At 59.9% G+C, this 113,664-nt stretch carries 105 protein-coding genes and 5 tRNA genes (1 of these 110 only partly in view); 60 read left to right on the plus strand and 50 right to left on the minus strand.

The genetic code is table 11. The annotated features are described in order from the left end of the window. Positions 1-174: 174 nt before the first annotated feature. The 6 genes from GH659_RS05070 to GH659_RS05095 all read right to left on the minus strand — a co-directional run bounded on the left by GH659_RS05070 (position 175) and on the right by GH659_RS05095 (position 6,682). Complete coding sequence (locus GH659_RS05070) at positions 175-1,629, minus strand: Y-family DNA polymerase (protein ID WP_153110070.1); 1,455 nt, start codon at positions 1,627-1,629, stop codon at positions 175-177. 46 nt (positions 1,630-1,675) lie between these two features. Continuing rightward, complete coding sequence (gene imuA / locus GH659_RS05075; RefSeq protein WP_170285825.1) at positions 1,676-2,284, minus strand: translesion DNA synthesis-associated protein ImuA; 609 nt, start codon at positions 2,282-2,284, stop codon at positions 1,676-1,678. A 170-nt stretch (positions 2,285-2,454) separates the two neighbouring features. Continuing rightward, complete coding sequence (locus GH659_RS05080) at positions 2,455-2,844, minus strand: nitrous oxide-stimulated promoter family protein (RefSeq protein WP_211364110.1); 390 nt, start codon at positions 2,842-2,844, stop codon at positions 2,455-2,457. A gap of 80 nt (positions 2,845-2,924) precedes the next feature. Next, positions 2,925-4,448 carry a lysine--tRNA ligase gene (gene lysS, locus GH659_RS05085; protein ID WP_153109782.1) on the minus strand — a complete coding sequence of 508 codons (1,524 nt, stop codon included), beginning with the start codon at positions 4,446-4,448 and terminating at the stop codon, positions 2,925-2,927. A gap of 54 nt (positions 4,449-4,502) precedes the next feature. After that, positions 4,503-5,607 (minus strand): peptide chain release factor 2 gene (prfB, locus tag GH659_RS05090; RefSeq protein WP_153109784.1). Its coding sequence is split into 2 segments (ribosomal slippage): positions 4,503-5,525 and positions 5,527-5,607, totalling 1,104 coding nucleotides; the frame shifts between segments, so codons are not numbered across the junction. 73 nt (positions 5,608-5,680) lie between these two features. After that, on the minus strand, positions 5,681-6,682 hold the full coding sequence (locus GH659_RS05095) for a YeiH family protein (protein ID WP_153109786.1): 1,002 nt from the start codon (positions 6,680-6,682) through the stop codon (positions 5,681-5,683). 95 nt (positions 6,683-6,777) lie between these two features. On the opposite strand from GH659_RS05095, the gene GH659_RS05100 reads away from it, so the two are divergent. Further along, positions 6,778-7,659 carry a LysR substrate-binding domain-containing protein gene (locus tag GH659_RS05100; protein WP_153109789.1) on the plus strand — a complete coding sequence of 294 codons (882 nt, stop codon included), beginning with the start codon at positions 6,778-6,780 and terminating at the stop codon, positions 7,657-7,659. Positions 7,660-7,672: 13 nt separating this feature from the next. On the opposite strand, the gene GH659_RS05105 is transcribed toward GH659_RS05100, so the two are convergent. Beyond that, the gene (locus GH659_RS05105) at positions 7,673-8,572 is read right to left on the minus strand and encodes a recombination-associated protein RdgC (protein ID WP_153109791.1); all 900 of its coding nucleotides are present in this window, start codon (positions 8,570-8,572) and stop codon (positions 7,673-7,675) included. 114 nt (positions 8,573-8,686) lie between these two features. Here GH659_RS05105 and lplT point away from each other — a divergent pair, with 114 nt between their 5' ends. Next, on the plus strand, positions 8,687-9,949 hold the full coding sequence (gene lplT / locus GH659_RS05110) for a lysophospholipid transporter LplT (protein WP_153109794.1): 1,263 nt from the start codon (positions 8,687-8,689) through the stop codon (positions 9,947-9,949). Between the two features lie 27 nt (positions 9,950-9,976). Here the strand turns inward: lplT and GH659_RS05115 are convergent, their stop codons facing one another. The 4 genes from GH659_RS05115 to tsaB form a co-directional block, all read right to left on the minus strand. Further along, entirely contained in the window at positions 9,977-11,188 is a 1,212-nt protein-coding gene (locus GH659_RS05115) for an MFS transporter (RefSeq protein WP_153109796.1), read from the minus strand. A gap of 74 nt (positions 11,189-11,262) precedes the next feature. After that, positions 11,263-12,108, minus strand: a complete 846-nt coding sequence (locus GH659_RS05120) for a uracil-DNA glycosylase (RefSeq protein ID WP_153109798.1) — start codon at positions 12,106-12,108, stop codon at positions 11,263-11,265. After that, complete coding sequence (gene rimI, locus GH659_RS05125) at positions 12,105-12,581, minus strand: ribosomal protein S18-alanine N-acetyltransferase (RefSeq protein WP_153109800.1); 477 nt, start codon at positions 12,579-12,581, stop codon at positions 12,105-12,107. Before rimI ends, GH659_RS05120 begins: the two co-directional genes overlap by 4 nt. Continuing rightward, the gene (gene tsaB / locus GH659_RS05130) at positions 12,581-13,258 is read right to left on the minus strand and encodes a tRNA (adenosine(37)-N6)-threonylcarbamoyltransferase complex dimerization subunit type 1 TsaB (RefSeq protein ID WP_153109801.1); all 678 of its coding nucleotides are present in this window, start codon (positions 13,256-13,258) and stop codon (positions 12,581-12,583) included. The genes rimI and tsaB overlap by 1 nt, the downstream gene beginning before the upstream one ends. Before the next feature lie 307 nt (positions 13,259-13,565). Here tsaB and GH659_RS05135 point away from each other — a divergent pair, with 307 nt between their 5' ends. Continuing rightward, the gene (locus GH659_RS05135) at positions 13,566-14,447 is read left to right on the plus strand and encodes an MFS transporter (RefSeq protein ID WP_170285826.1); all 882 of its coding nucleotides are present in this window, start codon (positions 13,566-13,568) and stop codon (positions 14,445-14,447) included. After that, entirely contained in the window at positions 14,422-14,973 is a 552-nt protein-coding gene (locus GH659_RS05140) for an MFS transporter (protein ID WP_153109805.1), read from the plus strand. Before GH659_RS05135 ends, GH659_RS05140 begins: the two co-directional genes overlap by 26 nt. Positions 14,974-15,060: 87 nt before the next feature. On the opposite strand, the gene GH659_RS05145 is transcribed toward GH659_RS05140, so the two are convergent. The 4 genes from GH659_RS05145 to GH659_RS14875 are packed head-to-tail and all read right to left on the minus strand — an operon-like array spanning position 15,061 to position 18,093. Continuing rightward, positions 15,061-16,488, minus strand: a complete 1,428-nt coding sequence (locus GH659_RS05145; RefSeq protein ID WP_246167719.1) for a heavy metal sensor histidine kinase — start codon at positions 16,486-16,488, stop codon at positions 15,061-15,063. Then, positions 16,479-17,168, minus strand: a complete 690-nt coding sequence (locus tag GH659_RS05150) for a heavy metal response regulator transcription factor (RefSeq protein ID WP_153109807.1) — start codon at positions 17,166-17,168, stop codon at positions 16,479-16,481. Before GH659_RS05150 ends, GH659_RS05145 begins: the two co-directional genes overlap by 10 nt. Next, a complete protein-coding gene (gene rhuM / locus GH659_RS14870; protein ID WP_246167720.1) occupies positions 17,165-17,620 on the minus strand; it encodes a RhuM family protein in 456 nt (151 codons plus the stop codon). Before rhuM ends, GH659_RS05150 begins: the two co-directional genes overlap by 4 nt. Beyond that, a complete protein-coding gene (locus GH659_RS14875; RefSeq protein ID WP_211364112.1) occupies positions 17,527-18,093 on the minus strand; it encodes a virulence RhuM family protein in 567 nt (188 codons plus the stop codon). The genes rhuM and GH659_RS14875 overlap by 94 nt, the downstream gene beginning before the upstream one ends. Positions 18,094-18,241: 148 nt before the next feature. Between GH659_RS14875 and GH659_RS05160 the strand changes: the two genes are divergently transcribed. From GH659_RS05160 to GH659_RS05175, 4 genes are all read left to right on the plus strand, one after another. Further along, positions 18,242-18,586: a copper-binding protein gene (locus tag GH659_RS05160; protein WP_153109809.1), complete on the plus strand. Its 345-nt coding sequence runs from the start codon at positions 18,242-18,244 to the stop codon at positions 18,584-18,586. Continuing rightward, positions 18,583-19,887, plus strand: coding sequence for a TolC family protein (locus tag GH659_RS05165; RefSeq protein WP_153109811.1), 1,305 nt, complete (start codon positions 18,583-18,585; stop codon positions 19,885-19,887). Before GH659_RS05160 ends, GH659_RS05165 begins: the two co-directional genes overlap by 4 nt. Continuing rightward, positions 19,884-21,464 carry an efflux RND transporter periplasmic adaptor subunit gene (locus GH659_RS05170; protein ID WP_153109813.1) on the plus strand — a complete coding sequence of 527 codons (1,581 nt, stop codon included), beginning with the start codon at positions 19,884-19,886 and terminating at the stop codon, positions 21,462-21,464. Before GH659_RS05165 ends, GH659_RS05170 begins: the two co-directional genes overlap by 4 nt. Positions 21,465-21,612: 148 nt before the next feature. Next, a complete protein-coding gene (locus GH659_RS05175) occupies positions 21,613-24,834 on the plus strand; it encodes an efflux RND transporter permease subunit (protein WP_153109815.1) in 3,222 nt (1,073 codons plus the stop codon). 14 nt (positions 24,835-24,848) lie between these two features. Here GH659_RS05175 and GH659_RS05180 read toward each other — a convergent pair whose 3' ends face one another. The 3 genes from GH659_RS05180 to GH659_RS05190 are packed head-to-tail and all read right to left on the minus strand — an operon-like array spanning position 24,849 to position 27,794. Beyond that, positions 24,849-25,295, minus strand: a complete 447-nt coding sequence (locus GH659_RS05180; protein WP_153109817.1) for a chemotaxis protein CheX — start codon at positions 25,293-25,295, stop codon at positions 24,849-24,851. Next, positions 25,288-25,665 (minus strand): response regulator, encoded by a 378-nt coding sequence (locus GH659_RS05185; RefSeq protein WP_153109819.1) that lies wholly within the window; start codon positions 25,663-25,665, stop codon positions 25,288-25,290. The genes GH659_RS05180 and GH659_RS05185 overlap by 8 nt, the downstream gene beginning before the upstream one ends. Beyond that, a complete protein-coding gene (locus GH659_RS05190) occupies positions 25,665-27,794 on the minus strand; it encodes a Cache 3/Cache 2 fusion domain-containing protein (RefSeq protein ID WP_153109821.1) in 2,130 nt (709 codons plus the stop codon). Before GH659_RS05190 ends, GH659_RS05185 begins: the two co-directional genes overlap by 1 nt. A gap of 285 nt (positions 27,795-28,079) precedes the next feature. Between GH659_RS05190 and GH659_RS05195 the strand changes: the two genes are divergently transcribed. The 4 genes from GH659_RS05195 (at position 28,080) to GH659_RS05210 (ending at position 34,187) form a co-directional block, all read left to right on the plus strand. Continuing rightward, positions 28,080-31,556, plus strand: coding sequence for a hybrid sensor histidine kinase/response regulator (locus GH659_RS05195; RefSeq protein ID WP_153109823.1), 3,477 nt, complete (start codon positions 28,080-28,082; stop codon positions 31,554-31,556). Beyond that, entirely contained in the window at positions 31,537-32,490 is a 954-nt protein-coding gene (locus GH659_RS05200; protein WP_153109825.1) for a response regulator, read from the plus strand. Before GH659_RS05195 ends, GH659_RS05200 begins: the two co-directional genes overlap by 20 nt. 119 nt (positions 32,491-32,609) lie before the next feature. After that, positions 32,610-33,896 (plus strand): type II toxin-antitoxin system HipA family toxin, encoded by a 1,287-nt coding sequence (locus tag GH659_RS05205; protein WP_170285827.1) that lies wholly within the window; start codon positions 32,610-32,612, stop codon positions 33,894-33,896. A 3-nt stretch (positions 33,897-33,899) separates the two neighbouring features. Beyond that, positions 33,900-34,187 (plus strand): helix-turn-helix domain-containing protein, encoded by a 288-nt coding sequence (locus GH659_RS05210; protein ID WP_153109829.1) that lies wholly within the window; start codon positions 33,900-33,902, stop codon positions 34,185-34,187. Here GH659_RS05210 and GH659_RS05215 read toward each other — a convergent pair. After that, positions 34,184-34,588 (minus strand): hypothetical protein, encoded by a 405-nt coding sequence (locus GH659_RS05215; protein ID WP_153109831.1) that lies wholly within the window; start codon positions 34,586-34,588, stop codon positions 34,184-34,186. The two genes, GH659_RS05210 and GH659_RS05215, sit on opposite strands and share 4 nt — an antisense overlap. A 543-nt stretch (positions 34,589-35,131) precedes the next feature. On the opposite strand from GH659_RS05215, the gene urtA reads away from it, so the two are divergent. Then, positions 35,132-36,403 carry an urea ABC transporter substrate-binding protein gene (urtA, locus tag GH659_RS05220; RefSeq protein WP_153109833.1) on the plus strand — a complete coding sequence of 424 codons (1,272 nt, stop codon included), beginning with the start codon at positions 35,132-35,134 and terminating at the stop codon, positions 36,401-36,403. Positions 36,404-36,621: 218 nt separating this feature from the next. Beyond that, on the plus strand, positions 36,622-38,124 hold the full coding sequence (gene mqo / locus GH659_RS05225; RefSeq protein ID WP_153109837.1) for a malate dehydrogenase (quinone): 1,503 nt from the start codon (positions 36,622-36,624) through the stop codon (positions 38,122-38,124). Positions 38,125-38,205: 81 nt separating this feature from the next. Here mqo and GH659_RS05230 read toward each other — a convergent pair whose 3' ends face one another. From GH659_RS05230 to GH659_RS05245, 4 genes are all read right to left on the minus strand, one after another. Continuing rightward, positions 38,206-39,147: a helix-turn-helix domain-containing protein gene (locus GH659_RS05230; RefSeq protein WP_153109839.1), complete on the minus strand. Its 942-nt coding sequence runs from the start codon at positions 39,145-39,147 to the stop codon at positions 38,206-38,208. Between the two features lie 111 nt (positions 39,148-39,258). After that, a complete protein-coding gene (locus GH659_RS05235) occupies positions 39,259-40,044 on the minus strand; it encodes a peptidylprolyl isomerase (RefSeq protein ID WP_153109841.1) in 786 nt (261 codons plus the stop codon). A gap of 91 nt (positions 40,045-40,135) precedes the next feature. Further along, positions 40,136-42,127, minus strand: coding sequence for a tannase/feruloyl esterase family alpha/beta hydrolase (locus GH659_RS05240; protein WP_211364113.1), 1,992 nt, complete (start codon positions 42,125-42,127; stop codon positions 40,136-40,138). 168 nt (positions 42,128-42,295) lie between these two features. Further along, positions 42,296-44,968, minus strand: a complete 2,673-nt coding sequence (locus GH659_RS05245; RefSeq protein WP_153109843.1) for a chemotaxis protein CheW — start codon at positions 44,966-44,968, stop codon at positions 42,296-42,298. Positions 44,969-45,216: 248 nt separating this feature from the next. On the opposite strand from GH659_RS05245, the gene GH659_RS05250 reads away from it, so the two are divergent. The 5 genes from GH659_RS05250 to urtE all read left to right on the plus strand — a co-directional run bounded on the left by GH659_RS05250 (position 45,217) and on the right by urtE (position 50,607). After that, a complete protein-coding gene (locus GH659_RS05250; protein ID WP_153109845.1) occupies positions 45,217-45,384 on the plus strand; it encodes a hypothetical protein in 168 nt (55 codons plus the stop codon). Positions 45,385-45,749: 365 nt separating this feature from the next. Further along, positions 45,750-47,327, plus strand: a complete 1,578-nt coding sequence (gene urtB, locus GH659_RS05255; protein ID WP_153109847.1) for an urea ABC transporter permease subunit UrtB — start codon at positions 45,750-45,752, stop codon at positions 47,325-47,327. 8 nt (positions 47,328-47,335) lie between these two features. Then, positions 47,336-48,457 (plus strand): urea ABC transporter permease subunit UrtC, encoded by a 1,122-nt coding sequence (urtC, locus tag GH659_RS05260; protein WP_153109849.1) that lies wholly within the window; start codon positions 47,336-47,338, stop codon positions 48,455-48,457. 14 nt (positions 48,458-48,471) lie between these two features. After that, positions 48,472-49,290, plus strand: a complete 819-nt coding sequence (gene urtD, locus GH659_RS05265) for an urea ABC transporter ATP-binding protein UrtD (RefSeq protein WP_425499980.1) — start codon at positions 48,472-48,474, stop codon at positions 49,288-49,290. A 546-nt stretch (positions 49,291-49,836) separates the two neighbouring features. Then, on the plus strand, positions 49,837-50,607 hold the full coding sequence (gene urtE / locus GH659_RS05270) for an urea ABC transporter ATP-binding subunit UrtE (protein WP_153109867.1): 771 nt from the start codon (positions 49,837-49,839) through the stop codon (positions 50,605-50,607). Between the two features lie 48 nt (positions 50,608-50,655). Here urtE and GH659_RS05275 read toward each other — a convergent pair whose 3' ends face one another. Then, the gene (locus tag GH659_RS05275) at positions 50,656-51,606 is read right to left on the minus strand and encodes a ketopantoate reductase family protein (protein ID WP_170285828.1); all 951 of its coding nucleotides are present in this window, start codon (positions 51,604-51,606) and stop codon (positions 50,656-50,658) included. Positions 51,607-51,782: 176 nt separating this feature from the next. Then, entirely contained in the window at positions 51,783-52,400 is a 618-nt protein-coding gene (locus GH659_RS05280) for a LysE family translocator (protein ID WP_153109872.1), read from the minus strand. Between the two features lie 125 nt (positions 52,401-52,525). Between GH659_RS05280 and GH659_RS05285 the strand changes: the two genes are divergently transcribed. Genes GH659_RS05285 through GH659_RS05295 form a run of 3 tightly spaced genes read left to right on the plus strand, consistent with a single transcriptional unit; the run spans position 52,526 to position 53,690 of the window. Further along, positions 52,526-52,987, plus strand: coding sequence for an Lrp/AsnC family transcriptional regulator (locus GH659_RS05285; RefSeq protein ID WP_153109874.1), 462 nt, complete (start codon positions 52,526-52,528; stop codon positions 52,985-52,987). Further along, positions 52,988-53,308 (plus strand): type II toxin-antitoxin system HigB family toxin, encoded by a 321-nt coding sequence (locus GH659_RS05290; protein ID WP_153109876.1) that lies wholly within the window; start codon positions 52,988-52,990, stop codon positions 53,306-53,308. A gap of 1 nt (position 53,309) precedes the next feature. Then, a complete protein-coding gene (locus GH659_RS05295; RefSeq protein ID WP_153109878.1) occupies positions 53,310-53,690 on the plus strand; it encodes a helix-turn-helix domain-containing protein in 381 nt (126 codons plus the stop codon). A 164-nt stretch (positions 53,691-53,854) separates the two neighbouring features. Here the strand turns inward: GH659_RS05295 and GH659_RS14880 are convergent, their stop codons facing one another. Further along, positions 53,855-54,655 carry a hypothetical protein gene (locus GH659_RS14880; protein WP_211364114.1) on the minus strand — a complete coding sequence of 267 codons (801 nt, stop codon included), beginning with the start codon at positions 54,653-54,655 and terminating at the stop codon, positions 53,855-53,857. A gap of 594 nt (positions 54,656-55,249) precedes the next feature. Between GH659_RS14880 and GH659_RS05310 the strand changes: the two genes are divergently transcribed. The 18 genes from GH659_RS05310 (at position 55,250) to ureG (ending at position 67,774) form a co-directional block, all read left to right on the plus strand. Further along, a complete protein-coding gene (locus GH659_RS05310) occupies positions 55,250-55,924 on the plus strand; it encodes a FadR/GntR family transcriptional regulator (RefSeq protein WP_153109882.1) in 675 nt (224 codons plus the stop codon). A 17-nt stretch (positions 55,925-55,941) separates the two neighbouring features. Then, entirely contained in the window at positions 55,942-56,733 is a 792-nt protein-coding gene (locus tag GH659_RS05315) for a transporter substrate-binding domain-containing protein (protein ID WP_153109884.1), read from the plus strand. Continuing rightward, complete coding sequence (locus GH659_RS05320; RefSeq protein WP_153109886.1) at positions 56,730-56,903, plus strand: hypothetical protein; 174 nt, start codon at positions 56,730-56,732, stop codon at positions 56,901-56,903. Before GH659_RS05315 ends, GH659_RS05320 begins: the two co-directional genes overlap by 4 nt. Before the next feature lie 61 nt (positions 56,904-56,964). After that, on the plus strand, positions 56,965-57,636 hold the full coding sequence (locus GH659_RS05325; protein WP_153109888.1) for an amino acid ABC transporter permease: 672 nt from the start codon (positions 56,965-56,967) through the stop codon (positions 57,634-57,636). After that, on the plus strand, positions 57,633-58,289 hold the full coding sequence (locus GH659_RS05330) for an amino acid ABC transporter permease (RefSeq protein ID WP_246167722.1): 657 nt from the start codon (positions 57,633-57,635) through the stop codon (positions 58,287-58,289). Before GH659_RS05325 ends, GH659_RS05330 begins: the two co-directional genes overlap by 4 nt. Then, positions 58,270-58,998, plus strand: coding sequence for an amino acid ABC transporter ATP-binding protein (locus tag GH659_RS05335; protein ID WP_153109890.1), 729 nt, complete (start codon positions 58,270-58,272; stop codon positions 58,996-58,998). Before GH659_RS05330 ends, GH659_RS05335 begins: the two co-directional genes overlap by 20 nt. Before the next feature lie 10 nt (positions 58,999-59,008). Next, positions 59,009-60,034, plus strand: coding sequence for an allantoicase (gene alc, locus GH659_RS05340; protein ID WP_153109892.1), 1,026 nt, complete (start codon positions 59,009-59,011; stop codon positions 60,032-60,034). Then, positions 60,031-60,564, plus strand: a complete 534-nt coding sequence (locus GH659_RS05345) for an ureidoglycolate lyase (RefSeq protein ID WP_153109894.1) — start codon at positions 60,031-60,033, stop codon at positions 60,562-60,564. Before alc ends, GH659_RS05345 begins: the two co-directional genes overlap by 4 nt. Before the next feature lie 178 nt (positions 60,565-60,742). Beyond that, complete coding sequence (locus GH659_RS05350) at positions 60,743-61,102, plus strand: CidA/LrgA family protein (protein ID WP_153109896.1); 360 nt, start codon at positions 60,743-60,745, stop codon at positions 61,100-61,102. Then, on the plus strand, positions 61,095-61,814 hold the full coding sequence (locus GH659_RS05355) for an LrgB family protein (protein WP_153109898.1): 720 nt from the start codon (positions 61,095-61,097) through the stop codon (positions 61,812-61,814). The genes GH659_RS05350 and GH659_RS05355 overlap by 8 nt, the downstream gene beginning before the upstream one ends. A 240-nt stretch (positions 61,815-62,054) precedes the next feature. After that, on the plus strand, positions 62,055-62,927 hold the full coding sequence (locus GH659_RS05360; protein ID WP_153109900.1) for an urease accessory protein UreD: 873 nt from the start codon (positions 62,055-62,057) through the stop codon (positions 62,925-62,927). 22 nt (positions 62,928-62,949) lie between these two features. Then, a complete protein-coding gene (locus GH659_RS05365) occupies positions 62,950-63,252 on the plus strand; it encodes an urease subunit gamma (protein WP_153109902.1) in 303 nt (100 codons plus the stop codon). 15 nt (positions 63,253-63,267) lie between these two features. Then, a complete protein-coding gene (locus GH659_RS05370) occupies positions 63,268-63,840 on the plus strand; it encodes a HupE/UreJ family protein (RefSeq protein WP_153109904.1) in 573 nt (190 codons plus the stop codon). Positions 63,841-63,848: 8 nt separating this feature from the next. Continuing rightward, positions 63,849-64,154, plus strand: a complete 306-nt coding sequence (locus GH659_RS05375; protein ID WP_153109906.1) for an urease subunit beta — start codon at positions 63,849-63,851, stop codon at positions 64,152-64,154. After that, positions 64,151-65,857 (plus strand): urease subunit alpha, encoded by a 1,707-nt coding sequence (gene ureC / locus GH659_RS05380; protein WP_153109908.1) that lies wholly within the window; start codon positions 64,151-64,153, stop codon positions 65,855-65,857. The genes GH659_RS05375 and ureC overlap by 4 nt, the downstream gene beginning before the upstream one ends. Positions 65,858-65,869: 12 nt before the next feature. Next, positions 65,870-66,454, plus strand: a complete 585-nt coding sequence (gene ureE, locus GH659_RS05385; RefSeq protein WP_211364115.1) for an urease accessory protein UreE — start codon at positions 65,870-65,872, stop codon at positions 66,452-66,454. A 32-nt stretch (positions 66,455-66,486) separates the two neighbouring features. Beyond that, the gene (locus GH659_RS05390) at positions 66,487-67,143 is read left to right on the plus strand and encodes an urease accessory protein UreF (protein ID WP_153110083.1); all 657 of its coding nucleotides are present in this window, start codon (positions 66,487-66,489) and stop codon (positions 67,141-67,143) included. 4 nt (positions 67,144-67,147) lie between these two features. Continuing rightward, entirely contained in the window at positions 67,148-67,774 is a 627-nt protein-coding gene (gene ureG / locus GH659_RS05395) for an urease accessory protein UreG (protein WP_153109912.1), read from the plus strand. A gap of 4 nt (positions 67,775-67,778) precedes the next feature. Here the strand turns inward: ureG and pgeF are convergent, their stop codons facing one another. Further along, positions 67,779-68,549, minus strand: a complete 771-nt coding sequence (gene pgeF / locus GH659_RS05400; RefSeq protein WP_153109914.1) for a peptidoglycan editing factor PgeF — start codon at positions 68,547-68,549, stop codon at positions 67,779-67,781. Beyond that, positions 68,539-69,669 (minus strand): 23S rRNA pseudouridine(1911/1915/1917) synthase RluD, encoded by a 1,131-nt coding sequence (gene rluD / locus GH659_RS05405; RefSeq protein WP_153109916.1) that lies wholly within the window; start codon positions 69,667-69,669, stop codon positions 68,539-68,541. Before rluD ends, pgeF begins: the two co-directional genes overlap by 11 nt. Position 69,670: 1 nt before the next feature. Between rluD and GH659_RS05410 the strand changes: the two genes are divergently transcribed. Further along, complete coding sequence (locus GH659_RS05410) at positions 69,671-70,465, plus strand: outer membrane protein assembly factor BamD (RefSeq protein ID WP_153109918.1); 795 nt, start codon at positions 69,671-69,673, stop codon at positions 70,463-70,465. 63 nt (positions 70,466-70,528) lie between these two features. Here GH659_RS05410 and GH659_RS05415 read toward each other — a convergent pair whose 3' ends face one another. Then, entirely contained in the window at positions 70,529-72,949 is a 2,421-nt protein-coding gene (locus GH659_RS05415; protein WP_153109920.1) for a serine/threonine protein kinase, read from the minus strand. Between the two features lie 226 nt (positions 72,950-73,175). On the opposite strand from GH659_RS05415, the gene GH659_RS05420 reads away from it, so the two are divergent. Next, positions 73,176-74,798 carry a methyl-accepting chemotaxis protein gene (locus GH659_RS05420; protein ID WP_153109923.1) on the plus strand — a complete coding sequence of 541 codons (1,623 nt, stop codon included), beginning with the start codon at positions 73,176-73,178 and terminating at the stop codon, positions 74,796-74,798. A gap of 71 nt (positions 74,799-74,869) precedes the next feature. Here GH659_RS05420 and GH659_RS05425 read toward each other — a convergent pair whose 3' ends face one another. From GH659_RS05425 to GH659_RS05435, 3 genes are all read right to left on the minus strand, one after another. Further along, positions 74,870-75,334, minus strand: coding sequence for a DUF3293 domain-containing protein (locus GH659_RS05425; RefSeq protein WP_153109925.1), 465 nt, complete (start codon positions 75,332-75,334; stop codon positions 74,870-74,872). Further along, positions 75,285-76,658 (minus strand): DNA recombination protein RmuC, encoded by a 1,374-nt coding sequence (locus GH659_RS05430; protein WP_153109927.1) that lies wholly within the window; start codon positions 76,656-76,658, stop codon positions 75,285-75,287. The genes GH659_RS05425 and GH659_RS05430 overlap by 50 nt, the downstream gene beginning before the upstream one ends. 70 nt (positions 76,659-76,728) lie before the next feature. Beyond that, positions 76,729-80,142, minus strand: a complete 3,414-nt coding sequence (locus GH659_RS05435; RefSeq protein WP_170285829.1) for a DUF748 domain-containing protein — start codon at positions 80,140-80,142, stop codon at positions 76,729-76,731. Positions 80,143-80,335: 193 nt separating this feature from the next. On the opposite strand from GH659_RS05435, the gene GH659_RS05440 reads away from it, so the two are divergent. After that, on the plus strand, positions 80,336-81,289 hold the full coding sequence (locus GH659_RS05440) for a GGDEF domain-containing response regulator (protein WP_153109931.1): 954 nt from the start codon (positions 80,336-80,338) through the stop codon (positions 81,287-81,289). Positions 81,290-81,307: 18 nt separating this feature from the next. Beyond that, positions 81,308-81,700 carry a response regulator transcription factor gene (locus GH659_RS05445; RefSeq protein WP_153109933.1) on the plus strand — a complete coding sequence of 131 codons (393 nt, stop codon included), beginning with the start codon at positions 81,308-81,310 and terminating at the stop codon, positions 81,698-81,700. A gap of 15 nt (positions 81,701-81,715) precedes the next feature. Here the strand turns inward: GH659_RS05445 and gloB are convergent, their stop codons facing one another. Further along, positions 81,716-82,477 (minus strand): hydroxyacylglutathione hydrolase, encoded by a 762-nt coding sequence (gene gloB, locus GH659_RS05450; protein ID WP_153109935.1) that lies wholly within the window; start codon positions 82,475-82,477, stop codon positions 81,716-81,718. Positions 82,478-82,504: 27 nt separating this feature from the next. Here gloB and GH659_RS05455 point away from each other — a divergent pair, with 27 nt between their 5' ends. Genes GH659_RS05455 through dnaQ form a run of 3 tightly spaced genes read left to right on the plus strand, consistent with a single transcriptional unit; the run spans position 82,505 to position 84,466 of the window. Beyond that, on the plus strand, positions 82,505-83,245 hold the full coding sequence (locus tag GH659_RS05455) for a class I SAM-dependent methyltransferase (protein WP_153109937.1): 741 nt from the start codon (positions 82,505-82,507) through the stop codon (positions 83,243-83,245). After that, positions 83,229-83,687, plus strand: coding sequence for a ribonuclease HI (gene rnhA / locus GH659_RS05460; RefSeq protein WP_153109939.1), 459 nt, complete (start codon positions 83,229-83,231; stop codon positions 83,685-83,687). Before GH659_RS05455 ends, rnhA begins: the two co-directional genes overlap by 17 nt. Before the next feature lie 47 nt (positions 83,688-83,734). Then, the gene (gene dnaQ / locus GH659_RS05465) at positions 83,735-84,466 is read left to right on the plus strand and encodes a DNA polymerase III subunit epsilon (RefSeq protein ID WP_153109941.1); all 732 of its coding nucleotides are present in this window, start codon (positions 83,735-83,737) and stop codon (positions 84,464-84,466) included. A gap of 378 nt (positions 84,467-84,844) precedes the next feature. Here dnaQ and GH659_RS05470 read toward each other — a convergent pair whose 3' ends face one another. Together GH659_RS05470 and GH659_RS05475 are read right to left on the minus strand one after the other, a co-directional pair. Beyond that, positions 84,845-85,027 (minus strand): hypothetical protein, encoded by a 183-nt coding sequence (locus tag GH659_RS05470; protein ID WP_153109942.1) that lies wholly within the window; start codon positions 85,025-85,027, stop codon positions 84,845-84,847. Beyond that, the gene (locus GH659_RS05475; RefSeq protein ID WP_153109945.1) at positions 85,024-85,455 is read right to left on the minus strand and encodes a DUF5681 domain-containing protein; all 432 of its coding nucleotides are present in this window, start codon (positions 85,453-85,455) and stop codon (positions 85,024-85,026) included. Before GH659_RS05475 ends, GH659_RS05470 begins: the two co-directional genes overlap by 4 nt. 707 nt (positions 85,456-86,162) lie before the next feature. On the opposite strand from GH659_RS05475, the gene GH659_RS05480 reads away from it, so the two are divergent. From GH659_RS05480 to GH659_RS05515, 8 genes are all read left to right on the plus strand, one after another. Continuing rightward, positions 86,163-86,372, plus strand: a complete 210-nt coding sequence (locus GH659_RS05480; protein ID WP_153109947.1) for a hypothetical protein — start codon at positions 86,163-86,165, stop codon at positions 86,370-86,372. 201 nt (positions 86,373-86,573) lie between these two features. Next, positions 86,574-86,666, plus strand: a complete 93-nt coding sequence (gene kdpF, locus GH659_RS05485) for a K(+)-transporting ATPase subunit F (RefSeq protein ID WP_153109949.1) — start codon at positions 86,574-86,576, stop codon at positions 86,664-86,666. Beyond that, entirely contained in the window at positions 86,663-88,441 is a 1,779-nt protein-coding gene (kdpA, locus tag GH659_RS05490) for a potassium-transporting ATPase subunit KdpA (protein ID WP_153109951.1), read from the plus strand. Before kdpF ends, kdpA begins: the two co-directional genes overlap by 4 nt. 11 nt (positions 88,442-88,452) lie before the next feature. Further along, positions 88,453-90,543 (plus strand): potassium-transporting ATPase subunit KdpB, encoded by a 2,091-nt coding sequence (gene kdpB, locus GH659_RS05495; RefSeq protein WP_153109953.1) that lies wholly within the window; start codon positions 88,453-88,455, stop codon positions 90,541-90,543. A 16-nt stretch (positions 90,544-90,559) separates the two neighbouring features. After that, positions 90,560-91,132, plus strand: coding sequence for a potassium-transporting ATPase subunit KdpC (gene kdpC / locus GH659_RS05500; RefSeq protein WP_153109955.1), 573 nt, complete (start codon positions 90,560-90,562; stop codon positions 91,130-91,132). A gap of 21 nt (positions 91,133-91,153) precedes the next feature. Beyond that, a complete protein-coding gene (locus GH659_RS05505) occupies positions 91,154-93,847 on the plus strand; it encodes a DUF4118 domain-containing protein (RefSeq protein WP_153109957.1) in 2,694 nt (897 codons plus the stop codon). Continuing rightward, positions 93,840-94,532, plus strand: coding sequence for a two-component system response regulator KdpE (gene kdpE, locus GH659_RS05510; protein ID WP_153109959.1), 693 nt, complete (start codon positions 93,840-93,842; stop codon positions 94,530-94,532). Before GH659_RS05505 ends, kdpE begins: the two co-directional genes overlap by 8 nt. Positions 94,533-94,806: 274 nt before the next feature. Beyond that, positions 94,807-95,981, plus strand: a protein-coding gene (locus tag GH659_RS05515) for an IS3 family transposase (protein ID WP_153109961.1) whose coding sequence is annotated in 2 segments (ribosomal slippage) — positions 94,807-95,077 and positions 95,077-95,981 — 1,176 coding nt in all. Because the reading frame shifts where the segments join, the coding sequence is not laid out codon by codon here. Positions 95,982-96,127: 146 nt separating this feature from the next. Here GH659_RS05515 and GH659_RS05520 read toward each other — a convergent pair. The 7 genes from GH659_RS05520 to uvrB all read right to left on the minus strand — a co-directional run bounded on the left by GH659_RS05520 (position 96,128) and on the right by uvrB (position 100,724). Then, positions 96,128-97,381 (minus strand): tyrosine-type recombinase/integrase, encoded by a 1,254-nt coding sequence (locus tag GH659_RS05520; RefSeq protein ID WP_246167724.1) that lies wholly within the window; start codon positions 97,379-97,381, stop codon positions 96,128-96,130. A 123-nt stretch (positions 97,382-97,504) separates the two neighbouring features. Then, positions 97,505-97,591 (minus strand) — tRNA-Leu (locus tag GH659_RS05525). 69 nt (positions 97,592-97,660) lie between these two features. After that, positions 97,661-97,736, minus strand: a tRNA-Gly gene (locus GH659_RS05530). Between the two features lie 86 nt (positions 97,737-97,822). Further along, positions 97,823-97,896, minus strand: a tRNA-Cys gene (locus GH659_RS05535). A gap of 45 nt (positions 97,897-97,941) precedes the next feature. Beyond that, positions 97,942-98,017: transfer RNA gene (locus tag GH659_RS05540), tRNA-Gly, on the minus strand. A 130-nt stretch (positions 98,018-98,147) separates the two neighbouring features. Next, positions 98,148-98,639: a low molecular weight protein-tyrosine-phosphatase gene (locus GH659_RS05545; protein WP_153109963.1), complete on the minus strand. Its 492-nt coding sequence runs from the start codon at positions 98,637-98,639 to the stop codon at positions 98,148-98,150. A gap of 15 nt (positions 98,640-98,654) precedes the next feature. After that, positions 98,655-100,724 carry an excinuclease ABC subunit UvrB gene (gene uvrB, locus GH659_RS05550; RefSeq protein WP_153109965.1) on the minus strand — a complete coding sequence of 690 codons (2,070 nt, stop codon included), beginning with the start codon at positions 100,722-100,724 and terminating at the stop codon, positions 98,655-98,657. Positions 100,725-100,883: 159 nt separating this feature from the next. On the opposite strand from uvrB, the gene GH659_RS05555 reads away from it, so the two are divergent. Then, positions 100,884-102,086, plus strand: coding sequence for an amino acid aminotransferase (locus tag GH659_RS05555; RefSeq protein WP_153109967.1), 1,203 nt, complete (start codon positions 100,884-100,886; stop codon positions 102,084-102,086). Positions 102,087-102,152: 66 nt separating this feature from the next. Here the strand turns inward: GH659_RS05555 and GH659_RS05560 are convergent, their stop codons facing one another. Beyond that, complete coding sequence (locus GH659_RS05560; protein WP_153109969.1) at positions 102,153-104,048, minus strand: AsmA-like C-terminal region-containing protein; 1,896 nt, start codon at positions 104,046-104,048, stop codon at positions 102,153-102,155. Between the two features lie 143 nt (positions 104,049-104,191). Here GH659_RS05560 and GH659_RS05565 point away from each other — a divergent pair. Continuing rightward, positions 104,192-104,267, plus strand: a tRNA-Asn gene (locus GH659_RS05565). A gap of 70 nt (positions 104,268-104,337) precedes the next feature. Here GH659_RS05565 and GH659_RS05570 read toward each other — a convergent pair. Genes GH659_RS05570 through rimO form a run of 3 tightly spaced genes read right to left on the minus strand, consistent with a single transcriptional unit; the run spans position 104,338 to position 107,461 of the window. Then, positions 104,338-105,771, minus strand: coding sequence for an FAD-binding oxidoreductase (locus GH659_RS05570; protein WP_153109971.1), 1,434 nt, complete (start codon positions 105,769-105,771; stop codon positions 104,338-104,340). Positions 105,772-105,780: 9 nt separating this feature from the next. Then, complete coding sequence (locus tag GH659_RS05575) at positions 105,781-106,176, minus strand: H-NS histone family protein (RefSeq protein ID WP_153109973.1); 396 nt, start codon at positions 106,174-106,176, stop codon at positions 105,781-105,783. Then, positions 106,133-107,461: a 30S ribosomal protein S12 methylthiotransferase RimO gene (rimO, locus tag GH659_RS05580; RefSeq protein WP_153109975.1), complete on the minus strand. Its 1,329-nt coding sequence runs from the start codon at positions 107,459-107,461 to the stop codon at positions 106,133-106,135. Before rimO ends, GH659_RS05575 begins: the two co-directional genes overlap by 44 nt. Before the next feature lie 108 nt (positions 107,462-107,569). On the opposite strand from rimO, the gene GH659_RS05585 reads away from it, so the two are divergent. Continuing rightward, complete coding sequence (locus GH659_RS05585) at positions 107,570-108,970, plus strand: tetratricopeptide repeat protein (RefSeq protein WP_153109977.1); 1,401 nt, start codon at positions 107,570-107,572, stop codon at positions 108,968-108,970. Between the two features lie 34 nt (positions 108,971-109,004). On the opposite strand, the gene phbB is transcribed toward GH659_RS05585, so the two are convergent. From phbB to GH659_RS05605, 4 genes are all read right to left on the minus strand, one after another. Then, positions 109,005-109,760, minus strand: coding sequence for an acetoacetyl-CoA reductase (gene phbB / locus GH659_RS05590; protein WP_153109979.1), 756 nt, complete (start codon positions 109,758-109,760; stop codon positions 109,005-109,007). A 183-nt stretch (positions 109,761-109,943) separates the two neighbouring features. Next, the gene (locus GH659_RS15135) at positions 109,944-111,302 is read right to left on the minus strand and encodes a DUF2325 domain-containing protein (protein ID WP_153109980.1); all 1,359 of its coding nucleotides are present in this window, start codon (positions 111,300-111,302) and stop codon (positions 109,944-109,946) included. A gap of 17 nt (positions 111,303-111,319) precedes the next feature. Continuing rightward, entirely contained in the window at positions 111,320-111,775 is a 456-nt protein-coding gene (locus GH659_RS05600) for a hypothetical protein (RefSeq protein WP_153109982.1), read from the minus strand. 420 nt (positions 111,776-112,195) lie between these two features. Continuing rightward, positions 112,196-112,813, minus strand: coding sequence for an arylesterase (locus GH659_RS05605; protein ID WP_153109984.1), 618 nt, complete (start codon positions 112,811-112,813; stop codon positions 112,196-112,198). Here GH659_RS05605 and GH659_RS05610 point away from each other — a divergent pair. Further along, a complete protein-coding gene (locus tag GH659_RS05610) occupies positions 112,803-113,498 on the plus strand; it encodes an ABC transporter ATP-binding protein (RefSeq protein WP_153109986.1) in 696 nt (231 codons plus the stop codon). The two genes, GH659_RS05605 and GH659_RS05610, sit on opposite strands and share 11 nt — an antisense overlap. 39 nt (positions 113,499-113,537) lie before the next feature. Further along, positions 113,538-113,664: the 5' end (the start) of an iron-containing alcohol dehydrogenase gene (locus tag GH659_RS05615; RefSeq protein ID WP_153109988.1), read on the plus strand. 1,019 nt of this gene lie beyond the right edge of the window; 127 of the gene's 1,146 nt are visible here — the first part of the coding sequence; it begins with the start codon at positions 113,538-113,540; the stop codon falls past the right edge of the window.

The following is a 113,664-nucleotide window of genomic DNA, read 5'->3' on the forward strand; positions in this document are numbered from 1 at the left end:
GCGCTGATCGCGCCGCCTTCCGGTCGGGCCTTCGCCCCTCCCTCTCGGCAACGCGATCAGCGCAAATGAAGTGTCCGGGGTGTGTCAGTTTTGAATCGCTGCCCAACAAAAATCTGTATCAGTTTTGAATCGCCGTTGACAAAGGGAGAGTGTGCGATTCGGGCAGAGTTTCCTTCATGAGAAATACCCGTGCAGGAACCAGCCGCCCGGCGTGCGGCATTCGCGATAGATCCACAGCCAGCGCTCGTCCGGCGCCTGCGCGATGAAGTAGTCGCGGCGGATGTCGGCGTTGTCATCGCCGTTCCTTTCTTCCCCTTCGCCTATTTCCCACCAGCCCGATTCGATGCGTTCCGGCCCGGCCAGTAGTTCAAGCGGCCCCTGTCGATACGGTCGGCCGTCGACTTCGCGCAGCGCTTCCGGCGCCGCCAGCAGCCAGAGCGGGCGCGGCAGCTCAGGAATCTCGGGCGCTGGCAATTTTTCCTGCAACGTCGACCGGCGCGTGGCGCGTTCAGGGCGGTGATCGGCGCATACGGCCAGCCGGTAGACCTGCGCATCGCCCAACCGCGCGCGCAGGCGTTCGAGCAAAACGCCCATGCTCCCCTGTTCGGCGCAGACGTCGTTGAACAGCGTGCCGTCCTGTGCCGTCAGCGGCGCCACGTCGGTCGCTTCGAGGCATAGCGAATCGACCGGCGCCATCAGTTCAAGCCGCTCCAGCCGTTCACGCAGAACGCGTTCGAAGCGCTCGCCATCGGCGGTGAGGTCGGAAAAATTCAGCGGCAGCGGCGTTTCGTCCCGTTCGTGGCGCAAGCGGAGGATGACTTCCCGCACTCCGGATTGCCGCGCCGCCAGCCAGCCGGCGAGAGCCGAAGTCAGCCGACGCGCGGCGAAGACAAGCGCCGTCGCGCTATCGACGGTGGACGGCAATTGCAGCGGCAGGGAAAAACGTTCGGGAAAGACGAAATCCGGGCGCAGATCAGCCGCCTCGCCGAAGGCTTGCGCCAGCCGTTGCAGGCTCTCGGCGCCGATGCGCCGCGCCAGCTGGGCCGACGGCAAACAACGCACCTCGGCCAGCGTCGATGCACCAAAACGACGCAACGCGACGGCGGCTTTCGCTGGCAGCACCTCCACCGGCAATCGCCCCAGATGCTGGCGCATGCGCTCAAGATCGATATAGAACGCCGGCTCGCCCTGCTGCGCCAGCCACTGCGCGGCCAGCGGAGTCGGCGCGGCAGCCAGCGCCAGCGTGAAACTCAGCGGCTCAGCGCTCTCGCGCAAGGTATCCACAAGACTTTTCAGGCCGCCGAACAGGCGCAGGCAACTGCCCACTTCGAGCAGCAAGGTGTCGGGCGTCAAACTGACGCGCGGCGTGAAGCGGCCGGCCCAGCAGGCCAGCGTCTGCAACGCGGCGGACTCGCGCGAAGGATCGCGCGCCAGCAACGTAAGACCCGGCGCCAGCGCGCGCGCCGCCGCAACGCCAATGCCCGACTCGATGCCGGCCTGCCGCGCTGCCTCGTCGCCGAGCAGAATGCGGCCGCGCTCGACCACCGCGCTAGGCGACGGACAGGACGCGTTGGCTTCGAGCGGGAGATACGGCAGATGGAGCGCGAGCCAGACCGGCGACGGAACCATGATCTTCACGACCTGCGTGCTGCGCCGGCAGGCGCGGCACTTCGAGTTACAGCGTGCGGCGGCACGGCGGACCGCGCCGCTTGAGCAGTTGAACGCCAAGCCGGCCATGTGCCGTTGCGGCCAACTGCAGACGCAGCGGCGCCGCCGACGATTCGCCAGCGGCACGACTCGGACGGAACAAAAAAGCGAGGCTGGAACTTCCCGCCGCGGCAACCTGCAGCCGCCGTACTTGGCCAGCGTCGATGCGCGCCGCCCAGCACACCACCGCGCCGGGCGCACCGCTGGCCAGCGCCTGCTCCGCCGCCCAGAGGGCGTCGCGTGCGTTGTCCGGCGCGACAACAACGAGCCGCGACAGGTCGATGCGCGCCAGCGCCAAAGCCGGGGCATGTGCGGCGTGCGGCGGCGCGACCAGAACGATCCACTTGCCCTCAGCTTGCACGGTCGTCAGTGCCGGAAAAAGAACGGAACATTCACCGTGCCCGGCGCTATCAGTCAGCAATTCGGCCAATGAGCCACGCGCCCAGCCGCCGCCCGGCAACTCGGCATCGAGCGCCGCAAATCCACTGGCCACCGCCGGCAGACCAGCTTCGGCCAAGTGGTCGCCCCGCCAGACATCGGTACGGGCGATGACTTCATCGAGGGAGACGGCGTTCATCCTGAAAACCTTTGTCGAAACCACTTTCTGCATAGAGAAGAAAATAATACTGTAATTATATACAGCATTTGCGGCGCAACAAGTTTGTTCCAGGCAATGATCAACCGCTGTTACGCACGGAGAAAACTCCGAAAACCGACGAAAGCCAAGCCCCACGAGTGGGCGGCCGATCAAACTTTCTGGCTTTTCTGCGGCTTTTCGGGCAAACGAATCGATGGCCGTCGGCCGTCGAGAAGGTGGAGGATGCCGAGAATGGGATGCCGTTTCAGCATCCGCGGACCTGTCCAGCGCATGACGATGCGCATTTGTTCGCGCAAATCGGCGCTGTAGCAATGGACAAGGCAGTTGGCGCACGTCGGCTTGGCGTCGCCGAAAATGCAACGCTCAAGTCGGCGCGTTGCGTAGTCGAGCAAGCGGGCACAGTCCGGGCACAAATCGTGGTCTGCCCCATGCCCGTGGGCGTGGCAATACATGCGCAACATGGCGGCGATAGTCCTCTGTTCGCGCGCACGCCGCACATAGCGGGGATCGGTAATGAAATCGATGACCTGTTTGGACACGATCCGAAAAGTGGAAATTTGGGCAGAAAAAACCGCTACGCCCAGTCACTGGCCGTAGCGGTGGCAGTAAAACGCTGGTCTTACTCGGGGCGCATCTGCGGGAACAGGATTACATCCCGGATGTTGGCCGAATCGGTCAGCAGCATGACGAGGCGGTCGATGCCGATGCCGCAGCCGCCCGTCGGGGGCAGGCCGTATTCGAGTGCCCGGATGTAGTCGGCGTCGTAATACATGGCTTCCTCGTCGCCGGCGTCCTTGGCCTTGACCTGTTGCATGAAGCGGTCGGCCTGATCTTCCGGATCGTTCAGCTCCGAGAAGCCGTTGGCGATCTCGCGGCCGACGATGAACAGCTCGAAACGCTCGGTGATCTCCGGGTTGGTGTCGCTGCTGCGCGCCAGCGGGCTGATTTCGGCCGGGTAGTCGACGATGAAGGTCGGGTTCCACAGCAGCGCTTCGGTCGTCTCTTCGAACATCAGCAGTTGCAGCGTGCCCAGTCCGACGCCCGGTTTCGGCTCATCGGTCATCTTGATGAGCTTCTGGCGCAGCCAGTCGGCGTCGTTCAGCTGTTCGAGCGTGTATTCCGGATGGTACTTGCGGATCGCTTCGACCATCGTCAGGCGGTCGAACGGCTTCGACAGGTCGAGCGCACGGCCCTGATATTCGAACACTTCCGTGCCAAGCGCTTCGCGGGCCGCGTGACGGAGCAGACCTTCGGTGAAGTCCATCAGCTTGCGGTATTCCGAATACGCTTCGTAGAACTCCATCATGGTGAATTCGGGGTTGTGCCGCGGACTCATGCCTTCGTTGCGGAAGTTGCGGTTCATCTCGAACACCTTTTCGAAACCGCCGACCACCAGCTTCTTCAGGTACAGCTCCGGCGCGATGCGCAGGTAAAGATCGACATCCAGCGCGTTGTGGTGCGTCATGAACGGACGTGCCGATGCGCCGCCGGGGATCGGATGCATCATCGGCGTTTCGACTTCGAGGAAGCCGTGACCGCACATGTAATTGCGGATCGACTGCACCATGCGGCTGCGTGCCGTGAACGTGAAGCGCGACTGCTCGTTCATGATGAGATCGAGGTAGCGCAGGCGGTACTTCTGCTCCTGATCGGTCAGACCGTGGTACTTCTCGGGCAGCGGACGCAACGATTTGGTCAGCAGACGGATTTCCGAGCACTGCACGGTCAGTTCGTTAGTTTTGGTGCGGAACAGCGTGCCGACGGCTCCGACGATGTCGCCGATATCCCAGCGCTTGAACGCGGCGTAGGTTTCCTCGCCGACCTTGTCGCGCGCCACGTAAAACTGGATGCGGCCCGACAGGTCGGAAATAGTGATGAACGAGGCCTTGCCCATGACGCGCTTCAACATGATGCGGCCGGCCACCTTGACTTCGACCGGCGAAGCTTCGAGCTCTTCGCCCGATTTGGCGTCATAGACTTCGATGATCTTGCCGGCGGTGTTTTCGCGCGAAAAATCGTTCGGGAAGGCGCGGCCCGTAGCGCGCCATTCGGCCAGCTTGGCGCGGCGTTCGGCGATGATGTGGTTTTCGTCTTGCTCGGGCGCGTTGGCCGGTGCGTTGTTCACACTGGTTTGTTCGGACATGGTGTTGTGTCTCGCAATCGATAAGTGATGATGTTTTTCTCGGCAGCGCGGCGGTCAGACGCCCTGCTTCAGGCTCGCCTCGATGAACTGGTCGAGATCGCCGTCGAGCACGCTTTGCGTGTTGCCGACTTCGACGTTGGTCCGCAGATCCTTGATCCGCGACTGGTCGAGCACGTAGGAACGAATCTGGTGGCCCCAGCCGATATCCGTCTTCGAGTCTTCGAGCTTTTGCTGCTCGGCCTGGCGCTTGCGCAGTTCTGCCTCATACAGGCGCGATTTCAGCATGGCCATCGCCTCGGCGCGGTTGCGGTGCTGCGAACGGTCGTTCTGGCACTGCACGACGATGCCGGACGGGATGTGCGTGATCCGCACCGCCGAATCGGTCTTGTTGATGTGCTGACCGCCGGCGCCGGATGCGCGGTAGGTGTCGATGCGCAGATCGGCCGGATTGACCTCGATCTCGAACGAATCGTCGATTTCCGGATAGACGAATACCGAGGCAAAGCTGGTGTGGCGGCGGGCGTTGGAATCGAACGGCGACTTGCGAACGAGGCGGTGAATCCCGGTTTCCGAGCGCAACATGCCGAAGCAGTAGTCGCCGGAGAGCTTGATCGTCGCCGTCTTGATGCCGGCCACGTCGCCCTCGGATTCTTCGAGCACTTCGACCGCATAGCCCTTGCGCTCGCCGTATTTGACGTACATGCGCAGCAGGATGGAAGCCCAGTCCTGCGCTTCGGTACCGCCGGCGCCGGCCTGAATATCGAGGAAGCAGTTGAGCGGATCGGCCGGGTTGTTGAACATGCGACGGAATTCGAGCGAGCCAACCTTCTTTTCGACGCCGTCGATGTCGTCCACCACGGCATGCAGCGTATCGTCGTCGTTTTCCTCGCGCGCCATGTCGAACAGTTCCTGCGCATCCTTCAGGCTGGCGGCGACCTCATCGAGCGTCAAAACGACGTTTTCGAGCGATTTCTTTTCTTTAGAGAGTTCTTGCGCGCGCTCGGCGTTGTCCCAGACTTTCGGGTCTTCGAGTTCGCGGCTAACGGCGCTTAGTTGATCGAATTTCTGATCGTAGTCAAAGATACCTCCGTAGCTCGGTGGCCCGCTGAGCGAGATCCACGAGCCGGTTGGAGATGATATTGAGCTGTTCTGCTTCCATGGCAATCCGGAGTAAATGTAAAACGCGGAATTATATACGCTGGCGCCCCCATCATTAAGCCTCAATTGCCAGATTACGCGGCTAACCAATTGACAACACCGCCAGTTACCAGGAGATGCACAAACAACCCGCCACCGAGCATGAGCGGTCTTATTCCGGCTTTCCTGACGCGCGACAGGTTGGTATCGACACCAAGCGCCGCCATCGCGGCAGTCAGCAGTAGGATCCCCATTAAACGCAGCATATCGACCAATTCCGGCGGCAAGAGGCGCAGTGAGTTGACGATCGCTAGAACAACGAACATCACGGCAAACCACGGCACCTGAAGTTTCGCCCCACCCTCACCCCGTCCGGAGGATTGCGCAACCAACAGCAGGAATGGCACAAGAAGCATGACGCGAATCATCTTGACGATTACCGCACTACGCGCCACCCCATCACCGATGGCACTGCCGATGGCGACGACCTGAGCGACTTCATGCACCGTCGATCCAACATAGACCCCGAAATCGAACAGGCCGCCGAACCACCTGAAGAGCAGTGGATAAACAAGCATTGCCAGCGAGCCGAACAGAACGACCGAAGCGACCGCCACAGTACTTTTCTCTGCCGCAGATTCATCGTTGCTGCAACGCAGCATCGGCACCGTAGCTACCACCGCTGCGGCACCGCAGATAGCGCTACCGGCTGCGGTCAGCAGAACGGTCTCGCGATCCATTCCCAACCATCGCCGCCCGATCAGCCACCCCACGGCCAAAGTCGACGTCACCATGACCACATCCACAACGATGCCGGTACTTCCGACCTCGACGATTTGTTGAAAGCTCAAATTGAAGCCATAAAGTGCCACGCCAGCACGCAACAGACGACGTTGGGCGAACTGCAGCCCAGGACGAAACGCGCCGTGCCCAAAGCGCGGCACCAAATTTCCCAACGCGGCGCCACACACCAATGCCAGCGTAAGCGAACTGGAACCGTAATGCCGCACCACTTCCCACCGCGCCAGAGCGAATCCGGCCGCAGCCATCACGACCACTAACAGAATGCCCGGAGACAACCGATCTTCGTTCGCCATACATCCTCCTCAACCCAAGAAATATGACGAACCGTACCGCGCGGCAGTAGAATCCGTAAAACAGATTGTTTTTATACTATTAATCTATTTATTAAATGAAGATCACATTAAGGCAGCTGGAAATCTTCATTGCAATTGCCAGCCATGGACATGTGACGCGCGCGGCCGAAGCGATCGCCATGACGCAATCGGCCGCCAGCACGGCGCTCGCCGAACTTGAACAGCAATTGGGGCAAACGCTGTTCGACCGGATCGGCCGTCAGCTCCTCCTCAATGAATCGGGACGAAGACTGCTACCCAAAGCCATCGACGTACTTGATCGGGTACGGGATATCGAAGCAATGGCGAAGGGAACTGATGCGGCATTTGACCTGCACCTCGGCGCGAGCCTGACGATTGGCAATTACCTCTTACCGCCGTTGCTCGCCGAGCTAGGCGAGCGACACCCGCGTGCGGAAATAAAACTGTCGTTAAAAAACACGGAACAGACGATAGCAGACATCGTGAATTATCGAATCGACCTCGGTTTCATCGAAGGTCCGACTCAGGATGATCGCCTGCAGCGTTTCACCTGGCACCAGGACCGCCTCGCCGTCTTTGTCGCCGCAGATCATCCGCTGGCGGGGAAAACGGTTACGCACGACGAGCTGAAGAGCGTGCGCTGGGTGCTACGCGAAAAAGGGTCGGGCACGCGGGAGATGTTCGAACGCGCCCTGAGCAACGCCGCGCTCCCCTGTCAGGTGCTTTTCGGGCTTGAGCAGCCGGAAGCGATTCGCCAGTGCGTACGCAACGGATTAGGCATCGGCTGCCTCTCCGAACTTGAACTCCGCGATGCCTTCCGGGGTGGATGGCTGGCGCCGGTCAACACCCCTTTTCTCAATCTCGAACGCCAGTTTCAGATCGTTGTGCATCGCAACAAACATCTGAGCAACGGACTCAGCGCGATTCTCTCGCTCTGCGGCGTCGATGGCGTCTAGCCGTTTCCAGGCTTTAACTTTCCTGCGGCATTTCGCCGCCCAGCGCTTCGATCAGGTGATCGAACAGTTGCGCCAGTTCGCCGGTCATCAGCGTGAAGTCGATATCGAGGCGTTCTTCCTCGTTTTCGGCCAGACCCTCGGCTTGTTCCTGCAAGACGTCGAGAAAGCCAAGGCGCTTGAGCTGCAGGCCCTCGTTGAGCACGAATGAAATCTTGTCGTTCCACGTCATCGCCAGACGAGTCACCACCTTGCCGTTCATGATGTGCTGGCGGATCTCATCGCCGTCGAGGGAATGCTTGGCATAACGCACCATGGCGTTCTCCGAGGAACGCAGTTCAAGATCCTGATCGATCGTGAATGCGCCGGAAATGCTGCCATCGGCCACCCACGCCGTCATTGCACCGGACGGCGATTGCTGAACTTTCACCGGGCGAACGGCAAAGCCGTCGACGACCTTGTACAGGCATTCGAGAAATTCCTCGGCCTTGGCGGGCGACGAGGCATCGACGGCCAGCCAGCCGTGCTCCGGGTCGATCCAGCCGAACGTCGTCCTTTTTCGCACGAATGCGCGCGGCAGAAGCTCCTGCGTCATCGCCTCGCGCAATTCGCGCATCTCTTTGCGGCCGACGCGGCGACCTTCGGACTCTTCGATTGCCTTGGCGCGGTCGTTGGCGAACTGCTTGACCACCGACGCCGGCAACAGCTTCTGTTCAGCGCCCAGCGCCAGCAACCATTGCCGGTTGACGGAATGAACAAGCGGGCCGCCCTCGCGCGGCGGAATCCAGCCAATGCTCTGCTCGTCGGAAGCGTTGCAGGGTTGCAAGGTCAGGCGGGCGAGTTGATCCTCGAATTCCGTGATTTCGAACGTCCGGTTCTTCGGAAGACGGTACAGCTGAATGTTCTTGAACCACATAGGTCGTCCCTGAATCGAAAAAGCGGTTGATTATAGAACCGATCCTGCGGTTTCCCGAGGTTAGGCCTTTCGTGGTATAAACCGGGCTCGATAAAAAGAGCGGTACCGGTTTTCATGCCCTTCGGCTTCTATATCATCATGGCGGCGCAATTTTTTTCCGCGCTTGCCGACAACGCCCTCCTCATCGTAGCCATCTCAGCCTTACGGGACATGCAGGCTCCGCCAGCCTATGAGCCGCTGCTGAAGACCTTTTTTACCGTCTCCTACGTCGTTCTGGCTGCCTTCGTTGGCGCCTTTGCCGATTCGATGCCCAAATGGCGCGTCATGTTCATCAGCAACGCGATCAAGATCATCGGCTGTGGCCTGATGTTCTTCTCGGTTCACCCGCTGTTCGCCTACGCCATCGTCGGCCTTGGCGCCGCCGCCTACTCGCCGGCCAAGTACGGCATCCTCACCGAATATCTGCCGCATCGCCTGCTCGTTGTCGCCAACGGCTGGATTGAAGGGCTGACCGTCGGCGCAATCATCCTGGGCGTCGTTGTCGGTGGCACGCTGATTCAGCCAGCCTTCGCCCAGCATCTGCTGGCTTTCGACCTGCCGCTTGTCGATTCGGGCATCGACACCATCAGCGAAATGTCGCTCGGCGTCGTTGGGGTTTTCTACCTGCTGGCCTCGATATTCAATCTCTACGTTCCCGATACCGGCGTCGATCACAAGGTTCTGCACAAAAATCCGGTGTATCTCGTCCGCGAATTTGCTCATTGTCTGGTGCTGCTTTGGCGTGACAGGCTCGGCCAGGTCTCTCTTGCCGTCACAACCCTCTTCTGGGGAGCCGGCGCCACGCTGCAGTTCATCGTGATCAAATGGGCGGAAGAAGCCCTCAATCTCGACCTGTCGCAATCGAGTATGCTGCAGGGCGTCGTTGCCATCGGTGTCGCCATTGGCGCCGTCGCCGCTGCCAAGACGATCACCCTGCGCAAGTCGTTGAAAGTCATCCCGCTCGGTATCGCCATGGGCTTGATCGTGCTGGTGATGAATTTTGTGCAGGATATGTGGCTGGTTATTCCCCTGCTGATCGCTGTGGGCGCGGTTTCCGGTTATTTTGTCGTGCCGATGAATGCCCTGCTCCAGCACCGCGGCCACATCCTGATGGGCGCCGGCCACTCGATCGCGGTGCAGAATTTCAACGAAAACCTGTCGATTCTCGTCATGACCGGCCTGTACTTCCTGATGGTCGAGGCCGAGCTGTCGATCTACAGCGTCATTACCCTGTTCGCCCTGTTCGTCAGCGCCAGCATGTTGCTCGTCAAACGCCGCCACGAAGCGAATCAGCGCGCTTACGACGACGTGATCCATCTGGACGACACGGGGCACTGATTCCCCGCCCTGGCGATCCGTTGTTCGTCAGGCCAGGCGGTCGCGCTTCGCCAAAGAGGGGAAGAGTCTGAGCCACAGCGCGGCCACCAGAATTGTGCCTGTACCGCCGAAAACGACGGAGCCGACAGGGCCGAACCACTCGGCCGTCGCTCCCGATTCGAATTCCCCCAGCTGATTCGAAGCGCCGATAAAAATCGAATTGACCGCACCGACGCGGCCGCGCATGTCGTCCGGTGTTTCGAGTTGCGCCAGCGTCTGGCGTACGACAACGCTGACATTGTCAGCCGCACCGGAGACGGAAAGCGCCACGAACGAGAGCAGGAAGTTTGACGAGAGCCCGAAAATCAGCATCGCCAAGCCAAAAACCGCCACGCCAACCAGCAGAATCTTGCCGACCTGGCGCTCCAGAGGCCAACGGGTCAGCACGAGCGACATCAGTAGTGCACCGATAGCCGGCGCCGAGCGCAGGATGCCGAGCCCGACCGGGCCGGTCTGAAGAATATCGCGGGCAAAAATAGGCAGGAGCGCCGTGGCGCCGCCCAGCAAAACGGCGAACAGGTCGATCGACGTCGCCCCGAGAAGGACTTTGTGCCTCCATACAAAGACAACACCGGAAAACATCCCTCGCCAGCCGGGCGGTGCCGACGAGCCCTGTCGTTGATAACGAATGCCAAGCGTCAAGGCGAACGAGGCGACAAACAAAGCGGCACCGCACGCATAAACGACGGCAGGTCCGGCGACATAGAGCAAGCCGCCGAGCGCCGGGCCGCCGATGACGGCGATCTGAATACCGCTTGAGGCGGCAGCCACGGCGCGCGGCAGGATTTCCAGTGCCACGAGTTGCGGAATCAGGGCCTGCTGCGCCGGCATCTGGAACGCACGCGACACACCGAACAAAACCGATAGCCCCAGAATCAACTCCCGCGAGATGAATCCCGTGAGCGTCGCCACAATGAGGACAGCGGCGATGAGCGCCTGCAGGAACAGGCTGGCGGCAAAAACCCGGCCACGGTGCAAGCGGTCGACGACCTGTCCGGCGGGCAAGGTCATCAGCAAGGCGGGAACGAACTGATACAGGCCGACCAGGCCGAGATCCCAGGCACTGTCGGTCAAGTCATACATCTGCCAGGCCACGGCCACCATGAGCATCTGGTTGGCAGCAGTGGCGCCCAAGCGCGCCAGCCAGAAACGGACAAACTGACGATAGGAAAGAAGACCGGAAAACGTATTGTCGATCATGGATTCAGGCGTTACGGGCGCAAATGGTCAAACAAAACACAGCGATTAAAGTCACCGCCGAAGTCGAAACCAACTCAGCCTTCGGCCTTTGCCGCCCGCATCAAACGGCGCGCCCTGCACAAGTCTTCCCAAGCCTTGGCCTTGTCCGGCAGGTTGCGCAGCAGGTAGGCCGGGTGATAGGTGACGATGACCGGAATCTCCCGGCCGCCGCTCAGCTCATCGCGGTAAGTCAGCGTCCGGCCGCGCAGGCTGGCCAGCGAACTTTCGTCGCGCAGCACAGAATTGACGGCCGCGCGGCCGAGCAGGACGAGCAGCCGCGGCTGGATCAGCGCGATCTGGCGCCGCAGATACGGGAAACAGGTCGCCATTTCCGCAGCATCCGGCGTCCGGTTGTTCGGCGGACGGCATTTCACGGCATTGGCGATATACACATCGTCGCCCCGTTCAAGGTCAATGGCCTCCAGCATCGCATCGAGCAACTTGCCGGCCTGGCCGACGAATGGCTCGCCGCGCGCATCCTCCTCGGCTCCCGGTCCTTCGCCGATGAACAGCCAGTCGGCGTTTTGGTCGCCGACGCCGGGCACGGCCTGTTGCCGGTTCGCGCACAACCCGCAGGCGCGGCACGCCGCGATGCTCTCATGCAGTTCCGGCCAGTCCATGCCGGCAATACGGGCGGTACGGTCGTCGGTGGTGTCTTGAGACGTGGCGGGTGGCTCGGACTCAAGATGATGCTGTTCCGGTGGCGGCACGAACAACGGCTCTTCCGGAAATTCGGGTGCCGAAGCGGGCCCGGCATCCGGCACCGTCGGGCCGGTCACCGGCGCGACATCTTGCGCGGACGCCTCGACCGGCGGCTGGCGCAGCTTCCAGACGGGGCCGAGTCCCATTTCCTCGAGAATCTGCTCACGGGTAAGCGTCATGTCGTCAGCTCCGCGAGCGGGTAAGTCATGACCAGCGCGTCCTCGCGGCCATTTTCGGCCGGATAGTAATTACGCCGCACGCCAATCTGCTTGAAGCCGAAATGCCGGTACAGCGACACGGCTTTGGCATTGGATGGCCGGACTTCGAGAAGAAAGGTTTGCGCGCCCTGCTCGCGTCCGACATGCATGGCATGCCGCAACAAACGGGCACCGAATCCCTTGCCCTGCCATTTATCGGCGACACCGATGGTCAGCAGATGGGCATCGTCAACGGCGAGCATCACGACAAAGTAGCCGACCAGTTCGCCACCGATGCGGCAAACCCGGCAGCTGTAGCCGCTCTGGAGGCAGTCTTTGAAATTGCCGGGGCCCCAAGGGAATGGGCAAACGCCAAGTTCGATGGCGAAAACGTCGTCGATGTCGGTAGCGGACATCGGCAGGATTTCGACCGGCAGCTCAATCGCTCCCGGCATCAGGCTTTGCCTCCTTCGGCCAGACGCTCGGCGACGGTCTTGGCCACCTTGTTGCGCACATAGAGCGGCGCGGCATCGGCCGGATCGATTTGCTCGCCACGCGCCAGACGCGGCGCGGCGAGCCGAACGACAAACGCGGCGTCAGGCATGATTTCGGGCTTCCAGACATCGACAACTGGAGCCAGCCTTTCGCGCAGCACAGGATAAGCAGCCAGCCCATTACCGCAGGCAAGCCAGCCGCCCGTTTCGGGAAGCGGTACCGATTCCGGGGCATAAACGCCGATCTCGCCGCGCAGTTCACCGTGCTCGAACACACCGACATACACCTCCCCCATGCGGGCATCGAGCGCCACGATGACGCGCTCGCCACCGCTCGCCAAGGCCATCGCCTCTAGCGTGCCGATGCCGATAAGGGGAACATCGCGCGCGACGGAGAGGCCTTGGGCGACACCGCAAGACACACGCAGACCGGTAAATGACCCCGGTCCCATGCCGAAGGCGATTCCGTCCAGATCGGCGAAACCGAGTCCGGCTTCTTTCAAGGTCGCTTCGGCAACGGGCAGCAAGGTAGCCGAATTCGACTGCCCGTCGGGGCAGCTTCGCGCGATCACATTTCCATCCTGCCAAAGGGCGATGGACCCCGGATCGGAGGCGGTTTCGAGAGCGAGGATTTTCATGGGCGGCTATTTTACCCGCACAACCGTCAATCGTCGCCGGACAACCAAGCACCATGCCTCCGATGTGCACTGGCTAAGACAAGCGAGTGCGCCATGTTGTGTCATATAAAAACCGTATAAAAGACATTCATTATTCGAATAAACACTATCGCGTATCGGTAATTGAATTCGACTTTTCACTACACGCATACTCGCGCCCGGCTCGCATGGGGGGTTTGAGAGCCTTAAGCCTTTCGATTCTGGGACGGTTCGTCCTTTCAAAGGATTCGAATGGCGTTGCTTTTTTCACTTATAAGGGATCAGTACTGTGTCAAATGTTGCAGTAGCCGCAGTCGCGCCAATCGGCAAGGACTGGCAGGCAAACACTCTGGATGTACATAAATTTCTGAGTCACAGACACGTCGGAGCGACTCAGTGGCAAGTAGGGATACTCGCCTTCATTGTCCTCATCCTCGACGGGTTCGACGTCGTATCGTTCGGTTTCATCATCCCGGCCTTGCTTGAATCATGGCAGGTCTCGCGCGAGGCGATGGGTCCGGTTCTCGTGTCTGGTCTGGTCGGTCTGGCCATCGGCGCGTTTTCCGGCGGCCCGCTCGCCGACATCTTCGGCCGCCGCAAGGTCATCATCGGTTCGGTGCTGTTGTTCGGCATCATGAGCCTGATTTCCGCTTTTTCACCGAACCTGACCGTCCTCGTCATACTCCGGTTTTTGACCGGTCTCGGCCTTGGTGCATCGCAACCGAACACGGGAACGCTTGTCTCGGAATATGCACCGGCGCGCCACCGTTCGATCTTCGTTACGCTGACCTATTGCGGCTTCACCGTTGGCGCAGCCGCCGGCGGCTTCCTCAGCGCTGCGTTGCTGGCCAACTACGGTTGGGAGTCTATCCTGATTGTCGGCGGCATCGTGCCGATGCTGTTTGCCGGTATCTGCTACTTCCTGTTGCCCGAATCGCCAAGCTATCTCGCCTTGCACCCCGCCCGCCGCGCCAGATTAGCCGCAATTCTCAACAAAATCGAACCGGGCGTCGCCGACAAGGATACGCAATTCATTTCGGCCGAAGCTACGCACCATCAGTCGGGCAAGGCGCCGTTCCTGCAGATCCTGTCGAAGACGCACTTGCCAGTCACGCTCATGCTGTGGCTCGGTACTCTTCAGTACGATGCTGACCGTCTATCTGATGAATAGCTGGCTGCCAACGCTGGTCAAGGATGTCGGTTTCAGTATCGAGAAGGCGGCGATGATCGGCGCCATGATGCAACTCGGCGGCGTCGTCGGAAACATCATGATCGGCTGGGCCATGGACCGATGGGAATCGCACAAAGTCGTGGTGGCCGCACTGGTGATGGCTGGCGTGTTCGCGGTGGCGATCGGTTCGGCGACCTCGGATGCCAATATCAACATCACGACCATGACGATATTGATTTTCTGTCTCGGTCTGACCACGAACTGCGCGAACACGACGTGGGTACCGCTGGCCACCGGTTACTATTCGACGAAGGTGCGCGCCACCGGCACCGGCTGGATGACCGCCGTTGGCCGCCTTGGCGCGATTTCGGGGGCTTCGATGGGGGCTGTCCTTCTGTCCTTCCATCTGACCATGGGGCAGATCTTCTACTGCCTGTGCGTACCGGTCGGCCTCGGCATCATTGCCGCACTTGGCAAGCTCCGTTTATCGAAAGGCAGCAAGGCGGTCTCCTCGCTGGCGCACTGAGCATCGCCGTGCCGGATTCGTCCGGCCGGCCGGTTCATCGGCAACGTAAAAGTTTCGGCGTCCGCGGCCAAACCGGGGCGCCGAACATCAAGGAAAATTCAGCGTAAAGCGCGTTTCCCCACCGCCGGAGCATTTTCCGGCGGCTCTCTCCGAAGTAATCACAATCTTCCCGCCGTGGGCCTCCATGATCGATTTGGCGATGGCCAGTCCCAGCCCGGAGCGCATTCCATCTCCGCCCCGCGCGGAATCGGCACGGTAAAAACGATCGAAGAGACGTGGCAAATGCTCGGCCGGAATCGTCTCCCCGGAATTGATGACGTCGATGGACACACCACTGGCCGTTGCGTTCTTGATGATGACGCTCACCTGTCCGCCCGACGGCGTGTGCCGGATCGCGTTCGACAACAGGTTGCTGATGGCGCGGCGAATCATCAAGGAATCGCCCTCGATTTCTCCTTTTCCCGAGCAACTCACCGTCACCCCCTTTTCCTCGGCCGCGATGCGATAAAACTCGACGAGGTTGTCGATCAACGGCGCCAGATCAAGCTTTTCCCGTGACGGAATCAGCTGACCTTCGTCGGCTTTGGCGAGGAACAGCATGTCGGCCACCATGCGCGACAGGCGTTCGTATTCCTCGACGTTCGAAGCCAGTACCTCGCGGTATTCCTCGGGGGAGCGCGAACGCGACAGCGTGACCTGCGTTTGCGTCAGCAGGTTGCTGATCGGCGTGCGGAATTCGTGCGCGAGGTCGGAAGAAAAATCGGACAGGCGCCGGAACGAGGCTTCCAGCCGCGCCAGCATGGCGTTGAGCGTCTGCGCCAGATCGGCGAGTTCGGCCGGCACCGCTTCAGCGTCGAGGCGGGCGTCGAGCCGTTGCGCGGTGATACCCGACGCCTTCTGCCGCATGGCCTGCAACGGCGCCAGCCCGCGCCGCACGGCCAGCCAGCCGAGCACGCCGGTCAGCAAGGCAGCGAGTACGACGAACGACCACAAGGTCCGGCGGAAGCCGTCCATGAACTGCTCGTGGTGCGAAATATCGGTCGCCACGCCGACGATGGCCGGCAGCGCATCGGGGATGCCGGTCGGCACTGGCGCGGAAATGCCGCGCAGCGGCGTACTGCGCGCGGTCCGCCAAACGTACGGATGCCGGCCATTGCCATGCACCTGCCTCACCAGCAGCGCTTCCGGAAATTCGGCGCCGCTCGTAGCAAACAACGTCTCGCCATTCGGCGCCTTCACCACCACGGCCAGCCCCGAATGGCCGATCAGGGCATCGTCAAGGTGCTGCGGGATCGCATCCAGATCGGCTTGCGAGGTCACTTTCGCCAGCGCCTGCCGGGCCAACTGCAGCTTGCCGTTCAGCACGGCGAGATCCTGCTCCTCGAAATGCTGCTCAACGGCGGTGCCAATCAGGTAGCCGAGCGCCAACAGTACCGCCGTCGATGCCGCGGCGAACAGCGCCGTCAGCCGCCGGGCAATCGAAGCACGCGACGCACGGCGGTCGCTCAATCGCACGCCGCATCCTCCAGCACGTAGCCCATGCCGCGCACGGTACGGATCAGCTTCGGCTCAAAGTCGTCGTCGACCTTTGCGCGCAGGCGGCGCACGGCGACTTCGACGACGTTGGTGTCGCTATCGAAATTCATGTCCCAGACCTGCGAGGCGATCAGCGAACGCGGCAGCACTTCGCCCTGCCGGCGCAACAACAGTTCGATCAACGCGAATTCCTTGGCCGTCAAGTCGATGCGCCGACCGGCACGGGTGACGCGCCGCCGCAGCAGATCGAGTTCGAGGTCGGCCGCACGCAAGAGCATGGGTTCCGACTCCTTGCTCTTGTTGCCGCGCCGAAGCAGGGTGCGCACGCGGGCCAGCAGTTCGGCAAAGGCAAACGGCTTGACGAGATAATCGTCGGCGCCGAGTTCGAGCCCGCGCACCCGGTCGTCGACCTGATCGCGCGCCGTCAGAAACAGCACCGGCATCTCCTTGCCGGCCCGGCGAATGCCTTGCAGAATCTGCCAGCCATCGATACCCGGCAGCATCACGTCGAGGATTGCCAGATCGTAGGCCTCGGTCAGTGCCTGATGCAGGCCGTCGAAGCCGTCACGTGCCAGATCGACGACGAACCCCGCCTCACCCAGCCCCTGCTTCAGGTAATCGCCGGTTTTCGGCTCGTCTTCGACCACCAGAATTTTCATGGTTTTCCGCCGGATTCAATCCGTTTGAGCATCCGGTCAAAATCGCTTTCAAACAGGCGATCCTGCAGGATGCGATATTTTTCGAATTCGCTTTCGGCATGGGCCTTGGCGATTTCCGCGGTGACCTTGCCGGCGTCCTGCAAAACTTCCCGGTCAGTCGCCTCGATGAAGCGGTTCAGGCGCGTTTCCCAATCCTGCATGGTCATCGGAATTTTGCGCAGCGCCATGTCCTCGGCGACATCCAGATAGGCGGACACCAACCGTTCCAATTGTGCCATTTCGTGTTCGGTCAGGTAGTTCTTGGCCACAACCACATCGAATTTCAGGATCTTCCCGAGTGGAGAATCCTTCCAAGCGGTCAGGCCCATGTTGTCTTTCCCGGCATTGGCGCGGTTGTAAATAACCTCAGCCGCCGTCTGTCCGTGAATGGCCCAGTGCAACTTGTTTTGCACGGTGGCAAAAAAGCGCTTGGTAGCTTGGTAAAGCCTTTGACGGTGAATTCTTCGATGATGCGGGTAGCCCACTTGCGAAACTGTACCGCGCGCTCGGAATTAACCTTGTAGCCCACCGCGATGATGGCCGCCAGGCTGTAGTGCTGGGTGTCATACGTCTTGCCGTCAGCAGCAGTTATCCGAAATTTTCGGATAACTGAATCCGCCTCCAATTCACTGTCGGAAAACACTTTTTTCAGGTGATAGTTCACGGTGCGTACGTCTACGTCATAGAGCACCCCCATCATCTTCTGGGTCAGCCAGATGCTCTCGTCGGCATGCACTGCCTCCACACCGCCTTGGCCGCTGGCGGCGACAGAGGTCAGGTATTCGGCAGCGGAGGAGCGAACAATGGAGGACATGGCCCCCCGGGCAGACTGCTGCTGTGCGCCATCCGTGATGCGGCTGGTTCTGCCTCTCTTGCTGGCGGTCATGCGATTCCTTTCACCTTATTCGCTCGTCCAAATGCATTCACAACGGGGTCGAAGATTACAGCAATGTAATTTTCCGGTCAGCTTCCCGCCGGCCACCTGATGCCATACTGCACACACCATCAAGCACTGATTCGATTGAGGACTGAACATGAAAAACACCCTTGCCATTTCGATTGCCGCCCTTTTCGCACTGCTCTCCCCGGCCGCACAGTCGGCGGGTGGACACAACACCCATAGCGGGCACGGTGCCATGCACTCCGCCGTGGAAGGCGGCATGGTCGACGGCGTCGTCAAGAAAATCGACACGGCGGCGGGCAAGGTCACCGTCAGCCACGGGCCGCTGACCAATCTCGACATGCCGGCGATGACCATGGTTTTCCGCGTCAAGGACGCCACCTGGCTCGACCAGATACAGGTGGGCAGCAAGATCCGCTTCGTCGCCGACAACCTCAATAACGCGCTGACCATCGTCCGCTTCGAGTTGGCCAAATGAAAACCGGCACCCCGCTCAGGTTGTCGGCAATCGTCGTACTGCTCCTGACGCTCGGCCACGCGGTGCCGGCGGCCGCGCAGAACGCACCGTCGCCCGGCGTTATTGACGCTATTCCCGGCCGCACCGTCGACAGCCTGCTCGACTACGCCCGCCACAACAACCCGGAATACGCCGCGATGCGCTTCGAGGCCGACGCGGCAAGCGAGCGCATCACGCCGGCCGGCGCCCTGCCCGACCCGAAGTTCCGGATGGAACTGATGGACATCACCAAAATGGGCGAGCAGAACGCCACGCTTTCACCCAGCCGGGTTGGCAGCACCAAGTACACGCTGATGCAGGACCTGCCCTGGTATGGCAAGCGCGACCTCAAGCGCGGCATCGCCGAACTCGAAGCCGAGAGCGCGCAAGGCCGTGCCCGCGGCACCTGGGCCGAAATCGCCGCCCGCCTGAAAACGGCGCACGCCCAGTTGTTCACCCTGTATCAGAACGAAAAACTGGCGCGCGAAATCCTCGACCTGATGGTCAGGCTGGAGAAGATCGCGCAGGTGCGCTACGCCGGCGGACTGGCCGCGCAGCAGGACGTGATCCGCGCGCAGGTCGAGCAGACCGGCATGCGCAACGATCTGATCATGCTGACGAACGATGGCAACATGCTGCGGGCGCGCATCAATGGGCTGCTCGCCCGCCCGGCCCCCGCCCCCATCGCCAACCCGGAAGCGCTGCGGCCGATTCCCGCGCCGGCCAGGCTCGATTACGCGACGCTGGAAGACCGCGTGCGCGGCCGCAATCCGCAGCTGTTCGCCGAAGAGGCGCGCATCCAGGCCGCCGAGAAAAACCGCGAGCTAACCTACAAGAACCGCTATCCCGACTTCACGCTCGGCGTCACGCCGGTCCAGTACGAAAATTCGGTCAAGGAATGGGAAGTGATGCTCGAATTCAACATCCCGCTGCAGCAATCGTCGCGCCGGTCGATGGAGCGCGAGTCCGAGTCGATGCTCGCCGCCGCCCGCTCGCGCAAGGACGCCGCCGCCCATCAGGTGCTCACTGAACTCGCCGAGAACCTGTCCGGCATCGAAGCCGCCCGCCGCACCGAGACGCTGACGACCAGCAGCCTGTTGCCGCAGGCCGAGCTTTCCTTCAAGTCGGCGCTGGCTGGCTACGAAAACGGCAAGGTCGACTTCATGACCCTGATCGAAGCGCAAAAACAGATCCGTCAGGCCAGACAAAACCAGATCAAGGCGCAGGCCGACGCACAGATGCGTCTGGCGGAAATCGAAAAGCTATTGGGAGAAGATTTATGAAACAGGGTCAGGCTCTTGGCATCGGACTCGTGACAGTCGCACTGGCGACCGGCGGCGGTTACTGGTTCGGCAGCCGCACCAGCGCTCCGGGGAATACCACGATTTCGTCTGCCGGAAGCGACGACTCGGGTGTTAAGAAGGAGCGCAAACTCCTCTACTACCGCAATCCGATGGGCCTGCCCGACACCTCGCCGACGCCCAAGAAAGACCCGATGGGCATGAATTACATTCCGGTCTATGAGGGCGAAGACACCGGTGAAAGCGACGCAGCCGGCACGATCACGGTCAGCACCGAGAAAGTCCAGAAACTCGGTGTCAGAACCGAAGCTGCACAACGCCGCGTGCTCGACCGGATCGTGCGCGCCGCCGGCCGCGTCGAGCCGGATGAACGCCGCCTCTACGCCATTGCCCCGAAATTCGAGGGCTACGTCGAGCGCCTGCACGTCAACGTCACCGGCCAGCCGGTCGGCAAGGGGCAGCCGTTGTTCGAGGTGTACAGCCCGGAACTCGTCTCGGCGCAACGCGAATACGCGATTGCCGCGCAGGGCGTCGACGCGCTGAAGGGCGCCGGCGGCGAGGCACAGGACGGCATGCGGCAACTGGCCGAGTCGAGCCTGTTGCGGCTGAAGAACTGGGACATTCCGGAAGCCCAGGTCAAGGCGATGGCCAAGTCCGGCCAGACCCGGCGCACGCTGACCTTCCACTCGCCTGTCGCCGGCATCGTCACCGAGAAGAAGGCGCTGCAAGGCATGCGCTTCATGCCGGGCGAAATGCTCTATCAGGTGGCCGATCTGTCGTCGGTGTGGGTCGTCGCCGACGTCTTCGAACAGGATATCGGGCTGCTAAAACCGGGCGCCAAGGCCACGGTGCGCATCAACGCTTACCCGGACAAGATTTTCGAAGGCAAGGTGAGCTACGTGTATCCGACGCTCAACCCGGACACGCGCACCGTGCCGGTGCGGGTCGAACTCGCCAACCCCGGCCTGCTGCTGAAGCCGGCGATGTTCGCGCAGGTGGAGCTGCCGGTGGCGGCACAGAAAAATGGCATGGCCAACGTCGTCACCGTGCCGGTTTCCGCGATCATCGACAGCGGCAAGCGCCAGATTGCGCTGGTGCAACTCGGGAAAGACGAGAAGGCGGGCCGTTTTGAACCGCGCGAAGTCAAACTCGGCGCGCGCAGCGACAACTACGTGGAAGTCATCGAAGGCATCAAGGAAGGCGAACAGGTCGTCGTTGCCGCCAATTTCCTGATCGACGCGGAAAGCAATCTCAAGGCAGCCGTGGGCGGTTTCGGCGCGGCGCCCACCGAAGGCGCCGGCAAGCTAGCCGCCACCGTCGGCCATCAGGCAAGCGGCACGATCGAGAGCGTCGATGCCGCAACCGGCATGGTCAGCATCGAACACGGCCCGGTCGCCAGCCTCAAGTGGCCGGCCATGACCATGGAGTTCAAACCGGCCAACGCGGCGCTGATGAAGGGCCTGCAACCGGGCGCCGCCATCGACTTCGAGTTCGTCGAACGTGGTCAGGGCGAATGGGTGATTACGGGAATCAAACCGGCCAATCACAAACAACACTAAGGACTTGACCACCAAGTCACCAAGAACACAAAGATTCACCAAGAAAATCAAAAGATTAAGCGGCTCTTCTTGGTGCGACTTGGTGCCCTTGGTGTCTTGGTGGTTCGCAGTTAAGTCAATAACTGATCGCAACTGAAAGAGTCGCCTCATGCTCGCCAACATCATCGACTGGTCCGCCCGCAACCGTGTTCTCGTCCTGCTGGCAACGCTGTTCATCGTCATCGCCGGTGTTTATGCCGTGCTACGCACGCCGATCGACGCCCTGCCCGACCTCTCCGACGTGCAGGTCATTGTCTACACCGAGGCGCCGGGACAGGCGCCGCAGGTGGTCGAGGACCAGATCACTTACCCGCTGACCACGGCCATGCTCTCGGTGCCGAAATCGAAGGTCGTGCGCGGCTTCTCGTTCTTCGGCGCCTCCTTCGTCTACATCATTTTCGAGGACGGCACCGACATCTACTGGGCGCGTTCGCGCGTGCTCGAATACCTCAACTTCGCCGCTGGCCGCCTGCCCAATGGGGTGACGCCGCAGATCGGGCCGGATGCTTCGGGCGTCGGCTGGGTCTATCAGTACGCCCTGCTCGCCAAGGACAAAACGCTGGCCGAACTGCGCTCGATTCAGGACTGGTTCGTCCGCTACCAGCTGACCAAGGCGCACGGCGTCGCCGAAGTCGCTTCGATCGGCGGCTTCGTGCAGACCTATCAGGTGACGGTCGATCCGGTGAAGCTGCGTTCCTACGGCATTCCGCTGATGAAGGTGGCGCAGGTGATCCGCGATTCGAACCGCGACGTCGGCGGCCGCACTGTGGAAATGGCCGAAACCGAATACATGGTGCGCGGCAAGGGTTATCTGCGCGGTGCCAGCGACATCGAGCAGCTGGTGGTGAAGGCCACAGCTGGAAAAGGCGGGGGAACGCCGGTGCTGATCCGCGACGTCGCCCGTGTCGAGATCGTGCCGGACGAGCGGCGCGGCATCACCGAGCTGAACGGCGAAGGCGAGGTCGTCTCCGGCATCGCCATCGCCCGCTTCGGTGAAAACGCGCTGGAAGTCATCCACAACCTGAAGGAGAAGGTGGCCGAGATCACGCCCGGTTTGCCGGAAGGTGTCACCATCGAGCCGGTCTACGACCGCTCCGAGTTGATCCATCGCGCCATCGACACGCTGAAGAACACGCTGATCGAGGAATTGCTGATCGTCGCCGCCGTCTGCTTCATTTTCCTGCTGCACCTGCGCAGCGCGCTGGTCGCCGTCATCATGCTGCCGATCGCTATCCTGATGTCCTTCATCGCCATGCGCTGGCTGGGCATGAGCTCCAATCTGATGAGTCTGGGCGGTATCGCCATCGCCATCGGGGAGATGGTCGACGCCTCGGTAGTGATGATCGAGAACGCGCACAAGCATCTCGAAGCACTTGACCGCAAAATCCCCCGTCATTCCGGCGAAAGCCGGGATCCAGAGGATGACCAAGAAACCTGGATTCCGGCTTCCGCCGGAATGACGGCCCGGGCCAAGGCCATCATCGCCGCCTGCAAGGAGGTCGGCCCGTCGCTCTTTTACTCGCTGCTCATCGTCACCGTCTCTTTCCTGCCCGTTTTCGCACTCGAAGGCCAGGAAGGCCGCCTTTTCTCGCCGCTGGCCTGGACCAAGACCCTGGCGATGGCCGCTGCGGCCATCCTCTCGGTCACGCTGGTCCCTGCGCTAATGGTGATCTTCGTGCGCGGCAAGATCATGCCGGAAGCGAAGAATCCGGTGAACCGCTTCCTGATCTGGCTCTACCGCCCGGTCATCGCTGGCGTGATGCGCTGGAAGAAGACGACCATCGCCATCGCCTTGCTGACCCTGTTCGCCTCCTTCTATCCGGCGTCGAAGCTCGGCTCCGAATTCATGCCGACACTGAACGAAGGCACGCTGTTCTACATGCCCGCCTCGCTGCCCGGCATGTCGATCACCAAAGCCGCCGAAGTGCTGCAGACACAGAACAAGATCATCAAGAGCTTCCCGGAAGTCGCCTCGGTCTACGGCAAGGCCGGCCGAGCCAACACGGCCACCGACCCGGCGCCGACCGAGATGTTCGAGACCGTGATCAACCTGAAGCCCGAATCCGAATGGCGCGCCGGCATGAACATCGACAAGTTGATCGCCGAGATGGACAAGGCGCTGCAGTTCCCCGGCATCTCGAACTCCTGGACGATGCCGATCAAGGCACGCATCGACATGCTTTCGACCGGCATCCGCACGCCGATCGGCATCAAGGTCTTCGGCAAGGATCTCGATGAAATGGAGAAGCTGGCGCGGCAGATCGAAACCGTGGTCAAGAACGTACCCGGCACGTCGAGCGCCTTCGCCGAGCGCATCACCGGCGGCTTCTACCTCAACATCGAGCCGGATCGCACGCAACTGGCGCGCTACGGCCTGTCGGTTGGCGAAGTGCAGGACGTGATCGGCACAGCGCTCGGCGGCGAGATGGTCACGACGACCGTCGAAGGCCGCGAACGCTACGGCGTGACGGTGCGCTATCCGCGTGAACTCCGCTCCGACCCGCAGCAGATCGCCCGCGAAGTGCTGGTGCCGACGATGGACGGGGCGATGATTCCATTGGGGCAACTCGCCAAGGTCGAAATCGCCAAGGGCGCCCCGGCCATCCGTACCGAAAACGCCCTGCTCTCGGCCTATATCTACGTTGACATCCGTGAGCGCGACATCGGCAGCTACGTCGCCGAGGCGAAGAAGGCCGTGGCCGACAACGTGCAGTTTCCACCCGGTTACTATGCGACGTGGAGCGGCCAGTTCGAGAACATGGAGCGCGCCATCGAGAAGATGAAGGTCGTCGTGCCGGTGACGCTGCTGATCATTTTCCTGCTGCTCTACCTCAACTTCCGGCGCATCACGGAAACCCTGATCGTCATGCTTTCGGTGCCCTTCGCGCTGGTCGGCGGCATCTGGCTGATGTGGGCGCTCGGCTACAACATGAGCGTCGCCGTCGCCATCGGTTTCATCGCACTCGCCGGCGTCGCCGCCGAAACCGGCGTCGTCATGCTGATCTACCTCGATCAGGCCTGGGAAGAAATCAAGGCGAAACGCCGCGCCGCAGGCCAAGAGCCGACCGCCAGCGACCTCTACGCGGCGGTGATGGAAGGCGCCGTAGAGCGCGTGCGGCCGAAGATGATGACCGTCGTCTCGACCATGGCCGGCCTGCTGCCGATCATGTGGGTCGCCGGCACCGGTTCGGAGGTAATGCGCCGGATCGGCGCGCCGATGGTCGGCGGGATGGTGTCGTCGACGATACTGACGCTGGTGGTGATTCCGGCGATTTACGCTCTGGTGAAGCAGTGGGGGGTTGGGAAAGGGCGGGAATTCGGGGGGCTCTGAGCTGCGGTTCCCCTCTACTGCAAACTCACCACCAGCGAAGCCACCATCTTGTGCCAGCGCAAGGGCAGGATGTAGGCCTTGACGGTGCTCGGAACCTGAATCGACTTGGCAGTTCCTTCGACAACGACGGGCACGGAAATCATGAAATCCGGCCCGAAGTGGCGGCGCGCGTTGCCGGAAATGATGTTGGCGACTTCACCGACCAGATCGCCGAGGTTCTTGTCGGAAACGTCCGATTCGCCGACATGCAGCAGCAATTGGCGTAACAAGTCGCGCCGGGCGGTGAAATAGACGCAGCCCTGCCGCTGGCCGGAGATGCCGATCACGCCGGTAAAGTCGTAAATAGGCAAGGCGCTACGTTCGCCGAGATACGGGCTGCCGAGTTCCGGTAGCTTGCCCGTCTGGCTCTCAAAGTAATGGCTGACGATATCGAGGAAAATGTGCAGTTCGCGCTCATCCATTTGAAGTCCCTCCCAGCAGTTCGTCCATCGCTTCGGTCAGATCGGTTTCCGAAAACGGCTTGCACAGGAATCCCTGTGCCCCCTCCTTCAGCGCCTGAATCGCCGTCGCTTTGTCGGCCAGCGCCGAGACGACGAGGATCAACACCTTCGAATTGATCCGACGCAACGCCCGGATGCATTCGATGCCGTCCATGCGCGGCATCGTGATGTCCATGGTCACCAGGTCGGGTTTTGTCCTGGCGAACTGGGCGACGGCTTCCTCGCCATTGGCCGCCGTTGCCACCACCTCCATGTGGTGCTCGCCAAGCGTGCGTGTTATTTTGCTGCGGATGATGTTCGAGTCATCCACGATCATCAGTTTGATACTCATCAGGCGGCCTCCCCGATCAGCGCGTTGCCCAGTTCATGCTTCGACTCGTGTTTTGCCGCTTTGCCCGCCGCGCTCGCCTCGGCATCCAGCTTGAGTGGCAGTTGCACACGCAAATGGCAGTACTCGCCGCGTGTTGATCCGATGCGGATGCGACCGCCCTGTCGACTGATCATTTCCTTTACGGCATCGAGGCCAACGCCGCGTCCGGCATCCTCGTTCGCCTCTTCCTGCGTCGATAGCCACGGCTCGAAGATCATCATCGTCAGCCTCCGCGTATCGAGCGATTGCGCCGCTTCGGCGGTGAAGCGGCCGGAACGGACAGCGGCCTGGCGGACTTTTTCGAGATTGATGCCGGCCCCGTCGTCGCGGAAACTCAATTCGACGAAACCATCGCCCTGATCGGAAACATAAACCGCCAGATGCGCCGCTTCGGACTTGCCGCGCAACTTGCGCTCGGACGGCGTTTCGACGCCATGCACGATCGCATTCCTGACGAACTGATTGACTGTCGTGTTCAGTGTTTCGCGCAGTGAAGAAGCCAGCGTCGAAAGCTCAAGCCCTTGATAGGTCAGATCGACTTTCTTGTGATGGCGCGTGGCAAGCTGGTTGGCGAAAGCATTCCACTGCCGAACCATCGGCTGTACCGCATCTTCACCCGATTCACGCGGTGGGCGCGCCGGTTCGACGCTGACGATGCCGCGTATCTGACCGATTTTCGCGATCACGTCGCGAATGGCCGCAATCTCCGAAAACAGCGCCTTGACGCGCACGGTGACCGGCAACAGGTCTTCTGAGGTACGTTTCGTCTTCTCGCGCAGTTCGCGCAAGACCGACTCGAAACCGTGGAAAGACTGCGTGATGGCGTCGAGTTGCAGCGCCGCCGCGTCACCCTTGAGTTGATGCGCTGTTCTCGCAATCGCATCGATACAGCGCGTCTCGATCCCGGTCGTTGGGTTGCTCGTTCGAAGCATCTCGTTGATTTCGTTGAGGCCGTGGGTGGCGCTCGCGAGAAATTCCTGCAGCAGACGCGGATCGGCCTGCAGGATGTAGACCATCATCGTCATCTGATCCTGCACGCGGCGCTCGCTCTCGCGCAGTTCGCGTTCCAGACGGACCTGACGGCTGATGTTGTTGGCCGTGACCAGCAGGTGTGTCACCTTGCCGTTCTTGAACACGCGGTTGAAACGGATTTGCAGGAAGCGGGATTCAACGATGCCGTTCGGGCGCAATGAGCTGATTTCGACGCAGTCGAGCGGATTGAGGCTGGCGACGAGCTTTTCCTTCACGTCATGGCGCAACAGCAGTTCGATGTATTCCTTCGCCGTATCAAACGTCTTGGGCGATACCGAGGGTTTGAGCAGATCAAGGAAGTAATCGCCAGGTTTCACCTCAAAGCCGAGAACGCGGGTCAGCGCTTTGGATGTCTGCGCGCCCATGCGCAGCTCGTGGTTGAGCAGGAATAGGCCGTCTTGCGTCGTGCGGAAAATATCCTCGATTTCACGGTGAGACGCTTCGACACGCACCGAAAAGAAGAGACCGACACCCAGCAGCGCAATGCCGACAATACCAACGCCGATAACGAGATAGTCCATCTGGCTAGCCAGCGCCAGCATTGGGTCGGCAGAACCGTAGTCGATCCCGACGAACACAGCCCCGCGCGTGCCATCCTGAAAGGAAACCGGCAGGTAGGTGGACATGTGCCGCCGGTCGAACAGGGTGATTTGTCCGGAATACTCTTTCCCTGCCTTCAGTGCTTTGGCTGCATCCGAATTCGGGTCAAGCACCGAGCCGACCGCCTGCGCGCCGTCCGCCTTTTTCAGGGTAGTTCTGGCGCGAACATAGTCACCGTGCTTGAACAGAAACATCGTCACCACCGTCTTGCCGTCGTTGGTAAAGGCATCGAGCAGCTTGGCGCGGGAAAGATAGTCCTCCGTCCAGTGTTCGGGCGACGCATGGATACCCTTCAGCGAGTGGGCCAGCGCGCTCGTCTGGTTTTCGAGCGCCCGGTTCGTCATCTGGGGAATGATCGAGAGTTTGATGAACGCCACGATGGCCACGATGACGAGAACGGCTGTCAGGCAGGAAGCGAAAAGCAGCTTGGTGGCGATGGATTTCGACTTGAAGCTCATGGTGTGTCACCTCTTCAAAAGCGATCCGAATGCTGACGACTGCATTTGCAACGTATTCCGACATCGCTTCTATCCGGAAAGTCATAGATTGCGCATGTCATGTTGCGACGGCCATAGTTTCAAAAAAACAGTGACTTGTGCACTCGTAGAAACCGCAATAAAAAGCGGTAATTACGGACCTGCCGCCGCGAAGCAGGAAGGGCATGACGCGCCAAAGCCAGCGCTGGCCGGCCCGTCGGCGAGGTTACAATTGCGCCGATTCGACTATCGCTGAGCGTGACCTGCATGCCTCCTACTGTTTCTCCGCGCACCACGGCTTCTACCGCTCTTTCCGATGCGGTCGTTGCCAATGCCTCATCCGCGCCGGAGGCAATTCCGACCGCCGAACCCCTGCAACGCGTCGTCAAGATCAGGCGCGACTACAACACGTGGGTCGTCAACGAGACGCTCGAGGATTACGCGCTGCGCTTCACGCCGCACAGCTTCCGCAAGCTGTCCGAATGGCAGGTGGCGAACACGGCCTTCGGCGCCTCGTCGTTTCTCGTGCTGGAAGCGGTCGGCGCGACGATGCTGGTCAATAGCGGCTTCCTCAATGCCTTCTGGGCGATTCTCGCCACTGGGCTGATCATTTTCCTGATCGGTCTACCAATCAGCCATGCGGCGGCCCGCTACGGGCTGGACATGGATCTGCTGACACGCGGCGCCGGCTTCGGCTACATCGGCTCGACGATCACCTCGCTGATCTACGCCTCGTTCACCTTCTTGTTCTTCGCGCTCGAAGCGGCGATCATGGCCTACGCGCTCGAACTGGCCTTCGGCATCCCGCCAGCCTGGGGCTACCTGATCAGCGCGCTCGCCGTCATTCCGCTGGTCACGCACGGCGTCACCGCGATCAGCCGCTTGCAGACATGGACGCAGCCGCTCTGGCTCGGCCTGCTGGTGCTGCCGTTCGCCTTCATTCTCGTGCAGGAGCCGGCGGTGCTCGGCGGGCTGCTGAACTACCCCGGCCAGCACGGCAATGGCGCCGCCTTTTCGATGCCACTGTTCGGCGCGGCGCTCACCGTCGGCATCGCGCTCGTCACGCAGATGGGCGAACAGGCCGATTACCTGCGCTTCATGCCCGCCCGCACCGACAAGAACCACCGCCGCTGGTGGGCCTGCATGATCCTCGGCGGCCCCGGCTGGGTCATTCCCGGCATCGCCAAGATGCTCGGCGGCGCCCTGCTCGCCTACCTCGCCCTGCGCAACGCGGTGCCGCTGGAAAAGGCCGTCGATCCGAACCAGATGTACCTGATCGGCTTCTCGCATGTCTTTGACAACACCTCGCTGGCAATTGGCGCAACGGTGCTCTTCGTCGTCATCTCGCAGCTCAAGATCAACGTCACCAACGCCTACGCCGGTTCGCTCGCCTGGTCGAACTTCTTCGCGCGGCTGACGCACAGCCATCCGGGGCGCGTCGTCTGGGTGGTGTTCAACACGCTGATCGCCCTGCTGCTGATGGAACTCGACGTTTTTCAGGCGCTCGGGCAGGTGCTCGGTCTCTATTCGAACATCGCCATTTCGTGGATGACGGCCGTCGTCGCCGATCTCGTCATCAACAAGCCGCTCGGGCTATCGCCGAAACACATCGAATTCAAGCGCAGCCACCTGTACGACATCAACCCGGTCGGAGTCGGCGCCATGGGCATCGCCTCGCTGCTGTCGATCTCGACCTACCTCGGCCTCTTCGGCGGCGCGATGCAGCCCTATGCCTCCTTCGTCGCGCTCGGCGCCGCCTTTGTCACCGCACCGCTAATCGCTTGGTGGACGGGCGGCAAGTACTATCTCGTCCGCCGCGACGCACCGGCGCACCAGCACAAGCATCAGTGCTGCATCTGCGAACGCGAGTACGAAAGCGAGGACACCGCGCACTGCCCCGCCTACAACGGCCACATCTGTTCGCTGTGTTGTTCGCTCGATGCACGCTGCCACGACCTCTGCAAGCCCGGCGCCAATCTCGCCGCGCAGTGGAACCGCCTGCTGCAACGGCTTCTGCCGGCGTCGCTGCACTCGTATCTCGACGCCGGGCTGATGCACTACCTGCTGCTGATGGGCTGCATCGTGCCGTTGCTGGCCGGATTGCTCGGATTGCTCTACACGCACGAGGTGCTCGCCATCGGCGCCAGCCAGCCGGAACTGGTGCCACATCTGCGGCAGGTGTTCATCAAGACCTTCTCGGCGCTGCTGCTTTTTTCCGGCATCGTTGCCTGGTGGATGGTGCTGACGCACAAAAGCCGCAAAGTGGCGCAGGAGGAATCGAACCGGCAGACACACCTGCTGATGCAGGAAATCGACTCGCACCAGCGCACCGACGAGCAGTTGCAGAAGGCCAAGCAGGCGGCCGATCAGGCCAATCAGGCGAAGAGCCGCTACATCACGGCGATCAGCCACGAATTGCGCACGCCGCTCAACAGCATCCTCGGCTACGCGCAGATTCTCGATGGCGACGAGACGATTCCCGCCAACCGCCGGCAGGCGATCAGCGTCATCCGCAAGAGCGGCGACCACCTGCTGACGGTGATCGAAGGCACGCTCGACATCGCCCGCATTGAGGGCGGCAAGCTGACGCTGACGGTCAAGCCCTGCGACTTCGCCGACTTCCTGCAGCAGATCGTCGGCATGTTCGAGCTGCAGGCGCGCAACAAGGGACTCGATTTCCGCTACGACGCACCCGCCGAACTGCCGGGCATCGTGCGCGCCGACCAGCACCGGCTGCGCCAGATCCTGATCAATGTGCTCGGCAACGCCGTCAAATTCACCGCAAAGGGGGGCGTCGATTTCCGTATCGACTACCGGCGCGACATGGCCACCTTCGACATCCGCGACAGCGGCCCCGGCATTCCGTCCGACGACATCGAGCGCATTTTCGAGCCCTTCGTGCGTGGCCGTACGGCACAGGCCGGCGGCAGCGGCGTCGGCCTGACCATCGCCCGCATGCTGACCGACCTGATGGGCGGCGAAATGACCGTGAGCAGCCAGCCGGGCGAAGGCAGCGTGTTCCGCATCCGCCTCTTTCTGCCGCAGGTGCATTCGCTGCAGGAAGCGCGTGCCCTGCCGCGCCTCAACCGCATCGGCTATGTCGGCATTCGCCGCCGCATTCTCGTCGTCGATAACGAGAAGGTCGACCGCGACATGCTGCAAAGCGTACTCGACCCGCTCGGCTTTCAGGTCGAACAGGCGGCAAGCGGCGAGGAATGCCTGGCCGTGCTGCCGCGCTTTGCGCCGCACCTCGTCTTCATGGATCTGGCCATGCCGGGCATCGACGGCTGGGAGACGATCCGCCGCATCCGCGCCCAGCATCTCACCGACGCCCATATCGCCATCCTCTCGGCCAACGCCTTCGACAAGGGACTGGACAACGACGTCGGTCTGCCGCCCGACGATTTCATCGTCAAGCCGCTGCGCGTCGATGAATTGCTCGACTGGATCGGCAAAAAACTCGATCTCGAATGGGTCACCGCCAGCGACGCCCCGGCGCCGGTTCAGCCCTCCCCCCAGCCGCCCGCGCTCGTCCCGCCCGGCGAAGACGCCCTGCGCGCGCTCGACGAGCTGATCGGCCTCGGCTACGTGCGCGGCCTCCTCAACAAGCTCGGCGAAATCGAACGCGAGAAGCCGGAGTGCGAAGAATTCGTCAAAGTGCTGCGCACCCTGGCGCGCCAATTCCAGTTCGATGCCGTGCAGGAAGTTTTAAGGAAAGTCCGCAATGTCAGCACTGTCGCCTGAAAACCATGCCGCCGTCGCCGAACGCGACATTTCCAATATCGTCCTCATCGTCGACGACATCCCGGAAAACCTCTCCCTGCTGCACGATGCGCTCGACGAAACCGGCTACACCGTGCTCGTCGCCACCAACGGCGAATCGGCCCTGCAACGCGCCCGCCAGAGCCTGCCCGACGTCATCCTGCTCGATGCGATGATGCCGGGAATGGACGGTTTCGAGGTCGCTCGTCGCCTGAAAGCCGATTTCGCCACGCACTCGATCCCGATCGTCTTCATGACCGGGCTGACCGAAACGGAACACGTCGTCGCCGCCTTTGCCGCCGGCGGCGCCGACTACGTGACCAAGCCGATTCGCCCGGCTGAAGTACTGGCCCGCATCGCCGCCCACATGCAGAACGCCCGCCAGATGAAACAGGCCCGCTCGGCGCTTGATGCCTTCGGTCAGGGCACGCTTGCCGTGCGCGCCCGCGACGGCAAGCTGGTCTGGCAGACACAACTGTCGCGCACGCTGCTCAAGGACTATTTCGCGCTCGCCGACGACCTGTCACCGCCCCGCCTGCTCGCATGGATCGGCGAAGCGATCGAAGCCCGCCAAACCGGCCGCGAGCCGAACCCACTGCTCGTCGCCGAGGGCAACAAGCGCCTGCTCGCCTCCTTCCACGACCAGACCGGCGACGACGAATGGCTCGTCGTCCTGCGCGAAGAAAACGACGCCTCCGCCATCGAATCGCTGATCGCCGCCTTCCGCCTGACCCAGCGCGAAGCGGAAGTGCTCTACTGGGTCACGCTCGGCAAGACCAGCAAGGACATCGGCGACATCCTCGGCAGCAGCCCGCGCACGGTGAACAAGCACCTCGAACACGTCTTCGAAAAACTCGGCGTCGAAACACGGACGGCGGCGGCCAATCTGGCGACGAGCAAGATGCGGGGGGCGTAAAATTTTTCCGCACGAATGAAGGGTCGTGAAAGCCTGAGCAATAAGACTATAGCAATAGCCTTTTTAATAACGGAAGCGCCTATACTTCGTCTATTGCAATGAGCGTATCGTCTAACATCATGCGTTCGATCATCGAAATTCATCAAAACGGAAACTGGATACCAGCGGCGGAGTTCGTACCGGCTGGCGCTCGATATTGCGGGACGTTCGGCTATTTGCCTGACTATGTATTCGGCGATGCGCCGACGCCGATCTCGTTTGCGCAGCCCGTTTCAATGGAGTACTACGGGATTGATATCGACAAGGGATACCAGCCGCTCCCGGCCTTCCTGCTCGACCTCGTCCCGCAGGGGCGCGGGCGGACGTACCTGGCCCGCGAACTCGGAATTGCCGATGGCGACGATGCCGATCTGCTTCTGGCGCAACACGGCGCGTTCAATCCGATTGGCAACCTTCGGCTGAATACCGCCGTCGAATTCTACGAATCACACAAAAAAGAGCATCCGGAAGGCAATCCGCCGGGCTACGCAATTGAGGACATCGCCGCGCGGCAGTCCGCCTTTCTCGAACACATCTGGCTCCATGCCATGCTCACCGCCGGCACAACCGGCGTTCAGGGCGCCGCCCCCAAATTCCTGCTCACGCAAAACCACGACGGACTCTGGTTTGCCGACGCCGCATTGCCCGATGCCGACCAAGCAAGGCATTGGCTCGTAAAACTGCCGCGCGGTTCCCACGAAACGGATTACGCGGTGCTGCGCAATGAAGCCGCCTACCTCCGCGTCGCGCAACACTGTGGATTGCGTGTCGCTGGCGAGCCGATGCTCCTGCGCGACATGCTGTTCGCGCCGCGCTTCGACCGTGCCGTCGATCAGGCCGGGCTGCATCGCCTGTCTCAGGAAACCCTCGCCTCGCTGGCCGGAATTCGCGCCTTTGGCGTTCCTGTACCGCTCTTCGAACTCGTCCGGGCATTTCAGCCCCATGTGGACGACCCCGTTGGCGAAATCGTCGAGTTCATTCGGCGCGACATTCTGAACATGGCCATGCGCAACACCGACAACCATGCGCGCAACACGTCCGTCCAACGCCTGCCGGACGGCAGGGTTCAACTCACTCCGGTCTACGATTTCGCGCCCATGTACCTCGACCGGGAATTCGTCGTGCGCGGCTGCAAATGGCGGCACGAACGGCACCATGGCCGCGAACTCGTTGAATGGAACGACATCGTCGACCTCTTGACGCTTTCGGAAGATGACAAGGAAAGCGTACGCGCCGGCCTTCGCTATTTCGCCAAAACCGTCGCAACGCTCCCCGCCATCATGCAAGACTGCGGCGTCGACGACTTCGTGATCGACGACTGCAAACCGACGATTGCCGAGCAGGCCGAACGCCTGAACAGGGTGTAAGCCATGGACAAACGCCGCAAGCACATCGACCCGGACGCCGAAAGGCAACTTCGCGAACAGTTCTTCGCCGACATCCGGGCCGGCCAACTCTCCCTCCCGGACGCCATCAAGACCATGCGCCGGATCAGCCGCCTCACCCAGCCAGAATTTGCCAGACACCGCGGCATCAGCCTCGGCGCGCTCAAGCAACTCGAAGCGGGCAAAGGCAACCCGAAGATCGAGACACTGCAGAAACTCGGCGAGATTTTCGGGCTTGAAGTCGGCTTTGTCTTGAGGCAGCGGACCGATTAGACCGCACTTCGCGCCGTAGCCAAATAGTTACGCAGAGGAATGCTCGTTTGGTAAATTGCCTCCTGAATTAGGAGATGAGCAGGCCATATAACAATCTGTTGGTTGAACCACGCAAGATCTTCGTCAGAAACGCCGCTGATCTCCCGACCAAGAACCTTTCGGTCAAGAGATTCAATGAATATGGTTGGAATAACCTCCTGGCGTTCAGAGTCTTTTTCGAGAACCGTGACAGGAAAATCCCTGCCGAAACCACGCACATGAACTGAATGGACTGCGAAATCACGTATTTTTTTGAAGATTGCGACAAGCGGATGAAAATCGAGCGCTTCCTTAAAGCGGCTGCGCTCCCATTGCTTTGAAAGTCCTGCAGCCTTTAAGTCAGCAGGCAATAGGTCGAACATTGACCGAAATTCAGATAACGCACCTCGAAAGTACCAGCGAGCGACTTCTGAATTGCCCTCTCGTGCATGGGAGTCAATTAAGCGTGCGAAATAAAGCCCTGGACGTAGTCGCCAGAAATGACCTGAATGTTCGAAAGAGGCATGGTGCAGTCTTACTTCTAACTATTAAGGAACCCCCCTAAAAGATGGAAAAGGAGGCTGTCTTGTTGAAATTTCATAAAAAACATTGAGCCCCCCAAAAACTAGGCATCCTAATGCTTTCGTGACATCGTCATTCGATTGCAATCAACAAAAACGTTGGATCGCACTCGTAAGCACAGCAGGTCAAGCACCGTAGCATACGAAGGGGCGAGGTTTATGTCCAGAATGCGGACGCTGCGCTTTTTCCATCGCAAGCCACTTCCTTCGACCTTCCCCACTACGCAATCTGACGTATTCCCGCATCAATCAGGCTTCCTTAATCTGGCATGGCGCTGTGGTGAATGCCGCAGCAATCGGTAACCCAAAGACCTGCCACGATTTTCATTTCAAGGAGCCTCCACGATGACATCCCGCCGTTCCTTCATCAAAGCCAGCGTGCTTGCCGCATCGCTTGCCACCATGGGACTGACGTCCCTTTCCGCTTTCGCCGCCGATACGATCAAGGTCGGCATCCTGCATTCGCTTTCCGGCACGATGGCGATTTCCGAAACGGCGCTGAAAGAAACGGCGCTGATGACCATCGACGAAATCAACAAGGCCGGCGGTGTCATGGGCAAGAAGCTGGAACCGGTCGTCGTCGATCCGGCCTCCAATTGGCCACTGTTCGCCGAAAAGGCCCGCCAGCTGCTGACCAAGGACAAGGTCGCCGTCACCTTCGGCTGCTGGACTTCGGTTTCCCGCAAGTCCGTGCTGCCGGTTTACAAGGAATTGAACGGCCTGCTCTTCTACCCGGTGCAGTACGAAGGCGAAGAGCTGGAGAAAAACGTCTTCTACACCGGTGCCGCGCCTAACCAGCAGGCCATCCCGGCGGTGGAATACCTGATGAGCAAGGACGGCGGCGAAGCCAAGCGCTTCGTGCTGCTCGGCACCGACTACGTCTATCCGCGCACCACCAACAAGATCCTGCGCGCTTTCCTCAAGTCCAAGGGCGTGGCTGACGCGGACATCATGGAAGAGTACACGCCGTTCGGCCACAGCGATTACCAGACGATCATCGCCAAGATCAAGAAATTCGCTGGCGAAGGCAAGAAAACCGCTGTCGTGTCGACCATCAACGGCGACTCCAACGTGCCGTTCTACAAGGAGCTCGGGAATGCGGGCCTGAAGGCCACCGATGTGCCGGTCGTCGCCTTCTCGGTCGGAGAAGAAGAACTGCGCGGCGTCGATACCAAGCCGCTGGTCGGCCACTTGGCTGCATGGAACTATTTCCAGTCGCTGAAGAACGCCGAGAACACCAAGTTCATCAAGATGTACAAGGACTGGGCGGCCAAGCAGAAGCTGCCGAACGCCAAGACCGTCGTAACCAACGACCCGATGGAAGCGACCTACATCGGCATCCATATGTGGAAGCAGGCCGTCGAGAAGGCCAAGTCGACCGACACCGACAAGGTCATCGCCGCCATGGCCGGCCAGACCTTCAAGGCGCCGAGCGGCATCCTCTCGAAGATGGACGAGAAGAATCACCACCTGCACAAGTCGGTATTCATCGGCGAAGTGAAGGGCGACGGTCAGTTCAACGTCGTCTGGAAGACGCCCGGCCCGGTCAAGGCCCAGCCGTGGAGCCCGTACATTCCGGGCAACGACAAGAAGAAGGACGAGCCGGAAGGCAAATAATCCTTGCGGAAGTGCTGATAAAACCAGAAATTGTCATTCCGGCGGAAGCCGGAATCCAGGAAAAGCACTGAACTGGACCTCGGCCTTCGCCGGGGTGACGAGCAAATCTGCGTTTGCTCAATTTCTCAACACGCAACGGGAGCTTCGGCTCCCGTTTTTCCATTGGAGAACTTTCTCCCTGTGATGAGAGTCGTATGCACCATTCAAAAGGAGGTGCAATGTCGACAAAGGCAATGGACGAACATGTCGATGTAGTGATGATTGGCGGCGGGATCGCCAGTGCGACGATGGCCGGGTTGATGAACGAGTTGATGCCCGACGTTTCCATCCGCGTTTTCGAACGCCTCGGCGACACGGCCATCGAGGCCAGCCAGGTGATGAACAACGCCGGGACCGGCCACGCCGCGAACTGCGAGTTGAACTACACGCCGGAAAAGCCGGATGGCTCGGTCGATATCTCCAAGGCGTTGGCGATCAACGAATCGTTCGAAATTTCGCTCCAGTTCTGGGCGCGTCTGGTCGAAGCCGGACGTTTGCCCGATCCGACCGCGTTCCTGAACCCCGTCCCCCATATCAGCTTCGTCGAAGGCGAAAACGACGTCCGCTTCCTGCGCGCGCGCTACGAGCGCATGTCGGCGCACCCGATGTTTGCTGACATGGAATACACGACGGACCGCGGCCAGCTCGCCGAATGGGCGCCGCTGGTCATGGAAGGACGCGCCAGCAGCGACACGGTGGCCGCCACCCGCGTGCGTCGCGGTACCGACCTCGACTTCGGCATTCTGGCCGGGCTTCTTTTCGACGGCCTCAAGAACCGCAGCAACTTCGCTCTGCATCTCAACCATCACGTGCACGGACTCAAGCGCGAGAAAGGCCACGGCAAGGGCTGGCGTGTTTTCGTCAAGAACCAGCTGACCGGGGAAACGAGCGAGGTTCGAACACGCATCGTGATCGTCGGCGCCGGTGGCGGCGCGTTATTGTTGTTGCAGAAGGCCGGTATCCCCGAGGCCAAAGGCTACGGCGGCTTCCCGGTCAGCGGCCAGTGGCTGCTGTGCCAGAACCCCGAAGTCATCGCCCGGCATCGGGCCAAGGTTTATGGCAAGGCGCCGGTCGGCGCGCCGCCGATGTCGGTCCCCCATCTCGATACCCGTATCTGGAACGGCCAAAGCGGTCTCCTCTTCGGCCCCTTTGCCGGCTTCACCACCAAATATCTCAAGGAAGGCTCGTACCTCGACCTCCCCCGCTCGTTGCGCCTCGACAACCTGAAGCCGATGCTGGCCGTCGCCCGCGACAACTGGGATCTGACCCGCTACCTGTTCGGACAGGTCGTCCAGTCGCCGGAGCAACGATTGGCCGACCTGCAAAAATACATGCCGGGCGCACGCCTTGAGGACTGGAAGTTGCAAAGCGCCGGCAAGCGCGTGCAGATCGTCAAGCGCGACGCGCTGCGCGGCGGGAGACTGGAATTCGGCACCGAAATCGTTGCCTCGGACGACAACACGCTCGTTTCCATGCTCGGCGCTTCTCCCGGCGCGTCAACTGCCGCCGCGACGATGCTCGGCACGATCTTCCGCTGCTTCCCCGACCGGGCCGCGACGCCCGAATTCCAGGCCAACCTGCAACGCATGCTTCCCTCCTACGGCCACCGCCTGACGGAAGAACCTGAGACGATGCGCAGAACCCGCGACCGCGTTAACACCATCCTCGGGCTGGAAGAGTAACAATCATCGCCAAGCAATGGGCGGCCCGCAAAGGCGGCCCATTGCCTGCTGACTTCCAGTATTCCCCCCTTGATTCGACGGCTACTTCTGAAATTGAATCGCGCCTTGTGGGAAAACATCCTCAGGTGACTCTTCGCAACAATTCCTGCGACGCAACGACGATGGATTGACGCCCGTATGCTGGCGAAACACTCGCGAAAAATGGGTATGGCTATAGAAGCCCAGGTCCAGCGCAATATCTGCCAAGGTGCGGGACGATAGAGTCAATTGCTTCCGGGCGGCTTCTATGCGGCGTTGCAGGATGTATCGGTGAGGTGGCGTACCGAACGATGCCGTGAAGCAACGCGCAAAATGATGGGGACTCAGTCCCACTTCTTCAGCCATCACGGTAACGCTCAGTTCGTCCCCCAGATGCGCCTCGATGTAATCAATCATGCGTTGCCGGTTAACCGGGGAAAGCCCGCCTGACGGTTGGCCATAGTCCTTCCGGTGGCCGTGTTCCCGGCCCAGATAGGCGATCAGCGCACACGACAGACTCTCCGCATAGAGCGGTCCTTCAGGCGCGCCGCGTTGTGCTTCGCTGAGCAATTCGTGCATGAACCATTCGATTTTTGGGTCAAAAAACTCAAATGTTGTGGCCACATCGAAATCGGAGACACCTTTGACCAGACGCTCCACGATCGACGGCGTGAATTTGACGCCGGCGGTCAAACCCGGCGTTCCATCCCATCGGGCCCATTCCCGCTGATAGTCGTGCCCTTTCAGCTCGATGCCGCCGGGCTTGGTTTCGAGATTGATGATATTGGTGTTGTAGCGGTAGCAACGCTGGCTATGGCCGCTCAACACGAGGAAAAGCATCGGGTCCACGGCGTGCGAGGCACCGCGTTCCTCGTTGGAGGGGAGCGGATAAATATTGAGAGGAAGCCCGCCCCAATTGGCCGGCAGGATCAGTAACGGTGCTTGTTTTTCGTCTTTCGCCACAGCGGAAGCGGTGGCGATCTCGGTTGATTCCTTGACTGTCATGGCGCCTCCCCTGATGAGTGACCAACAGTTCTTTGTAATAAGTGCCAACTCGCGAACCGCCCTCCCGATTGCCGCAAGACAGCGGGCCGGAGTTGGCTGCGCGAACGCCGACTATTCTATCTTGGCCTTGGCTCGAAGCTCGTCGAGCATTTTGCTGACGAGCTGACCTTGTGCCTGCTGAACCAGGCGCGGTTTGAGTTCATCGAACGAAGGCGGCGCCACTGGCCGGGAGTCTTCCAGCTTGATGACGTGGAGGCCGAATGGCGTCTTGACGGGCGTTTCGGTGTATTTGCCTTTGCCCAGATGGGTCATCGCGTTGGCAAACGGTTCGGCGTACCTTTCAGGGCGTGACCAGCCCAGATCGCCGCCGTTTACCTTCGAGGCCGGATCGATCGATTGGGAGGCCAGCGTCTCGAACTTGGCGCCTTTTTTCAGTTTCGCAATGATGGCCTTGGCGTCCTCTTCGCTCTTGAGCAAGATGTGGCGCGCCCGGTATTCGGTACCGCTCTGATTCGCCTTGATGACGTCGTAGGTCGATTTCAGCTGGGCGTCGGTGATCGGGTTTTTCTTGAGATAGTCCTGCAGATAGATGCCGATGATGACGGCCTGCTTCGCCGCCTCGACCTGTGCCGTTACCTCGGTCCGTTTGTCGGTCCCCGCCTTCTGCGCCGCTTGCATGAGCAGTTCCCGACGGATCAGCTCCTCGCGCACGCTCGCCTGCAATTCCGGCGTATCGGGAACGCCTCTGGCTTTCTGTTCGGAGATAAATGCATCGGCCGTGGTTTGCGCGACGCTTTTTCCATTGACGGTGACAAACGCCTTGCCGGCGGCGATTGCGGGCGTTGTTGCAATCAATCCGCCAAGCAGCAATGCCGTAACGTTGAGAAATCGCTGCATGGTTCGTAATTCCTGTTTTGCGTGGCCAATCGTAACGGTGCCGGTCCTTGGCGAACCGGCACCGCAAGTGGTTTTATTGCTGGTCGAAGCCTTACTTACACGTGTAGCTGGCGGCGGCTTTCACGTTGCCGGTGCCGTTGTAAGTGGCTTTTAGCGGATAGACGCAGATCGGCATGCTGATCGAGCTGTCGGCCGAGCTAACTTCGATCCGGTCTGGAGCGGTACCGCTTTCGACCCAGTTCATCATCGCCGTGAACAATTCGTCGCGGCCTGCCGAAGGTTGCGGCAGCGGCACCTTGTTCTTGACCGGGTATTCCGCGCTCGGATCGATCTGGCCGCTACGCGAGAAGGTCGAATCGTGTGCGTAACCGGGGATCATGTAGAGGCGGTTGAACTTTTGCAACTCCGCTTTCCCGCCCATGTAACCGGCCACCCGTTCCCAGTAGTTGATCGAACCGGCCGGGGCGATGACTTCGTCGTTCCAGCCGTGGTAGTGCAGAATCTTGCGATTACTGTCACGCGCGGCGCTCAGATCAGGGTCGTCGGTATTGGCCTGGCTGAAGTACAGGTCGTTCATCGCCAGCGCCTTGTCGTAGGCGTAGGCGAAGCTTGCGTAGTTCAACTCCAGGAACTTGCTTTGACCATTACCGGTTGCATTGGTGAAGTTTGTCCAGCCATAGGCCGGGTTCTCCATCACGAGTGCGAGATAGTCGGTGGCCAGCGTCGCGGGCGAGTTGTCCGGCTTGAACACGGCGAGTTGCGGACCGCTCGGTACCGTCCCGCCTTCCTTGATGCCGGTCAGGTTCGTACCGCGCGTGATGCCGTACCACAACTGGCCTTTGTCGGCGGCCAGGGCGGTCGCCATGCCGTTACCGTAGGTGGTGGGATCGGGAACGCTGCCGTCGCGGGTCCAGCCGTACCAGATCTTGTTGTAGGCGTTGGCTTCGGCCAGGGTGACGCACTTGCCGGTGTCGCTATTGGTGCCAGTGACGCCGTTGCCCGCCACGCCGTTACACAACGCCGCCGCATCCTTGGTCGGGTCGTACTTGCACGACAGCGGGTCGATGACGAGATCAATGCCGGTGCCGGAGCACGCCTTCACGGCTTGGGCGCTGATGAAGTTGGATTTTGCGGCAGGGAAAATCGTGCTGCCAAATTCCACGTTCGCCACAACTTGCGGCCAGAGATGTTCCAGCTGCATCTTGCTCTGGTTGATGGCCGGCGCGCCGATCAGGTAGCCGTCGAAATCGGTCGGATATTTCTGGACGAGCTTGTAGCCCTGGCGTCCGCCCATCGACTGGCCGTCCCAGTAGGCGTATTTCTGCTCTTTGCCGTAATACGCCTTGGTCAGCGCCTTGGTCGTGATTGCCTGCACATGCATGCTGCGTTCGGAATAGTCTTTCCAGAGGACGGTGTTGGGAGTGCCGTCGACCTTCATTGCCCAGGTCAGCGTTCCACCCGTGAAGTTGCCCAGCGAGCCGCCGACGTGACCGGCATCGGAGTGGCTGACGACATAGCCTTTGCCGGCGGCGGCTACGTGGAAAGAATTGCCTTCACCACGGTTCGGCCCGAGTTTGGTGATATCGGTATGGAAACCGCCACCGGCACCGCCGGTCCCGTAAGCGCGAATGCGCTCGTTCCAGGCCGATTTTTCCGGTAGCCAGACTTCGATGCCTATGCCTTGCGACCATGAGGGCGCGGTAGTCGGTTCCGATGTCAAGCCGGGACCGACCACGAGCTTGACCAGACACATGTCGGCCGGCGCCGTCAGCGGCGTAACTCCGGAGGCGAGCGACGAGTTGGGCAGCACCAGCTCGTCGCCCTTCTTGAACTGCTTGACCAGCAACACCTTCGTGTCGCCGCCAAGCGCGGAGGCGTCTTGCGTAAAGCTGGTCTTGAGACTGTCGTCGCAGCTGAGTGTCGTTGTGGCAGTCGTCGTCGTTGCATCATCATCGTCACCGCCGCTGCAGGCGGAAAGCAATGCCGTAGCGCCGAGCACGCCGCACAGCGCCATCAGGCGCAAGCTCGTTTTCAGCCGAAAACGCCCCTCGGTGACTTCGTCCCTGTCGAATGGTTGAAACATGGTTGATCCTCCTTTTTTGATTGGACGGTCATTCATCGATAACCGTGAAAAGGAGAATAACGATCAGCCAAATTCCACGCTCCCACGAAACGGACGTCGAACTGCTACAAAAACGCCGTATGGGTACCGAGTCGAATTACCGGGTGAGCTAACGGAATCGAGTTGGCGTCAGAGCGCCAGCGCTGTCTCCGACAAACAATGCTCGGCCCCCCGAAGCGCCGACCGGGACGCCAACATCGCCCCTTCGCCCTGAGTCTTGTCAGGAATGGTCGGCACCAGCCGGGCAGCGATCCGATCGACGCCGAGAACGACGAGCAGGGTTTCCTTCTCGGGAACGTCGGTCATTACGATGGAATCGGCCAGCAGGTTTCCCCCGGCCAAAAGGTCGGGCAGTGCTTGCAGCCGGCTCGCGCAGACTTCCGGAATCTCGCCGAGCCCATCGACCAGGATGCCGAAATGGGAGTTTTCGCCTTTCTTGAGTACGACGACCTGCGAATCAACGCCGGAGCATGGCGGACCGGCATCGACAATACGCCGGATGTCGAAAACAGGGATCGGCACGCCGCCGTACATCAGATACCCGGCAAAATCGCTGCCAGCCCCCGGCACGCCGGTCATGCCGCCGAAATCGACGGCCTCGGCAATCTGGCTCGAACGCAGACCGAACCACTTGTTTCCGACCAGAAAGGTAGCGATTTCAACGGTTTCGCTGTCGACGGCGCGATCGGAGCGAACAACGGGTGGCTTGATTTCGGCCGATGAGCGGGCTTCAACCGACTGGCACAGCGGAACGAAAATCAACGCCAGCACATCATTGACGTAGGCGTCCCCTTCCCCCTTGTACTCCCGGTAGCCCGAAGACATGCGCGCACCGACGGCGTAGCAGGAATTCCCCAGCTGGACGATGCCCGCCCTGCCCTCGCCTTTGGCCAAGCTGAAAAAGGACGCTTCGAGCGGCAAACGGTCGCCCGGCTTCCGCTCGGGATCGGTGGTGGCGATGATTCGCCCGTTGCCTTCAACAAAGGCGGCAAATGCGCCTTTGGTCACCTCGCCCGCCTCGTTGCGCGGCAGCGCATCACGGAGCATGGCAACGAATTGCGGTTCTGAATCAAAGACGATGCCAACGCCACCGACAATCCGGTTCTCGCCGGGCGCGCTAATCGCGGCTCCGTAAACGTAGGTGTGACGGTTGCGATATAGCGGCGTCGCGGAAAAACTCGAAACGGCGTAGCCCTGCGAATCAGGCAGGGTCAGCACATTGCGCACCCATTCTTCCTGAATCACCTTGCCGACCAGCCCGGATTCGTCCGGCTGGGAGACGGCGACGACGCGGCCTTGGCTGTCGAAAACGATCAGGTTCGAGTAGACCGTATAGAGGCTATTGATCGTCTGCAGTATGGAGGTCATACGCTCCAATGCGCTGGCGGAACGATCATTCGAGGCGAGAAGATCGCGGAAGTCCGAGGTCAGCGCCCACCAGCGGCAGTCGTTGGCCCGCTCGTAGAGGTTGCGATCCATGATGTCGACGGCCAGCGAGGCCAGAAAACGGCTGTCCTGCAGGATCGAAGACACGACGGTTTCGTGCAGATTGGCAATCGATCGGGCAAAGACATCCTTTGTCCGGCTACCGGTATTGCTGATTTCCCAGAGCAGTATTTTGGAAAACGACGGATTGAGCGCCCGTCTCGACGAGCTTTGGTGGACGTTGCCGTTCCACACCGAGCGGTTGAGATCGCGCTGGATGCGATTGGCCTGAAGCGGAATGTTGCGCAGCTCGTCACCGAACAGCGATGGGCTGTCCATGACCATGCGCAGAAGCGCCGCATCGATTTCCTTCAGCATTTCCGAGGAATCCTTGTTGAAGGCATGCTGGACGGGCAGCATCACGTGGCCCACCCATCCCGGCCCCAAGTAGCCCTGATACCCCTGCGTGGCGCAGCTTGTCGCAAGATACTCCCGTCCGGCAAAGCGGACCACCCGGTACTCGTCTCCCAGCACCGGATCGAGTCGCGCTCCGACTGGAATGTGGAAGGCGTCGGAACTGGCGATGACGGTTCCGTTCGCATCGAGCAGCGCGATCACGGACCAGTCGTCGGGAGCGCTCAGATTGCCGAAAATGCGCGCCATTTCGTTTTCGAAACGGAAACATAGGCAGAGCACTCCGGTTGGTTTCCCGTCACCATTCGTTACCCGGTAGGAATAGATCAGGGCGCGCTCGCAATCGGGCAATAAATCGATTTTTCCGAACGACTCGACGTAGGACGCCGTGGTTTCCAGCGATTCGGCTAACAGAGAATGATTTGTTCTGGAGACATCGACACGGCTATCCAGCCGCCCCAGCACGCTTCCCGATGTGTCGAGAAGAACAATGTCGAAATAAACCGAATACTTGGCCACGTACTCGGCGAAACGGGCGCGCAGGCATTCCCGCTCGGCGTCGAGGTCGATTCCGGCCGACGGATCGGCGGCTTTTTCATTACAAAGACCGATGAAGCGGCAGACATCCTCGTCCGTCGCCAGAAAGCCGATATCGGCCGTGCGTTCAAAGAGATTCCGGACAAGGATATCGATCGCCACCTGCGCTTTCGCGGCCATTTCCTGAACGCACTTGTTCAGCGTTTCGGCGCCGAGCTGGTTGAGCAGATTTCCGGTCAGTTGATTGAAGGCCTGACGCGTGCTGCTCATGTCGGTGCCGGTGCCGGACATCTGCCCGAGCAGGGTCAGGTTATCCCACACCGTCTGCAACCCCTGGAGTACCTCCCGATACTCCTCGACCGTATTCATGCAACGAATCACCCCGGCCAGTCTGGCATCAAGCTCGATATTCTTGTAACGCGCCATGCTTCATCCCCCTGATAGTTATGATGGACGGCGCCCGCTCAGAATCACGTCGACGTGCCGTTGCCATATGCACAAGATTTTGATTCCATGCAATTTTCATTCCGTTTTTGGCGCGCCCCGACGAACAAACCGTCGGCCAGGCATCGGTGCAAGGAATTACAAGCCGTAAGCGACTACAGCGTCCCGATTTTTTTCATCGCCTCTCGCGATTGACTCGCCGTACACAAGAGATTGGCACGGGAATTTGCATGCTTCCCTCCAATACGCCCACGCAATTTGTCGTCTTTCTTCCACCCAACACGACCGCAAGCTTCATCGCCGATTTCGGCATCCTGCTTTTCGACGGACTCAAGCGTGAGAGTGGTAGTGGTAACCAGCAGGGTTTAGTAAAAGACGGGAGTCAGGCCGCCCTGTAAAAATCAAGAGCTTTGCTCAGTGAACGATTTGTTGGATAACGTAAGCCGCAAGAACTGCCAGAAGCGCATAGGAGCCACAGGCCAGAGAAATATATTTGCTTAGACTGATATTCATTTGGACGATCTTTCTTCGAGTGGAGTGAAGGTAAATATGCTTTTAGTCTAAACAGATGATGTGAATTACACGTTACAGAGCCGTTTGGCATTTGATAAGCAGTCTCCTTCGTGACACCTGATGCCGGGCGCGTCATCTGGAAAAGCTGCTGCCGGAACGAAATTCCGCACTACGCAATTTGTCGTATTTCCTCCGTTGAACGCCGTCCGTAAGCTTCGCCTCAAGTATTCAAACTGCGGACGGACCGTTCATGTTCAAAACACTTCTCACCCTGCTTTTTGCCGTTTGCGCCCTGTCGGCGCAGGCAGCCCCCGATCCGGCACTGGTGCGCCAGCTGGCCGACGAGGATTCCAGCCAGAAAGTGGCGGCGATCCAGCAACTGACGCAGACCGCCGACCCGGACACGCTGCGCGTGCTCAAGGCGATGTCGGAAGACAGCCTGTATCTGGCGGGCGACAAGGTCGTCGTCATCGATGGCGACGCGGCTTTCGATGCCGCCTCCGGCGCCGCCATCAAGAAACCGGAGACGGCCGACGCGGTCACCGTCAACAACCGTCTGCGCGGCGAGCTGGCCAACGCGCTGGCGGCGCTCAAGCTGTTCGACGCCGATCCGGCCGTGCGCCTGGCCTCGGCGCAGAAACTGCAAAGCAGCGTCAGTCCGGCAATGGTGCCGCTGCTCGCCCGCGCCCTCGCGCAGGAAAGCGACGAGAAGATCAAATCGCTGCTGACGCTGGCCCATGCGCAAGCCAATCTCGGCAACAGAGACCCGGCCGCCCGGCTGGCCGCCGTGCGGGCGCTGGCCAAGACTTCCTCGCCGGCGATCAAAACGGCGCTGCTGCCGCTGACCGACAAGGCCAACGAGGCCGACAGCCGGGTGCGCTATGCGGCGATCTCGGCGGTCAAGGCCATTGACAGCAATCTGTCCCGCACAGAGAAGATCGGCCAGATATTTTCCGGCCTCTCGCTCGGCAGCATCCTGCTGCTCGGCGCGCTCGGGCTGGCGATTACCTACGGCGTCATGGGCATCATCAACATGGCGCACGGCGAATTGCTGATGGTCGGCGCCTATTCGGCCTACGCCATGCAGAGCCTCTTCCGCAGCTATTTCCCGGAAGCCATCGACTGGTATCTGCTGGCGGCCGTGCCGGTTGGCTTCTTCGCGGCAGCGCTGGTCGGCGTGGTCATGGAGCGCACCGTCATCCGCTGGCTCTACGGCCGTACGCTGGAAACGCTGCTCGCCACTTGGGGGCTGTCGCTGGTGATGATTCAGGGCGCACGTCTGCTGTTCGGCGCACAAAACGTCGAGGTCGCCAATCCGTCGTGGATGTCGAGCGGCATCGAACTGCTGCCGAATCTGGTCCTGCCCTGGAACCGGCTGATCATCATCGGTTTCGCGCTGTTCGTGCTGGCGCTCGTCTGGGTGCTGATGAACAAAACGCGGCTCGGCATGTTCGTCCGCGCCGTCACCCAGAACCGCCAGATGGCCGGCTGCGTCGGCGTGCCGACCTCGCGCATCGACACGCTGGCCTTCGCGCTCGGTGCCGGCATCGCCGGGCTGGGCGGCGTGGCGCTGTCGCAGATTTCCAACGTCGGCCCGGACATGGGTCAGGGCTACATCGTCGATGCCTTCATGGTCGTCGTGCTCGGCGGCGTCGGGCAACTGGCCGGTGCTGTCTGGGCCGCGCTCGGCCTCGGCGTCGTCACCAAGCTGCTTGAAGGCTGGGCCGGCGCCGTCATCGCCAAGATCGTCGCCCTCGTCTTCATCATCATCTTCATCCAGAAGCGTCCGCAGGGTCTGTTTGCCCTCAAGGGCCGCTTCGTCGAATGAGTCCAATCATGCATACGCCATTCACCCTGCGTTTTCTTTCCTCCATCGACCGCAAGAGCGGCATCGCGCTCGCCGTCTTTCTGGCCGTCGCCCTGCTCGCCGTGCCCCTGCTGCACAGCGCGTTTCCGCCGGAAAGCCTCTTCCACGTCTCGACTTACGCCATCACGCTCGTCGGCAAGATCATGTGCTACGCGATTGTGGCGATAGCGATGGATCTGATCTGGGGCTACGGTGGCATCCTGTCGCTCGGCCACGGGCTGTTTTTCGCGCTCGGCGGCTACACCTTCGGCATGTACCTGATGCGCCAGATCGGCCGCGACGGCAGCTACGGCGCCGACCTGCCCGACTTCATGGTCTTCCTCGACTGGAAGGAGCTGCCCTGGTACTGGCACGGCAGCGACAGCTTCCTGTGGGTGGCGCTGCTGGTCGTGCTGGTGCCGGCGCTGGTCGCCTGCATCTTCGGCTTCTTCGCCTTCCGCTCGCGCATCAAGGGCGTCTATTTCTCGATCATCACACAGGCGCTGACCTACGCCGCGATGCTGCTCTTCTTCCGCAACGAAACGGGCTTCGGCGGCAATAACGGCTTCACCGACTTCAAGCGCATCCTCGGCTACAGCATCACCGCGCCGGAAACGCGGCTGGTCCTGTTCGGCCTGACGGCGCTGCTGCTGGCCGCCACCTTCGTCTTTGCCAAATGGCTGGTCGGCTCGAAGTACGGCCGCGTGCTGACGGCGATCCGCGACGCCGAATCGCGCGTCATGTTCATCGGCTACAACCCGCTCTGGTTCAAGCTCTTCGTCTGGACCGTCTCGGCCGTCCTGTGCGGCATCGCCGGCGCGCTCTACGTGCCGCAGGTCGGCATCATCAACCCCTCCGAAATGGGCGTCGCCAACTCGATCGAAATCGCCATCTGGGTCGCCGTCGGCGGACGCGGCACGCTGATCGGGCCGATCATCGGCGCCTTTGTCGTCAATCTGGCCAAGAGCTGGTTCACCGTTTCGTTCCCCGAATACTGGCTGTTCTTTCTCGGGCTGCTGTTCATCGTCGTCACGCTACTGCTGCCGCAAGGGCTGATCGGCCTGTGGAAATCGCTACGTCAGGCACGCGCCGGCAAAGGAGGAAAAGCATGAGCACCCGCGAAGTGATGCGCAAAATTTTCGGCATCGAGGACGATGAAGATAACGGCTTCGGCTACCCGGACCGGCAAACCCGGCTCGATCTCTCGCACAACGTCATCCTGTACCTGGAAGACATTACCGTCAGCTTCGACGGCTTTCGGGCGCTCAACAAGCTGAATCTGGCCATCGACGCCGGCGAGCTGCGCTGCATCATCGGCCCGAACGGTGCCGGCAAAACGACGATGATGGACGTCATCACCGGCAAGACGCGCCCCGATTCCGGCCGCGCCTTCTTCGGCCAGACCATCGACCTGACGCGCCTGACCGAACCGCAGATCGCCCACACCGGCATCGGCCGCAAGTTCCAGAAACCGACGATCTTCGAGCAGCACAGCGCCTTCGAAAACCTCGAACTGGCGATGAAGACCGACAAGCGCGTCAGCAAAAGCCTGTTCGCCACCCTGCGCGACGAGCAGCGCGACCGCATCGCCGCCACCCTCACCCAGATCGGCCTCGGCCACGAAGCCGACCGCCCCGCCGGCCTGCTCTCGCACGGCCAGAAGCAATGGCTCGAAATCGGCATGCTGCTGATGCAGGAACCGCAACTGCTGCTGCTCGACGAACCGGTCGCCGGCATGACCGACGACGAGACGGTGAAGACGGCGGAGTTGTTTCTCTCGCTCGCCGGCAAGCACTCGCTCGTCGTCGTCGAACACGACATGAGCTTCATCGAACGCCTCGGCGGCAAGGTGACGGTGCTGCATGAAGGGTCGGTGTTGATGGAGGGGGATCTGGCGACGGTGCAGAATGATCAGCGGGTGATTGAAGTGTATTTGGGGCGCTGAGATGAGGGGTGTTACTGAACCGCTTTTTTCCGCGCCTGACGCGCGGGCATACTTTCTTTTGCTTCGCCAAAAGAAAGTAGCCAAAGAAAAGGCGACCCCACGTTACGCGGTCGGCTACGCCGACTCCCCTGCGCTACTCGTCAAGCCGGGCGGCTGCGCAACTCGGGGCGATGCCCCTCAAACAGTGCTCGCCGACTTCCCCCGGCTCGCCTCCGTTGCTCGGCGCTGCACGAGGGGGAGCTTAAAACCATCTGATTTTTACCGCAGGAGGCAAAAAATCCGCTCGGTTGTCCTGTTGCCCTTTGCGTCGTCGAGCAGCGCAGGGCGCAACGGGAAAAAGGGCGAGGACTGTCTGAGGGCCGCAGGCCCGAGTTCCGCAGCCCCCCGTTGCGCACGAGCAGCGCAGAGAACCCGGCGCAGCCGGGCGACGCAGCGGGCGTGCCTTTTCTTTGGGCACTTTCTTTTGGCAAAACAAAAGAAAGTGCCTCGCCGGTCAGCGGCGAAACCCAGCCTCTCACCAAACACCCAAGCTTGAGGAACCAAAAAATGCTCAAAACCGAAAACCTCAACCAATACTACGGCGGCAGCCACATCCTCCGCGGCCTCTCCTTCGACGTCGAACCCGGCAAAGTCACCAGCCTGCTCGGCCGCAACGGCGTCGGCAAGACGACGCTGATGAAATGCCTGATGGGCCTCGTCAAGGTCAAATCCGGCAGCATCACCTTCAACGGCAAGGACATCACCAACGCCGCCCCGCACGAGCGCGTCAAGGCCGGCATCGCCTACGTCCCGCAAGGCCGCGAAATCTTCCCGCGCCTCACCGTCGAAGAAAACCTGCTGATGGGCATGGCCACAAAACCCGGCAGCGCCAAAATCCCGGCGCAGATTTTCGAACTTTTCCCGGTCCTCAAAAGCATGCTCAACCGGCGCGGCGGCGACCTCTCGGGCGGCCAGCAACAGCAACTCGCCATCGGCCGCGCGCTGGCCATGGACCCGCAACTGCTCATCCTCGACGAACCGACCGAAGGCATCCAGCCCTCGATCATCAAGGACATCGGCCACGCCATCCGCGTCGTCGCCCAGCGCCCGGTGCAGAAGCCCGTCACCGCCTCCGGCGAAGAGCGCGCCGAGGTCAAGGACGCCATCCGCAAGGTCGCCGAAACCGGCAAAGTCGCCATCCTGCTCGTCGAGCAATACTACGACTTCGCCCGCGACCTCGCCGACCACTACCTGCTCATGGAACGCGGAGAATTCATCATGCGCGGGCTGGGCGCGGATATGGACAAGGACGGGGTAAGGGAGGCGCTGGCGGTGTAGATGTCGGCGGTCTGGTGCGGAATCATCGATCCGAACCCGCTTTCAGACTCATCCACCCCCGACAAACCGCTTCATCGCAATCTCCGACTTTTTCAGAATCAGAAACCCCAATGTTCTTGTCAAAGGAAGTTCAATCGGGGGCCGCAGATTTCTGGCTACCCGGCAAATTTCGAGATTGAAGAAACGGATCTCGGTCTCTCGATTTCCCCGAATGTCCTGGAGCGTCGAGATCAGTTGCCCGGATGACCGCTTGCTGATGGCGAGGATCTGCTCAAGAATTTCCTCGACCTCGATTGAAATATTGATCTTTTTGGCCACCGGCACGCACTCTTTCACCAGACATTCGGCCATCGCCATGGCATCGGCGTCACGTTCAAAGACCCCGTTATCCGTGTCCAGCAAAGGGCACACCGAATTGAACACCGTGTTAATGATCCCCTTTTTCCAGACTTCCCGGTCAATGTGGCCCTCCCGGTAAAATGCCAACGCCGTGGTCGTCAGCAGATCGACCAGACACTCAAGGCGCTCATCGCTGGCGCCATTGACATTGCCGATTGGAGAGGGCTTCACCATTCGGGCGGTGTAAAAGCAATCAGCCACTCGTTCGGCGGTGATATAGACCACACACCGCGACAGACTGCGAAACCCCTTGCCGATGAACGGGCCTTCGACGCCGATCCCGTTCTGCATAACGACCAGGTCGATCGTCGATGCGTTATCGGATAGCCTTGTGGCTATTTTTTCATTCGCGGTGGCTTTGGTTGCCAGCACGAGCACACCGTCAATTTTCCCTTGGGCAGATAACGGCTTCGACAAGACCTCCTGCGTCAGCAACGTTCCATCGCCCGACTGCACAGTGATCGTCTGTACGCGCTCTTCTGCGGCGCCCTCCCCGGCCCGGAGAATGACGACACGTCGCCCCGCCGCTTTGAGATGGGCGGCGAGAGAAAATCCGATAGCCCCACCGCCGAGCACATAAATATCGCTGTTTCTATTCAACGGACACATCCTGACTCCTGAAAAAATCCAGTGGATAGCGCGAGAAGCACCGGTTTGAGGCGGATGGCCGGGACGGAGCACGGTTTGCTGCGGTTTCCGGCAACGGCGGCCCGCCCCCTGTTGATTGCCCTCTTCATTCGAACCCCCTCATTCAAGCCCCACGGTGATTGTGATGGTTAGCGGGCGATCTGCTCGGCCAACAGGAAAAGCGCGATTGCCACCATCGCCGCGCCAGAAAATCGGCTGACGATCCGGGCGGCTCGCGGCCGTGTCTGCAGCACGGCCTGGGCGCCAAAACCGACCAGCAGATACACCACGCCACAACTGAAAACATGGATCAGTCCGAGCGCGACGATCTGCACCGGCACGGACCAGGAGCCGGCCGGATCGGTGAATTGGGGCAGCAGCGCCAGAAAGAGCAGGAAGACCTTGGGATTCAGGCCACTCACGCCGGCGCCTTTGAGGGTCCAGCGCGCCCATGCGCCAGCGTCCTGTGTTTCGCCAGCGCGAGGCACGGCGGGATGGATGAGCATGTTGATCCCCAGCCACAACAAATACGCCGCCCCGACAACGGTGAGCACCGTCAGCGCCATCGGTTTGCCGGCAACGAAAGCGCCGACGCCGGCCGCCACGATCACCGTCGCCAGCAAATGTCCGAGCAGCAAACCGGCCACCGCCGGCACAACGACCCGCCCGCGCATTCCCGCCGAGATCGCGTACGCCCAATCGACGCCGGGGGTGATTACGAACAGAAAGGACACCGCCCAGAAGGCAGCGAAAATACCGAAACTCATGAAGATTCTTCCGAAAGTAAAAATGACCAAAGGCCACCAAGACCGAGGAAAGAATATCCAATATTCGCTAGAATTTGATTGCTATTCTTTTACCATAAACGCTAAACACAGGGAGCTTATTCTTGATGGACAAGATTGATCGCAAGATTCTTGCCGAGCTTCAATCAGACGGGCGCCTATCCGTCACCGAGCTGGCCGAGCGAATCGGACTCAGCCTCTCGCCCTGCCACCGCCGCGTGCGCGCCCTGGAGCAATCCGGCGTGATCAGCGGCTATCGCACCCAGCTCAACCCGGGCGCCCTCGGCCTGAATTTTTCCGCACTCGTTTTTGTCACGCTACGCGAAGGCGATCGCCATGCGGTCGCCGCCTTCGAGGCCGCCGTCGTCGATATCCCGCAGGTCATCGAAGCGCAACGGCTCTTCGGCGACCCCGACTATCTGCTCCACGTCATCACCCGCGACCTGACCGCCTTCCAGCAGTTATACGACGAGCAACTTTCAGCTCTACCCAGCGTCCAGCGCCTCACCTCGACCCTGGTCATGAAGAGCGTCGTCAAAGACCGCCCGCTTCCATTGCCGCAAGCGTAGATGGGCAATAGATCGCAGCGATGCGCCTGCATCAGCCACCTGCGCACTTTCCGGGAAACGAACCCGGGCGCTGAGCAAGCCTTGAAATCATGGTTCGACGAAGTGAAGAAAGCTGACTGGAGCCAGCCGGCGGACATCAAAGCGCAGTACCGCAGCGCCAGTATCCTCAAGAACCGTCGGGTCGTCTTCAATATCAAAGGCAATGATTACCGCCTGGTGGTTTCGGTGGCGTATCGCTTCCAGGCTGTTTACGTGAAATTCATTGGCACGCACACCGAATACGATGCGATTGATGCCGAAACCGTTGAAATGGAGCACTGACATGGAAATCCGCCCAATTCATACCGAAGCCGACTACAAAGCCGCGCTACAAGTGGTTTCGGCCTATTTCGACAACGAACCGGAACCCGGCACGCCAGACGGAGACCGCTTCGAGGTACTACTCACACTGGTAGAAGCCTACGAGGCCAAACACTACCCCGTAGAGCTTCCCGATCCGATAGAAGCCATCAAATTCCGCATGGAACAGGGTGGGCTGACGCCAAAAGACCTGGTTCCAGCCATCGGTCGCCTGAATCGCGTCTATGAAATTCTTGCTCGCAAGCGCCCGTTGACGCTCGCCATGATCTGGCGGCTGCATGAGAAATTCGGAATTCCCGCTGAAAGCCTGATTCGCCCGAGCAAGCTGACGGTGGCCGCCTAATCAGTTGAGGAACAATGAGGATAAACCACGGTTTTATAAGTCTGACGAATAGCAGAACCGTGGTCTGTTCCCTGTTTTGCCGTCGGACAATTTGAACTCCTTGAATATGGTGCCTAACGTTGGAAATCAACCGCCCTCTTTAGCGGGTCGGCTGCATTGAGTTGTTAATTGCCGCCACGCAAATGGGAAGGAAGTATCAGCTTCGACTCACTTGTGGCTTCTGCAGCGTCAATGCCTGTCGGTAAAATGGAGTCACCTTTCCATCTCGACTCTTGGACAATACGTTTTATTGTTGTTTCGCCACGAAGTAAAGCGACAACAACATCAAAATATCCTTTAAGAATATGCTTAATTTCGTGCTGAATTTCGTCGGGGTGCACTAGAGTAGCGGTCGGGTGTTGCTCAAAAACAGATTTTTGCACCTCCCCCCAATCACCTTGCAAATCGAAATACAGCACAGGGAAGTGATAATCTTTGATGCTTGGAACTACATATCTAACTCCATTGTGACTGGCTTTCACCTGCAAGCCAGCGGGCTTTGCTCCTACACCGTTAGTCGGACTAATACACAGGAGTTGATTATCAGTATTATCCCTTTCCACCCAAATTATATCTCTCTGCGTATCGCATGGATTGTAGTGCTGAGGGAAATCATTTTTTGCTCTCATTGAGCCTGTTGCTACTGCTACGTAGGCATCTAGTTTCTTATGAGGACGTTGGCCAAACCGAGCATACATCCCTAGGGTTCTGTTCACTTCTGGATAAGAATTGCATAAGTTAACCACTAAAGATTCTGCAATGCTTCCAATTAACCGTGTTGCATCAGCTTGCGCATCACCAGTAAAAATATTTTTTAGAACCAAATCCTCTGAAATATATGATTCTCCAATTAAAACATCTAACAACGTGCTGCCATATATTGACATCTGCAATTCTATAGATGGCTTTCTAAAATAGTCAGACAAGCCTTGTGAGTGCCTCACCTCCCCACGCTCATTCTCAACGATCACTTTTATGTTTGGAGGTATAAATATTGTCAAAATTATCTCTCGCAACTTCCTGAGGGGTAACTATTAGGCAACTAACATTTAGAGTCACTCATGACGGAATGTTTCCCGTCATGACGTATAAAACAATGAATGCTTTTTTAAAAACATACGGTCAAAAAAAGCAGCTTTCGCCCCCCCTAAGCGACCTGCTTTGTCGTCGTCCGCCATGCTAGCACAAGAGCATGACTGGAGGCTTTGGCGGGGAAATGCAAATCGGCCCGCCCTCTGGCTCTGTAGGGCAGAAACTTTTCGCTTTGTTTCTTTCCCTTTTCATCGATTGGCAACTCCTGAGCGATAGCCTCCCCGCCCTTGTTCGATTTGGTGCATCGAAGCACAAAATCGCCATCAAAACGCCCCGTTCTCGCGCATCCAACCTCGCACTCCAGTCGTAAATCCTCCACAGATTCCCGGTAAAACAAGGCTTCCCGCCCGCTGGCACGCGCATTGCTAATTGTCTCCTCGTAACTGGTCTGACCAGTTGTACCAGTCTTAGAGGAAGAGAAAATCGCCATGCCAAGTCTTTCCAATGTCGCCGCGCAGAATCTGCAACGCCTGATTGCCAACGGGACGTATGCCCGCAACGCGGCCCTGCCTTCGCAGCGCGAGCTGGCCGAGAATCTGGGGATCAGCCGCACCTGTCTGCGCGAGGCGATTTCGATGCTCGAAGCGCTGGGGCTGGTGCGTTCGCACCCCGGCAAGGGCGTTTTCGTCACCGCCGGCAATGGGCGCGATGCGGGCGATCTGCCGGCGAATCCGGCGGGGATGCGGCCGGAGGCGATCTTTCAGTTCCGCTTCGTGCTCGAACCCGCCGCCGCCAGCATGGTGGCCGCCGATCCGAAGGCGAGCGCCGACGAGCTGATCGAGATCCAGACCAAGATGGAAGCCGCGCTCCACGATTTCGATCTGGTCATGGCCGCCGAGTGGGACATGACCTTCCATCACTGCATCGCCCGCCTCTCCGGCAACGAGGCGTTTGCCGCCGTGCTCAAGCAATACGAGACGCAGGTGGCTTACAGCCTGCAACTGCCCTTCGCCAATCCCAAAAGCATCTGGGAGCCGGCTGACGAACACAAGGCGGTGATCGAGGCCATCGCCAGCCACGACCCGGCGGCCGCCCGCCAGGCCATGCAAACCCATTTGCTGCGCGCCGCCGCGCGCGTCGGCATCCGTTTTTTCCAACCGTGAAGTCAAGGAGAATCACCGTGAAACCCAGTCGTCTCTTCCGTTCCCTGGCACTGCTCGGCGCTATCGCGCTCGGTTCGGTCGCGCCCGTTGTTCAGGCCGACGTGCTCGCCAACATTACGAAGTCCGGCACGATCAAGATCGCCGTGCCGCAGGACTTTCCGCCCTTCGGCAGCGTCGGTTCCGACATGAAGCCGGCCGGCTACGACATCGATGTCGCCAACCTGATCGGCAAGGAGTTGGGTGCCAAGGTTGAACTGGTGCCGGTGTCCAGCGCCAACCGGATTCCGTTCCTGACCACCGGCAAGGTCGATCTGGTCATTTCGAGCATGGGCAAAAGTCCGGAACGCGAGAAGGTGATCGATTTCTCGACGGCCTACGCGCCGTTCTTCAACGGCGTCTTCGGGCCGGCCGATCAGAAGGTCGCCAAGGCCGACGATCTCGCCGGCAAGACGATCTCGGTGACGCGCGGTTCGATCGAGGATCTGGAACTGTCGAAGATCGCCCCGGCCAGCGCCACGATCAAGCGTTTCGAGGACAACAATTCGACAATCGCCGCCTACCTTTCCGGCCAGACGCAACTGATCGCGACCGGCAACGTCGTCGCCGCCGCCGTCAATGAGCGGAGCAAGCTGCGTTCGCTGACGGTGAAATTCCTGGTCAAGAACTCGCCGTGCTACGTCGGCCTCGCCAAGGGCGAAACGGCGCTGCAGGGCAAGGTCAACGAGATCGTCCAGAAGGCGAAGAAATCCGGCGCCCTCAACGAGATTTCGCAACGCTGGCTGCACATCGCGCTGCCGGCCGATCTTTGAGCGGTACGCTATTGATCGACCCGCAAATGCATGAAGTCGTCACCCCGGCGAAGGCCGGGGTCCAGCAGGTGAATCCGCGCCAGTGCTGGATACCGGCCTTCGCCGGTATGACGGAAGTTGCATACCTCATCGGGCCGAAGCAATTGTTTGCCGTCACCTCGCTTCAGTAATCCTTAACACGCGTCGCTCCGCCTGCGGGCGGAATGACCAAAGCAACGCCGGGAGCCCCTCATGGCCTACCAGTTCGACTTCACTTTCATTCCCGACTACGCCGGCATGCTCGGCCAGGGCGTCGCCTACACGCTCGGGCTGACGGTCTTTGGCGGCGTGCTCGGCATTGCGATCGGCATCGGCGGCGCGATCAGCCGCCTGTGGAAAATTCGCCCGTTCGACGGCCTGTACCAGTGCTACGTCGAGCTGTTCCGCAACACGCCGTTTCTGGTGCAACTGTTCCTGATCTTTTTCGGGCTGCCCTCGCTCGGCATCAAGCTCGTCGAATGGCAGGCGGCGATGCTGGCGATGGTGCTCAACCTCGGCGCCTACAGCACCGAGATCATCCGAGCCGGTTTGCAGGCAACGCCGAAAGGCCAGCTCGAGGCCGCCGAATCGCTGGCCTTCACGCGCCGCGAAACCTTCTTCTACGTCATGCTGCGCCCGGCACTGCTCAAGGTCTGGCCGGCGCTTTCCAGCCAGTTGGTGATCAGCATGCTCGGCTCGTCTGTGTGTTCCCAGATTTCCGCCGAGGAGCTGACCTTCGTCGCCAACTTCATCCAGTCGCGCAACTTCCGCGCCTTCGAAACCTATTTTCTGACGACGGCGATCTACTTCGGGCTGGCGGTCATGATTCGCCAGTTGCTCGGCGCCATCGGCCGCTACGCTATCGCCCGGAGGGCTGCATCATGATGACGTTTTCGCTGTGGGACATCCTGCGCAACCTGCTCAACGGCGCCGCCCTGACCGCCGTGCTTTCGATCACCGCCTTCGTGCTCGGCAGCCTCGCCGGTCTGGCGATCCTGTTCGCCCGCATCAGCAAATACCGGGCGCCGCGCGCCTTCGCCAAGCTCTATATCGAAGCCTTTCAGGGCACGCCGCTGCTGCTGCAACTGTTCATGCTCTTCTTCGGCCTCTCGCTGTTCGGGCTCGACGTGCCGGCTTGGCTGGCCGCCTGCCTGGGGCTGATGCTCTTCACCAGTGCCTTCCTCGCCGAAATCTGGCGCGGCTGCGTCGAATCCGTCCCGCGCGGCCAGTGGGAAGCCAGCGCCAGCCTCGCCTTGACGTACGGCGAGCAGATGCGCCACGTCATCCTGCCGCAGGCGATGCGCGTGGCCATCGCGCCGACTGTCGGCTTCGCGGTGCAGGTGGTGAAGGGGACGGCCGTCACCTCGATCATCGGCTTCGCCGAACTGACGAAAACCGGCTCGATGATCGCCAACGCGACCTACCAGCCTTTCCTCGTCTATGTGCTCGTCGCCCTCGGTTATTTCGCCCTTTGCTATCCGCTCTCCTGGTATGCCCAACGTCTGGAAAGGAAATTCCATGCCCCTCGTACAAACTAACCGCCTGCACAAGTTCTACGGCACCAACCACGTCCTCAAGGGCATCAAGCTCGACGTCGAGGAAGGCGAAGTCGTCACCATCATCGGCCGCAGCGGCTCCGGCAAAAGCACGCTGCTGCGCACGCTGAACGGGCTGGAAAGCATCGACGACGGCACCATCGAGGTCGACGGCACGGCGCTCGTCGCCGGCGAAGGCGATCTGCGCGCGCTGCGCCAGAAAGTCGGCATGGTTTTCCAGCAGTTCAACCTGTTTCCACACCTCTCGGCCGGGCAGAACGTCATGCTGGCGCCGCAGGTGGTGAAGGGAACGAACAAGCGCGAAGCCGCCGAAATCGCCCGCGAGATGCTGGCCCGCGTCGGCCTCGACCAGAAATTCGACGCCTTTCCCGACCAGCTTTCGGGCGGCCAGCAGCAGCGCGTCGCCATCGCCCGCGCACTGGCCATGTCGCCGAAAGTGCTGCTCTGCGACGAGATCACCTCGGCGCTCGACCCGGAACTGGTCAACGAGGTGCTGACCGTCGTCCGCCGGCTCGCCAGCGAGGGCATGACGCTGATCATGGTCACGCACGAAATGCGCTTCGCCCGCGAAGTCAGCGACAAGCTGGTGTTCATGCACGAAGGGCGCGTCCACGAGTCCGGCCATCCGCAGGAAATGTTCGCCCAGCCGGCGACGCCCGAATTCGCCAATTTCATCCGCTCACTGCACTGAGGTTTCCCGCATGACGACTCCGCTCATCGCCCCCGCCGCCCCGCTCCCCGCGTGGGCAATCAAGGCTATCAACCTCGCCGACCCGCGCCTCGGCGCCGAGGCCGTGGCCTGCTCCGACGACTTCTTCGCGCCGATGGCGCGGATGCTCAACCCGGCGCCGGCCAGCTTCGTGCCCGGCCTCTACGACGACAACGGCAAGTGGATGGACGGCTGGGAGAGCCGGCGCAAGCGCGTCGCCGGCCACGACTGGTGCATCGTCCGCCTTGGCTGCCCCGGCAGCATCGCCGGCTTCGACCTCGATACCAGCTTCTTCACCGGCAACTACCCGCCCGCCGCTACCGTCGAAGGCTGCCTGGCCGGAGACGATCCGGCTACGGCGGTCTGGTTGCCGCTGACCGGCATGGTGCCGCTCGCGGGCAACCAGCATCATTTTGTGGCCAGCAACGCCCGCCCCGAGCAGGTCTTTTCGCATTTGCGGATCAATATTTATCCGGATGGCGGGCTGGCGCGGCTGCGCGTTTACGGCCAACCGGTCAGCACCGCCTTCGAAACGTCCGCCGACGGCCTGATCGACCTCGCCGCCATGCGCCACGGCGGCCGTGCCGTCGCTTGGAACGACGCGCACTTCGGCGTCGCCAGCAACCTGCTGCTACCGGGACGCGGCATCAACATGGGCGAAGGCTGGGAAACGCGGCGCCGCCGCGAACCCGGCCACGACTGGTGTCTGATCGCGCTCGGCATTCCCGGCGAAATCGTGCGCGTCGAAGTCGATACGGCGCATTTCAAGGGCAATTTCCCGGACCGATGCTCGTTGCAAGCGGCCTATGTGCCCGATCTGGACGAGTCCGCCCTGCCCGCCCAGTCGCAATTCTGGGCAACGCTGCTGCCGGAAAGCCGTCTTGCCGCCGACAGTATTCTGAGCTTCGACGCCGAAAAACTCGGCCCGGTCAGCCATCTGCGCTTCAACCTGCATCCCGACGGCGGCGTATCCCGCCTGCGCGTCTGGGGCCGGCCAAAGCAGAAAGGCGCCGCATGAGCCTCGCCGCTGCCCCCCTTCGCGTCGAGCCGCTCACCCGCGAGGCATTCGCGCCGTTCGGCGAGGTCATCGAGGCGGACAAGCAGCACCTGTCGTTTCCGATCAATGCGGGCACCTCGCAGCGTTTTCACGACCTCGCCCGCCTCGATCCGGGGCAGGACGGGCGGCTGATCGTCAGCATCTTCCGCGCCCAGCCGCGCCCGCTGCCATTCACGATTGCCCTGCTCGAACGCCATCCGCTCGCTTCGCAAGCCTTCATGCCGCTCAACGGCACGCCATTCCTCGTCGTCGTCGCGCCGCGCGGCGAATCCGTCGTACCGGACACGGTCCGCGCCTTCCTGGCGCAGGGCCATCAGGGCATCAACTTCGCGCCGGGCGTCTGGCACCACCCGCTGCTGGCCATCGGCCAGATGAGCGACTTCCTCGTCATCGACCGCGACGAACAGGCGGGAAACTGTGAGGAACGCCGGCTCAACCGGCCGTTGCTGCTACACGTAGAGCCGAACCTGGCCAGCGAGGCGGCCGCATGAACCGCTCCGAACGAAGAGGCCGTCTGACGCGCCGTTGCTGGATTCCGGCTTGCGCCGGAATGACGGGGCACGCCACCGGCCTCCATTTCCAAACCCGTCGTCCCGGCGAAAGCCGGGACCCAGAACCCAAGGCGACAAGGCGCCCAGCCTTCATCGTCGAAGACCAAAGGTACGCCCCATGCTGATCGGATTCCTGCAACTACTGGCCTTCCTGCTGGCCGGCGAAGCCATTGTTTTTATCGCCGCCATCCCGCTGCCGGCACCGGTCGTCGGCATGGCCCTGCTGCTCGGCTGGCTGCTCTGGCGCAGCGGAAAAACCCCGAAACCGCCGGAATCGCTGGAGCAGGCGACGCAAGGCATCCTGCAATTTCTCTCGCTGCTGTTCGTGCCGGCCGGGGTCGGCATCATCCTGCATCTTGAACGCCTGCAGCGCGAATGGGCGGCGATTCTCGGCCCGGTGCTATTCGGCACGCTGATCAGCATCGGCCTCACGGCGCTGTTGCTGAACCGGCTCGCCGCAGGAAAAAAACATGACTGACCGACTGATTCACCTGTGGGCGCATCTCCAGACGCTGCCCGTTTTCTGGCTGACGCTGACGCTCGCCGTCTTTCATCTGGCCACGCTGATCGCCAAACGCAGCGGCGGCTTCCCGCTCGCCAACCCGGTCGGCCTGAGCATTCTGACGCTGGTGCTCGTGCTGTTCTGCATCGGCACACCGTACGCCACCTATTTCGCCGGCGGCCAGTGGATTCATCTGCTGCTGGCGCCCGCCACCGTGGCGCTGGCCGTGCCGCTCTACCTGCAGCGCGAGCGCATCCGCCGCCTGCTGGCGCCCTTGCTGATAACGCTCGGCGGCGGTTCGCTGCTGGCCATCGTCAGTTCGACCGGCATCGGCTGGCTGCTCGGCGCCAGTTCGTCGAGCCTGCTGTCGCTGGCGCCCAAATCGGCGACGGCGCCGGTCGCCATGGGCATCGTCGAAAAACTCGGCGGCATTCCGTCGCTGACCGCTGCCGTCGTCATCCTCACCGGCATCACCGGCGCCGTGGCCGGGCCATGGCTGCTCGACCGTCTGCGCATCGAATCACCCGCCGTGCGCGGCTTTTCGCTCGGCGTCGTCAGCCACGGCATCGGCACCGCCCGCGCCTTCCAGGAAAGCAGCGAAGCCGGCGCCTTCGCCGGTCTCGGCATGGGATTGAACGCGCTGATGACCTCGCTGCTGGTGCCGGTGCTGTACCGCCTTGTGTCGTGAGATGGAGGGTAATGTGATGGAAGAAAGGCTTGAAACCGCTTTCGACGCAAAGTACACAGAGAGCGCAGAGTTCGCAGAGAAAAACCAGAAAGCAAGAGCGAGTAAAACCTCGTTTTTTCTCTGCGCTCTCTGTACCTCTGCGATCTCTGCGTTGAAAGAGGTTCGTGCGCAACGCATCACGAAAGCGAGTGCGCAATTCTGCGTATTATCGGTTCCGCTCCCTCCGGCGATAATGTCCGCATGAATCCGCATTCCGTCCTCCAGCCGCCGACGCCCCCCACGCTATCGCCGGTCTGGCACGCCAAGCTACACCTTGGTTTCGTAAGCAGCGATGGCCGCACCGTGCTGCGCGAGAACCGGCACGCCGGCCCCTTGCGCGTGCAGAAGGCGCTGCATCCGGAGGGCGAGGCGGTGTGTCAGGCGATTGTGCTGCATCCGCCGTCGGGCATTGCCGGGGGCGACCAGTTGCTGATCAACGTCCATGTCGGCCCTCAGGCCCACGCGCAACTCACCACGCCGGGCGCGGGCAAGTGGTATCGCTCGGGCGGTGCCGATGCCTCGCAAACACTCGATTTCACCGTCGCCGATCAGGCCATTCTCGAATGGCTGCCGCAGGAGACGATTGTGTTCGACGGTGCCAAAAGCCGCATGGAAACGAAGGTGCTGCTCGGCGAGGGCAGCCGCTATCTCGGCTGGGAAATCCTCTGCCTTGGCCGCAGCGCCTCCGGGGAACGTTTCGACCACGGCCACATCGGCCTGCACACGCGCATTGAGCGCCATGGCCAGCCGCTGTGGCTGGAACGCGGCCGCATCGAAGGAGCTGACCCGATGCTCGCCAGCGTCGCCGGCTGGGCCGGGGCGAGCGTCGGCGGCACGCTGCTAGCGACCTTGCAGCCTGGCGACGAGATCGCCGCGCTGCTGGAAACCTGCCGCTCCATCGCCCCCGCCGACGGAGCCGAACACGCGCTGACCGCCTTGCCGAATCTGCTCGTCGCCCGCTATCTTGGACATAACAGCGAGGCGGCGCGCCTGTGGTTCGCCGCGCTCTGGCAAAGCCTTCGCCCGGCCCTGCTCGGCCGCCCCGCCCTGACACCCCGCATCTGGAACACCTGAATTTCCCTCACAAGGAGCCCGTATGGAACTCACCCCCCGCGAAAAAGACAAGCTGCTCATTTTCACCGCCGGCCTGCTCGCCGAACGGCGCCGTGCGCGCGGCTTGAAACTCAACTACCCAGAAGCCATCGCGCTGATCACCTGCGCGATCATGGAAGGCGCCCGCGACGGCAAGAGCGTCGCCGAGCTGATGAGCGAGGGCACGAAAGTGCTGAGCCGCGCCGACGTGATGGACGGCATCGCCGAGATGATTCCGGAGATTCAGGTCGAAGCCACCTTCCCCGACGGCACCAAGCTCGTCACCGTTCACCACCCTATCGTCTGACCCGAGGAGTTCATCATGTCCAAACGCTTCCTTCCCCTGCTGCTTGCCGCCCTGCCGCTCGCCGCTTTTGCCCACACCGGCCACGGCGATCACGGTTTCGTGGATGGTTTCGCCCATCCCTTCCTCGGCCTCGATCACCTGCTGGCGATGCTGCTCGTCGGCGTCTGGAGCGTCATGCATGCGAAGACGGCACGGCAGGTCTGGCAAGCACCGGCAACCTTCATCGCCCTGCTCGCCACCGGCGCCATGCTCGGCCAGCACGGCATCGTCGTGCCGCAACTCGAACCGCTCGTCGCCGCTTCGGTGCTGGTGCTCGGCGTGATGCTGGCGGCGCCGTTCCGCATGCACGCCTCCGCCGCTCTCGCGGTCATCGGCGGCTTCGCGCTCTTTCACGGCATGGCGCACGGCGGCGAACTGCAACAAGGCTCGACGATCATGGCCGGCATCGTGCTCGGCTCGGCCGTGCTGCACGGCATCGGCATGGGCTTCGCCCACGTCGTACTGAAAAACCGTCCGACACTGGCGCTGCGTCTCGGCCAACTCGTTGCCGTGATTGGCGGCGGGCTCGTTCTCTCCACTGTTCTGTGAGGCCGAAAATGATCCCCGGAGAAATGCTCGTCGAAGCCGGCGAACTCGAACTCAACGCCGGCCGCCCGACGCTGACGCTGGTCGTCGCCAACACCGGAGACCGGCCGATCCAGGTCGGTTCGCACTACCACTTCTTTGAAACCAACGCCGCGCTGTCCTTCGACCGCGAAGCCGCCAGAGGCTTCCGGCTCGACATCGCCGCCGGCACCGCCGTGCGCTTCGAACCGGGCCAGACGCGCACCATCCAACTCGTCGCGCTGGCTGGCGAACGCCAGGTCTACGGCTTTCGGGGCATGATTCAGGGGGCCTTATGAGCGCAAAAATTTCGCGGCAAGCCTATGCCGAAATGTTCGGCCCCACCGTCGGCGACAGGTTGCGCCTCGCCGATACCGACCTGATCGTCGAAGTCGAAAAGGACTACACGATCTACGGTGAGGAAGTGAAGTTCGGCGGCGGCAAGGTGATCCGCGACGGCATGGGCCAGAGCCAGCGCGTGTCAAAGGACACGGTTGATACCGTGATCACCAACGCACTGATCATCGACGCCGTCACCGGCATCATCAAGGCCGACATCGGTCTCAAAGACGGCCACATCGCTGCCATCGGCAAGGCCGGCAATCCGGACATCCAGCCGGGCATCACCATCGTTGTCGGCCCCGGCACCGAGGTCATCGCCGGCGAAGGCATGATCGTCACCGCCGGCGGCATCGACAGCCACATCCACTTCATCTGTCCGCAGCAGATCGAGGAGGCGCTGATGTCCGGCGTGACCACGATGCTCGGCGGCGGCACCGGCCCGGCGACCGGCACTTTCGCCACCACCTGCACGCCGGGGCCATGGCACATGCACCGCATGCTCGAAGCGGCCGAGGCCTTTCCGATGAACCTCGGTTTTCTCGGCAAGGGCAACGCCAGCCTGCCGGACGCACTACGCGAGCAGGTCGAAGCTGGCGCGATGGGCCTCAAGCTGCACGAGGACTGGGGCACGACGCCGGCCGCCATCGACTGCTGCCTGACCGTCGCCGACGAAATGGACGTGCAGGTCGCCATCCACACCGACACGCTCAACGAATCGGGCTTCGTCGAAGCCACCATCGACGCCTTCAAGGGCCGCACCATCCACACCTTCCACACCGAAGGCGCCGGCGGCGGCCATGCGCCGGACATCATCCGCGCGGCCGGCCTGCCCAACGTGCTGCCCAGCTCGACCAACCCGACGATGCCCTACACGGTGAATACCATCGACGAGCACCTCGACATGCTGATGGTCTGCCACCACCTCGACCCGTCGATCGCCGAGGACATCGCCTTTGCCGAGTCACGCATTCGACGCGAAACAATCGCCGCCGAAGACATCCTGCACGATCTGGGCGCTTTCTCGATGATGAGTTCCGATTCCCAGGCCATGGGCCGCGTCGGCGAAGTCATCATCCGCACCTGGCAGGCCGCGCACAAAATGAAGGTACAGCGCGGCGCATTACCCGGCGACACGTCGCGCAACGACAACCAGCGCATCAAACGCTACATCGCCAAATACACGATCAATCCGGCGCTGACGCACGGCATCGCGCACACCGTCGGCTCGGTCGAAGTCGGCAAGCTCGCCGATCTGGTGCTGTGGCGGCCGGCCTTCTTCGGCGTCAAGCCCTCGCTGATCCTGAAAAGCGGCATGATCGCCGCCGCCGCGATGGGCGACCCGAACGCCTCGATCCCGACGCCGCAACCGGTACATTACCGCCCGATGTTCGGCAGCTTCGGCAAGGCGCTGAAAACCTCGGTCACCTTCGTCTCGCAGGCCGCGTTGCAGAATCCGGCCATCGCCGCGCTCGGGCTGCAGAAGCCGCTGATTGCCGTCGCCGGCACGCGCACACTGAAAAAATCCGACATGGTGCACAACGGTGCGACGCCGAAAATCGATGTCGATCCCGAAACCTACGTCGTGCGCGCCGACGGCGAGCTGCTGGTCTGCGAACCAGCCGCCTCGCTGCCGCTCACCCAACGCTACTTCCTGTTCTGAATGATCCATCTCATGCTGATCCTCAACCACCGCACCCAACTGCCGGCGACCGATTCGGTATCGCTGGCGTACGACGAACGCAAACGCAGCCGCCTCAAAGTAACGCTCGCCTCAGGCAAGGAGGCCGGGATTTTTCTCGAGCGCGGCGACCACCTGCACGGCGGCGACCGGCTGCAGGCCGAGGACTCGACCGTCGTTGTCGAAATTCTCGCCGCCCAGGAAAAGCTGATCGAAGCCACCGCCGATACGCCGCTGCTCTTCGCCCGCGCCGCCTACCACCTCGGCAACCGGCATGTGCCGGTGCAGATTCTGCCGAACACGAACGGCGGCACGCTGCGCTTCCAGACCGACCACGTACTGGCCGAAATGGTCAAGGGGCTGGGCTGCACGGTGGCCGAAACCGAAGCGCCGTTTCAGCCGGAATCAGGCGCCTATGGTTCGCAAGGAGGCCATCACCATGGTCACGGCCACGATCATGGTGACGAACATGCGCATCACAGCGAGGAGCACGCCCGCCTGCACAACCCCGGCCACGGCCCGCACCGCTCAATGCCGAAGATCCACGAGTTCAACAATTTCAAACCGGCGAAGTCGTGACCACATTGTCGTCTCTGGCACTGATTCGCCTCATGCAACTGGTCAGCCCGGCCCTGCCGGTCGGCGCCTACACCTATTCGCAAGGCTTGGAATGGGCCGTCGAGTCCGGGCGCATCCGCGACGAAACGGGCGCCGGCGCGTGGATCGGCGATCTCATGCGGCACGGCATCGGCCGCTTCGAGGCGCCGCTGGTGGCAGCGCTGATACGCCATTGGTCCGTTGGCAACTCCGCTGAAATCGCCCGCCTCAACGCCGACTTTCTGGCCAGCCGCGAATCCGCCGAACTGCGCGCCGAAACGCTGCAGATGGGCTTTTCGCTCAACCGCCTGCTGGCCGACCTGCGCGACCCGGCGCTGGACAACTTGCGCAGCGGCCTTGCCGACTTGCCCGAAATCGCCTTCCCGACCGTCTGGTCCGGCCTCGCCGCCGCCTGGCAGATCGACCGGCAGACGGCCGTTGTCGGTTATCTCTGGGCCTGGGCCGAAAACCAGGTGATGGCCGCGCTCAAGGCCGTGCCGCTCGGCCAGGCATCCGGCCAGCGTCTGCTGGCCGAACTCGGGCAAGCGGTGCCGCCGATTGCGGCCACGGCCCTCACGCTGCCCGAAAGCGACTGGTCAAACCTGACCCCGGCGTTCGCGCTCTGCTGCGCCCGTCACGAAACCCAATATTCCCGACTTTTCCGATCGTAATCACATGAACACAAAAACCACTTCCCGCACTTCCCCCTTGCGCGTCGGCATCGGCGGCCCCGTCGGCTCCGGCAAGACCGCGCTGACACTGGCCCTCTGCCAGGCGCTGCGCGACCAGATCGACATGGCCGTCGTCACCAACGACATCTACACTGCCGAAGACGCCAAGTTCCTCGTTAACCACTCGGCGCTGCCGCCCGAGCGCATCATGGGCGTCGAAACCGGTGGCTGCCCGCACACAGCGATCCGCGAGGACGCTTCGATCAACCTCGAAGCCATCGACCGTCTGCAACGCGCTTTCCCCAACGTACAGCTGATCCTCGTCGAATCGGGCGGCGACAACCTCGCGGCCACCTTCTCGCCCGAGTTGTCCGATTTGACGATTTACGTCATCGACGTCGCCGCCGGCGAGAAAATCCCGCGCAAGGGCGGCCCCGGCATCACCAAATCCGACCTGCTGGTGATCAACAAGATCGACCTCGCGCCGATGGTCGGCGCCTCGCTGGAGGTCATGGCGCAGGATGCCAAGGCGCAGCGCGGCACGCGGCCGTTCGTTTTCTCCAATCTGAAAACCGGCGAAGGGCTCGACAAGATCATCGCCTTCATCCGCGAACGCGGCATGCTCGACTAAAAACTCAGTCGCGATCGAGCCAGATCATCGACGCCATGCGGCCGGTCTGGCCGTCGCGCCGGTAGGAGAAGAAGCGTTCGCGGTCGGTGACGGTGCAAAAATCGCCACCGAATACTTTCCGCACGCCTTGTTGCGCCAGCCTTTGCCGCGCCAGCAGGTAAATATCGGCCAGCCATTTTCCGTCGCCGCCTTCGGACGACGGCCGAAAAGCCACAGCGGCCTCGGGCGTTCGCGCCATGAACGCTGCCCGCACTTCGCTGCCAACTTCAAAGGCGTCCGGCCCGATCGCCGGCCCAAGGTAGGCCAGAATCTCGCCCGCAGGAACGCGCATGGCGGCGATCGTTTCTTCCAGAATGCCGGCGAGCAGGCCCCGCCAGCCGGCATGTGCGGCCGCAACGACCGTTCCCGCCGTGTCACAAAAAAGCACCGGCAGGCAGTCGGCCGTCATTGCCGTGCAGACAACGCTGGGCGCACGCGCCCAAGCAGCATCGGCCTCGGGCGGCACAACCGCCGCCAGGTGGATCGCCGCATCGACAACGCTTGTCCCATGCACCTGATTGAGCCAGACGGGAGGCGCGCCAACGGCTTCGGCGACGAGCACGCGATTGGCCGCCACGGCGCGGGGGTCATCGCCCACATGGTCGCCGAGGTTGAGGCTGGCATAGGGCCCCGTGCTCACACCGCCGCGCCGCGTCGTGATCAGGCTGCGCACGCCCGACGGGGCCGGCCACGCCGGGATAATCAGCGCGTCCGGCGCCGGCGCGTTAGTCGACATCGTCCTCATCCTCGCCGCTGTCGCCGTAGGCGTAGATGATTTCCGGGCCGTCTTCAAATTCGTCGTCCCAATCCTCATCCTCTTCTTCGGCCAACGCCTTGGCCTCGAAGGCCAGCATCCGCGCCATCTCGATAATCTCAGCCATGTCTTCGGGCAAACTGGACCGCCAGAGCATCGGCTTTCCGGTCAACGGATGCACGAATCCGAGCCGACGGGCATGCAGCGCCTGCCTCGGGAACTCCGGGCCGATCGGCACGCGGCTCGCGCCACCGCCGTAGACGGGATCGCCGACGAGCGGATGACCGATCGACGTCATATGCACGCGAATCTGGTGCGTGCGTCCGGTTTCCAGCGCGCATTCGACGAGCGTGCAGTCAATGAAGCGCTCGACGACGCGATAATGCGTCCGCGCGGGTTTCCCCGACTTGACGACGGCCATTTTCGTCCGCTGCGTCGAATGGCGGCCAATCGGCGCATCGACGGTGCCGCCCCTTTCAACCGCCCCGCGCACCAGCGCCTGGTAGTAGCGCTTGACGGTCCGCGCCTGCAACTGGCGGACAAGGTCGGTCTGCGCTTCCAGCGTCTTGGCGACGACCATCAGGCCGGTCGTGTCCTTGTCGAGCCGGTGCACAATGCCGGCGCGCGGCACCCTTTCCAGCGCTGGTGCATGATGCAACAGGGCGTTGAGCAGCGTGCCGCTCCAGTTGCCGCTGCCCGGATGGACGACCAGACCGGCCGGCTTGTCGATGATCAGGATCGCTTCGTCCTCATGCACGACGTTGAGCGGGATGTCTTCCGGCCGGGACGACAGGCTATGCTCGTCCAGCGCCTCGACCACCTCGATGGTTTCGCCGCCCCACAACTTGTGCTTCGTCTCGGTCACCGCTTCGCCATTCACGAAAACCCGGCCTTCGCGGACCCACCCTTGCAGACGGCTGCGCGAATGTTGCGGGCATAGCTGCGCCAGCCCCTGATCAAGCCGCCGCCCGCCCCAATCGGGCGGAACGTTCAGAGTTAGCCTGGGGCTTGCGCTATAATCGGTGCGCTTGTTTTGCGCATCGGCGCTCCCGCCATTACTGCCGGTCGCCTCGATATCAATTTTCTTTTGTGGATTTTTCATCATGCGTAGTTTAGCGGTTATTGCGGCGCTTTTCCTCGCCACGCTCATGGCGGGCTGCGGACTTCTTCCCGAAGTGAAGGATGAAACGATTGGCTGGTCGGCCAACAAGCTCTATACCTCGGCCAAGGATTCGCTGAATGAAGGTTCCTACGAAACAGCAATCACCTATTACGAAAAACTCGAATCGCGCTATCCCTATGGCCGCTTCGCCCAGCAGGCGCAAATCGACATCGCTTACGCCTACTGGAAATCCGACGAACGCGAGTCGGCGATTGCCGCCTGCGACCGCTTCATCAAACTGCATCCGAACCACCCGAATGTCGATTACGTTTACTACCTGCGCGGCTTGGTCAACTTCAACGAGGATCTCGGACTGCTCGGGCAAATCAGCCAGCAAGACATGACCGAGCGCGACCCGAAAACCGCCCGCGAATCGTTCGAGGCCTTCCGCGAGTTGATCACCCGTTTTCCGGACAGCAAGTACACGCCCGACGCCAGATTGCGCATGACCTACCTCGTCAACGCGCTGGCTTCACTTGAAGTCCACGTCGCCCGCTACTACATGAAACGGGGCGCTTATCTGGCCGCTGTGAATCGCGCCCAGTACGTCGTCAAGAGCTACCCGGACGTTCCGGCCACCGAGGAAGCGTTGTTCATCATGGTCAAGGCCTACGACCTGCTCGGCATGAACGATCTGCGCGATGACGCTGAACGCGTCATGCGCAAGAACTTCCCGGACAGCGTTTATTACACCCGCGGACTGAATCGTCCGGAACCGTGGTGGAAGCTCTGGTAAGAAGAGCGAAGCAAACAACACGGGCGGCCACGGTCGCCCGTTGTCTTTATCGCCCCCTTTCCATCACCCCGACTGCTTGATCGCCAGCAACGCCTGATTGCGGAGCGTTCGCAGCAGTGAAAGCTCCTTTTCCGGAATGACGATTTCGCTGGCGTTGTCGCAATCAGCGTAAATCATGGCGACCGGATTTCCCTTGATGCACAACGGGAAAATCACGAAGGTGCCGGCATTCACACCTCGCCGGAACCAGTCCGGGATGCGCCCGACGATCTTCGGATCATCGGTATCGGTAATCAGGATATCGACGTTTTTCGACAGCGCCGCGTGGAAAATATCTGGAGCGAAGGCCAGCGAGAAATTGAAGCGCTTGGCAATTTCCTGCGCATCCGGCCCGAAACCGAAACGTCCCACCATCGCGTTCTTCTTGGCGTCGCGAACGCACAGAACGACACGCTTGAATCCTTTGGCCCGGTACATGGTTTCGAGGATGATGCGCAGCACATCGTTGAGCTTGAAGTTTTCCTCGACCAAGGTGTTACTGATGTCCTGAATACCGGCCATCAGGATGGCTTCAGGGTTGCCGGTTGCGGTGGGCGTGGCCTCGTCCTCCCCGCCCGGGAGCGGTGGGCTACCTGGCGCACCGGCCGGCACCGCTTCACTCAGGATGGTTCCGGCGGTATGGGTTATGACCGGTGCGCCGCCCGCCTCGCCCGGAGCATTTTCCTTTGCCGCCTTTCCGCCCCAGGCGCGCATTTGCCGGGCAAACGATGACTGCTTCAGATTCAGGCCGATGATCCCGGCGAATTGGGAAACTTCCTGGAACGAACTCTCCATCGTCTCGCGCAACACTTGCTCGCTGAGCAGGACATTCTCGCCGTAGCGCGCGATGGCCTTTTGCAATGCCTTGGTCTGCAGATCCGGTGGCACATCCGAAATCAGCGCACACAATTCATTCGAAAAAGCCGACAGCACGCGCATTTTCTCCTCGCTCGTCGCCGCCTTGCGGACGGTTCCGGACGGCAGCCGGCGCATGCTGTTCACGATCAGGCCGGGAAACCCCCAGGTACGCGCAATCGCGATGCCCAGTTCTTCGAACGAAATTCCGAGCACCTGCAGCGTGGCGGCTTCCTCACTGCACGACTTTTGCTCGACGACACGCCGGATTTCATCGCTCTCTTCGGGAAAGTAATACTGGCAAAGCAGGCGGCCGAGATTGTGGAACATCGAGCAGATGAAAAGCTGCTCGGCATCGCGGGTGCCGGACTTGACGCTGATGTCTTTGGCCAGGATGCCCGCCAGATTGGCACGCAGGAATTCTTCCTTGAGCTGATTGGCGTTCCCCTTGTTTTGCAGATGCTCGAACAGCAGGACGGTTACGGCGATATTGCGCACCGCATCGAATCCGAGCACGAGCACGGCGCGCGAAATCGTGCTGATATTGCCGCCACCGGCCTGGCGATAATAGGCCGAATTGACGAGACGCAAGATCTTGTTGGTCAGCGAGAAATCTCTCAGGATCGAGCTCGACAGATTGGCGATGCTCTCCTTTTCCGAACCGGCAATTTTGTTGATCGTGCTGACCGACTCGGACAGCGCCGGAAAATCGCTCTTGTGCCGCATGCGCCGGAGCAGGAAATCAATCGTGCTCTGTTTCGCATCGGCCGAGGCTGCGACTTCCCCATCCCGCGCAAGGTAATGATCAATCGCATCGCGCATTTGCCCGATGGTCGCAAAGCGTTGTTCGGGATCGCGGGCAATTGCCTTGTAGAGCAGGCTTGCCAGTTCATCGTCGAGTTCGATGCCCGATTTTTCGGGAATCCGGATGTCTTTGTCGGTAATCCGGCGCATCGATTCGTGAATGTCTTTCCCTTGCACGGCGCGCTGCCCGGTCAGCAGTTCGTAGAAGACGAGGCCCACCGAAAAGACATCCGAGCCTTCGGTATTTTCACGCTGGGTGATGTACTCCGGTGCCATATAGGCCGGCGTTCCCATGAATTCCTTGCTGTTCGCCTGCGCTTCCGTCCGCGCCGCGATGCCGAAATCCATGACGCGTGGCATGCCGGCGTCGTCGATGAGAATGTTGCTCGGCTTGATGTCGCGATGGATGATTCCCGCCGCGTGGGCATGAGCAATCGCATCGAGCACCGGCCGCAGGATGGCAATGGCTTTGACCGTCGTCAGGCGGCCGCTTTCCCTGAGGTAATCAACCAGGTTCTTGCCGGGCACGTACTCGAAAACGAGATAAAGATCCCCCCGTTCTTCGCCCGCCTCGAAAATCGGCACGATATTCGGATGACGCAACTGGCTGACCATGCGCGCCTCCGCAAGAAGTTGCTGGTTCTTTTGCCGGTCAGGGTTGGAAAAATGCAGCGTCTTGATCGCCACTTCCCGCTCGAGGTGCGGGTCGCGTGCAAGATAAACAACGCTTTGCGCCCCTCTGCCGAGTTCCCGAATGATCCCGAAGCGCCCGATGTGTTTGCCCATTCTATGTTTCTATCAATTGAGTCCGAGTATTTCCTGTGGCCGATATCCGCCCTTCTTTTGATGCGAAAGATCGGTACGTCCGAGGCAAGGCCGCGATAGTAACTATTTTCCGGAACGCATTGCACGTATCTGCGTTTGAATGTAAGAATTTGTTCAGAAATTTCCGTACCGGTTATTTTTGCTTCGAGTCTGCCAGGTTCGAGTTTTCAACCTAAGAAGGATCGCCATGAAGAACGTCACAATCGCTCAACGAATCCTGCTCTTGATCGCCACTTCGGTCATTTCACTGCTGCTGGTCGGAGGCGCCGGCCTCTATGTTGCGAATAAGCAGGCAGAAGGAATAAAGATCATCGTCGAAGACAGTCTGACCAGCATTCAAACTCTGGGCGAAGCCCGACAAATGTTCATGGCGCTGCGGCTCAGTGTCTATGGCCACGTAATGAGCACCGACCCGATGACCAAACTGGGCGTTGAAAGCATGGTCAATTTCAACCGGGAAGAAGTCGAAAAGTTTCTCAAGGAATACGAAAAACTGTTGAGCAATGACGAGGACAAGAAATTGCTCGAAGCGGATGTCAGCAGCTTCAAGGCCTATATCGATCTTGTAAACAACGAGGTGCTCCCGAAGTCACGCCAGAATGACAGTAGCGCGGGCGATATGGTGATTACCGAGCTCTCGGCGCTCGGTTTCAAAACTCTTGAAAACCTGAACGCCCATATGGAGTTCAACAGAGGCAACGCCGAGAAATACACGCAAGAAGCCATGCAGACCTCTGCGCAAGGGAAAATAACCTCGTTGATCGTCATTGCCCTCGGCATCGCATTTGCCGCCGGCTTGGGGCTCTTTACACTGCGCTCGATCAAATCGTCGTTGAGCCAGATTCAATCAAGCGTGAACCTGATTGAACGCGATCTCGACTTCACGGTACGCGCCCGAGTCGCCGCCAATGATGAAATCGGACAAACCACCGTCTCGCTGAATCGGCTCCTCGACAAATTGCAGAACAACCTGAAATCGATTTCCCAGAGCGCACAATCGGTAGCGACGGCCGCTGGCCAAATGGCAAGCACGTCGAACCAAGTGGCTACCGCGTCCCACCAGCAAAGTGAAGCGGCTTCCGATATGGCGGCTACCGTCGAAGAAATGACGGTCAGCGTCAATCATGTCGCCGATCGGGCGCTGGAAGCCGATCGAATTTCCGATGAGTCAGGGCAACTGGCGATCTCGGGCGAAAAGGTGATCGGCCAGACCGTCAACGACATTCAGGACATTGCTTCGACTGTCCATGAGGCTGCCCGTCTCATTCAGGGACTGGAAGAGCACAGCCAGCAGATTTCCAAGGTCGTCACCGTCATCAAGGAAGTCGCCGACCAGACCAACCTGCTCGCGCTCAACGCCGCCATCGAAGCCGCACGCGCCGGCGAACAGGGGCGTGGATTTGCCGTCGTGGCGGATGAGGTGCGCAAACTGGCTGAACGCACATCATCATCGACGCAGGAAATCTCAACCACGATCGATGCCATCCGGATCAGCGCCGGCGACGCTGTGGCGAGCATGCAAGGCGTCGTCAGCAAGGTTTCGCAGGGCGTCGACCGGGCGCAGGAAGCCAGCGAGTCGATCAAGCAAATCGGCGAAGGCAGCCGCCACGCGGTCGCCATGGTCGAAGAAATCGCGTCTGCGATCCGCGAACAGGGCGCGGCCACCAACAACATCGCAACGCAGGTCGAACGGATCGCCCAGATGTCGGAAGAAAGCAGCGCGGCGGCCACCAACAGCGCCAGTGTCGCCAATGATCTCGACCGTCTGGCAACGGACATGCAGCGTATCGTCAGCGCCTATCGTCTGTGATTTATTGGCGCATGTACCCTCGCCCGGTGGCAACCTCGTTCCCACCGGGCTTTTTATCTCAAGCGATTCATTCAGCCCCAGACCAGACGTGGCGCCGACCCGACCTCGCCGTACACGCACGCCGCCTGGGAAAACTCGACCAGCAGTTTTTTCGCGTCTTCTGCACTGACCTGAAGCAGCAGGTAACCCGGTTCGTCCGGCCAGGAAGAATCGTCGGCGATGTTGCAGGCCGCGAAAGTTGGCCAATCGTGCCCGGCAACGTACCGATCAAGACGCTCCTGACGCATCGGATTTTCGTTGTCGCTCCGCTTACCGCCCGGATTGCAGGCGGTCACGATGCACCACGTAGCAGCGCCTTGCTGCCGTAAAAAGGCGTCGAAAGCCGGGTTCCGGCGGCCAATTCTCAGGTCGAAAACGCCACCGGATGTAGATACGCGATAGGTGGTTGCGCGAAAAGCCGCTTCAAGCGTTTTCGATGCCACGAGTTCAAACTGGAGCGTCGGCTTCGCCCGCCGCTTCGATTTCTTCCAGAGCACCTAATCTCACCTGCGCTTCGTTGACCGGGAGCGCCTCGACGCCTTTGAGCTTGCGTTCGATCTGCCGCGTCCGAACGCCGGCCGACTCGATGCTCTTCGTGGCTTGTTCAAGCTTCTTGCGCGTCGATTCGAGCGCCTCGCCGAACTTGCCGAATTCGGTCTTCACCGCGCCAAGAACAGCCCAGACTTCGGACGAGCGCTGCTCGATGGCGAGCGTGCGGAAACCCATTTGCAAGCTATTGAGCAGTGCCGCGAGCGTCGTCGGCCCAGCCAGATTGACTCGATAGTCGCGCTGCAGCGTTTCCGCCAGGCCGGGGCGACGCAACACCTCGGCATACAGACCTTCGGTCGGCAAATAGAGAATGGCGAAATCGGTCGTGTGCGGCGGTTCCACGTACTTGTCGCGAATTTTCTTCGCCTCGTCGCGCAAGCGCGTTTCCAGCGCTTTCGACGCCTGTTCGACGGCGGCCGACTCGGCACGCTCCTGCGCTTCCACCAACCGTTGATAATCTTCGACGGGGAACTTGGCGTCGATTGGCAACCAGACGGGTTTTCCGGCCCCCTTCCCTGCTTCCTTGCCCTGACCCGGCAGGCGAATGGCAAACTCGACGCGTTCGTTCCCCGTCGAGCGCGTCACGACGTTCTTCTCGTACTGCTCGGCCGTCAGCACCTGATCGAGCAAGGCTTCCAGCTGGACCTCGCCCCACGTCCCGCGCGTTTTGACGTTGGTCAGCACTTTTTTCAGGTCACCAACGCCCGCCGCCAGATTCTGCATTTCGCCCAAGCCCTTGTGGACCTGTTCCAGGCGTTCGCTGACCAGCTTGAAGGAATCACCGAGGCGCTGTTCGAGCGTTGCATGCAACTTCTCGTCGACGGTTTTGCGCATTTCCTCAAGCTTGTTGGCGTTGTCGGCCTGAATCGCACCGAGGCGCGTCTCCACCGACTGGCGCAACTGTTCGAAGCGTTGCTCATTGCTCTGCGTCAGCCGCGCCAGTTGCTGGGCAAAAGCTTCCAATTGCTGCCCCTGCAAGGTGCCGAGTTGGCCGACGTGCGCCGCCAGCGCTTTGGCCAGGCGATCAAGTGACTGCGACTGCTCCTCGCGATCGCCGCGAGCCAACGCCGTCGCCTCCTGACGGCTACGCGCCATCTCTTCGCGCAGCTCGCGCTCGACCCGCGTCAAACCGTTTTCCAAGGCGCTGCCTAATGCGTTGAAATAAGGTTCGATGGAATCGTCAGTGCGGTTAGCACGTCGCCAGAGCGAAAAAACAAAAAACAATACGAGAACACCTGCAAGCAGCAGCGCGATCAAGACAAATTCAGTCATGCAAGTCCTTCATTCTTATTGAAAACAGGTCGGCAAAATGTTCGCCCTGACCGTTCCTGAGTGAAAACATTCATTTCAAGGAAAAGTCGGCGCGACTTGCCTTGCCTTTCGATTCTTCGCCTACCGCGGCTTCGGGCGCTTCCAGACGACTCGGCCGCAGAAATACACGTTCGGCTGGCACTTCGTGGGCAAGAAACCAGTCACGAACAGCCTTGGCTCGGCGGTCACCCAGCCTGAGAAGATCGTCTTCGTCGATCGTGGTGTTGGCCAGCATGAGTTTTTCCATTTCCTCCACCGGCAAGCGTTTGACCATTCCAATCATATTGCGCGGTTTCGGGAATTTTTCCGAACGATAGACGCGTTCCAGCAGGGATGGATATTCCTGTGGTGTCACGTCGATGCCGGACGTGCCCCCGGTCTCTATTCCCTTCTTCGTCATATCTTCGCGCTTCGCGGCCCGGACGAGCCGATCGATGCGTGCCCGTTTCAGCCCTTCACGGTCATTTTCGGGATCGATGCGGCCCTCGATTTCAAGCTTGAGGCTCGGTCTGTCGATCAGCGCCTTGGCCAGATTCTCCAGCCGCTTTTCCGCCTCTGGCGTAATCGCCGCACGCCCATAGGCGAACTCGATATTCGACAATTCCTCGCCACCGCCAAAAACCGAACCGAGTAGCGCAAATGGCGACGTCACGGCTTTGGCGATCAGATTGACGAAAACCCTGACGATCAGGCCACCGACACTGAATTCAGGATCGTTCAGTGAGCCGGAAATCGGCAGGTTGACGTCGATTTCTCCGTTGCGGTTCTTGAGCAGCGCCACCGCCAGTGTCACCGGCAACTTCGTGGCCTCCGGACTATCGACCGGTTCACCGAACGTCAGCTGATCAAGGAACACCCGGTTTTCGGCTTCCAGTTGATCATTCTCGATTTTGTATTTGACGAACAGGGAGAGCTTGCCTTTCTCGATGGCGTACCCGGCGTACTTGCCGGAATACGTCGAGAATGAGGTCATTTCGATGCCCTTGACCTCGGCCTGCAGATCGAGATACGGCTTGGCCAGCAGCGGATTGATCTTGGCTGTGATGGTAAGTGGCGCGACGTTGTCGTAGGCGCCTCGCAGGTCGAGATTGGCGACTGTGCCCGGTTCCGAGGACAGGCCCGAAACGCGGCCACCAACCTTTCGCAGATTCGCCGTGTAGTTTGGCTTTACGAAGTTGTCGGTAAAGCGGACGCTGCCGCCCTGCAAAGTGATCTTGCCGATCTTGACCGGCGTTGCTGGTCCCTTGCTGGTCTCGAGCGGCACCGCCGCCTTGCCCTCTGCGGCTTGGTTGGCGACCGATCCCGGCCCACTCGGATCGGATACAGAGGATGGCGCTTTACCTGCTTCGCGAACCTTCTGCTCCGGCTGGCGGACAATCTGCATGAGATTGAGTTTACCCTCCGGGCTGACGATGACCCGTGCAAAGAAATCGGACAGCGCAACTTCACCGATCGAAACCGAATCCGGATTCATGCGGACATCGACATTGCCCAGGTGGAACGATTTCCAACGCAGGAAATCCGCCGAGTTCAACTTGTCCACCGAATAGAAATCACCGATGGTCACATCGCCGTTAAAGGCGCTCTGGAAACTTGGAGCGGATTCGCTTTTAGCTTGGCTCTGACGAAGCTGCACTCCCCCCTTTAGCGTAACCAGTCCTTGAGTGACGTCGATGTTGAGCTTCTCTGAAAAATACGGCTGCAACGGCAGCAGCTCGATGGTTTTTGCATCGACGTTCAGCCGCGCCTCCAACGGTGCCGGCTTTACCGTTCCATCGAATGCCAGAACGCCACGCTTGTTCAGATTGAACCTCGTCTTGACCTTTGCCGTTTGCGCCGGATCGGTTGACAGATCAAGCACTTCGAACGAGAGGCCGTTGATCGTCTGCAGGGCTGCCGGGGACACCGCCTTATCCTCGAAACGCAGGCCGATCTTGTCGCCCACATAGCGCTTTACGGTAATTTTCCAAGGGGCGGAAGTATCTTTACGGGCCGCTTCGGCGACCCGCAGCGCCGGCGGTTTTATCCAGTCGATCCGGCCATCGGCAAGACGTCGAATCAGGCCGCTGCCCCCATTCACGTTCACATCTCCGAGAACGATTTCATGCCGTGCCAGATCGAGCTGGCCGCCTTTCACGGTGAATTGGTCGATCTTCAGCCATTCACCGGCCGCCACCCGCCAGGACAGATCAAAGCCGGCCTTTTCCTTGTTTTCCTTATTCGGACTGGACAGTTTTTGCGCCCCGAACTCAATGGCATCGATGCTGGCCTTGAACGGTGCTCCGTGTGATTCGTCAAGCCAGCGCAACGCGCCGCCGCTGATCTTCGCGTGACCAATCGACCATTCGATCGCCTCCTTTCCATTGCCTGCCTTTTTCTCGGATGGAGGACTGTTCGCGCCATTCTGTCGCGGCAACAGGGCAAGCCAGTTGATCGCCCCTCGCTTATCGACATGGGCGCTAACCTCTGGCGAATCAACCAGAATATTGTCAATAACGAATTTGCCCGCCACCAAATCTGCCGATTCGACGGCAAGATCAAGACGCTTCATTGAAACCAGGGGCGAACCGCCCTCGTCGTCGATTTCAATGTCTTTGAGCGCCGATGTTCCGGAAAGCAGGACCGATGGCTGATTGTCAGCCTCCAGGCGGAAGGTGATCTTCAGGCCGGTATCCAGCGTTCCCGAGACCACCTTGATTGGCAGTCGAAGCGGCGCATAGCCGAGGTACTTCGCCAGCTCCAGATCCGTCAAATCGAGGTCGATCTCGCTCTCAAGCGATTGGGCAAAAGGCTTGCTGCGCCCCTTGATCGCCAGCGGCGCCCCATTGAAATTCGCCGAGAAAGCCGGTTCAACAAAAATATCCGCCGCGTACGCCATGCTCGATACGAACGGGATACTCAGATTGATGTCGCTGGCGACATGCTTTTCCCCAACGGTCTGATCGTCGAATTCGACACGCCCCCCCTGCAATTGAATGTTGTTGAGCGAAAAAGACGGCGTTGGATCGTCATTCTTTGGCCGAGCCATGAACTCGTCCAGAAGATCCGAAAAGTTGTAGCTCCCATCAGGATGACGTACCAGCTTCAGTGCGGGATTCACCAGGCGAATCTCGTTAATGACGGGACCTCCCCGCAGCAGGGAACTGGCCTCGACATTCAGGTAAAGGCTGTCGAAACCGGCAAAGGAACCCCCTCCGTCACGTTCGCCGATACTGACCCCGTCAACGGTCACCGACAAGGCATAAGGGTTGATGCGTATCTTTTCCACCGATACGTTGCGGTGCAAAACCTCGCCCAAGGTGTCGAGCAGCAACGACTTCACAATCGGCGGCAGGACAAAAAAGCCAAGAATCCCGACCGTAACAACCGCAATGAGGAAACGCACGCCATATTTGCGCGTTCGCGGAGACTGAATCAGCGTCGCCATTTTTTTCGAGTCGATCATAGTGGGCTGTCCGCAAGGCAAGTTGGATATCTGGATGGCAAATTTATCATGAACAGTCGCCCCTCTTGCCCAAAATGCAAACAAGCCGAGCGACAGCAGAGCCGCTTGATTCATGCATTCAACCCATAGTGAACGGCCCGGAATACCGTCTTTCGGGCTAAAATCCCGCCCAGCCCTTTCCCCATGCCCCTCCATGAAAACCTTGGTTATTGAAGACAGCAGAACGACGCTCAAGATCCTCTGCAGCCATCTTGAACGAATGGGCATTACTCCGATTCCGGCAGAAACCGGACTCTCGGGCATCGATCTTTTCCAGAAAGAACGACCGGACCTCGTACTGCTCGATATCGTGATGCCAGACGTCGACGGTTTCGAGGTGGCCAGGAAAATTCGTCAGCTGGAATTACAAGGTCAATGGACGCCCATCATTTTTCTCAGTGCGCTGACAAAGGATCAGGATATTGAGAGAGGCATCGCGGCAGGAGGCGACGACTATATCCTCAAGCCGGTGAGTGAAATCGTCCTTGGGGCAAAAATCCGGGCCATGTTGCGCATTATCCAGATGCGCCAATCACTACTCGTCCTGACCCAAAAGCTGGATGCCGCGAATCAGGAACTGCGACGTCTTACCTCGCTTGACGGTTTGACCGGCATCGCCAACCGGCGGCATTTCGACAACATCCTCACGCGGGAATGGCAACGCGCCATGCGTCGTGGCGACGAAGTGGCAATCCTGATGTGCGATATCGACTTCTTCAAGTTGTTCAACGATACGTATGGCCATCAGAACGGCGACGCCTGCCTGATCAAGACGGCCCACGCACTGACAGCGTGCATTGAGCGCGGTGGCGACCTCGTGGCTCGTTATGGCGGCGAGGAATTCGTTGCCATCCTGCCTGGTACAACGTTGGAAGGTGCCGTCCATATCGCAGACCAGATGCGGTTAGCCGTTCAGAATTTGTCCATTCCACACCCCTCATCCCCCTTCGGATTCGTAACCGCAAGCCTGGGAGTGGCTTCTGGGGTGGCCATGCCTGAAACATCGCCGAATGATTTGATTCACGCGGCCGATCAGGCACTATACAAAGCAAAACACGGGGGAAGAAACCGCGTCTGCCAGACCGCGGCTCTTGCCCCCGAAAGCTAAGAGACAAACGGGAATCAAATGGAACACGGCAGTGCCAAGGTGTTAATTGTCGATGACAATGATTTGATGCGCACATTGCTGCGCGGGATTCTTCGCAACGAGGATTGCTTCATTGCAGGAGAAGCCAAAAACGGCCTGCAGGCGCTCGAATTTATAGAACGCAATCCGCCCGACATCGTTTTCATGGACGTGATGATGCCGCTGATGGACGGCCTGGAAGCATTGCAGAACATCAAAAAGAAATACCCGGACATCGTTGTCGTCATGATTACCGGCAATCCAAGCGTCGACAACGTGCATGAATCGATCGACAACGGCGCCAACGGTTTCATAGTCAAACCTTTTAACTCCGCCAAAGTCATCGACACCCTGCACCGCGTGTGGCCAAAGAAACAGACCTGCATAGCCTGACCAAGAAACCGGGCGCTAGAAACTGTTTTTCCACTCACGCAAGGCCGCAAATACCGTACGCGGATCACTCGCGCCAGGAATCCGGTTCTGCACGGACGCAATCACTTCCGGCATGGCACAACGCAAGAATGGGTTTGTCGCCTTTTCGAGAGCAAGCGTCGAGGGTACCGTCGGCAACGATTGCGCACGCGCGAGCGAAACATCCGCCGCGCGCTTCCTTAATAGGAGATTCCCCGGTTCGACGGCCAATGCAAAGCGCAGGTTAGCTTCCGTATATTCGTGAGCGCAGTAGATACGTGTGTCATCCGGCAACGCCGCCAATTTGAGCAGCGAGTCGTACATCTGATTGGGCGTGCCTTCAAAAATCCGTCCGCAACCGGCACCAAACAATGTGTCGCCGCAAAACAGGCAGTTATCGGCGTAAAAAGCCAGATGCCCGGCCGTATGCCCCGGCACCGACAACACTTCAAATTCGACATCACCCAAACCAGGGAAAATACGCTCGCCACCATATAAAGGATGCGTCATGGCTGTGATAGACTCCGCGCCCGACCCATACACCTCAGGCTGGCAATGCACCACCAGACCGGTAACGCCGCCCTGATGGTCCGAATGATGATGGGTGACGAAAATCGACCTTAATTTCAGTTCGCCCCGCATGAGAACATCCAGCACCGGACGTGATTCACCAGGGTCTACAACAACCACCGAGCCGCCTTTGCGGATCAGCCAGATGTAGTTATCCTTGAAAGCAGGAATTCCGATTACTTCAAACATTGGTTGATTTTGGAAGAACGGCGGAAAATGTCAATTCCCGAATTCGATGCATGGTTGCAAACTCCACTCGGACGCTACGTCATGGCTTGGGAGCGAACCAAGGTCAACGCGCTTGTTGTCGACCTGTTCGGCTACAACGCTCTTCAAATCGGGCTGCCGCAATATAACCTGCTCGCACAGAATCGCATTCCGCTGCGCAAAGTCATTGGCGAATCGGGTGATGTCGATGTCTTTTGCGATCCGCGTGAACTACCTTTCGCCGCAAACAGCATTGACCTCATCGTGATGCCCCATGCGTTCGAATTCAGCACCAACCCGCACCAGATCTTGCGGGAAGTCGAGCGCGTGTTAATTCCCGAGGGGCAACTCGTTATTACCGGATTCAACCCGATCTCACTCTGGGGAGTGCGTCAGTATCTGGGAAAAATCACCGCCACGGGCAATGATTTCCCTCTCAACGGACACTATATTTCCGTGCTACGACTGAAGGACTGGTTGCAATTGCTCGGGTTCGACGTCGACCGGGGTAATTTCGGCTGTTACGCGCCGCCGTGCAACGATCAGCGCTGGCTTAAACGATGCCGCTTCATGGAAGCCGCCGGAGATCGTTGGTGGAGCTTTGCCGGCGGCGTCTATTTGCTGCGCGCCGTAAAACGTGTGCGGGGAATGCGCCTCATCATGCCTGAGTGGGGACCGAAACAGGCGGCGGTCAATGGATTAACCGCGATTACACACAAGGAATTTGATCAACGTGGTCAGCGAAACTAGCGTTAATATCTTTACCGACGGCGGTTGCCGCGGCAACCCCGGCCCCGGCGGCTGGGGCGTCCTCCTGCGAGCAGGCACCGCCGAAAAGGAACTCTGGGGGGGCGAAGCGGAGACCACAAACAACCGGATGGAACTCACCGCCGTTATCCGCGCCCTTGAGGCTCTCAAACGCCCCGTCTCCGTCAGTATCCACACCGATTCCCAATACGTGCAAAAAGGCATCAGCGAATGGATACACAACTGGAAGCGTAACGGCTGGAAAACGGCCGATCGAAAACCGGTCAAAAACGCCGACCTCTGGCAAGAACTCGATAGCCTCGTCAAGCATCACCAAATCCGCTGGGTCTGGGTCAAGGGCCATGCCGGACACGAAGGCAATGAACGAGCTGACCAGCTAGCCAATCGCGGTATCGATGAAGTGCTCGGCATTACCCAGCGATAGCCAAATCATTCAGCCGCCCTCTCAAACAACACAAGGCACTACAGCTTATGCGCCAAATATTTCTCGATACCGAAACAACCGGCCTTGAGCATAAACTCGGCCATCGCATTATTGAAATTGGCTGCGTTGAGATGCGCAATCGACGCCTGACGCACAAGCACTTTCACCGCTACCTGAACCCGGACCGCGATATTGACGCGGGCGCGCTCGCAGTTCACGGCATCAGCCTCGAATTTCTTCAGGACAAGCCGCGCTTTAACGAAATAGCCGAGGAATTCCTCGATTTTATTCGCGGCGCTGAACTCATCATTCATAACGCCCCCTTCGATGTCGGCTTTCTGAACGCCGAACTGGCCCGGCTTGACCTGGCCCCCATTAACACGGTGTGCCATGGCATCGTGGACACCCTGCGTCTTGCCAAAGAGATGTTTCCGGGCAAACGAAACAATCTTGATGCGCTGTGCGATCGCTACGGAATCGACAATTCGCATCGAACCCTGCACGGCGCGTTGCTTGACTCGGAGATTTTGGCCGAAGTCTATGTCGCCATGACCCGTGGCCAAGAAAGCCTGGACATGGGGATTTCAAGCGATGCCCCTGCCCCATCCGATATCAACATTGCCCCAATAAGCCTGTCGACAAGCGGAAAACAGCGAATAATCAGAGCCTCCGAGACCGAACTCGCCGAGCATCACAACGTGCTACAGACGATTCAGAAGGAGGCCAAGGGAAAATGCCTCTGGCTTCCTACGGAAACCATAGACCGAGCAGACGCCTGACCGTGCCGTGTGCGCAAAGCGCCATGACGGTAACCGTACCTGACAGTGGACGTGTTACGTCATATCGCCTTCACTTGCTCTTGGATTTCGACGGACACAACCGGAGTTGCACGAACACAAAAAAGACCAGCCCCCACTTGAATTAGTCGGTTTCTGGCCTTTGATGGATTAGCTTCGACTTTCAGATGGTGCCGGAACCGGAATCGAACACGCGCATTAACTAATTGATTAAAAGAACTAATATATTTCTATGTTTTTTTGTTACCGTCAAAGTTACTGTCAAAAAAATTTGCTGTTCGCTTTTTTCCAATTCCACCGTCTGATGTCTGAGCTTCATGGAGCTTCGTTATCACGAACAAACGCGGTTAAAGCGGGGCGTCAAAGGGCGATGTCCTCGTGACTCATGAAAACAACCACACCGCCATAGTCGGCCGGCAACCCCGCCCGCTGTAAGGCTTCTTCTTCGGACTCGCCGTCATCACGCCGGACGACTACGAAACCGGGCTGACCGCGCCTTCTCGCGGCCTCGACAAGTGCGATGCGTCGTTCCAATCGGGTCATTTGGATTTCTCCTCCAAGGCGGCGATACGGGTTTCCAATTCAATCGTTTCGAGCGCTTTCCGTTGCGCTTCGATCAGGCCCGACAACGTAGTGGCTTCGCCCAGTAGCAACTGACCGTCGGCGACGGCCTTGAAAATTGCCTGCTGCGCGGCGCTGATGCCGGCGATGGTCGAGGTCTCGGGCAGTTCGAGTGATATCGGCCGTTCTCGTGCCGGGGGGCAAAGCCGGTCGAGTACCAGCCGGGCGGCGCTCAGGTCGCCTGCCTTGGCCGCCTCGATAACCGCTTCGGTGATTTCCTTGGCGCCGTTCTCCATTAACGTCAAGAGCATCGTCGTCGCCTTGTTACGCGTTCCGGCCGGCTTCCCCTTCGGATTTCCCGACTGTCCGGGTTTCCATGCCTGAGGCGGTGCTTTTCGCTGTTCGGTCATTGTTCTGCCTCTGTAAAATCAGAGAATTCCATCTTAAACAGTATGTCGCGCGCACCAGCATTTTTGCGTGTGCTCAACATGAGAAAACCGCGCTTCAAGTTAAAATTGGTTGTCTCTATCGCGTTGAACGGCAGCTTTTTCTGTTTGGCGAACTCACACTACCGCCCCTATCCCGACTTTCTTTGTTTCGCTGCCCCGACGGCAGGTTGCGGAGTTGCCCAGTCGTTCTGAGCCGGGACCGACCGAGAACTACTCGGCCACAGCAGACCTTGGGCATCTGGCCAGACTCGGGCTGCAATGCGCCGGTTACCGGCCGCTCAGCATCTAATGGCGATCAATGACATCTTGCTGTTCGATGAACTTGAACTCCCGACCCGCCGCTGACGGTCGATTGGTCTGGGGCCAAGGGAAGGTATGGAGTAGAACAGTCGCGCGAGGAGGCCTCTCAAGGGCAAACCAACCAGCCTTTGCCGACGTTCCACGGCTAGTCCGATTGGTCGGCGTAGGGCTTGATAGGCAGCCCCTCCATGGCGGCTTGGAGCGCTGACCGCGTGATTAGCCATTCGTCATCCGCAGAGGGCACAGTCGCATCAAGAGCACGCAACAGGGCTGGCCTTTACGAAATCTTGATAAACCTGGCCCCAATCTTGTCACTGTTTTGACAGTCATCCTCCTAGCATGAAAGCGTCACCTAAAGGAGTTCTGTCATGACGATCATCAGTTCTGTTTTGACTCTTGCCACGAATCCGTTGCTAATTTTCGCTGTTCTAGTCGCGATTGCGGTCGCCATCGTTCTGGTGGCGCAGGTTATTGCCGGGCAACTGTTCGGGCGACCTCAGCCTGCGCAGCGTGTATTGGGGAGCGAGACTGCGCATGAGGAGCCGCGCTCAGTAATTTTTGTAGAGCAATTCTGGTAAGCACACCGGCCGCTTTTATGTCTTCTTGATAGCGAGAATCTGTTTCTTGTCAGCATTTTGACAGGCACTTTTCTAGTATGAGTTTGTCGCGTAACCGGTATGGAGTCCCACCATGGATATGGTCTATTTCACGCTTATAGGGTTGTTGTTCGCTCTGATGTTTGCTTTTGCTGCCGGCTGCGCCCGGCTCGGAGGAATCAAATGATCTGGCTCTACATTCTCAGTGGCTTGGTTGCTGCCGGACTGTTTGTCTATCTGGTTGCGGCGCTGCTTAACCCGGAGAATTTCTCATGAACTCGCATGCATGGGAACTTCTTGTTCTCTACCTGACCGTTCTTTTGCTCACGGTCAAACCGATGGGCATATACCTCGCTATGGTGATGGAGGGCGAGTTTGCCTTCGTCCGGAAAACCGAGCGCCCGCTCTATCGCCTGTGTGGCATCCGTGCCGAAGAGGAAATGGGCTGGCTCAAATACACCTTCGCCATCCTGCTCTTCAATGCACTCGGCGTTCTCGCGGTCTACGCGTTGCAGCGGCTGCAGGCCTGGTTGCCGCTCAATCCGCAGGGGATGACCAACGTTAGTCCGGACTCGGCGTTCAACACGGCCGTCAGCTTCGCCTCGAACACCAACTGGCAAGGCTACGGCGGCGAGTCGACGATGAGCTACCTGACGCAGATGCTGGCGCTGACCGTGCAGAATTTCCTTTCCGCGGCCACCGGCATCGTCGTCGTCATCGCGCTGATCCGCGGCTTCGCCCGCCACACGGCGGCGAGCATCGGCAACGCCTGGGTCGACCTCACGCGCATCACGCTGTACGTCCTGCTGCCGATCTCCATCGTCTATGCCGTGTTCCTGGTCGGCCAGGGATCGATCCAGAACTTTGATGCGTACAAGGACGTAACGACGATGGAAGTCACCAAGTACGACACGCCCAAGCTCGACGCCGCCGGTCAGCTGGTCAAGAACGAAAAAGGCGTAGTCGTCACCGAGCCCACCGAAGCGAAAACCCAGACGCTGGCCATGGGTCCGGTCGCCTCACAGGAAGCGATCAAGATGCTCGGCACCAACGGCGGCGGTTTCTTCAACGCCAACTCGGCGCACCCCTTTGAAAACCCGACGCCGCTTTCCAACTTCGTCCAGATGCTGTCGATCTCCCTGATTCCCGGTGCGCTGTGCTTCACCTTCGGGCGCATGGTCGGCGACACCCGCCAGGGCTGGGCCGTGCTGGCGGCGATGACGATCCTGTTCATCGGCCTGGCGATTGCGGCCATGGCCTTCGAGCAGCAGGCCAACCCGCTGCTGACCCAACTCGGCGTCGACCCGGCGCTCGGCAACATGGAAGGCAAGGAGGCGCGTTTCGGCATCGCCGAGTCCGGCCTGTTCGCCACGATCACCACCTCGGCGTCCTGCGGCGCAGTCATTGCCATGCACGACTCGTTCATGCCGCTGGGCGGCCTGATTCCGCTGATCGGCATGCACCTCGGCGAGGTGGTCTTCGGCGGCGTCGGCACGGGCCTGTACGGCATGCTGGTATTCGCCATCCTGGCGGTGTTCATTTCCGGCCTGATGATCGGGCGTACGCCGGAATACCTGGGCAAGAAGATCGAGACCTACGAGATGAAGATGACCTCGATCGCCATCTTGGTGACGCCGCTGCTGGTGCTGGTCGGCACGGCCATCGCGGTGATCGCCGCCGACGGGCGCGCGGGCATCGCCAACCCCGGCGCACACGGCTTCTCGGAAATTCTCTACGCCTTCTCGTCGGCCGCCAACAACAACGGCAGCGCTTTTGCCGGCCTCTCGGCCAACACGCCGTTCTACAACACGCTGCTCGGGCTGGCCATGTGGTTCGGCCGCTTCGGCGTGATCGTGCCGGTGCTGGCCATCGCCGGCTCGCTGGCCGCCAAGAAGCGCCTGGCCGTCACCGAAGGCACGCTGCCGACGCACAGCCCGCTGTTCGTCGTACTTCTGGTCGGCATCGTGCTGCTGGTCGGTCTGCTCAACTACGTGCCGGCGCTGGCGCTCGGGCCGGTCATCGAGCAATTGATGCTCTTTGCCGCGCACTGATTGGAGACAAAATGACGCGCAAGACTTTTACCCTCTTCGATCCGGAACTGGCCGTCCCGGCCGTCACCGACGCGTTCCGGAAACTCTCCCCGGCGGTGCAGTGGCGCAATCCGGTGATGTTCGTCGTATATATCGGCAGCATCCTGACCTCGGTGCTCTGGATTCAGGCGCTGGGCGGCCAGGGCGAGGCACGAGTGGTGGAAAACCCGGGTTTCATCCTGGCCATCGCCCTGTGGCTGTGGTTCACGGTGCTCTTCGCCAACTTCGCCGAAGCGCTGGCCGAAGGCCGCAGCAAGGCGCAGGCCGCTTCGCTGCGCGGCCTGAAGAAGGAGACCTTGGCCAAGAAGCTCCATGAACCGCACCTCGAATCGAAATGGCAGATGGTCCCGGCCACCGACCTGCGCAAGGGCGACGTGGTGCTCATCGCCGCGCACGAGTTCATCCCGGCCGACGGCGAAGTCATCGAAGGCGTCGCCTCGGTCGACGAATCGGCGATCACCGGCGAATCGGCGCCGGTCATCCGCGAATCCGGCGGCGATTTTTCCTCGGTCACCGGCGGCACACGCGTGCTGTCCGACTGGATCATCGTGCGCGTCACGGTCAATCCCGGCGAGACCTTCGTCGACCGCATGATCGCCATGGTCGAGAACGCCAAGCGCCAGAAGACGCCGAACGAGATCGCGCTGACCATCCTGCTCGTCGCGTTGACCATCGTCTTCCTCGCCGTGACGGTCACGCTGCTGCCGTACTCGATGTTCAGCGTCGACGTCGCCGGAGCCGGCACGCCGGTCAGCATCACCGTGCTGATCGCGCTACTCGTCTGCCTGATCCCGACCACGATCGCCGGGCTGCTCTCGGCCATCGGCGTGGCCGGCATGAGCCGCATGATGCAGGCCAACGTCATCGCCACCTCCGGACGCGCGGTCGAGGCGGCCGGCGACGTCGACGTGCTGCTGCTCGACAAGACCGGCACCATTACCCTCGGCAACCGCCAGGCTTCGGCCTTCCTGCCGGCCGACGGCGTCACCGAGGCCGAACTCGCCGACGCCGCGCAACTCGCCTCGCTCGCCGACGAAACGCCGGAAGGGCGCAGCATCGTCGTCCTCGCCAAGCAGCGCTTCAAGCTGCGTGAACGCGACATCCACGCGCTCGACGCCCACTTCGTGCATTTCACGGCACAGATGCGCATGAGCGGCGTCAATCTCGGCGAGCGGCAGATCCGCAAGGGCGCGGCGGAAGCCATCAAAGCCTTCGTCGAAGCCGAGGGCGGCAGCTTCCACAAATCGGTGAGCGGCAAGGTCGACGACGTCGCCCGCCGCGGCAGCACGCCGCTGGTCGTCGCCGAATCAAGCCAAGGCAAGGTGCGCGTCCTCGGCGTGATCGAACTGAAAGACATCGTCAAGGGCGGCATCAAGGAGCGTTTCGCGGAACTGCGCCAGATGGGCATCAAGACGGTGATGGTCACCGGCGACAACCGCGTGACAGCCGCCGCGATCGCCGCCGAGGCCGGCGTCGACGACTTCCTTGCCGAGGCCACGCCGGAAGCCAAGCTCAAGCTGATCCGCCAGTACCAGTCGGAAGGCCGCCTGGTGGCGATGACCGGCGACGGCACCAACGATGCGCCGGCGCTGGCCCAGGCCGACGTCGCCGTGGCCATGAACACCGGCACGCAGGCGGCCAAGGAGGCCGGCAACATGGTCGACCTCGACTCCAACCCGACCAAGCTGATCGAGGTCGTCGAGACCGGCAAGCAGATGCTGATGACGCGCGGGTCGCTGACGACGTTTTCCATCGCCAACGACATCGCCAAGTACTTCGCGATCATTCCGGCAGCCTTCGTCAGCACCTACCCGCAGCTTTCCGCGCTCAACGTCATGGGCCTGGCCAGCCCGTCGTCGGCGATCCTCTCGGCGGTGATCTTCAACGCGCTGATCATCGTCTTCCTGATCCCGCTGGCCTTGAAGGGCGTCAAATACCGCCCGCTCGGCGCGGCCACGCTGCTGCGCCAGAACCTGGCGATCTACGGCCTCGGCGGCATCGTCGCCCCCTTCCTCGGCATCAAGCTGATCGACGTGCTGATCGCCGCGGCTGGTCTAGCCTGAACAACAGGAGAAATCAATGAAAACCCTGCTCCGTCCCGCCCTCAGCCTGTTCGTCTTGCTGAGCCTCATCACCGGCCTTGCTTATCCGTTCCTGGTGACCGGCCTCGCCAAAACCGCCTTCCCGGAGAAAGCGAGCGGTAGCCTGATCGTCAAGGATGGCAAGACGGTCGGTTCCCGCCTGATCGGCCAGAACTTCAGTGACCCGAAATACTTCTGGGGCCGTCCCTCGGCCACCGGACCGATGCCGTACAACGCCGCCGCCTCGGGTGGCTCAAACCAAGGGCCGCTCAACCCGGCGCTGGTCGACGCGGTCAAGGGCCGGATCGAGGCGCTGAAGGCCGCCGATCCCGACAACACTCGGCCGATCCCGGCCGATCTGGTCACCGCTTCGGCCAGCGGGCTCGACCCGCACATAAGCCCGGCCGCGGCGGCCTATCAGGCCGGCCGCATCGCCCGCTTGCGCGGGATCGAACCGGCGGCGCTCGACGCCCTCGTCGCGCAACACACCGAAGGTCGCCAATGGAGTATCTTCGGCGAACCTCGAGTGAGTGTGCTGGAACTCAATCTTGCCCTCGACGCCTACCGGTAGCCCGAACAAGAGAATGCGAGCATGGACATCGAACGTCCCAATCCCGACCAACTGCTGAGCCAGGTCACTGCCGAGGAGGCCAAGGCCAAACGGGGAAAGTTGAAGATTTTCTTCGGTGCTTCGGCGGGCGTCGGCAAGACCTACGCGATGCTGAGCGAGGCGCGGCAGCAACTTCTGCAGGATGTGGACATCGTCATCGGCGTCGTCGAGACGCATGGCCGCATCGAAACCGAAGTCATGACCGACGGCATGGAACGGATTCCGTTGCACGAGACTCCTTACCGCGACCATGCGCTGAAGGAATTCGACCTCGATGCTGCACTGGCCCGCAAGCCGGCCATCATCCTGATGGACGAGCTGGCGCACTCGAACGTCGTTGGGTCGCGGCATCCGAAACGCTGGCAGGACGTGCAGGAACTGCTCGACGCCGGCATCGACGTATATACGACGGTCAACGTCCAGCATCTCGAAAGCCTCAACGACATCATCAATGGCATTACCGGTATCAAGGTCTGGGAAACCGTGCCCGACCGCGTTTTCGACGAGGCGGACGAGGTTGTCGTCGTCGATTTCCCACCCGATGAACTGATCGAGCGCTTGCGGCAGGGCAAGGTGTATCTGCCGGAACAAGCGAAGCTGGCAGCGAAGAATTTTTTCCGCAAGGGCAATCTGCTCGCGTTACGCGAACTGTCGCTGCGCCGTACAGCCGACCGCGTCGACGGCGAAATGCAGGCGTATCGCCGCCGCACCCTCATGGCACGCGTCTGGCCGACGCGCGAATCGCTGCTGGCCTGTGTCGCCGCCGGCGAACATGGCGAAAAAATCGTCCGTACCTGCGCTCGTCTGGCCGCCCAACTCGACGTACCGTGGCATGCCGTCCATGTTGAACCCTCGTCGCCTTCCGGCGAGAGCGAACGTGCGCGCCAAGAAATTCTGCGCGTTCTGAAGTTGGCCCAGGATCTCGGCGCTACCACTGCTGTCCTGCCTGCTCCTGCGGTTGCCTCTGCGCTGGTGCGTTATGCGCGGGAACATAATTTGTCGCGTCTCGTGATGGGGCGTCCATCGCGGCGCAGGCCATGGCGGCGGCCCCTTGGAGATGCGATCGAGGCTGAGGTCGACGATCTGGATATCCTGCGCGTATCGCTGGCAAAAAGCACTCCGCAAAAAGCGTCAGAACCAGTTCGCCCCCTTGCTCGAACCCCGATCCGCTGGAACGATTATCTGGCCGCACTCGCTGCGTGTGGCACAACCGCGTTACTGGCAACACCCCTGCTCGGCGTGCTCGAACTCTCGAACATCGTCATGCTGTTCCTGCTCGCGGTGGTCGGCGTGGCGCTGCGCTTTGGCCGAGGACCGGCGGTGGCGGCGGCCTTTGTTGGCGTTGGGCTGTTCGACCTTTTCTTCGTGCCGCCGCGCTTTTCTTTTGCCGTCAGCGATTTCCAGTATCTCGTCACCTTTGCCGTCATGCTCGTGGTGGCGCTAGTCGTCGGGCAACTGACCGCGGGCCTGAAAGTGCAGGTCGAGGCCGTCACCGAACGGGAGCGGCGCGTCACCGGGCTTTACGAAATGTCGCGCGACCTGTCGGCGGCCCTGATGGCGGAGCAGGTCGCCGAGATCGGCTCACGCTTTCTCGCGACGGAATTCGGTTTCAAGTCGGCCATCCTGCTGGCCGACGAGAAGGACCGTCTTCGAGTGATGCCGGGCGCTGCGTGCGATGTCGATATGGGCGTTGCGCAATGGTCTTTCGATCGGGGCGAGGCGGCCGGCCGTAGCACCGATACGCTGCCAGCCAGCAAATGTCTGGTCGTGCCTCTCAAAGCCACGATGCGCCTGCGCGGCGTACTGGCGATCGAACTGGAAGGCATCGATCTGCTTCGACCGGAACAGCGGCGCCTGATCGACACCTGCGCTTTGCTGATGGCGATCTCGTTCGAGCGCATTCACTATATCGAGGTAGCACAGCGGACCATTGTGCAAATGGAATCCGAGCGACTGCGCAACTCGCTTCTGTCCGCGATTTCGCATGATCTGCGTACGCCGTTGGCGTCGCTGGTTGGAGTAGCCGATACGTTGCAGATGACGAAGCCGGCTCCGACCAGCCAGCAGCTGGAATTGATTCAGACGATGCGCAATTCGGCGATGCGCATGAACGCCTTGGTCGGCAATCTGCTCGACATGGCGCGTCTGGAATCTGGTGCCGTGCATCTGAACCAGCAGTGGCAGCCACTCGAGGAAGTCGTCGGCAGCGCGCTCGCCAGCGGTGCGGCGATGCTGGAGGGACGGCCATTGAAGGTAGATCTGGCGCCAGATCTACCGCTCCTACACCTTGATGCCGTCTTGATTGAGCGCGTCCTATTCAACGTGCTGGAAAACGCTTGCAAATTCACCCCCGCCCTTTCGCCGATCGAAATCGAAGGCCGGGCCGACAGCCAGCAGGTGATCGTTACGATTAGTGACCACGGGCCGGGGTTGCCTCCCGGCCGCGAGGAAGCCATCTTCGAGAAATTCGAGCGGGGCAGCAAGGAAAGCGCGACCCCCGGCGTTGGCTTAGGACTCGCCATCTGTCGCGCCATCATGCAGGCCCACGGAGGAACAATTCACGGCGCGACACGCGCAACGGGCGGCGCGCAGTTTATTCTCGCGTTCCCGCGCGGGGAGCCGCCCAGCGATGATGGAACAGCCGTTGAGAATCCAGAGGAGCCGGGCCATGAGTGAAATTCGCGCCAAGATATTGATTGTTGAGGACGAGGCCGATATTCGCCGGTTCGTGCGCATGGCCTTGGAAAGCGAGGGGCACGAGGCTTTTGAGGCAGACTGTCTCAAGCGCGGACTCATCGAAGCGGGAACGCGACGCCCTGATCTGATCGTGCTTGATCTTGGGTTGCCCGATGGCGATGGGGTGGATTTCATCCGCGATCTGCGCGGCTGGTCCAACTCGCCGGTCGTCGTGCTTTCCGCGCGTAGCGGCGAGAACGACAAGATCGCCGCGCTCGATGCCGGCGCTGACGACTATCTGGTTAAACCATTTGGCGCGGGGGAACTGATGGCACGCGTGCGCGCTCAGTTAAGGCGTCGGGCGCAACAGGCAACGCCCGGCGAGCCGATGATCCGCTTTGACGATATCTGCCTCGACTTGAGTCGCCGCGTTGTCGAGCGCAACGGCGAACCGTTACACCTGACTCCGATCGAATACCGCCTGCTGGCCTGCGTGGCCACGCAACCCAATCGCGTCATTACGCACCGACAATTGTTGAAACTCGTCTGGGGACCGGGGCACATCGAAGATACCCATTACGTACGTGTGCACATGGCCAATCTGCGCAAGAAAATCGAGCGCGATGCATCGATGCCGAAGCACATAGTCACGGAGTCTGGAATCGGCTATCGTTTCGTCTTGTGAGGCGGTTATTTTCTCAAAAGACGAGGTGCTGATCATCGCGCGCGGCGACTCAGAGTTTTGTCGCAAGCGACTGCCCCGGGAAAACACCTCTCTTGGCGTGGCCGAGTGACGGCTTGCCATTGCATACGTACCGTTTCGGTCAGGCAGGCGGGCTGCAAAGGCCGAACACTTCTCAGTCAGCCCCTGCTCTGTAAGACGGCTCCCTCCAGAAATGGCGTAGGCTGGAAATCAAAGAGTCCACCGTTTTGTAGAATTTGCCAAACGGAGGACAGAGATGGAACGCATCCCGAACGGGGTATATACGCCGGAATTTCGGTCAGAGGCCGTCAAGCTGGTAGAGCAGGAAGGCTTGTCGGTCGATCAGGCCGCGAAGCGGCTCTCGGTGCCCAAAAGCAGTCTGGGCAACTGGGTCAGAGCGGCCCGGTTAGGCAAGTTGCCGAAGGCTGGACAAGGGCAGCGGCCGCCCACGGAGACGGAAATGGAATTGGCGCGGTTACGCAAAGAGTTGGCAGAAGTCAAACTGGAGCGTGATTTGCTAAAAAAGTGTGCGGCGTATTTCGCGAAGGAGTCGCGGTGAAATACGAGCGGATCGAACAATTGCGACATCAGCACCCTGTGGCGGTCTTGTGCCGAGTATTGGACGTATCGGAGAGCGGCTATCACGCCTGGCGTAAGCGCCCACCGTCGGCGCGTCAGCAAGAGGCTGTCCGTTTGGAAACCGAAATCCGTGCCGCGCATCAGCGGACGCGGGAAACCTACGGCCCCAAACGCTTGCAATCCGATCTGGCCGATCATGGCGTCGCAGCCAGTGTCGATCGCATCAAACGGATTCGCCGAAGGCTGGGGCTGCGTTGCAAGCAGAAACGAAAGTTCAAGGCGACAACTGATTCGCGGCACGCCTTGCCGCTGGCCCCCAACCGACTGAATCGGCAATTTGCCGTCGAGGCGCCAAACCAGGCCTGGGTAACGGACATCACCTACATTGCGACGGATGAGGGCTGGCTCTATCTGGCGGGCGTCAAGGATCTGTTCAGCGGCGAGCTGGTGGGCTACGCCATGTCAAAGCGCATGACCACGCCTCTGGTCATGCAAGCGTTGTTCCGGGCCGTCGCTGCCAAGCGACCAAAGGAAGGGCTGCTTCACCACTCGGATCGCGGCAGTCAGTATTGCGCTCATGCTTACCAGAAGCTGCTACGTCAATTCGACATGCACGCGTCCATGAGCCGTAAAGGGAACTGTTGGGACAACGCCCCGATGGAAAGCTTCTGGGGAACCTTGAAAACCGAACTCGTGCATCACCGACGTTTCTCCTCCCGCGAACAGGCGCAACGAGAAATCACCGAATACATTGAGATCTTTTATAACCGCATCCGCAAGCAGGCGCGTCTTGGCTATCTTTCTCCTGCTGCGTTCAACCAAAAATACTATGCAGAAAAGATAGCTGCTTAACACGGTGGACTCTTTGGTTGACGACCTATGCCAAACCGTCAACTGCGTTTTTTCGCATCCGCCCCAGATCCGGGTGTAACGAGTAATCGCTGCAAATAGGGAGGGCTTTTTTGTTAGTAAAGGGAGGGGGCAGCGCGGCCAACTTTCTAGGCGGCGCTTCCTCGAAGAGTCAACACATCTGCGCCCGCTTTAAGCTTGTCGAGGTAGTCAGCCCATAGTTGCATCATCGCTTTGCGCTCTTTCAGGAACCTCGTCCGGTTGTACGCCGTACCGAGGGCATCAGGAACCGAGTGCGCCAGTTGGTGCTCGATCACTTCCGGTTTCTGGTGCAGTTCTTCATGCAGGATTGTCCGCGCCATCGCGCGGAAGCCGTGTCCTGATATTTCGGTCCGCGTGTCATAGCCCATGCGGCGCAGGGAGGCGTTGATGGCCGCGTCAGACATGGGCCTTTTCGGATCGCGGCCGGGAAAGACGTACTGTCCTTGACCGGTCAGCGCATAAAGCTCTCTCAAAATCGCTACGGCTTGCGAGGCCAGCGGAACCAAATGGTCGGTATCGGTTTTTGTAACCAAATAGCGCCACTCCGCTTTGTTCAAGTCGAAATCTGCCCATTGAGCCTTCCTAAGCTCGCCCGGTCGGACAAACAGCATTGGTGCCAGCCGAAGCGCGCAGTGAACGACGAAGGTGCCACGAAAGCCGTCGATAGCGCGGAGCAGCTCGGCAGCTTCTCTGGGCGTTGTAATTGCCGCGAAGTGTTCGCCGCGAGCCGGAGGAAGGGCGCCTCTAAGATCGGGGCATGGGTCACGTGTTGCCCGGCCGGTTGCAATCGCATAGCGGAAGCATTGGCTGATTTCGCTTCGTATCTTGTGGGCCGTGTAACGTGCGCCGCGTTCGTCGACGCGACGCATTACGGAGAGAATCTCTGGGGCGGTAATCGCCGAAATCGGCCTTTCGCCAAGCCATGGGAAGACGTCGTTTGTCAGGCGGGCAAGCGCCTTTTTGTACTGGGCTTCTTCGACAACGGCGCGCTTATGCTCAAGCCATTCCCGGCAAATGATTTCAAAGGAATTGCTGGCGCGCGCCTCTGTCGCCGCCTTCGTTGCCTTTCTGTGTTCCCCCGGGTCGATCCCGGCTGCAATCTGTTCGCGTGCCGTATCGCGTTTCTCGCGAGCGGCTTTCAGGCCCACATCCGGATAAACACCCATTGATAGTGTTTTGCGTTTGCCGGCAAAACGGTAGTCCATGCGCCACCAGCGCGAACCGTTGGGCGTGACGAGCAGGTACAACCCCTTGTCGTCGGAAAGTCGGACTGGCTTTTCCGCAGGCTTTGCGCTGCGAACCGCGATATCAGTAAGTGCCATGACAGTAACTCCTTTTGAGAGGGATCCTGTTACTGTCAAAGTTACTGCCTTTTTTGCCGGCTTTCAAGGTATTTTGTTGGACTGCAGCGGACGCAAAAAAGGCCAGAAACCTTGTATTTACTGGGTTTTCTGGCCTAAATCGGACGGCTTTGGACTTGTTTATGGTGCCCGGAACCGGGATCGAACCGGTACAGCCTTGCGGCCGAGAGATTTTAAGTCTCTTGTGTCTACCAATTTCACCATCCGGGCTACAGAATATCTTACGGCAACGGGAAGCCAACAAAAAAAGGAAATGCCAAAGCATTTCCTTTTTTAAACTGGAGCGGCAGAAGAGTCTCGAACTCTCGACCTATACCTTGGCAAGGTATCGCTCTACCAACTGAGCTACTGCCGCATCTCTTGGCAAATCCCCTACAGGACCTACACAAGCTATAACCTTTTCAAACCCAGATAAATTAAACTCTAGGCCTTTGATATTACTGGAGGCGCGAGCCGGAGTCGAACCGACCTACACGGATTTGCAATCCGGTGCATAACCGCTTTGCTATCGCGCCGCACCTAGCCGACGTAGTACCGCAACCTACGCGGCCCCAACAAACTGGAGCGGGAGACGAGTCTCGAACTCGCGACCTCAACCTTGGCAAGGTTGCGCTCTACCAACTGAGCTACTCCCGCGTGAAGCGAGTGCGCATTATATAGCACGGGCAAACGGTGTCAATATTTTTATTGTTTTTGCGCCACCAAGCAAGACGCAAAAAAACACACCATTGGTTTATTCCGCATACCCCAATGCCATGCGCCATTTTTACGCGGAAAGATTCGCTAAAGGGGATCGTTTTCTAATCGCACTGAGCAATCCGTAGCTCGCATCCTCAACCATGTCCAACACTCGGTCAAACCCCTGAGCCCCCCCGTAATACGGATCAGGCACCTCGACTTCGACGTGGCGACTCGAATACTCCATGAACAGATTGATTCGGGTGGAGGATTCAGGGGGGCACAGCGTCTTTAGCGCAGCCAGGTTATTGCGATCCATCGCCAAAATCAGATCGAATTCCTGGAAATCTTGCGAACAAACCTGTCGCGCCCGCAGCAGCCCGATATTGTATCCACGCTTTATGGCCGCCTCTTGAGCACGGGGGTCGGGCGCTTCGCCAACGTGATAGCCATGCGTTCCCGCAGAATCGACCGCCACCAAATGGAGAAGATTATTCGCTGCCAGTACATGCCGAAACACTCCCTCAGCTGTCGGCGACCGACAGATATTGCCCATGCAGACGAAGAGGACTTTTATCATGGATGAACTTGCCAATTATTGAGGATGATCGGGAACCACCGTACCGAACAGTCTTTCTTTCAGGCGCAACAATTCATCGCGCGTGGCGGCTGCCTTCTCGAATTCAAGATTTTTTGCAAACGCGGCCATCTCTTTCTCAAGCCGTTTGACTTCCTGAGTCAATTGTTTCTCACTCAGGGCGTTGTAGCCTGCATGCGATTCTGCGGCCTTAAGTTCGCGTTGCGCCGCATTCGAATCGTAAACGCCATCAATAATATCCTTGATTCGCTTGGTCACCCCTCTGGGGGTTATGTTATGCGCTTTGTTGTAACTGATTTGTTTGATGCGTCGCCGTTCGGTTTCCGCGATAGCACGTTGCATTGAGCCCGTAACCCGGTCGGCGTAAAGAATGGCCGTGCCGTTGAGGTGGCGGGCTGCGCGGCCAATCGTCTGAATCAGAGAGCGTTCCGATCGCAGGAACCCCTCCTTGTCGGCGTCAAGAATGGCGACCAAAGAGACTTCAGGTATATCCAACCCCTCGCGCAGCAGGTTGATGCCGACAAGCACATCAAACTTGCCGAGGCGCAGGTCGCGAATGATTTCGACGCGCTCAACGGTATCGATGTCCGAATGGAGATAGCGGACGCGGGCACCGTTCTCCCCGAGAAAATCGGTCAACTCCTCCGACATTCTTTTGGTTAACGTGGTGACCAAGACGCGTTCATCACGCGCCACCCTCAGCCGTATCTCGGAAAGCAGGTCGTCAACCTGCGTCATTGCCGGCCTGATGATGATCTCGGGGTCCACCAATCCTGTCGGACGGACAACTTGCTCAACCACCTGCCCCTGGTGTTGATTCTCGTACTCACCCGGTGTTGCTGATACGAAAATGGTTTGCCGGGAGAATGCTTCGTATTCTTCGAATTTCAACGGTCGGTTATCCAGCGCCGAAGGAAGGCGAAAACCGTAATTAACCAGATTTTCCTTCCGCGACCGGTCGCCTTTGTACATCGAGCCGATTTGCGAAATCGCTACATGCGACTCGTCAATAAACATCAGCGCGTCGGACGGCAAATAGTCGAGAAGGGTCGGCGGCGGCTCTCCCGTCTTGCGCCCCGACAAGTGACGCGAGTAATTTTCGATACCTTTGCAAAAGCCAAGCTGATCGAGCATTTCAAGATCGAAACGCGTGCGTTGCTCGATACGCTGCGCTTCAACCAGGCGCCCCTCCCTGTTGAAAAAGTCCGCGCGCTGTCGCAACTCTTCCTTAATCGCTTCAATCGCGCGCAGCACTGTCGCACGAGGCGTCACGTAGTGCGAAGACGGGAAGACGGTGAAACGGGCCAGCTTGGCCTCCAAGTGACCGGTCAGCGGATCGAACAACTGCAACCCGTCGATTTCATCGTCGAACAGCGAGATACGAATAGCGTGTTCGGCATGTTCCGCCGGAAAAACGTCGATAACATCGCCCCGGACACGAAAGGTCCCACGATGAAAATCAAGTTCATTACGTTCGTATTGCATCTCCGCAAGGCGCTTGATGACAGCACGTTGCCCCATCCGGTCGCCGACTCGCATGGTCAGAATCATCTGATGGTATTCGTCACGATCACCGATGCCATAAATACATGATACGGTAGCCACGATCACGCAGTCACGTCGCTCCAACAGGCTCTTGGTTGCCGAAAGCCGCATCTGTTCGATGTGTTCGTTGATTGCCGAATCCTTCTCGATGAACAGGTCGCGCGCCGGAACATAAGCTTCGGGCTGATAGTAATCGTAGTAGGAGACGAAGTATTCGACGGCATTGTCCGGTAGAAACTCCCGGAACTCGGAATACAACTGCGCCGCCAGCGTTTTATTCGGCGCCAACACGAGCGCCGGTCGCCCTGTTCGGGCGATCACGTTGGCCATCGTAAAAGTCTTGCCTGACCCGGTCACACCGAGCAACGTCTGATAGGACAGCCCGTCATCCAGCCCCTCAACAAGCCGGGCGATCGCCTCAGGCTGATCGCCCGCCGGCTCGAACGGTTGATAGAGCCTGAAAGGACTTCCTTCAAAAGTGACAAAATCGGGCTTATCCGGCTTTTTCGGAGACGTCATCATGCTAGAATTTTACGTTGAATTTTGACGACTGCCGTGGCTTTCGAATAAGCCAACGGCACCAATTTTCCCTTCATTTACAACCGTCGATGGCGCATCCCGACCCCGACATTCCTTCCGTCGATCGGCTACGTCATGCCTACTACTTACGGAGTACCCGACATGTCTTCCTCGATTTTTTCTGCCGTTGAAATGGCACCGCGCGACCCGATTCTTGGGCTGAACGAAGCTTATAACGCCGACTCGCGTTCGACCAAGGTCAATCTGGGCGTTGGCGTTTATTTCGACGATAACGGAAAAATCCCCCTGCTCAACGCTGTCAAGGTTGCAGAAAAAGTTCGCCTGGATAGCATGCCGGCACGAGGTTACCAGCCAATCGAGGGACTTGCGGCCTACAATCAAGCCGTGCAGGTAATGCTGTTTGGCAAGGAATCTCCGCTCCTCACCGAAAGCAAAGTGGTCACGGTTGAGGCCCTGGGTGGCACCGGCGCCCTCAAAGTTGGCGCTGATTACCTGAAACGTCTCATGCCCGACTCCAAGGTTTACATCAGTGATCCCAGCTGGGAAAACCATCGCGGCATTTTCGAGAGTGCGGGCTTCCCGGTCGAAACCTATCCCTACTACGACGCAGAAACCCGTGGCGTAAACTTTGACGCCATGAAAGCAAGGCTTGATGCATTGGCGCCTCAATCGATCATTGTCTTGCACGCCTGCTGCCACAACCCGACCGGAGCCGACCTGACGGAAGATCAATGGCGCCAAGTCATTGACATCATCCGCTCACGTAGTTTGATTGCGTTTATCGACATGGCCTACCAAGGCTTTGCCGAAGGCCTTGAGAAAGATGCAACGGCGCTGAATCTTTTTGCCGCTTCGGGTCTGCAGTTCTTTATCTCGACCTCCTATTCGAAGTCGTTTTCGCTTTACGGCGAGCGCGTTGGCGCATTGTCGGTCGTTACGGACTCCAAAGACGAGGCCGCGCGCGTCATGTCACAAGTCAAGCGCGTCATTCGTACCAATTATTCGAACCCGCCGACGCACGGCGGAGCGATTGTGGCAGCCGTCCTCTCGAATCCTGAATTGCGCCAAATGTGGGAAAACGAACTTGCCGGCATGCGCGACCGTATCCGCACCATGCGCAGCAGCCTGGCCGAGAAACTGAATGCCAAAGGCGTCGCCCAGGATTTTTCGTTCATCACCAAACAGCGCGGGATGTTCTCCTACACAGGGCTGACCGCCGAACGGGTCGCTCGCATGCAGAGCGAATTCGGCGTCTATGCGGTAAGCACCGGCCGTGTCTGCATGGCCGCGCTGAACTCGAAAAATATTGATTACGTCGCTGACGCGATCGCGGCTGTTCTGTAAGGGTTTTCCCTTCGCTTTACGCCAGCCGCAATAGGCGGCTGGCGTTTGTTTACCGCAACCAAAACACTACGACGATCGATGACCCGCTTGCACGATCGGCGACCGAAGATTCCCGCCTATGTTGATGGGCACCTGCATCCGGCTGGCAGTCCCCATGATTTGCAGTTCCAGGTGGCCATTTACGTTCAGATCGTTATCGACAGCCAGATGGCCGGTCGAACGCATACGCCCGGAGTCGATGACCAACCCCGTGAGTTGATAACCTCTCGATGAGACTCTTACCTTCCCGGTCAGTTCTTCGAATGCCGTCGCTCCGCCTTGCACAGGCGTGCCGGCGACACGACGCGCTGCTTCGGCCAGGTCGATTCCGGAAATCACGCCGCGCCGAACTGCAATATCGCCTTCTGTATTTAACGTCCTAAGGATTTTTTCCCAAGAGCCTGTCGCTGCGGAAAAGCGGATTTTTCCTGTCAGCTCTCCCGAAAACTGCTGACCAAGGCCGATTGCCGGACCGAATGTCGACAAGTTGATCCGTTCAAAAGACAGGGCACCCGAGATATCCGCAGGTACTTGCCGGTTTGGCGACACAATAGCCAGCCCCCCCTGGACCCGGCCACCAAAAATGCGCAGATCCATGGCATCGACATTTAATACCCCCTCGACCACGCGCCCATGCACCGAGACTGAGTCGAAGCGGTGACGCGAACCATCTGGCACCTTCCAGCCGACCCCCTCCATGGTGAAATCAATGGTACGCCCTTCTTGTTTCAGACGTAGCGACAAGTCCTTATCGGCCGTACTGAGCAAAAGGGAATCCAGCTGTTTGGATGACGTTAGCCTAACCTCGCCTGCCATCCCGGATATTTTCACTCCCCCATAAGCGATACTGACATCTTCAATGCCCATCTTGCCAACCGGCGACGCACTCACGGACGCGACAATTGAGGCAAATGTGCCGGTCTGTTCTGGTCCCAACTCGATTCCTTGCACCACGACGTCTGAAACCAATTCGCCGCGACCAAATGATGAAGAAATATTGGGTAGCAACCTGACCTGATCGACCTGAAGCCCGTGCTTTCCGGCCATTTCTTTTGCGCCGGCCCCGACCTTCACCTCTTTGAGAATAAGTCGTGGCGTCGGAAAAAAAGCCACTTGAATTTGACTTACATTGACTGGCAATCCAGTCAATCGAGAGATCGACGCTTCAAACGCTGCCAAGTGGTTGTTGTAGGGATAGAGAACCGCCACGACGGGCGCTAGAACTATCACGCCGATCAATATCGAAAAGAATGCGCGAAGTCTTGAGCCCCGTTTCGCCGTTTCGTGCGAAAAACCCGGAATGCGCGTTTGGGGCCGAGCACAGGGTTTATCAGCTTTGCCCCGCTGAAATAACCCCGCAAGCGTTTTCAGGGCTCCCCTGATTTTCAGGCCTACGCCGGACGATTCACTTGCCTGAGGAGGCTCATCGGGGATTGGTGCAGGCCGGGATTGGGGGGCAAGGGACAGAGGCGCCCCGCCACCTCCCAGCGAAGCATTCCGAATTCCTCTTTCAAAATGAGACACCGACAGCATCGTGATGGACATATCCGACGCTTGCATGGAATCTTTTTCGCGCTGCCCGTACGCCGGAATTTCAGAGGTTCGTGAACGTTGAGCAAACAACACTTCATCATCGCTGCGCCCTACTGCTTCGCGGATTGCCTTTGCGACGCTCTTCCCCTCCGCCCAGATCGGGTCCTGATCGATTTTCGGAGCGGTTTGAATAAATCCGCCTTTCTCAAGTTCAAGCAGGGTGTTTTCAGTCAGCTGAGGATTGCCGGTTTTCCCGCAAAGGCCAGCAAATGAGGTTTTCCCATCGACCAAAATCAAAATCATGCGCATGTTTCGCTGAACGAGGCGTGTCCGCTGCCGCATTGCTTCTTCGCCAGCACTCGTTTTTACGTAGACAACATTCGGTTCCATAGCAGGGATCTATCTTGTTTAGCCAAAGGGAGCCAGGTTGGCGCGCATTGGCAGGCGGTTATCAATGAGAGATAGGGCCGGCAATGCCAATACGAATTGGTTGACATGATAGTCGTCACAGCCTAGAATGACGACTTCTTTATTCCCCGATAGCTCAGTTGGTAGAGCGCCGGACTGTTAATCCGTAGGTCCCTGGTTCGAGCCCAGGTCGGGGAGCCAAAAATATCAAAAAAGCCAATCTTGCTGATTGGCTTTTTGCTTTTGGTGACCAATTTTTACTGCCTGATTTTTAACCCGCCTCAGCCTGCCTCACAAGGGTCGGATCAAATAATTTCCCCGGATTCATTAATCCTTTCGGATCAAGCGCCTGTTTGATCTCAAGCATCATCTTCATCTCGACCGAACTCTTGTAGCGTAGCAACTCGCTACGTTTCAACTGTCCTATGCCATGCTCGGCGCTAATCGTGCCCCCTAGCGAATGCACGATGTCATAGACAATTCTGTTGACCTGCGATTGGGCTGCGAGAAAGGCAGTGTTTTCACCTGCTTCCGGCTTTGACTGGTTGTAATGCAGATTACCGTCACCGACGTGCCCGAAAGCGACGATCCGGATTCCCGGGAAGGCATTTTCGAGCGCCGCGCCAGCACGCGCCAGAAATTCGCCGATACGCGAAACGGGCACGGCGATATCGTGTTTGATACTAAACCCTTCGATCTTCTGTGCCTCACTGATATTTTCCCGCAGGGTCCACAAGCGTTTTGCCTGTTCAATGTTTTGCGCAATAACCGCATCAGTGACGTCACCACGCTCGAACGCCTTCTCCAAGAACGCTTCCAAGGCAGCCGCCAGAGTACCCTCATCGTTCGACGACGAGATTTCGACGAGCAGATACCACGGACTGCCGGGCAATGGCGCCTGAGCGTCACGGATGTGTTTGAGAACAAGGCCGAGAGAAACATCCGACACCAACTCACACGCAGTCAGCGATGTATCAAAGTCTGCCTGCAACGAACCAAGGACCTTGACGGCAACATGAGGGGAATCAATCGCCAACCACGCGGTTGCCGTTGCGCGAGGTAGGGGGAATAGCTTCAGCACTGCGGCGGTAATGATTCCCAGCGTTCCTTCAGCGCCGATGAAAAGCTGCTTGAGATCATAACCTGTGTTGTCTTTACGCAAACCGCGCAATCCGTTCCAGATATCGCCATTCGGTAACACGACTTCCAGGCCGAGAGTCAATTCGCGGGCATTGCCATAACGTAGAACCTGCACGCCACCCGCGTTTGTGGAAAGATTCCCGCCGATTTCGCACGTCCCCTCGGCGGCCAGCGAAAGCGGAAAAAGGCGCTCCGCATTGAAGGCGGCGTCTTTTACTGCCTGAAGAACACACCCTGCTTCGACGGTGATTGTGTTGTTGGCCGGATCAATGTCGCGAATTCTATTCAGGCGAGAGACGTTGATAAGCACCGCCTCACCCTGCTGATCAGGAATCCCGGCACCGCACAGACTGGTATTCCCGCCTTGAGGAACCATGGGAACGCCCGCCTCCGCACACAAACGGACAACAGCCGCCACTTCTTCCACCGAACCCGGCCGCACGACGCAACGGGCAGCCCCTTGGTAACGCCCCCGCCAATCTTTCAGGAAGGGGGACATACCATCGGTATCGGTCAGCACATAATTGCCACCAACGATCGCGGCCAAGCGCTCGATGAGCGACATTTCAAACGCCTAACGGTTGATAAGGCAATCTTCGAGACGGCCACCCGCCTCAAGAAGCGAGCGAACCCATTTGGGCTTGGGACCCTTGCCGCCGTGCCACGTTTCGGCCGGATTGTTGGGATTCTGGTATTTCGCTTCCTTGGTCGCCGATTGCGCTTTTTTGGAGGAAACGGCTGCCGTCAAACCGAGTTCCTGAGCAGTAAAGCCGTACAACCGGACGTTGCTGCGGGTAAGCTCAAGCGCTTCCTGGCGCTGGCCATCCAGGATCGCCTTTTTCTTAGCCTGCAATTCGGCAATTTGCTGTTCAAGTACTTGGATTTCGTTGCTCATTGGTTCCTCCAGATCGATTATGGTTGTGTGATTACTGGGTAATGATTTCTGCGTACAGATCGTGTTCGTCAGCATCGACAATGCTCACCTGCAAAAAGTCGCCAGGCTCGGCATCGAAGTAACCGTCGACGAAGACAAGACCGTCGATTTCCGGCGCGTCAGCCGACGATCGGGCAATCACGCCTTCCTCATCAACTTCGTCAACGAGCACGGCGATCTCGCGCCCGATCTTGGCGGCCAGCAGTTCGGCGGAGATGTCTTCCTGCACATCCATCAGACGGCGGCGACGCTCCTCGCGCACCTCATCCGGCACCGCGCCCGGCAGTTCGTTGGCGGCAGCGCCGTGGACCGGCGAGTACGGGAAGCAGCCGACGCGGTCGAGCCGTGCTTCTTCGAGAAATTCCAGCAGTTCCTCGAATTCGGCCTCGGTCTCGCCGGGGAAGCCGGTGATGAAGGTGCTGCGGATGGTGAGATCCGGACAGATCGCACGCCAGGCTTTGATGCGCTCGAGATTGTTTTCGGCGCTGGCCGGCCGTTTCATCGCCTTGAGAATACGAGGGTTCGCATGCTGGAACGGCACGTCGAGGTACGGCAGTATTTTGCCCTCGGCCATCAGCGGAATCAGTTCGTCGACGCTCGGATACGGATAGACGTAGTGCAGGCGCACCCAGATGCCGAACTCGGCCAGCGCCTCGCACAGCTCCTTCAGCCGCGTTTTGACCGGCCGACCGCCGACGAAGCCGGTGCGGTACTTCACATCGACGCCGTAGGCGCTGGTGTCCTGCGAGATGACCAGCAGTTCGCGCACGCCGGCCTCGGCGAGATTCTTTGCCTCCTGCAGCACATCGCCGATCGGCCGGCTGACCAGCGGCCCGCGCAGCGACGGAATGATGCAGAACGTGCAACCGTGATTGCAGCCTTCGGAAATCTTGAGATAAGCGAAGTGCTGCGGCGTCAGTTTGATGCCCTGCGGCGGAACAAGGCTGGTAAACGGATCGTGCGGCTGCGGCAGGTAAGCGTGCACGTTCTGCAAGACCTCGTCGGCGGCATGCGGCCCGGTAATCGCCAGCACCTTCGGATGCGTCTCGCGCACCAGATCCTGCTTTGCGCCTAGGCAACCGGTGACAATCACCTTCCCGTTGGCCTCCAAGGCCTCGCCGATCGCTTCGAGCGACTCCTCAACCGCCGCGTCGATAAAACCGCAGGTATTGACGATCACCAGATCGGCACCTTCGTAGGAGGGAGAAAGGATGTAACCTTCGGCGCGAAGCTTGGTGAGAATCTGCTCAGAATCGACCAAAGCCTTCGGGCACCCCAGGCTGACCAACCCAATCGTCGGGATTTTTTCACTAATATTCAAAACGTTGATCTCGACAACAAAAAATTTTGGCGATCATACCGCAGTTGACGTCGCACTTGGCGGGTTAGCCGCTTAATTACCTGTTCCCAAACAATTCAACATCAGGCCATGGACCCATCTGACGAGCACGCCGATATTTGCCCGGAAGCGGAAGAACTTTTTTTTGCAGGCGTCTGCCTGACCGAAAGCGGAGATGTGGCAGGAGCGCAAGACGCCTACCGCAAGGCACTGGCAATCAGCCCGGATTTTGCTGAGGCACACGCCAATCTGGGTTTGCTGCTCGAACGTAACGCGCAATTCGACGCGGCAGAGCACCATCAACGGCGAGCCGTCGAGATCAATCCTCAACAACCCCAGTTTCTGATTAACCTTGGCGCCCTGCTTATCCGTCTGAAGCGTTTTGACGAAGCTGAATTGATTTGTCGCCAAGCCCTGCTTCAGGCGCCGTTGTCAGCGTCGGCGTGGACCAACCTTGGTGTTCTGCAAACCTGTACCTTCCAGGACGCCGAAGCCGAACAATGCCACCGGACGGCTATCGCGCTCGACGCGGAGAACTTGTCGGCACCGACCAACCTCGCGCATCTATTGCTTCGCCAGGGCCGCTATGAAGAGGGCTGGCGCTATTACGAGCAACGCAAAACATACGAACAACTCGAACGCCTGTTTACTTTCCCGCGCTGGCAAGGCGATCCGCTTCACGGAAAAAAACTGCTGATCGGTATCGAGATGGGGCACGGCGACATGATCCAGTTCAGCCGTTATGCCCGCATCGCCAAGGAACATGGCGCTTCACGCGTTGGCATTCTGTGCCATCCCGGGCTCAAACGATTATTTGAGAGCCTTGCGGGCGTTGATGAAATCATTGCCGCGAACGAAACCGTCCCCCGCGAGGGCTGGGATTACTGGACGCCACCGATGAGTTTTCCCTACTTCTTCAAAACACGCCTCGACTCGATCCCGGCACAGATTCCTTATCTGTCGGCAAAACCGGATCAAATTCGTCGCTGGGCACAAGCCATCGGGAGTGAAGAAAAGGGAAAACGAATCGGAATTGTCTGGCGCGGCAACCCCCGCTTTGAAAACGACGCGGACCGGTCCATCCACGACATGGCGCTACTCGCATCATTGGGAGACATCGCGGGCACCCGGTTTTTCAACCTGCAGAAAGGTTTGACCGCTGACGAGGCGAACGAATTGTCGACCCACCTGCCTTGCGACGACCTCGGCCCCCAACTTGACGACTTTGCCGACACCGCCGCCGTCGTCGAAAATCTCGACCTCGTCATCACCGTGGACTCGGCCGTCGCCCACCTCGCCGGCGCGCTCGAACGCCCGTGCTGGGTTCTATTGCCGGCTTTCAAGACCGACTGGCGCTGGTTGCTGAATCGCGACGATTCGCCCTGGTATCCGGCAGGAATGCGGCTTTTTCGGCAAGACAAGCCGGGCGACTGGGCGACGGTGTTGGGCAAGGTCAGAAAGGCGCTGGAAGGTTTGGTTACCGCCAACTGACGATTGGTTGCACGTCGCTCAACATCACACTTCGTCAACTCATGTGCATGCCACCGTTGATCGAAAGATCGGCGCCGGTCATGTAAGCGGCGGCGTCCGAGACGAGATAGGCGACAAGCGCGGCGATTTCGTCCGGCGAGCCAAGGCGCCCGACCGGAATCTGCGGCAACACCTTCGAGGTCATGATTTCGGTGGGAATAACCGACGTCATCGGCGTCTCGATATAGCCCGGCGACACCGTATTCACCGTCACGCCATAACGTGCCACCTCCAACGCCAGCGCTTTCGTAAAACCGTGCATCCCCGCCTTGGCCGCCGCGTAGTTGGTTTGCCCGAACGCGCCTTTTTGCGCATTGACCGAGGAAACGTTGATCACCCTCCCCCACTTGCGCTCGACCATACCGTCAATGACTTGCCGGGTCATGTTGAAAACCGACCCCAGATTGGTGTCGATGACCGCATCCCAATCGGCGCGGGTCATGCGCCGGAAGGTCATGTCACGCGTAATGCCGGCGTTGTTGACCAGCACATCGACCGGCCCAACCTCGCGTTCAACGGTTTCTACGCACGCCCGACAAGAATCGTAGTCAGCCACATCGCACGGGATGGCGAAACCCGTGAAGCCTGCCCCGCCACCCATCTTCTCCCGCATAAAGTCCTGCCAGGCGGAAACCTTCGCATTGCCCGGCGTATGCGTCGCGACAACCTTGAAACCGAGCATCGCCAGCTGCCCACACACAGCCTGACCGATTCCGCCCATTCCTCCAGTGACCAGCGCTACCTTCTGCATTTCGCTCCTTTTCGTCTGAAAACGGTAAAAAAGCGCCCACTATCCAGATTCAGCGCCGCAAGTCAAAGCGAAAAAGCCTCCTCACTTTTCCTTGCGCAACGGGCATTTTTTGCACTGCGGCGTTTTCTTGCAGCATTTCTTGCTTTTGCTCATGACGATCTCCTTCACGAAACCAAAGGCCATTCAGGGAGACTCGGGCGGCGCGGACGGCTCCGCCCGAATTTCCATTTTCCCGGCCTGACTGACAACGCGCCCGAAGCTGGAAAGCCCGGTGTTTTTAACAAACATGCAGGGTTTACCGGTTCGTTTGCACTGTTCTTTCACCCGCCAATAGGCGTTATGACTGATGCAGCCGACTTGGCAAATCACAATATCGGCGGCCGCCAAGGCGCCGTCGATGCGATGCAAATTTTCCTCCCGCCCTCCGTCGTGATGCATAAACCGGCCACCATTGCCTTCGACGACTTCGCGGTAGGAGTTGATGGCACCGGAACGCCCGCCGACACAAAGGACACATTTCCCGGAAAGCGTTTCCGCCTCACCGTCGATCCGCATCAGCCCGTCGGCTGGCGGGGCGGGCCAATCCTCAGTTCCGACACCTTCACTTTCCTGCGTCAGCACTTCGATCGTTTCTTCGGCATATTTTGCGAATTGGCGCAGCCGAACCACTTCCAGCTCCAGTTCCTTCTCCCGCAGACGCAGCGCATCGAGACGGGCTTCGGCATCAAGCAAGCGCTGGGCGAGTCGCTGGCGCTCTTCCAGGAAGGGAATCTCGCGACGCAAAACCGCCATTTCGTTATTGAGCCGCTCATTGACAGCACCACGGGCCACAACATCGGCTTTCAGATCTGTCACCTGCAGCCTGAGTTCGAGAATCACGCGAGCCTCTTCGGTGCGCTGACGGCCGCTTTTCTCACGCAACGACTCATTTTCCTGCCGCAATTCCGCGCACTTCTGTTTCAGAGCCTGTATCGCATGATGGTCGGCGCGCGCCCCAGCCCCGACCTGGTGCTGCAGCATATGGATATCGGCATGCACATCCTGTTCCAGGACGGCGTCGCACGCGGGATGCGTGCACACGGCCCAGAGCACGCCCGGAACTTCAATGTTGTCGCGCGATGCTTCACGCCACGCCAGCCTCAATTCACTCGCTGTTTTGAAGGCGGAAAACTTCTTGATGATCAGGGCGTTGCGGCGATCCAGAATCCTGTTCATCTTTTCCGACAACGGGCAGCGCTCGCTGCATACACCAACCGCGATGGTATGCCAAACGTAATCGGTTGTTGTCGTAGGATATTGGAGCTGTTTGCCAATGATCTGGCGCAGTTCCGCCACATCGAAACACACGCCGACAACCGGGCAGTGATATTTCTCCGATAACTCCCAGAGCTTCCGCCGGCGTTGGGATGCGGAGCGGACAACCGGAGCAGGCGGCTCGGTGACGGACGGCGGCGAAAAAATCCCCATCCATTGGCGCTCACTGAGTTTATCCCCCGCCAATGGCGGGACGGCCAATGCATTGAAACCACTGTTTGCTGACATTCCTTACCTCCGCAAGCTTAGTCGTTCAGCGGCGCGCGCCGGTCGGCGAGGTTAGCCAATTCGGCGGCCAATTGATCGCGCTCGGCAGCAATTCGACTGCACTCCGCGTGCGCATCATGCAAGTTCTTTTCCAGCGTCCATACCTGACAGGCTGTGTTGGCGAGCCTTTCGTTGTCTTCACTCAACAGCATCAACCGACGGCCCATCTCGACCATGGCAACACCAGATTCCAGTCTTTGGATTCGCTCACGATAAACATGGTTCAGTGATTCGAGACGGGATACATCGCCCATTAGCCGCGAAATGCGTTTCGTGCTTTCCAGCGCACCCCGATGCAATCGCCGCCGACAGTCGCGCAATGCTTCGACGAGAACCTGAACCTGTTCCGATGCCACGTCCTGCCTCACGGCGGGGGCAAAGCTCAGTTCACACACATCGTCGACGCAACCTTTCGTTTCGACGGGGATTAGCATGATGTCTTCTCCTTGCAGGTTATGGAACGCCGCAGTGCATCGGCAATTACGGAGCCATGATCGAAGCTCGCACCGCGCTATTGCGAACCATTCTCACATAGAGGGCAGGAAACGGTCAATCCTATTGCGACACATTCTCATCGAAAAGAGCGGAGTAAAAAAATGGGCCGCAACAGCGGCCCGCTCGGGATAGCTTGAAACGCCGAACGAAGGGTGCGGGCGATTGGACTATTATCGGCAATTTCCAGCATGCGCTAGGGTGACCGGCAGATCAAAAACGAAGACACGAACGCCGGCCAGAATGGTCTGCTGGTAGCGCACCTGACCACTCTCGGTCACCGTCACCGGGTGCAAGATGTGTTCGTTGCCTGAACATCAAATTGATCCGTTTCGTAATTCCGTAGAGAGGGAACGAAAAATTTATTGCAACAACGGCGCCAGACCTTGCCAGACGTTCTCCAGCAAGAGCGGTTGCGCCTCGGCCGTCGGGTGCAAATTGTCGGCCTGAAAAAGGCGTCGATCGGTCACCACACCGTCGAGGAGAAAATCGACATGGGCCGTCTTTCGCAGCCGAGCCACATCGCCGAACACGGCGTGGAACTGCTCGGCGTAAGCACCATAGTTGGGCGGCAAACGCTGCCCGACAATCACGACCTTCGCCTTTATCCGGAGCGCCGTGTCGGTCATTGCCAGCAGGTTGTCGCGTATCGTCTCGACAGGCAAACCGCGCAGTCCATCGTTGGAACCGAGCGCGACGATCACGATCTGAGGATTGTGCTTGCGAAGTGCCGGATCGATCCGGGAACGACCGCCGCTGGTCGTTTCGCCGGAGATGCTGACATTGACGACGTTATAATCGAGCCTCTTTTCCTGCAGGCGCTTGCCCAGGAGACTTGGCCAAGCGGCGTCCTTGCGGATGCCATACCCGGCCGACAGTGAATCTCCAAGAACAAGGATGGTGCTGGCGGCATGCACGGCTGGCGCCAGCACAACGCAAGCGGCGACCGACAACCAATAGATGAATGGAATGCAACGCATGGCAACGGAAATCCCGATAGTGGTTAACGTCAGCCACCTGACAAAAACCGTGGACAACGGCGGCGAACCTCTAACCATTCTGCACGAGAATTCCTTTTCCGTCGCGGCGGGGGATACGGTAGCCATCGTCGGCGCCTCCGGTTCCGGCAAATCGACCCTGCTCGGGCTGCTTGCCGGACTCGATCTGCCGAGCAGTGGCTCCGTCACGCTCGACGGCCAATCGCTCACCAAACTCGACGAAGATGCGCGCGCCGTTCTGCGCGGTCGCCTGCTCGGTTTCGTCTTCCAGTCATTCCAACTGCTGCCGTCGCTGAATGCGCTCGAAAACGTCATGCTGCCGCTCGAACTCGCCGGCACGGCCAACGCCCGGGCCGAGGCGGAATACTGGCTGGAGCGCGTCGGCCTCGCCCACCGCCTGCGCCATTATCCGAAGCACCTGTCCGGCGGCGAACAACAACGCGTCGCCCTCGCCCGCGCCTTCGCGCCAGCCCCCAAGCTTGTGCTCGCCGACGAACCGACCGGCAATCTCGACGCGACCACCGGGCATCAGATCGTGGAATTGATGTTCGCCCTGAATGCCGAACGCGGCACGACGCTGATTCTCGTCACGCATGATGAAGAAATCGCCGCCCGCTGCCGTCGCCGTCTGCGCATGAACGCCGGCAAGATTGAAGAAATTGAGTGAACAAATCATCGTAATCTATTGATATAAAGGAAAATGTATATGAAGTTCACGTATTCAAATCCGACCGCGCTTTATTTCGGTCAGGGCAAAATCGCGGCGATTGCCAAGGCCATCGATCCGGCGAAAAAAGTTCTCGTTATCTACGGCGGCGGCTCGATCAAGGCGA

It is taken from the genome of Propionivibrio limicola, from assembly GCF_009469695.1.
In the GTDB taxonomy this organism is placed as follows: domain Bacteria; phylum Pseudomonadota; class Gammaproteobacteria; order Burkholderiales; family Rhodocyclaceae; genus Propionivibrio; species Propionivibrio limicola.

What these genes read in the sequence shown, in the direction of transcription:
- GH659_RS05070 (WP_153110070.1), bottom strand. Translation starts at nt 1,629, where the DNA reads ATGGTTCCGTCGCCGGTCTGGCTCGCGCTCCATCTGCCGTATCTCCCG.
- imuA (WP_170285825.1), bottom strand. Translation starts at nt 2,284, where the DNA reads ATGAACGCCGTCTCCCTCGATGAAGTCATCGCCCGTACCGATGTCTGG.
- lysS (WP_153109782.1), bottom strand. Translation starts at nt 4,448, where the DNA reads ATGTCCGAACAAACCAGTGTGAACAACGCACCGGCCAACGCGCCCGAG.
- GH659_RS05095 (WP_153109786.1), bottom strand. Translation starts at nt 6,682, where the DNA reads ATGGCGAACGAAGATCGGTTGTCTCCGGGCATTCTGTTAGTGGTCGTG.
- GH659_RS05100 (WP_153109789.1), top strand. Translation starts at nt 6,778, where the DNA reads ATGAAGATCACATTAAGGCAGCTGGAAATCTTCATTGCAATTGCCAGC.
- GH659_RS05105 (WP_153109791.1), bottom strand. Translation starts at nt 8,572, where the DNA reads ATGTGGTTCAAGAACATTCAGCTGTACCGTCTTCCGAAGAACCGGACG.
- lplT (WP_153109794.1), top strand. Translation starts at nt 8,687, where the DNA reads ATGCCCTTCGGCTTCTATATCATCATGGCGGCGCAATTTTTTTCCGCG.
- GH659_RS05115 (WP_153109796.1), bottom strand. Translation starts at nt 11,188, where the DNA reads ATGATCGACAATACGTTTTCCGGTCTTCTTTCCTATCGTCAGTTTGTC.
- GH659_RS05120 (WP_153109798.1), bottom strand. Translation starts at nt 12,108, where the DNA reads ATGACGCTTACCCGTGAGCAGATTCTCGAGGAAATGGGACTCGGCCCC.
- rimI (WP_153109800.1), bottom strand. Translation starts at nt 12,581, where the DNA reads ATGCCGGGAGCGATTGAGCTGCCGGTCGAAATCCTGCCGATGTCCGCT.
- tsaB (WP_153109801.1), bottom strand. Translation starts at nt 13,258, where the DNA reads ATGAAAATCCTCGCTCTCGAAACCGCCTCCGATCCGGGGTCCATCGCC.
- GH659_RS05140 (WP_153109805.1), top strand. Translation starts at nt 14,422, where the DNA reads ATGCTGACCGTCTATCTGATGAATAGCTGGCTGCCAACGCTGGTCAAG.
- GH659_RS05150 (WP_153109807.1), bottom strand. Translation starts at nt 17,168, where the DNA reads ATGAAAATTCTGGTGGTCGAAGACGAGCCGAAAACCGGCGATTACCTG.
- GH659_RS14875 (WP_211364112.1), bottom strand. Translation starts at nt 18,093, where the DNA reads ATGACCGCCAGCAAGAGAGGCAGAACCAGCCGCATCACGGATGGCGCA.
- GH659_RS05160 (WP_153109809.1), top strand. Translation starts at nt 18,242, where the DNA reads ATGAAAAACACCCTTGCCATTTCGATTGCCGCCCTTTTCGCACTGCTC.
- GH659_RS05165 (WP_153109811.1), top strand. Translation starts at nt 18,583, where the DNA reads ATGAAAACCGGCACCCCGCTCAGGTTGTCGGCAATCGTCGTACTGCTC.
- GH659_RS05170 (WP_153109813.1), top strand. Translation starts at nt 19,884, where the DNA reads ATGAAACAGGGTCAGGCTCTTGGCATCGGACTCGTGACAGTCGCACTG.
- GH659_RS05175 (WP_153109815.1), top strand. Translation starts at nt 21,613, where the DNA reads ATGCTCGCCAACATCATCGACTGGTCCGCCCGCAACCGTGTTCTCGTC.
- GH659_RS05180 (WP_153109817.1), bottom strand. Translation starts at nt 25,295, where the DNA reads ATGGATGAGCGCGAACTGCACATTTTCCTCGATATCGTCAGCCATTAC.
- GH659_RS05185 (WP_153109819.1), bottom strand. Translation starts at nt 25,665, where the DNA reads ATGAGTATCAAACTGATGATCGTGGATGACTCGAACATCATCCGCAGC.
- GH659_RS05190 (WP_153109821.1), bottom strand. Translation starts at nt 27,794, where the DNA reads ATGAGCTTCAAGTCGAAATCCATCGCCACCAAGCTGCTTTTCGCTTCC.
- GH659_RS05195 (WP_153109823.1), top strand. Translation starts at nt 28,080, where the DNA reads ATGCCTCCTACTGTTTCTCCGCGCACCACGGCTTCTACCGCTCTTTCC.
- GH659_RS05200 (WP_153109825.1), top strand. Translation starts at nt 31,537, where the DNA reads ATGTCAGCACTGTCGCCTGAAAACCATGCCGCCGTCGCCGAACGCGAC.
- GH659_RS05205 (WP_170285827.1), top strand. Translation starts at nt 32,610, where the DNA reads ATGCGTTCGATCATCGAAATTCATCAAAACGGAAACTGGATACCAGCG.
- GH659_RS05210 (WP_153109829.1), top strand. Translation starts at nt 33,900, where the DNA reads ATGGACAAACGCCGCAAGCACATCGACCCGGACGCCGAAAGGCAACTT.
- GH659_RS05215 (WP_153109831.1), bottom strand. Translation starts at nt 34,588, where the DNA reads ATGTTCGACCTATTGCCTGCTGACTTAAAGGCTGCAGGACTTTCAAAG.
- urtA (WP_153109833.1), top strand. Translation starts at nt 35,132, where the DNA reads ATGACATCCCGCCGTTCCTTCATCAAAGCCAGCGTGCTTGCCGCATCG.
- mqo (WP_153109837.1), top strand. Translation starts at nt 36,622, where the DNA reads ATGTCGACAAAGGCAATGGACGAACATGTCGATGTAGTGATGATTGGC.
- GH659_RS05230 (WP_153109839.1), bottom strand. Translation starts at nt 39,147, where the DNA reads ATGACAGTCAAGGAATCAACCGAGATCGCCACCGCTTCCGCTGTGGCG.
- GH659_RS05235 (WP_153109841.1), bottom strand. Translation starts at nt 40,044, where the DNA reads ATGCAGCGATTTCTCAACGTTACGGCATTGCTGCTTGGCGGATTGATT.
- GH659_RS05240 (WP_211364113.1), bottom strand. Translation starts at nt 42,127, where the DNA reads ATGTTTCAACCATTCGACAGGGACGAAGTCACCGAGGGGCGTTTTCGG.
- GH659_RS05245 (WP_153109843.1), bottom strand. Translation starts at nt 44,968, where the DNA reads ATGGCGCGTTACAAGAATATCGAGCTTGATGCCAGACTGGCCGGGGTG.
- GH659_RS05250 (WP_153109845.1), top strand. Translation starts at nt 45,217, where the DNA reads ATGCTTCCCTCCAATACGCCCACGCAATTTGTCGTCTTTCTTCCACCC.
- urtB (WP_153109847.1), top strand. Translation starts at nt 45,750, where the DNA reads ATGTTCAAAACACTTCTCACCCTGCTTTTTGCCGTTTGCGCCCTGTCG.
- urtC (WP_153109849.1), top strand. Translation starts at nt 47,336, where the DNA reads ATGCATACGCCATTCACCCTGCGTTTTCTTTCCTCCATCGACCGCAAG.
- urtD (WP_425499980.1), top strand. Translation starts at nt 48,472, where the DNA reads ATGCGCAAAATTTTCGGCATCGAGGACGATGAAGATAACGGCTTCGGC.
- urtE (WP_153109867.1), top strand. Translation starts at nt 49,837, where the DNA reads ATGCTCAAAACCGAAAACCTCAACCAATACTACGGCGGCAGCCACATC.
- GH659_RS05280 (WP_153109872.1), bottom strand. Translation starts at nt 52,400, where the DNA reads ATGAGTTTCGGTATTTTCGCTGCCTTCTGGGCGGTGTCCTTTCTGTTC.
- GH659_RS05285 (WP_153109874.1), top strand. Translation starts at nt 52,526, where the DNA reads ATGGACAAGATTGATCGCAAGATTCTTGCCGAGCTTCAATCAGACGGG.
- GH659_RS05290 (WP_153109876.1), top strand. Translation starts at nt 52,988, where the DNA reads ATGGGCAATAGATCGCAGCGATGCGCCTGCATCAGCCACCTGCGCACT.
- GH659_RS05295 (WP_153109878.1), top strand. Translation starts at nt 53,310, where the DNA reads ATGGAAATCCGCCCAATTCATACCGAAGCCGACTACAAAGCCGCGCTA.
- GH659_RS05310 (WP_153109882.1), top strand. Translation starts at nt 55,250, where the DNA reads ATGCCAAGTCTTTCCAATGTCGCCGCGCAGAATCTGCAACGCCTGATT.
- GH659_RS05325 (WP_153109888.1), top strand. Translation starts at nt 56,965, where the DNA reads ATGGCCTACCAGTTCGACTTCACTTTCATTCCCGACTACGCCGGCATG.
- GH659_RS05330 (WP_246167722.1), top strand. Translation starts at nt 57,633, where the DNA reads ATGATGACGTTTTCGCTGTGGGACATCCTGCGCAACCTGCTCAACGGC.
- GH659_RS05335 (WP_153109890.1), top strand. Translation starts at nt 58,270, where the DNA reads ATGCCCCTCGTACAAACTAACCGCCTGCACAAGTTCTACGGCACCAAC.
- alc (WP_153109892.1), top strand. Translation starts at nt 59,009, where the DNA reads ATGACGACTCCGCTCATCGCCCCCGCCGCCCCGCTCCCCGCGTGGGCA.
- GH659_RS05345 (WP_153109894.1), top strand. Translation starts at nt 60,031, where the DNA reads ATGAGCCTCGCCGCTGCCCCCCTTCGCGTCGAGCCGCTCACCCGCGAG.
- GH659_RS05350 (WP_153109896.1), top strand. Translation starts at nt 60,743, where the DNA reads ATGCTGATCGGATTCCTGCAACTACTGGCCTTCCTGCTGGCCGGCGAA.
- GH659_RS05355 (WP_153109898.1), top strand. Translation starts at nt 61,095, where the DNA reads ATGACTGACCGACTGATTCACCTGTGGGCGCATCTCCAGACGCTGCCC.
- GH659_RS05360 (WP_153109900.1), top strand. Translation starts at nt 62,055, where the DNA reads ATGAATCCGCATTCCGTCCTCCAGCCGCCGACGCCCCCCACGCTATCG.
- GH659_RS05365 (WP_153109902.1), top strand. Translation starts at nt 62,950, where the DNA reads ATGGAACTCACCCCCCGCGAAAAAGACAAGCTGCTCATTTTCACCGCC.
- GH659_RS05370 (WP_153109904.1), top strand. Translation starts at nt 63,268, where the DNA reads ATGTCCAAACGCTTCCTTCCCCTGCTGCTTGCCGCCCTGCCGCTCGCC.
- GH659_RS05375 (WP_153109906.1), top strand. Translation starts at nt 63,849, where the DNA reads ATGATCCCCGGAGAAATGCTCGTCGAAGCCGGCGAACTCGAACTCAAC.
- ureC (WP_153109908.1), top strand. Translation starts at nt 64,151, where the DNA reads ATGAGCGCAAAAATTTCGCGGCAAGCCTATGCCGAAATGTTCGGCCCC.
- ureE (WP_211364115.1), top strand. Translation starts at nt 65,870, where the DNA reads ATGCTGATCCTCAACCACCGCACCCAACTGCCGGCGACCGATTCGGTA.
- GH659_RS05390 (WP_153110083.1), top strand. Translation starts at nt 66,487, where the DNA reads ATGCAACTGGTCAGCCCGGCCCTGCCGGTCGGCGCCTACACCTATTCG.
- ureG (WP_153109912.1), top strand. Translation starts at nt 67,148, where the DNA reads ATGAACACAAAAACCACTTCCCGCACTTCCCCCTTGCGCGTCGGCATC.
- pgeF (WP_153109914.1), bottom strand. Translation starts at nt 68,549, where the DNA reads ATGTCGACTAACGCGCCGGCGCCGGACGCGCTGATTATCCCGGCGTGG.
- rluD (WP_153109916.1), bottom strand. Translation starts at nt 69,669, where the DNA reads ATGAAAAATCCACAAAAGAAAATTGATATCGAGGCGACCGGCAGTAAT.
- GH659_RS05410 (WP_153109918.1), top strand. Translation starts at nt 69,671, where the DNA reads ATGCGTAGTTTAGCGGTTATTGCGGCGCTTTTCCTCGCCACGCTCATG.
- GH659_RS05415 (WP_153109920.1), bottom strand. Translation starts at nt 72,949, where the DNA reads ATGGGCAAACACATCGGGCGCTTCGGGATCATTCGGGAACTCGGCAGA.
- GH659_RS05420 (WP_153109923.1), top strand. Translation starts at nt 73,176, where the DNA reads ATGAAGAACGTCACAATCGCTCAACGAATCCTGCTCTTGATCGCCACT.
- GH659_RS05430 (WP_153109927.1), bottom strand. Translation starts at nt 76,658, where the DNA reads ATGACTGAATTTGTCTTGATCGCGCTGCTGCTTGCAGGTGTTCTCGTA.
- GH659_RS05435 (WP_170285829.1), bottom strand. Translation starts at nt 80,142, where the DNA reads ATGATCGACTCGAAAAAAATGGCGACGCTGATTCAGTCTCCGCGAACG.
- GH659_RS05440 (WP_153109931.1), top strand. Translation starts at nt 80,336, where the DNA reads ATGAAAACCTTGGTTATTGAAGACAGCAGAACGACGCTCAAGATCCTC.
- GH659_RS05445 (WP_153109933.1), top strand. Translation starts at nt 81,308, where the DNA reads ATGGAACACGGCAGTGCCAAGGTGTTAATTGTCGATGACAATGATTTG.
- gloB (WP_153109935.1), bottom strand. Translation starts at nt 82,477, where the DNA reads ATGTTTGAAGTAATCGGAATTCCTGCTTTCAAGGATAACTACATCTGG.
- GH659_RS05455 (WP_153109937.1), top strand. Translation starts at nt 82,505, where the DNA reads ATGTCAATTCCCGAATTCGATGCATGGTTGCAAACTCCACTCGGACGC.
- dnaQ (WP_153109941.1), top strand. Translation starts at nt 83,735, where the DNA reads ATGCGCCAAATATTTCTCGATACCGAAACAACCGGCCTTGAGCATAAA.
- GH659_RS05470 (WP_153109942.1), bottom strand. Translation starts at nt 85,027, where the DNA reads ATGACCCGATTGGAACGACGCATCGCACTTGTCGAGGCCGCGAGAAGG.
- GH659_RS05475 (WP_153109945.1), bottom strand. Translation starts at nt 85,455, where the DNA reads ATGACCGAACAGCGAAAAGCACCGCCTCAGGCATGGAAACCCGGACAG.
- GH659_RS05480 (WP_153109947.1), top strand. Translation starts at nt 86,163, where the DNA reads ATGACGATCATCAGTTCTGTTTTGACTCTTGCCACGAATCCGTTGCTA.
- kdpF (WP_153109949.1), top strand. Translation starts at nt 86,574, where the DNA reads ATGATCTGGCTCTACATTCTCAGTGGCTTGGTTGCTGCCGGACTGTTT.
- kdpA (WP_153109951.1), top strand. Translation starts at nt 86,663, where the DNA reads ATGAACTCGCATGCATGGGAACTTCTTGTTCTCTACCTGACCGTTCTT.
- kdpB (WP_153109953.1), top strand. Translation starts at nt 88,453, where the DNA reads ATGACGCGCAAGACTTTTACCCTCTTCGATCCGGAACTGGCCGTCCCG.
- kdpC (WP_153109955.1), top strand. Translation starts at nt 90,560, where the DNA reads ATGAAAACCCTGCTCCGTCCCGCCCTCAGCCTGTTCGTCTTGCTGAGC.
- GH659_RS05505 (WP_153109957.1), top strand. Translation starts at nt 91,154, where the DNA reads ATGGACATCGAACGTCCCAATCCCGACCAACTGCTGAGCCAGGTCACT.
- kdpE (WP_153109959.1), top strand. Translation starts at nt 93,840, where the DNA reads ATGAGTGAAATTCGCGCCAAGATATTGATTGTTGAGGACGAGGCCGAT.
- GH659_RS05545 (WP_153109963.1), bottom strand. Translation starts at nt 98,639, where the DNA reads ATGATAAAAGTCCTCTTCGTCTGCATGGGCAATATCTGTCGGTCGCCG.
- uvrB (WP_153109965.1), bottom strand. Translation starts at nt 100,724, where the DNA reads ATGATGACGTCTCCGAAAAAGCCGGATAAGCCCGATTTTGTCACTTTT.
- GH659_RS05555 (WP_153109967.1), top strand. Translation starts at nt 100,884, where the DNA reads ATGTCTTCCTCGATTTTTTCTGCCGTTGAAATGGCACCGCGCGACCCG.
- GH659_RS05560 (WP_153109969.1), bottom strand. Translation starts at nt 104,048, where the DNA reads ATGGAACCGAATGTTGTCTACGTAAAAACGAGTGCTGGCGAAGAAGCA.
- GH659_RS05570 (WP_153109971.1), bottom strand. Translation starts at nt 105,771, where the DNA reads ATGTCGCTCATCGAGCGCTTGGCCGCGATCGTTGGTGGCAATTATGTG.
- GH659_RS05575 (WP_153109973.1), bottom strand. Translation starts at nt 106,176, where the DNA reads ATGCTGACGAACACGATCTGTACGCAGAAATCATTACCCAGTAATCAC.
- GH659_RS05585 (WP_153109977.1), top strand. Translation starts at nt 107,570, where the DNA reads ATGGACCCATCTGACGAGCACGCCGATATTTGCCCGGAAGCGGAAGAA.
- phbB (WP_153109979.1), bottom strand. Translation starts at nt 109,760, where the DNA reads ATGCAGAAGGTAGCGCTGGTCACTGGAGGAATGGGCGGAATCGGTCAG.
- GH659_RS15135 (WP_153109980.1), bottom strand. Translation starts at nt 111,302, where the DNA reads ATGTCAGCAAACAGTGGTTTCAATGCATTGGCCGTCCCGCCATTGGCG.
- GH659_RS05600 (WP_153109982.1), bottom strand. Translation starts at nt 111,775, where the DNA reads ATGCTAATCCCCGTCGAAACGAAAGGTTGCGTCGACGATGTGTGTGAA.
- GH659_RS05610 (WP_153109986.1), top strand. Translation starts at nt 112,803, where the DNA reads ATGCAACGCATGGCAACGGAAATCCCGATAGTGGTTAACGTCAGCCAC.
- GH659_RS05605 (WP_153109984.1), bottom strand. Translation starts at nt 112,813, where the DNA reads ATGCGTTGCATTCCATTCATCTATTGGTTGTCGGTCGCCGCTTGCGTT.